Below are 115,343 nucleotides of genomic sequence, written 5' to 3'. Positions count from 1 at the left end.
CAAAAAGGTTTGTCAAAAAGCGGCCTATGCCCAACCAGCCTTACGTTCCTGTAGTTAAGTCGCTCACTATAGATTATACCCTGGAACATTCAGAACTGACCAGCGGAAATTCCTATACCGAAGAAGAGGAAATTATCATGGTCCACCTTTATCCATTTGGTTATGATAAATTTTATACCGGTAAAAATGCTAAGCATAATTTCTTTGTGCCACCGGCCGATCAGGAAAGTAATTTATTTATAGGTTTCAGGGACCTGGTTCCGGGTCAGGAATTATCCCTTTTATTTCAGCTCTCAGAAGATAACTTTCATCACTCCGTACAGGAGCCCGAAAAAATAAACTGGAGTCATCTGGCCGGCAACCAATGGGTCTCTATTCCGGCAGGGGGCGTATTACAGGATACGACTGTTAATTTCATCAATTCTGGCGTGGTTACACTAAAAATACCCGAATGGATAGAAAAAAATAATACCATCCTAAATCCTGATTTGTACTGGTTAAGGGCATCCCTGCCAGGCAAAAGCTCCGTAAATGCCAGGGCAACTGCCATCTTTCCCCAGGCGGTGATTGCCAGGCGACAGCCTGGGCAAATCCTGTTTCCCGCGCATTCCTATATGTTGCCTAAAGAAGCTGTCAAAGGCTTTTACAGAAATGTTCCGGGAGTAAAAGCAGTCCGCCAGTTCTTCACTTCTTTTGGCGGTCAGCCACAGGAATCCGAACGTCAATACAACATCAGGGTAAGTGAAAGGCTAAGGCACAAGCAGCGCCAGTTGTCTATCCTTGATATTTCTCAGGCCGTGCTGGATGCTTTTCCTCAGATCCTGATGGTAAAATGTTATTCCGGTGCCGATATTCACGTGGTGGTTATTCCTAAAGAGCAGGAAGATGGCAGCTTTTTTAGTCAGGAGCCCAGGGTAAACCTCTCTCTGTTATATGCCATTAAAAAATTCCTTACACAATCTGTTTCCCCTTTTATACGCATAGAAGTGGCTAACCCCATTTATGAAAGGATAATGGTGGTGGCTACTGTAAAATTTAAACATCCTGAAACTGTTCGCCAGAGTAACGGGCATTACTTAAAGCTGATGGATCAGGATATAAAAAAGTATATCTCTGCCTGGTTGTACAATCCGAAATCCGACTTCCGGATCGGTTCAAAGATATACGTGTCAGAAATCCTCAACTACCTGCAGCACCGGTCATATATAGACTATATTACCGGGTTCTCCATGATCCATTTTTACAAAGTGTGGGACAAAAGGGAAGAAAATTGGTACGCACAGATCAGGGATACTTCCGTTTCCCCTACCGATTACCTGCGCGGTTCTACGCAGGGGGCTATCCTGATTGCTGCCGATACACATCTGCTGACGGTAACCGAGACACCCTCACCAGAGGAAGCAGAAAAATCTGGTATCGGCGACTTTTCTATTGGCAGCGGGCTGCTTATTAACCCACCCCCGGCAGCAGAAACGCCAGATCAGGACACAACACCTTTACCCGACGAACTGTACGACTTCATCGTTTTTTAACCTCTATAAAACAGCACCTCATGTTCAAAAATAAGATACATAGCCGCGAAGACCTGAAAAAATTCTTTCGTAACGGAGGGATACCCACAGAAAATCACTTTTCCAATCTGATTGATTCAATGATCAATAAACAGGATGATGGTCTTTCTAAAGATGACGACAATGGGCTGATCCTCTCCTCACGCGGAAACTCAAAAAAACTGATCACCCTGTATAAAAACATGGACGATCTGAACCCTTTTTTCTACCTGGAGAAAGATGAGCAGGAAATAGACGGACTGCGTTTTACGCCTGCTGAAGATCAGGATGAAAATATAAAAGAGCAAAACAGCTTCTTCTTCCATGTTAACGGCAGCCTCGGTGTAGGTACACGCAGCAACAAAGATTATAAACTGGAGGTAGACGGCTTTGCCGCTATGGAAGGCCGCGTAGGTACTTTTGTACAGGGGCAAATCCCTGCTGACGGGCACTGGCATACCATTGTAGATCATCTGGACAACTGCCAGGCTTTTGAAGTAGTTGCCCGTACCGGCAAAAAAGGGTTTGGGAAATTTGCTATCCTGCATGCCTATGCCTTAAGTGCCTTTGGAAAATCGAATAGCAGGATCAGGAGAACCTGTGCGTATTACGGGTTTTTCTGGAACAAGATCGGCATCCGCTGGAAAAGTATAAACACCCACGACTATGCCCTGCAGGTGCGCACCAACTGTAATTACGGTCGGGATATTTCTATCCATTACAAAGTAACCAGGTTATGGGACGATGAAAAATTCCTGAATGACAACCATTACTACTCCTAACCTATGGACCTGCAGCCTGAAAATAACAGTATCATTGATAAAAACCGGATGCAGGAGCATGCACTGGATTTTAATTTCCTGCGCACCAAAGGAATTGAACTGATACAACAATTTGCAGGCAAACAATGGTCGGATTTTAACCTGCATGATCCCGGCATCACCATGCTGGAATATCTATGTTACGGCCTTACCGATGTAGCCTACAGAACTACCTTTCCCATTACTGATCTGCTGGCGGATAAAAAAGGAAATATTAACCGGGCACATAACTTCTTTCTGACAAAAGAAGAAGCACTTTCCTCGGGGCCTGTTACCATAAATGATTACCGTAAACTATTGATCGATCTGCTTCCCGGCGTGGATGACGTATGGCTGGAACCTATTACCTCTCCATATGGCTCCCGTTACAGTAAAGGGGTTTATCAGGTGGTCATCAAGCCGTCCGTAACTGTAATTAACCAGTTAGCCGCAGCGGTAGACGCAGCAGTTGATGAAATTACAGGCCAGCTGATCAGGTCTGTACGGGCAATCTTAATGGATTACAGGAACATTGGTGACCACTACGAAGTATTCCGGGTATTACGCCCGCAGCCAGTGTATATCAAAGCAGCAATCGTTATTGAAAAAAGTGCGGATCCGGAAGTGGTGATGACCGCCATCTATAAAGTACTGGCAGCGGTCTTAAACCCTATCGTTACGTATTGTACTGAAGCGGAACTGCTGGCCAAAGGATATGCGATAGAAGATATTTATGCCGGCCCATTACTGCAAAATGGGATTATTCCCGACCACGAACTAAAGGACCGGATCACCGGCCTCGACCCATTCAGGCTGATTAAGGTTATTTCAGGGGTAAAAGGCATTATCAGCATCAGGCAACTTCAGCTTTCTTCCAACGGTAAAGATTACGACAGCAAAATTCTGCCTATCGACGAAAGGTACTTTCCTTATCTGATGACGGATGAGGTAAATCCAGACATCACCTTGTACAATGACAATTATCCGCTGTATATCCAGAAGCTGGACGTGCTTAAAAAAGAACAGCAGGCAAAAAGAAAAATGGGTGTAACTGGTATATCAAAAAAACCGGAGGTACAACTCAAGGGAAATTATAAAAGCCTGCAGGATTATGTTTCTATTCAAACCTTATTTCCGGCGATCTACGGGATCAGTGAGGAAACCCCGGCGTCAAGGCTGCCTGCAGACGAAATTGCCAAAAGCAGGCAGTTAAAAGCTTACCTGATGTTATTTGAACAGCTGCTAGCCAACTCGCTTTCACAGCTGGCCAGCATCAGTGATCTTTTCTCTACAGATTTATCAGTGGCGGCTACTTATCACTTTCAGCCTTTATACGATGTTCCGGATGCGAAATATATTTTAAAAGCTTTTACCGATGGAAACGACTCGTTAAGTACAGCCAGTTGGGAAGCGTTCAAACATGATCCCGACAATGATTTTATCCGTGCGGTTAAACCGTTAATGGAAACGGATGAAGAACACAAAGACCGAAAAAAAAGGGCTTTCGACCATATACTTTCCAGGTTTAATATTGCAGTGCACAAACACCCGGTATTCCTGTATGAATTTTATTATGACAACAACAATTCCGGTCAGCGTACCGATCTGGAAATCCGGTGGAAAGCCGCCATACTGCGCAACCTTTCTGCCTTTACCAGTAACCGCATCAAAGCAGACAATTACCTTACATTAAGCGAAGATGAGGGGCTGGAAAATGGCTTTGGGCGCAAAATGTCCCTCCTGCTGCATATTAAAAGCGGATCGAGACGAAGGTTAAGTAAGATCATTGAAAAATATAAAAACCATTTATTAGTTAACACACCTGCAGGAAAGGAAAATCTGCCAGAAGAAGTAGTTCGCTTTAACTGGCGGGATGAAGAACTGAGCATCCTGTTTAACACCGATGAAAAGGAAATAGCAGACAATCCATCTCTTACACATCGGGTAACTTTTAAGCAGCAGTCAGAACTCCTGTTTCAATCAGCTATGGTACTTAAAAACTACCGGATCATACCCTATCCTTTAGCAGAAAGTAATGAATTTGTCCTGCTCTTTAAACATCCGCAGGAAATAGTTTGGAACAGGCTGAGCAAACATCCGGATGAGTATGCTGCGTTAAAGGCCCTAAAAAAAACAATGCATTATTTTAAGCAGCTCAGTATGGATAGCGAAGGTTTTTATATGCTGGAACACCTGCTGCTTAAACCTTCTTTTCAGGAAGAGCAATATGGATTCGAATTTACAGATCAGCATAGCCAGCCTTTGATCAGGCAGTTAAATTGGCAATCCTTTGCGCAAAGGGAAGCAACAGTAGCGGCTTTACTCGAACTGTCGGCTTTATGTACAGCAGACAATTATCTTGACACAGCGGCAAGGTTGTTTGAGTTGTGTATTTTTACGCCTTTCCTGCAGTTTTTCCCCACACCATCAGACCAGCCTTTGCCCGCAGAACAGCAAAAACAGGAAGCTGTAGAATACCTGCTTTACAATTTAAAGCAGTTTGCCTTGCGCAGTGCAGATGTTTACCCTGCCTTCAATTATACCATAAAGCCCGAAAACGGAACGGAGATAGGCGAAGATTTTTTCAATTTCCGGATGACGGTCGTATTTCCTTCCTGGCCAGCGCGTTTCCAGGATAACAGTTTTAGAGAACTGGCAGAAGACCTGTTCAGAGAAGAATGTCCTGCCCACATGAAACTTTCCTTTTTATGGTTATCGCTAAAACAAATGGAGGCTTTTGATACGCTCTATTTTAACTGGCTGGAAGGGCTTAAAGAAGGTGGAGATCCCGTGGCAGCCCATTCCATATCGGAGCAGTTGAGCCGGTTCCTGCTCAACAATCTAACCCTGGAGGATAAGCCATGAGCGAATCGCACTTCTCTATTCAGGAATTGAGTTTTAACCTGGACTTCTTTTCTAAAGAAAAAGCCTATGAACTACAAAACAGGATTAGCCGCCTGTATCACCGGCAGCTACACCATATCCTGAATGATTTCTTTGAAAATAATATTCCAGAAAACCTCCTGATCAGGAAAGACAGCCTCCTGCTTGATCTTGGAACTATATCTGATGGGCAACTGGAAACTGAATTGCCGGAAAGGATCGAAAAAGCATTAAAAGAGCAATTTTATTTACTTCTTTATTCCAGTGATACCGCACACTATTTAACCACCCAGGGCTTCGAAAGCTTACCTGCCGCCTTGGGCTATCGGGATCTGTTGGAATATTACCTGCTTAACGGCACCTTTCCGTGGCAGGCATCTGCCGGGCAGCAGTTTACCTGGAGAAGTATCCTCCAGGAACTTGATCAGCAGAACCGTGATGAACTAGGGGATTTGCTAAAGGAATTTGGTTGGCAACAACAGGTACGCAGAAGAATCGCTTATCAATCGCGCCAGGAAGAAATGGGAATCGTGATCACCGCGATCATCCCTGCAGAAGCAGCTCTGATTCTTTCTTATCAGAAAAAGATTATAAACCTGCAACAGGAAAAGCAGATCGTGAAAGCAGATACTACTGAATTTGCACAATCGGTTTCTTTTTTCATCCTTACCTACCTGCTGGAAGACAAGGGAAGTTTGTTTAGTCAGAAGATGTTTATTAGAAGCATACTGCTTCAAATGGCTGCCCATTATAATATCACCTACAGTCAATTACTTACTGTTTTATATTACGCCCTGCCTTTAAAAAGACCGCTAGCCCATGGGGGCAGTTCTTTATTTGAATTGGTTGAAGAACTACAACAGGAAAATCTGGAGCCGGTCGGCTTTACTACCGCTCCTCTTCAACCAGGAATAGGTATAACGAGATCGGCCTTACTGCTGACCAACAAAACCAGCCTATTGCAATACTATTTATCGCAGGGATCACTTCCGGTTTGGTCGTCATCTTTTAGCTTCAGTAAAGCAGATCTCAGCACCATGTTAAAGGAAGGGATGCATACCATTCCTGCCACACTCAGGGAAATGATTTTTTCCTTAGCTACTCAGGAAACTGTTATAGAACGAATCGGCCAATTGCTGCCGATAAATGAGCTTGCCGGGTTCATTCGTTTTTTATGGCCTCATGATGCAGATTTCATCGGGGAATTCTTGCTGTTGTTGCTCCAATCAAAAGGTAAAAAACTAATAATGAATGGCTATACAGGTTCATTTGAAGTCCTGCTGCAGCAAATGATTATGCGTTATCTGGTGACTGCAAATACACCTGGTTTTAACAAAAACAATTTCATCAGGTTTAGCCTGGAATATATTTCAACCTACAGTAACACGGAAATTAAGACCATACTGAATACACTGATCAATGGTACCGGTACATCCGATAATGTTCAGATTTCAACTCATTTGCGCCTGCTTAAAAATTCAGCAGAAACCAATCCTGTTAGTAATCTTATTTTGGCTACGCCCCGCTATTCCAGCCTTCCGGACGGCTCTTCTTCTATCCCTGTTGCGCAGTCCATAGAAATCAATCAAAATACACTTTCAGATATCCTCCATTATTTTCTGCAGTATGGAACTATGCCCTGGTGGGGCCAGAAATACAGCAGTCAGTCGCCAGAAAGTTTACTCAGAAAATTATATACTTTATCTCCGCATAAAGCCTTAATGGTATTCAAAAGAGCCGGGATGCAAAAAAGATCAAGGCAAAGATTCTTGTGGCAATTTAATGAGGAACTCATTTATTTATTGTTTCGTCTTTTGCCGGAATGGGATATTGTGGAGGCAACAATTGAAACAGCAATTGAGCTGATAGAATCCATACCGGAATTAAACCTCAGTCAATTATCCTTAAAACATCTGATAATTGAAGCTACCTGGAGCGGTTATATGCGGTTTGAATATACTGCTTTTGAGACGCATCATTTTTACCGGTATATTTTTGAGCATTTATTACAGTTAACGGCTTTGCAAAAGAACAGTCAGGTTCCTGATCAGCACCATGATCTTCCCTATCATTGGATTACAGATCTGTTGAAACAAAATAAATGGGAACTACAGGAAATTTTGCAGCGCTGGCAAAATTTCCATCAATCAGGTACAATAGACAAAAATAGTTATACGACAGTATCTCAGTTTGGGCAGCTCATTAAACACCTGGACAACAGCACAAGGGATCTATTGATCTCTCCTGCTGAAATAACCACCGGGAAAATCCAATATAAAAATGTGGATCTGTTGATTCTTCAGCATAGGGGTTCAAAGGTGATAGAATCCCCTGAAGAACGGCAAAAACAGGTGGTCGGTTTACTTGAATACTATCTGACCTGGAACCGCTTGCCAGATACCCTGCATACGATAACCCAACAGGAGCTTGACGACCACCTTTCTGAAATGCTGCTTTTACTCTATAACCAAAACCGTGATGCCTTAAAGCAGTTATTACAAAGCGAAAAACATTCTTCCAGTGCCCGTATGCACCTGCATCGGTTATTTCTGCCCGACCGCAAGGGAGGCGACCATAAACAATTGAGTTTATTACTGGATCATTATATAGAAAAAGACGCCTTACAGTATATCAAAGAAATTGCTGAACATGGAAATTTAGCCGGCGCGCAGGAACTCAAACCCGTACTTGACCGTTTGCTGGAGAGTGCAAGAAGCGGGGCCACAGATGAACTCACTTTGCTGTTAAAATCAATTCCACTTACCAAATACATGGCCAGAAACTATGGGGAAGAAACTGTAAACTGGCTAATTGACCACCGCTCGAGTAGCGACCTCACCTTCAAAGTTCAAAGCAACCTGGTTAGAAACTTACTGCTGGAGCTGATCAATGATACCCATGAAAAACAAAGTCTGCGGATCTTGCTCAATGAAGCTACTCTTTTCTACTTATCAGGAATGGAAAAGCCAAAAAACGTAATGGGTTATATCAAATACCTATTTAGTTTTTTATCAGGTTCAGTTTATGCTTCAGCAAATCTTTTCACTATTTTGCTGCGTAAAATAAAAACAGATACCCTTTTGCTGGCAGAACATAAAGATCTGTCAACGGCTATCAAACGCGAATTGGAGCAATATTCACAAATCCGCGAACAGGAAGCGGCTATAAAACATGCGATAGAAAAAAGCGAACGGAATTTAAAGGAAGCCGATGCAGCGGCAAAAGGTGTGCGGGAAAAAATAGAACAGGAACTGGCTATACAACAGCTTCAGGAAGAACAAAAAAGAAGAAAAAAGATGGAACCTATCCTGGAAAAAGGGAACAAATTATACGTAAACAATTCTGGTTTAATACTGCTGCACCCATTTCTGAGCACTTATTTTACCCGCCTCCAGCTGATGGATAAAGGCGATTTTGTTAATGCTGAGGCGCGGGCCAGAGCAGTACATTTATTGCAGTACCTCGCTTTTAACACTACCGCGCATCCGGAGCAGGAATTGGTGCTCAACAAGATTATATGTAACCATCCTTTACATGAACCTTTGCCTCTAGAAATTGTCCTCACGCCAGAAGAAGCAGATTTATCACTGGAATTGCTGAAGGTGGTCATTGAGCGGTCGGGCAAACTCTCCAGTACTTCTGTAGAAGGTTTCCAGGCATCTTTTTTACAGCGGCAGGGTGTGATTGCCGAGACTGAGGAAACCTGGATGTTAAGGGTGGAACAAAGAGGCTACGATATCATTTTGCAAACCTTGCCCTGGGCATTTGGGATAATCAGATTTCAGTGGATGGACAAAACAATAACAGTAGAATGGATATGACCCCTGCACAGCTCAATGCAGCCAGCCTTACAGCCGAAATGTTATGGTTAGCACAAGTGATAGAAACCCGTATGCAATTGTATTGGGGACAAACTAGTGCCCATACCGACATTGCTGAGGTATTACCTCCAGATCTGAGTGAAGATCAATCGATGTATGCACAGATGGTGAAATATTACAGCTTTAGCTTCGACGAAAGAATGATTTTGCTGCTTGCCCTGGTACCACACGTACAACCCCAATTGCTGGATGTCTTCTTTGTAAAAAACAGTACTTACGATAGAGGATTTACAGAATTTGGAGGAATTAAAGGACAGCAATTTACCGGCTTTTTACCTACTGGCGAAACAGCTGCTTTCGTCCTCGCTGCGGGCAATTTAGAAAAGCGCTTTTCTCTTGGAATGATTTTTGGCGAACATCATCCTTTTCGCAAGCATAATATTTTGAAATTGGTTTCTTCGCACGCCGACGAACCCGCTTTAAGCGGTGCCCTTCAAATTTCTACCGAATACCTGAGTTATTTTACCAGTGGTGTTGCTCACCACCCAGACTTTGGCCCTAACTTCCCGGCTAAGCGTCTCTACACTAATTTAGACTGGGCGGATCTGGTACTGGATCAGATTACGCGCAATGAAGTTGAAGAAATCAAGGATTGGATTACCTATGGCAATACCTTATTGAACGACTGGGGTATGAGTCGTACGATAAAGCCTGGATATCGTGCGTTGTTTTATGGCCCTCCCGGCACGGGTAAAACATTGACAGCAAGTCTGCTGGGTAAGACTACCGGACTGGACGTTTACCGGATTGATCTCTCTATGGTGGTATCCAAATATATTGGCGAAACAGAAAAGAATTTAGGCAATGTATTTGATCAGGCAGAAAACAAAAATTGGGTTTTATTTTTTGATGAGGCCGATGCGCTGTTTGGCAAGCGTACGCAAACTAGCAGTTCCAATGACCGCCATGCAAACCAGGAAGTGTCGTACTTGCTGCAGCGGATAGAAGACTTCCCGGGAATCATCATCTTGGCTACAAACCTGAAAGCCAATCTGGACGATGCGTTCAGCCGCCGCTTTCAGGCGATGATTCATTTTGCTTTGCCAGATGCAGAACACCGGTACCAACTTTGGAAACAGGCTTTTTCTCCGCAGGTGGTGCTTGAAGATAAAGTAGATCTCGAAGAAATTGCGCAGAAGTATGAGCTGGCTGGTGGTTCGATTATCAATATAGTTCGCTACTCCACACTAATGGCCATAAAAAGAGGCGATTCGACTTTATTATATAAAGATATTTTAACCGGTATAAAACGGGAATTAGGCAAAGACGGAAAATCATTGTAATACAATTCCAATTATCCTTAATTATTTTTTGTCGCTGCGTAGGCAGTAGAATTATGCTCTGCCACAACTTCTATCGGCAACTTTATATCATTAGAATTTATTGAAGCACTAACTCTTTGTTCTAAACGAGCCTGGTAATCCGCACCTGTTATATTTACGATATTGCTACCAAATTGGCTCTTAAATTTAGCATCAGTAATTGGCCAATAGTTATTTTTATTATCGTTATGAATTTCCAATTTAAGAAATTTAAATTTATTTAGATTTTCACGTTTATGAAGTTGTGCCATACCTTTAATAAAGAGCTTATCAACGGTGTCAAAATTTGGTGAAGTACTTGCTTTAAATTCAATGGCAGTTTGTTCTAACGGCAATTTGTTTAAATCTCCTGTCTCTTTGTTCTTTTCAAATTTTTCACTAATTAGTTCGATATCTGCATTTTCATCTGTGTCAACACCCAGAACTGCGAAATTATTTCTATTATTCGCACCAAATTGAGTGTATTGGGCAGCTTTTTGTGCTTCATATAAGTAGGCCTGGCTTTTATTATAATAATTATTTGCCCAGACTTTATATCCTCCAGCCATTTGATTTGCAAAATCATCATAATTAGAATCACCAACAACAGTAATTCCATGTATTTTTTCAACGTAACTTGATACGATGTCCATTACATTACCTTGATAATTCAATGTAGCAGATACTGCTTCAGTACCCTCATCCAAATCTGAATCCACAGTTCTCTGAACAATTTCGGTTTTTGAAAAAGATATTTTTTCTGACCCTATATTTTTATTTTGTTGTACAGGTAATGACTGATTAGCCGAAATCCTGAAAGATGCTGCTCCCATTACATCTGCTTCATTCTCCAGTCCTTTATCATCATTAACTGCTACACCGCCCTTCATCTGTGTCGTTGGCTGTACCCTGCCTTGTTTCTGCTGTACTACATGCCAGGCTTCATGAGGCAAATGTTTTTCCTGCCCAGGCCCTACATGGATATCCGTTCCCTGTGCATAGGCCAACGCTTGCAGTTGAGCTGGTTTATCCGAATTGTAATGCACCTTTACATCATCCATACCCATACCTGAAAGATTCTCTACACCTTCTTTCAATTGGTCAGGCAATCCTGTTTGATTTGCTTTTTTCTGTACTATAGCTTTAGCTTGTATCGGTTCTTCTTCCTCAATTTCAATTCTCTGAATTATAGATTTAGCTTGAACAGGTTCCTCTTCCTCTATATCCTTTTTCTGAATTATAGATTTAGCTTGTATCGGTTCCTCCTCCTCGATTTCAATTTTCTGAATGGGTTTATTTTGCTGCACAGACACTGCTGGAAGACTATTTGCATTACCTCCATTTCTTTCGGTTATTGAAGAATTGTTTTGTACTGATTTCTTAGATATTGAATTGAACATAAAAGCTAATTTAAGGTAAACAACAAAATCAAAAACACAACAGACAGGTCTGGACTAAATGTCCTCTTTATCCATTAGTAATATACTTTTATAAGCATCCGGCTCTATCTTCATTTTACCCGTAAATGGATGGTCTAAGATGATAATGATATAAATAACCAGCCCTATAAAAGTACCTAATAAACCATTTACAAACACATGTAATCGCCAGCTTTCTACATCAAGCAGCATAGCAAAAACCAATATAATCGCTCCCCCGGCCAGTAAGGGTACCCATATTTCAAAAGGAATTGATGAAGAAGAATCTAACTGGCGCAGGCTGCGGTAGGTAGCCAGTTCATTTAACTGCCTGAACATTTGCGCAGAATAAGCATCGCGCATATCCAATTGCCCCATGGTTTCAAAAACCTTATTAAATGAATCGCGGTTATGCTTATCCAGAGGTTTCATAGTTTCCATATCCGGAAACTCCTGTTCTACTACAGAATGTACGTAAAGCAGATAAACAGTTTTTAATTTGGCTACTTTGGCAGGTTGCGGGTAATATCTGATATCTCTGTATAATGCCTTGGCCGAACTGGCTTCCTGACTCGCATCTTTTTGGGCACCATTCAAAGAATCCCACACAAAAAACACCACAAAGCCCAGCAGTAATCCGTAGAATCCACCAAGCGTGGCAAATATGTAACCTACCACTTCGTTATGCGAACGAAGGGGCCGAAAGACTACATATTTACGAAAGCAATAAGTCCCGATACTCCCTATTGCCGCAAATAAAAGCAGAATAATAACTAATAATAACGAAGGGGGTATTTGCAGCATAAAATAAGTAAAATCCATGATATGATTATTTGAATATGACCAAAATTCTCAAATAAGACAGATTTTTTTACACGTTAAACTACGCGATTAAATAACTACGTAAATTTACTTATACATTGACGTGCGCAGCACTGGAAAAGTTATATATTTAGAAAAAAAACCAAATTATGTCGAATCCAAACAACTTCCGTCTTCCAACTGACACAGCTATTGCCTACACGGCCAAATGGCGAGAACTACAAGCATTAAATCCTACTGATCCCAGAGGGAAGGTGCGTGCATTTACCGTACACATGTCTGAGCTAAAAGCTATTATCGATGAACTCGATGTTAAAACAGTTCGTTTCTATTTAGGTATCAATTCCTCCAATACAGAAACGCTTGTTTTGGTAGGTGTAAATGATGACAACGAGGACATGATCCACTATAAATGTAAAGAAGAAGATGGAACTTTAGTAGATAAAGCCGGAACCTATGATTTCACTTATCCTTGTCCGGATACCTGCGCAGCCGGAACTTCTCCATTAAATCAGGACTAATTCTTCACGTCTCTCAACACCTAATTTATGGACTTTCAAAGTCTGATATTTAATTCTGCTCCCTTCGCAATGGTTCCGGCATCAGTGCTGGCAATTATTTCCTTGAGGAGCGGAAATATCACCATCCGAATATTGAGCATTCATATACTGATCAGCTCAATTGTTGAAGTCGCCTCCGCTATAACGTGGTCGATGAAAATTAATAATATTTTCATTCTTCACCTTTACACCATCGAAGAATTTGCTTTGATCAGCTGGTTTTATGCCACTGTAATCCTGGGTAAGGGATGGAAACTATTTTTCTTGCTCAGTGTGCTCCTATTTACTGTTTTAACGCTGCTTAACTCTGCCTTTCTTCAACCGCTAACGGTGAATAATACCTACGCCAGGGCACTGGAAAGTTTAATTTGCCTGGTTTATGCGATGATTTGCTTCCATAAATTAATCAATGTTTATTCCACTATCCTTCCTAAGCCTTATCTCACTGCTTTACTATTAATTAATTCTGGCATACTTATTTATTTCTCGAGTTCGTGCCTGCTTTTTATATTAAGTAATTACCTTCGAAAGCCGGGATTGACAGACGTTAGAATGATGCTCTGGACCTTTCATGCTTTTTTCTGCTCTATTTATTACTTGTTGTTATTTTTTGGTTTATGGATCATTCGGAAAGCGAAATTATATACTTTTTACTTACAGGTACAATAGCGCTGTTAATTCTTTCGGTCGGCTTTACTTTTATCTACGCACATTATGTACGTAACCTGTCAGGGAAACAAAAAGAATTACTGGAGCTGGAGAAAAAACATAAGCAGGACCTGCTGGAAAGTATCCTGGAATCTATAGAAATAGAAAGGACCAGGATTGCGAGAGACCTGCACGACCAGGTAGGAAATATCTTCTCCTTATTGTCACTGATTCTTCCCCAGCAGGAGGAAGATGCAAAAATCAAAGAAGCGAGAACTTTGATCGACATGGGATTGCGCAATACCAGGGAGATTGTTTACCAGATCATGCCGCCAGAATTAGAGATCTTCGGCTTAGAATATGCTTTGGAAGAGCTGTGTATCCGCGTCAACAAGAGTGAAGGTTTAACCGCAGAATATGCCATTGAATGCGATCTTAAACAATACAATCCCAGGATACAGATTTCCATTTACCGGATTATACAGGAACTGATCAGCAATACGATCAAACACTCCGATGCGAATAAATTTACATTAAATTTCCATGGTATGGATACCGGCACAGAGGTTTCATACCGGGACAATGGAACTTTAAAAAATGAGCATTCCCTTGAAAAAAGAAAGGGTTACGGCTTAAAGAACATTGAGAGCAGGGTGCATTTGTTAAACGGAAGTTTTGATTATAATTTCAGTAAAGGATTTGAATCACGTATTTTAATAAAGAATTCTTATGCAGATTAATATAGGTATCATCGATGATCAGTTGCTTTTCCGTAAAGGGATGATCGCACTCCTGGAAAAACAGGAAGGCTTTAACATTTTATGGGAAGCCGGAAGCGGCAGCCACGCCATGGAGCTATTGAAGGAGCTAAATGAAAACACTGATATCCTTCTTTTAGATCTGAACCTTCCCGGGATGAACGGAATGGAAATCATGAAGCTGGTGAAAGAAAGATATCCATTGCTAAAAGTGATCATCCTCTCCATCCATGAGGAAGAAAGGTTTATCATCAGGTTGATAGAATTAGGCGCCAACAGTTATATTGTAAAAAGTGCTTCACCAGAAGAGGTAGAAAAAACGATCAGGTTAACTATCGAAAAGGGCTTTTATTTCAATGATAACATTACAAAAGTCCTGTTTAACAACTTCAACGGAGCCAGAAAAAGGACGTCATTAACAACCGATTTCACCAAAAGGGAAGAAGAAATTTTACAATGCATTTGTGAAGAGCTCTCTACTAAAGATATTGCAAAAAAGCTTTTCATTAGTGAGCGGACAGTAGAAGGACACCGCAACAGCTTAATCCTGAAGACCAGTGTAAAAAATACTGCCGGATTGGTTATCTATGCCATCAAAAATAACTTGGTAAACCTGCACTTCTACTTAAAATCATAGGGTATGGCCGGTGATATTCCCTTTTACTTATCGTCGTCATCGTCTTTTTGAATTGCTTTTACAAAAGCCGCACGTACAGGAGTTGGTACAGTTGCATTTTCACCTTTAATTGCTTTCCATATCATACTGTTCATGATCTCATCAGGCACGCGGTCAACAGCCGTAAAATCTAGCCCTTTGGCCATGGCCGCAAGTTTTGTGCCTCTAGGGTTAAGGTCATTAAGATTAATGTTTGATGGCAAACTTCTAAACGGTGTGCTATCTGGTATTTTGCTAAAGCAGCGCCACATGGATGCGGCCGAAGCGTCATACTGTGTCATTGGTGGAAGGCCAAGAATCATTTCTATAGTACGCAATACCGATGAGGTAGAGTACATGGTATGATCTGTAAAGTTGCGTTTTACAAATCCCCCGGCAATATATGCAGGTGAGCGATGGGCATCCACGTGATCGGGGCCATTCTGTGCGTCGTCTTCTACAATAAATATCACACTATTTTTCCATATAGCGCTTTTGCTGATGTGCTCTACTAACTTCCCTACAGCAAGGTCGTTATCCGCTACATGGGCAAAAGGTGTAGGCCTGCCTGCACTGGTTCCTTCAGTATGGTCTGAAAGCATACGTACGGTATTTAACCTTGGCAGTGCGTTAATATTCATCAATGAGTCAAAATCAGACTCCCAGGCCTTATAACGCAACGTATCCGGATCACGAAGATCATGGGTAGGATAAGACTTGTTAAAGTGGTCTTTCAATACAGCTATTTGCGGCGTATTATCGGCATTGATAAATTCGCCATAGGTGCGAAAAGTTATGTTAGAACGTTTGGCCTGGTCCCAGATGTACAACTTGTTATGAGCAGTCGGGCCAACAGCCCCGGGGCCGCGGTTGCCATAACTGGTTGGCCAGTTCTTTTCCATATAATCTGTGGCATAGGCGCCCAGGCTCCAATTATGCCCGTCGGCACTCACCTCGCCATCTACATAAAAATTATCCAGCAACACAAAGTTTTCTGCCAGTGCATGGTGATTGGGTGTAATACGCTTTCCAAATAACAGCAAACTGGTATCGCCATTCCCCTTGGGTAGGTCAGACAGTACCTGATCATAGGTCCGGTTTTCCTGAATCACATAAAAGACATATTTAATTGGTGATGAAGCACCTACTTTAGTAGGAACAGGATTCCCGGCTTCACCATCGGCATCCGCTTCCTGCTCCCTGTGATAAGGTGTATTGTGAACTACCGCCGCCGAGTAAACCGGCATTTCTTTTTCGGTTGGCACAGGAATGATGCTCAGGCTACCCATCAGTAATCCACCACCGATATATTCCGTACGTGACGGCCTGAATGGATCGCCCCCATGAAGTACCACGGTTTGGTTTTTGGCTGCGGGGTTGGGTCCATGCGGATTGGGCAGTGATGAAAAACCTTTGGCATTAGCTACGTACAGTTTATTATCAATAACGCGCACCACGCTGGGATACCAGCCTGTAGGCACAAAGCCTAATGACTGACTGGAACCTGGTTTTGTTACATCAAAAACAGCCAGGCAATTGTTATCTGCATTGGCAATATATAAAGTTTTGTCGTCTTTACTTAAAGCTACCGAGTTGCTGGTGGTTCCGCTTAAAGGTGTTGGCGATACAGCCGTGTTCAGCGTTTCCAATACCTTACCTTTTCGCAGATCAATTACAGAAACGGTATTATCATTCGCATTGGCCACATACAGATATTTTCCATTTCGGGAGATGCTAAGGTCATTTGGGTTATCGCCTACGGCAATGGTATCGACCACCCTTGCTTCTTTCGTGTCAAATATAGCTACCTTGTCCCCGCCCCAAAGACTGATATATAGTTTTGATAAGTCTGGCGATAACAAACAGGTATAAGCTTCTGTACCCAGTTTGATCTGCTGACGGATGGTTTTTGTTTTGAGATCAATGACATACAGACTGTTGTCCAGCTTGGTCACCACATATAGAATGCCGTGTTTATCATCCAGCGCCAATCCTGTAGGAGAAATAGATGCCGAATTTGCTTTTTTACCCCATGGTTCCCCAAGTCGGATCGTATCTGCTGCTACCAGTTTATCATTGGTAATCGCATAACGGATAATCCAGTTGTCATCACCACCAGAGGCATAAAGTGACTTTTCATCTGCACTAAAAACCAGTCCACCCCAGGCCTTATGAATGAGCACCTTGTCCAGTTCGCAATCTGTGCGGGCATCCAGCAATTGAATAGTTTGAACGCTCTGGCCGTTATTGGTAACCGCAGCATAATGATGATTTTTGCTTACAGCGATATTTAAAGGCAAATCTCCCAGGGGAAGACTTTTACCAATTGGTGTCAGCGACCAGCCATTGGGCAATTTCACTCTGTTATGCTCTATAGTGGCAAGATCTTGTGCCTGAACTAACCTGTTACAGGTAATCAATAATATTGCCAGGCAAAGAATTTTTTTAGGTAACATAGTTTATACAAGTTATATTTTTCAATTGCCGGTTATACAGGAAGCGTAAAGCTTACTATGATTCTGGTGAATCCCAAAAAATGCTGTGCATAACAATGTTATCCACAAAACTTAACCATAAACAACAACTGATATTCTTGTAAATGTAGACTATCAACGTTAAGACATTGTTAAGTTAAGAGGAGGATTAAGCTTTTATTGTAACAAAACCAATAGAATTTTTACCTTGCTACCAAATATTTGGAAATACCTTATTTTTTTAATGCTCTAATTGCAGCTTCCAATTGTATGTCTATTCCTTTGCGGTTGTGAAATCTTCTGCTGGCGAAAAGGTTTGGTGACATTTATTGGTATGACAGCCAATTTATGCTTGATCTCTAAACTCCTGAATCAGCTCATCAATATGATCCCACAAAAAGCTTGAGCCATCTTTTATCTTATCAATTTTTTGATAAACGATGTCAAAAGGAACATTAAATTCAGTCCATGTTCCACCCTGGTTAGAAAGGTTTTGAAGAATAGGCTCCAGCCTGTCAATTGCTTTGGCAAATTTGGCGTCATTGGTTTCCCCGTTTTCAAACTCTATCCAGATCTCTATAAAATCTTTCGTCATGTCTTCCGGCAGAATGCCGAAAATACGGTGTGCAGCAATTAACTCTTCATCCGTATTGCTATGATTTTTTGTGGTATCATAAAGAAAAGTATCTCCTGCATCAATTTCAACAATATCATGCAACAGTACCATTTTCAGAACTTTAAGGGTATCGATAGGCGCATTGGCATATTCAGACAAGACCATTACCATCATCGCCAGGTGCCAGCTATGCTCAGCATCATTCTCATGCCTGTCGCTGTTAAATAATTTAGTTTTACGCTGTATGTACTTCAGTTTATCAATTTCCTTAATAAACTCCATTTGTTTCATTAGCCTGCTCAATTCTTTCATCGTTACTATTTGTTTGTAATTTGTGATGAAGCTATCCTGATTTCCGTTAATTTTGAGACCTGTAAAATCACGATGGTTTCTTTATATTCTGATTTTATAATATAATTGCAAAGGAAGCATTCTGGTTTGACAACATAAAGGACATTTGTCCTACGCCGTAAATGATAAGAACGAATAAAGAACTATTCAACTACATTACTAATTTAGTCCTTTCAGGGTCTGATCATTCATTTAGCGAACATCACTTTGCCCCATCACAGGAAATCCTGATTGAAGGTAAAAAGGTATTTTCAGTATATATCATGAAAAGCGGGATGGTTAAATGTTATCTTACCACAGACACGGGCAACAACTTTATCCAGGAGTTTTTTGGCGAAGGAGAGCTTTTCGGCGAAATTGAATTAATGGATGATAGTTTCAGTTATTGTACCATTAAAGCGATTGACATGGTAAGCGTTTATAAAATTCAAAAAAGTGATTTTCTTCAATTGCTTGATCAGGATAAAAAATTCAACCGGCTTTTTATCGGGGCTTTGATCTCAAAATTAAAATATAAGGCAACACGACATTCCTATAATCAATCCCACACCATTGAAGAGAAACTAATGAGGTTAAAAATGAAATTTCCTGACCTGGAAAAGGTGATCTCAAAGCAGGATATTGCAGATTATCTGGGTATTACCTTAAGGGCACTGAATAGAACAATTAAAGCTATGTCGGCAATATAACAAATTCATAAACGCTTAAATTGAAACAGGCTCATCAAAAGAATTTGCGCAATTCACTGATAGTTTCGGCTACAGCTTCCTCAGGTACCAGATGACCTCCGGGTACTTCTTTTCCCTGTACGTTACCGCCCCATTTATTCCAGACAGCGATTGGATCGGCACCAGCGAGATTCCCTTTCTCACCCCAAAGCACTAAAAAAGGGCAGGCAATTTTCACTTTTCCAAAGTCATGTTGATCGATGTCTTTATCCAGTGTCCACGAAGCGCGATAATCTTCACACATCCCTTTAATGACAGCCGGATTCAAAGCACACTGGATGTAGTCATCCAAACAGTCCTGATCAAATTCGAAATTTTCAGCTGCCTGAGAGGAAAGTGTCCACCTGATGAAAAACTCAGGGTCTTTATTGATAAAATGTTCAGCTATTTCTTTATCCTGGGCAAGGAAAAACCAATGCCACATGTTCATCCCTTTACTTGCGTTTATACCCTCCCAGGCATCAAGCGTCGGCACGATATCTAAAACAGCCAATTTTAATACCAAATCAGGATAGTCTAAAGCAAGTCTATAGGCTACACGTCCGCCGCGGTCATGGCCGGCAGCGTAAAAAGTTTCAAATCCCAATTCCTTCATAATCATTACCTGATCGCTGGCCATCACCCGTTTCGAATAATTGATATGATTTTCACCAGGCTCAGGTTTGCCCGACCGGCCATAACCCCGGAGGTCAGGAATGACCAGGGTATAACTGTCAAGCAATTCCAGCGCAACATTTTTCCAGCATAAACGTGTTTGCGGATAACCATGTAACAAGAGCAATGGTGGTCCTGATCCTCCTACCAGAACGTCGATTTCCGTTCCTGCACCCATTATTTTGCGTCGTTCAAAACCACTGATTAAGCCTTCCGGACTATTTTCTTTAATGGAATTTACCTCTTTAGATGTGGTCATATGAATCCTCTTATTAGCTTTTTATTAAACAACTCGTTTTTGATTTGGTTGTTCGCCTGAACCAAATATTTATCCGGAAGGCTTTTGAAATGGTTTAATTTAATGACTGTAACAGCTGAGCAAGCTCAACAGGCATAGTGATCATGGCGTCATGACCGGTCTTAAGTTCAAGATATTTCCAGTCTTTACTCTTTTTTGTCATCTCTGCAAAAGGTTGAATCGCACGAAGTTCTGGTGCGGTACAAGCAATGTAAGTTAATGGCAAATGGTTACCATAAGGATGTTTTAATACCAAAGGCTGAGAAAACGTTCTGAAAGGCTGGTTGGTTAGGCGGTCATTTACCCATTTGATATCGGCGGTGTTTGTCACGCCAAAAAAGTCACTGGTAAAGAACGGGATACTTAAGCCTTTGTCAAAATCCGTTGTCGCCTTGATGAAATACTGCCTGATATCATCCGGACTAACGTCGAGCGCACTTTGTCCGTTTTTCATCAACATCGCATCAAGGAAAACCAGTTTGGATAACCTTTCAGGTATCCTGTCCGCAACACCCGCTATTACTGCCCCTGCATAACTATGACCAACTAATACTACATTGTGCAGGTCTTCTTCAATGATAAAGTTTACGATGTCTGTAATATGGGTATTCAGATCGATTTGGGCATTTAAAGTGTTTTTATGTTCTGCAAGACCGCTGAGCGTTGGAGCGTAAACAAGATCTCCCTTTGCACGCAGCTCCCTGCTCACTCTCTGCCAGCACCAGCCCCCGTGAAATGCCCCGTGGACTAAAACAAAAACAGGTTGCTTCCCGCCAGATTGCGCATTGGAATTAAAAAATGATACCAGTAAAACCAGTACGGTATAAAATGACTTTTTACTAATGATAAATGATTTCATAATGTTTTATTTTGTTCAAAGGTCGCCCGACGCGATCTGCCAAACAATAACTCACCCTAAAGTGAGTATACCTTAAACCAGGACCATGTCAAGTCAGTTAAAACCCGGAACATCGAATGCCTGCAACATAACGGCCTTAAGCCTGGCCTGTGAGGTAAATGATGTGTTGAGAGATATCAGCCCGCGATGGAAAATGCAGGTACTGCATAAGATTGCCGCAGGCACTAAACAATTCAGTTCCTTAAAGCTTGCCTTCCCCTCCTTGTCCGATCAGATATTGGGCAAAAGGCTTTCGGAATTAGTGGACGACGAGCTGATCGACAAAGTAATCATTGAAGAAAAGGCACCAAAACGTATCCATTATTTTATCACAGATAAAGGCCTTGAACTATTAAAAATCATTGACGACCTGCACCAATGGGGGCTCAAATGGTATTGAGCCTTATTGCTGTTTCAAAGCATCAACAGGATTAGCTTTAACGGCTTTTTTTGCCTGAATGCTAACGGTGATCACGGTTAATAAAATGGTGATTAAAGCACTGATGATAAAAGGGGAAATTGGTAAATCAATTCTATACGCAAAGGTTCCGAGCCACTTATTGGTGAAAATGTAGGCTATGGGCCAGGAAATTAAATTGGCTACAATTACCATCACCAAAAACGAAGTATTGATCAACTTCAGAATCTGGATGTCACTTGCTCCTAACACTTTACGCACTGCTATTTCCTTAATTCTTCCATTCGTAATATATTGGGCAAAAGCAAATAAGCCTAAAATGGCAATGAAAATGGTGAGCATTGCAGCCGCAAAAAATACAGATTGTAACTGTTCCTGTTTTTTAAAAAGTTTGCCATAAAGCTCATCCAAAAACTCATACCGAAAATCTTCACCATCTTTGGGATTAATTTCGGGCCACTGGGCTTTCAGGGCAGCCAATGCACCTGCCATTTTACCATCCTCAATTTTTAACATGATCTGCAGTTTAAAACTTCCGCAAGGGTTTTTAACCGCATAAATTGTTGGTTGAACAGCATTTTCAAATCCCTGTGCTTTAAAGTCTTTCGCTACACCAACAATTTTGTAATCCATATCGCAACCTCTAATGGTTTGGCCAACAGGATTTTTGATGCCAAACTTAGCAACAGCACTTTCATTGATCACGGCTGAGTTTGCCGTATCGGTTTTAAACGCCTCTGAAAAGAAGCGGCCTTCCTTTAATTGAATACTTAGAGTTTCGAAATAATCAAAATCTACATCCACAAATTCGATGTTGGATTGTACCCCTTTAGCCGTATAACCATTTATTCCATTTTTTGAACCATCAGGAACACTCGTAGCTACTGTAGCTGTTTTTATTCCGGGTATTTTCAGGATTTTTTCCCTGACAGACTTGAATTTGGAAGGGTCGTTGAATAAAGTATTATTCTTAATGTACACCACCTGATTTGCAGTAAAGCCTAAATCCTGGCTATGCATGTATTTTAATTGCGAATTGATAATGAACAAACCGCTCATAAAAACAACTGCAATGCTGAATTGAAATACCAGTAAACCATTTTGTAACCAGGAGCTTTGTCTACTCGTAGAGAAATTCCCTTTTAATACCACCGCCGGTTTAAAACCCGACAAAACCAGGGCGGGATAAATACCGGCTATAATTGTGATCAGACATAAGATGAGGGGAAGCTGCCAAATCAAATCATTGTTTAGAGACCATATAGATAAATTAATCTGGAAGAGATGGTTAAAACCTGGCAATACCAGTTCTGCAATAATTAGCGCCAGAACAGTGGCCACCAGGCATTGTAAGAATATCTCCGTAAGAAACTGGGTAGTCAACTGAAAACGATAGGCGCCCATTACTTTTTTAACACCAACTTCTTTAGCCCGTTTGGTTGCCTGGGCAATACTTAAATTAGTAAAATTGATACAGGCAATTACTAAAATCAAAATTCCAAGTACAGAAATAGCGATCAGGATTTTATAAGGTGCATCATTACCTGCTTTTGGTTTCAAATGTTGATTAGCTAAAGGGTCTAAAAATGTAGAAACGTGTTTTATTTCATCTATTACCTTTTGGTTGGTCCCAATTTTTAATAATTCTGTTTTGTATAAATTGGTTATTTTTTTCTCCAAATTGGCTATATCAGTTCCTGGTTTCACCTGAATATAGGTAGTGTAATTGTTATACCCGTAAGTTTCCCCTTGTCCTAGTTCATTGGCAATGGAAAGGCCATCGAAAGTTATATTCGACTGTAAATTATTGACAATTGAACCATTGATCTTACTCTTTATACCTGAAGTACTGCTGCCCATGCCAACCATTTCAGGTTTGTTATCCTTTTTGTCTGGAAACAACGTTTTCATGCTCTCCTTACTTAGATAGTTGAGGCGGTCCGTTTCGCCAGCTGGTTTTTCTAAACCACCATCAGGTATTAAATTAAGAATTTTGGCTGCATTGTAATCAGCCTGTATAAAGTTTTTCGTGAAGACAGTTTTATTCCCATTTCTTAGAGCGAGTTCAAAAGAGCCTTCCTTTGTAAGCCCGGCAAGTTCTACTTCAGGAAAGTTTTGTTTAATCGCTTTCGCAAATGGCGGCGAGGTATAATTGGTTTTAAATTCCGGATAGATTCTTCCAACAATGTAAATATTCTTAAAATTTGGATTGGTCTTGTCAAAACCAGTTTCATAAGTATAATACATGACGATCAAAATAAAAGCAGCTAAAGCAATAGCCAAACCACCTACATTGATTGAGGTGATGCCTTTATTTCTCCAAAGGTTTCGCAGCGCGATTTTTAAGTTTAATTTAAACATTAGCTAGCAGTTTTTTTCTCTCTTGTTTCTTCTGTTATCCGGTACTGTTTTGATATCCCGCGTACCAAGCTTGTGCCAAAAGGAAAAAACATAATTAAAACACTAATCATTAGCCATTTGAAATTTGGTGTGATCTTAAAATGTTCAGTACCGGACATCTCTTGTTCAGGATCGAACAGTCACATCGAAATCAAATCTGTCAGCTAACAAATTTATCGTTCCAAAATTATGGATGAAAAGCTGTTGACCCCTATTCTAATACATTCTTCATCAAACGCTTGTTAAATTGGCGGTTGAATAATCTGTTAGCCAAATTTTCAGTTTTTCTTGAGTCGTTCCAAAATTAAAGAAGAAAAAAGCTGACCCCTATTCTAATGCATTCTTCACCAAACCGTTGTTAAATTGGCGGCCAAATTATCTGTTAGCCCAATTTTTAGTTTTTCTTGAGTCGTTCCAAAATTAAAGATGAAAAACTGCTGACCCCTATTCTAATGCATTCTTCATCAACTTGAAAATTTGGCGCATGGTTCATTGCAATCATTCCTTTTTTTACGTTAGAACCTCCCAGAAAGAAGTAAACGCCTGGTATTTTTTGTTGAAAATAAGCAAAGTCATCATTAAAATACGGCACCTGACCATAATCAATAGTGACCGCTCCTTTCCCATCAATATGATCAAGGGTTTTTGCGGCAATTTCCGTTAGTCTTTCATTATTGATAACTGTTGGATTTTCTTGTATAAAAGAAACAGAAAGCAGTTTGTCTTTATAACCGCTGTTTGTGATTACCTGTTTAATTTTAGGAATGATGACTTCGAGACGGGCTGAATCCGTTTCATATAAATCCGTTTCAAGGATGAGGTGATCATCTTTAGCATAACGGGTAAAATGCTCATCTATAATCAGATAATCCTTAAAAATCGTATTGGGATTCATCAATCCAATGGTTGGATCAGTGAACAATTGGATTTCCCAGGGCTTACTTCCCGGAGTTGCACGGGATAAAGCGCTGTAGATTTTATTTGTCAGCACTTTTGCTTCTTCCTCCGGCAATTCATTTTTCAACTTTATTCTTACTCTTTTTTGATAGGCAAACATTTCACGTGGTTTAACCATAATTTGTCCCACCGGTAAAGCAGTCACATGTAATCCATAAATTTCGTCAGGTGTTATCCGGGAAAGCAAGCCCTTGTCAATCATCCCTTTTGCCCCAACAAAGGTTTCTTCTTCAGGTTGAAATATAAAATATACTGTTCCATTTAAGGAGGCCTTGTTTTTTGCAAGCACTTCAGCTATCCCCAGTCCAATAGCCATATGCACATCGTGGCCACAACCATGCCGAACACCTTTATTCCTGGATTTGAAAGTTACGTCATCAGGATAATTCTGAGGCAGGGCATCCATATCTGATCTCCAGGCTATTTTTCTTCCTCTCTTCCCACCCTTTAAAATCCCTACAACACCATAACCATAATTATCTGTTTCAACTTCAAGCCCTAAGTCGAGTAAATATTGTCTGATCATCTTTTGGGTGCGTATCTCATTACCTGCCAGTTCCGGATTTTCATGAAAGTTTCTCCTTGTTTTTACCAGTTTGTTAAAAATGTGATCCGTTTCGACTTGAATAGATTGGTGAGATAAGATCTCCTTATTTACGGTATAACTGCCTCTTTCAGGTGTAAGTTCTTGTCCGGATGAAACAGAAATTGAAATTGTAAAACAGAGTAAGAGGAGTACGTTTTTTTTCATGATCTGCTGCTAATCGATTTTAAATCAGCAACTGTTAGAACAGCTGTTAAATCAATTGTTACAATTTCATATTGACTATTATAATAAGCTTCAAATTTTAGTTATGCCGCGCTACTCCCAACCCTTTTTTCTCACCGTGTCATCAATAAAAATCTGCTCACTGGACGTCACGTCACTGATCACCTTTCCTGATAAAATGCTCTGTCCTGTTACCGCCGGGTTATTTCCTTTGCCTAAAGGCCACTTCCCAAAGGTATCCACAATATGAATACCTGCAAGGCCTGCTGCCTGTAAACCAAAATCTGTACAGTTTTGCCGGTTCAGGTTATATGCCATTCCTTCAAAGTTTCTGGTGAGCTCAAGGATACGCTCAAATTTCCTTTTGGAAATAAACTTCCCCAATACTTCGTCCCACAGGTGTCCGGAATCATCTTTAAACGTTGCCGTTGTAGTGGGAAAAATAGGTGATGCAGAAAGGAAATGATCTTTATCGGGATAAAACCCGAATGAGGCCGAAGTATATGTAGAATCGCTGTTATATTTGATCAGCGTGATAAACGTATGGCCTGTGTTTACCCAAACGAATATTTTTCGTTTACCTGGAGCAGGCTGCTTCACATGAAATAACAAAGCGTAGGCGACGGCAGTTTTTCCATCATTAAAATTACCGGAAATCTGACTGAAACTGGTCCGCTTGCTTTTTCTGACTTTGGGATTAGTCTTTAATATCCGGACTTTTGTATCCACAAGGGAATCATCTTTTGAGCTGAAGCTTACCACAGGAGGAGCATTCAGCACAGTATCAGCGAGGTGCAAACTATCTATATCACTCCTGTTAAAACGTGCAGCTTTAAAAAAACATTTCATAGCCAGAGGATACATCCTTAAGCGGGCAAAAACATTGGCAAGATGATAGTAGAATTTCTTGTTTGATGGGTACTTATACTGCTGATCAGGGATTCCCAGCTCCTTTAAATAATTCAATAGTCTTTTATTCTCTACAGCACTGGCAAACGTCCCTACTGAGTCGCCTGTTAATTTTGGAACGGATAAAATTGGTTCAACAGGCACAGGTCCCTCGTGGAAATTAGGAGCCAGTGCAGAAAGGTACCCGCTATGCGCAGCCAATTGGGCAATTGAAGATTGACTAACTAAAAGGGTTAAGGTAAAAGCTATCGCTTTTATGAAAGGCGTTGAACGGAAGGCCATTGCGAAGAAATATAATAGATAATTTAATGATTAACTGGTGTGCCGGAGAAAAAGGAGAGCAACAGCAACAACACCTGTAACCGGCATAATCATAATGGCCAAAGCGGGTATAAATGCAATTGTTCATGTTATCTATAAATAGACTACAAAATTAGTAGAATATTTCAATTGTCATAGGAATTTTGACCTGTATTGCATAAGGATCTTTAATTAATTAAACTCAGACTAAAGCCAATTTTTGTCTATTTTTACGCAAAAAAACAAACATGCCTTTTACGTCCTTAGGTTTATCTGATGCAATATTAAAAGCATTGGCTGATCAGAAATTTACCATACCTACACCAATCCAGCTTACAGCCATACCTGCGATATTAAATAAAAAAGATGTCTTAGGTATTGCCAAAACAGGCTCCGGGAAAACTGCCAGTTATGTGATGCCGATCTTGATGAACCTGCAGCAGGAATCAGGAGTTAAAAATCGCCACGCGAATGTATTAGTATTAGTTCCTACCCGGGAATTGGCAGAACAGGTAAAAGATGTATTTCAGCAGTTTAGCCGCGCACTGCCTCAACGTATCAAAACATTAGCAGTATACGGTGGTGTTTCTATTAATCCGCAAATGATGGCTTTGCAAGGCGTAAATATACTTGTTGCTACACCAGGCAGGTTGTTGGAGTTGGTAGGCTCAAATGCAGTAAACCTGTCAGGTATAGAAACACTGGTTTTGGATGAAGCAGATAAATTGCTTAACCTGGGATTTAAAGAAGAGCTGGACAAGGTTATTGCATTGTTGCCTCAACAACGTCAGAATATTCTATTATCTGCAACAATTAATAATGACCTCAGAAATATTGAACAAATTCTGCTGCATGATCCTGTAGTGATCGAGATTGAAGAGGAAGAAGAAAGCCTTGACCTGATCAACCAGGTTGCTTACATCGTTTCAGAAGAAAAAAAAGGCCCTTTTTTACGGTACCTCATTAAACATCATGAAATGAAACAAGTGTTGGTATTTGCTTCTTCTGTCGCCACAGCGGATGCCATCGTCAATAAACTTCGTAAAAACAACCTGGATGCAAAAGCCATCCACAGTAAAAAAAGCCAGGGAAACAGAACTGACTCTTTACATCACTTTAAAGCAGGCAGTTTGAGGATATTAGTGGCCACAGACTTAATGGCGAGGGGAATTGACATTAGCGATCTTCCTTTTGTAATCAATTATGAATTGCCCCGTTCTCCTAAGGATTATATCCACCGCATCGGCAGGACTGGTCGCGCTGGACAAGCAGGGGATGCTATATCGCTGGTTAGCCAAAATGAATTGCACCATTTTGAAGTAATACAAAAGAAAATGGGCAAGCAAGTGAATTTGATTGACGGGAATAGTGTACTGTAATTGATTTGAGGCTTTTTATAAGACCAGCAGCCCGAAATCTCTCAATTGATAAACTGGTTTTGAATACCAGAAAAGCTCAAAATGTTCCATGGTACTTTCAAAATCAGCTTTAATTTCCTGAAAGGTATACACCTTTGTATTGGAAACCGCTATTTTCTGCAAGATGGAACACAGCCACGCTCCTTCCTTTTTATGGGCCTGGATGCTAAAGGTTTCCTTTTTATCATAAAATGTTAAACTCAGCATTTCCAAAGGTTTGCCTTTTTTATATTGGGCGAAACTTTCCTGATCGGGCTTCCCTCCCAGCCAAACCACTTTAGCCGTGGGTTTGGTATCAAACTTACTTTCTTCCTTTAAGGCTTTCTCAATAAAGTCCGGGGGAACCATTACTTTCGGAATCTTAAAATCAAACCAATCCTGCAATTTGTAATCCAGGCAAATGCCATGCATAAAATTAAAGAGCGATTTCTTCAAACCAAAACTAAATTTATTATGGTCAATTCCCGTTTTATCGGTGTAATTGATATCATTATTGGCAAAAGTGCCGATAACTTCAGTCTCCTTAACCACGCCAAATCTTTCCGGATATAGGCCAACGGGACTATGCGCAGTCATTGCAAACTGATGCCAGAAGCCAGACTGTAATACGCCTGCTTCAAACAGTTGCCTCACCATTTCCAGGCTGTCTACGGTCTCCTGAACAGTTTGCGTTGGATATCCATACATCAGATAGGCATGGACCAATATTCCTGCTTCGGTCAGATTCCGGGTAACCTGGGCTACCTGCTCAACAGACACGCCTTTGTCAATTAGTTTTAATAACCTGTCGGATGCTACTTCTAAACCACCAGAAACGGCAATGCAGCCCGATGCTTTAAGCAGGATACATAAATCGCCGGTAAAGCTTTTCTCAAACCGGATATTTGTCCACCAGCTAACAGCAATTTTTCTTCTTAAGATCTCCAGCGCAACTTCCCGCATCAGGGCTGGCGGTGCAGCCTCATCTACAAAGTGAAAACCATTCTGACCCGTTTTTTCACTCAGCTCCTCAATCCGGTCTACGATTAATTTAGCTGCAACAGGTTCATAGACCTTAATGTAATCCAAAGAAATATCACAAAAAGTACATTTTCCCCAATAACAACCATGCGCCATGGTCAATTTGTTCCAGCGGCCATCACTCCACATCCGGTGCATTGGATTTACAATCTCTATAACAGAGATGTACTGATCTAATTTTAAATCACTGTAATCAGGAGTTCCTACATCAAACTGTTTATAATCACTTCTTAAAGCATCATTTTTATAAACAACCTCACCATTTTCTAATAAAAACGTCCTTTTATAAAGGTTAAAATCCCCTCCTTTAATAATCGATTGATAGATCAGTTCAATAGGTAACTCACCGTCATCCAGGGAGATATAATCGAAAAATTCAAATACCCGTTGATCAGAAAGGGAACGTAATTCTGTATTGGCAAAACCACCACCCATCGATATTTTAATTTCAGGATACTTTTGTTTTACATATTGTGCACAACGGAAAGCGGCATATAAATTCCCTGGAAAGGGAACAGAAATTAAAAACAACCTGGGCTGAACAACAGCAATTTTCTCTTCTAAAATTTTAATCAGGATTTTATCCATATAGGTATATTCCTGATTTAAAGCATTGTAAAGCTCATCAAATGAATTAGCACTTCTGCCTAATCTTTCGGCATAACGACTAAAACCAAAATTCTGGTCAATACATTCAATGATAAAATCCGAAATATCTTCCAGGTAGAGCGTGGCTAAATGTTTACCCTTATCCTGCGTTCCCATCGAACCAAATGCCCAGTCCAGCTCATCCAATTGCGCGAACCTGGATGCTTCAGGTAAAAAATCTTCCTGACAAATCTGCAAAGCCAGGGTTGGGTTTTTACCCTGTAAAAAAGCAATAACAGCATCAATAGTTTTGATGTATTCATCTTTTAATGCATGGATCCGCTTTGCGTTTAAACTTTTTGAAAGATCAGATCGCTGCTCAGCATAAAAGAAAAGCTCCTCCAAACCTTTTCTTGAAAACAAGGCCAAAATCACTTCAATACCTAAATCTGCCTGCGTTGAAGAAATGTTTTTGGTTTTCAAAAAACCTTTAATATACGCAGTTGCAGGATACGGGGTATTCAGTTGAGTAAAGGGAGGCGTGACAAGGAAAAGATCTGTTTTCAAATGGAATGGTATTTCCCGACAAAAATATCCATAATTATTTTAGTATTGGGCCATATCAAATGATAAAAATTTCTACACTTCATCTATAGTAAATTCCCTTGCAAGTATTCCTGAAGTATAATCACAAAGCAAAAAATACCATGGCGGCATATGCCTGTTGATGCGTAAAACAACTGTCAAATTATGATAAATGAATTAATGGAATTTTCTATGTTGTGAATTATTGAGCAGATTGCCTGGATATCAATTAAACATATATCTAGTTTGAAATACACCTGGATAACATATCATAGCTATGAATAAAGTAATCTTATTTAATCATTGGCCGGAAGGATTACCGGTGGCAACAGATTTTAAATTTATTGAAGAAGAGATTCCAGTCCCTAAGGAAGGTGAGATTCTTTTAAAAACACTGTATGTTTCTGTAGACCCATACTTGCGTGGACGAATGAAGGATGTGAAGTCTTATATAGCACCATTTAAATTGGGCGAGCCTATATCATCGGCCCTCATCACACAGGTGACCAAATCATCAAACGATAAATTTAAAGAAGGAGATTTCTTTTTGGGATACCTGGACTGGAAGGAATATCAGATTTCTACTGGTGCAGGATTAACCAGGGTAGATCCTGATGCGGCCAGTTTAAGCTCATATCTTGGCATACTGGGTGCGACAGGCTTAACAGCATATATGGGTCTGAAAGAGATTGGTTTACCAAAACCAGGCGAAACTGTAGTGGTTTCCGGAGCCGCAGGTGCGGTTGGCATTGCAGTAGGTCAGATTGCGAAGATCATGGGCTGCAGGGTGATAGGTTTAGCAGGCTCTGATGAAAAAGTAGAAACACTAAAATCCAGATTTAAATATGATGAAGGTATCAACTATAAAACAACAAAAGATCTAACTGCTGCTATAAAAGCGCTATGCCCTGAAGGCGTAAATATTTATTTTGACAATGTAGGTGGTGAAGTATCAGATGCTGTTTTAGCCAATTTAACCTACAAATCAAGAATAATTGTATGCGGAGCCATTGCTTTATATAACGATGTTGAACCTGCTCTTGCCCCAAGGGTGGAATGGCGCCTGGTAGTTAACAGTGCAACAATGAGCGGATTTTTATTATCAGATTTTTCTGACCAGATTCCAGCTGGCATTCAACAACTGACTACATGGTTTAAGGAGGGTAAAATTATTCAATCAGAAACTATTGTAAAAGGTTTTGACCAGATCCCAAGTGCTTTTACAGGCCTGTTTACGGGACAAAACCATGGCAAAATGGTAGTAGAGATATAATATTAACTATCAGGCACGGGGATAAGTGTGCCTGATAGTTATTTTATTAAAGAAGCCCTACCAGTTCGGCTATCCTGTTAGAAATTCCTACTTCATTGTCATACCAGGCCACAACTTTGACGAAGTTACCGATAGCTTTGGTCATCGTTCCATCTACAATTGAAGAATGTGTATTCCCAAGAATATCAGCAGATACCAAAGGTTCTTCTGTATATTCCAGTATACCTTTAAGAGAGGTATCTGCATAAGATTTAAACAAATCATTTAATTCGCTAACCGTTACTTCCTTTTTTAAATTGACAGACAGATCCACTATCGATCCGTCGATTACCGGAACACGATACGAATAACCATCCATCTTCCCTTTTAAGCTGGGCAAAACATCACCAATTGCTTTTGCTGCACCGGTAGTGGTAGGGATAATGGAATAAGACGCTGCGCGTGCCCTTCTCAGATCTTTATGAGGGGCATCCTGTAAGTTTTGATCGGCCGTAAAGGCATGAATGGTAATCATGTAACCAGATTCAATTCCAAATTCTTTATCCAGAATTGATAATATCGGGGCAATACTGCCAGTGGTGCAGGAGGCAGTGGAATAAATCAGGTCATCCCCTATAAACTCATTATTTACACCATGAACAATTGTTTTTACACCGCCTGTAGCGGGGGCTGTGATCAATACTTTTTTTGCGCCGGCATTGATATGTGAATAGGCCGCAGACTTATCTGTAAACCTGCCAGTTGATTCTATGACTACATCAATACCTAAATCTTTCCATGGAAGTTTTTCAGGATCTTTTTCACTCAGCAGCAAAATACCTTTGCCGTTTACAACGATCTGATCGTCATCACTGCTTACCTCTCCCGGAAAACGTCCGTGTGCGGTATCGTATTTAAGCAGATGAGTTAAAGTTTTGATGTCTGTCAGATCATTTACTGCGACAACTTCTATTTCTGGTTTATCCTGTAATGCCCTAAGGGTCATTCTGCCTATACGGCCAAATCCATTAATTGCAATTTTCATTATATTTATGTTAAGTGGTGATGTAAACTGGGTAAAATAACGTCGTTAATTCCAGGTATTTTGAGTGATGTCCTAAATGCCCGCCGATAATCCGAAGGCGTAGTCAATAAATGTCTCAGGAAAGTCCGCCTCATGGAAACCAGCCCTCCCAAGCCACATTTTTCAGCAATATTTTCCAATGACAGGTCGGTATCTTCCAGATATTTCCGGGCCGTCTCCACCCTTAGTTTTTCTATAAATTTGGCAGGGGGCAAACCCGTTTGCTGATGGAAAACACGGGTAAAATTCCTGGGACTCATATTCAGATGGTCGGCAATCCGGATAACATCCAGTGCCTCGTGAAGGTTTTCGCTAAACCAAGCACCCAATTTCCCGGCAATAGTTGAACTTTCATAAACCGGCAGCAGGTTAGCAAATTGAACCTGAAAACCTGGTCGCGATAAATAAAAAATCAACTTGCGGGCAACCTGAATGGCGATGTCTTTTCCATGGTCTTCTTCTACCAAAGCGAGGGAAAGGTCAATCCCGGATGACACACCTCCTGAAGTATAAATATTCCCATCCGTGGAGTAAAATGCATTGCTGTTCACTTCCACAAGCGGATATTCCTTTTTTAATCTTTCACTCAATTGCCAATGTGTGGTTGCTTTTTTTCCATTTAACAACCCTGCCTCGGCTAAAGCAAAGGCGCCTCCGCAAACGGAACCAATGCGGCGGGTATGCGCATCATTGATACAGGATAACCAATTACAAAAATCTGCGTATTCTGATTTTTGTGATGGTTGAAAATCGTTACCGGCCACGATCACCGTATCAATTGGCGTTGTAATTTCTCTTACGCTATATTGGCACACAATATCCATTCCGGTAGCGGTGGCCACTTTTTTATTCATCGTTGGAGATGCGATCAGAACATCATAACCGAGCTGTGAACCGGAAGCCTTTAAACACTTGTCGGCATTCGTAAAAACATCCGCCGGCCCGGCAAAATCAAGTAACATGTTCCCCGTCATGGCCACGATGACCACTAGTTTTCGATGCTGATTATTGGCGCTTGTACCTTTATCATCGTTCATAACACAAATTTATAACCTAAGTTACTTGTCTCAAAGGACATATTTTATACAATTTAGGCCAAAAGAAGGATTAGTTATTCTATTTCTGTTTTCGGTAGTCTTAAAATTGGAAGATATTAAATAAAAAATGGCGCACATTAAAACAAAAATAAGTAGAAATATTTCTGAAGAAAATCAAATGAAACTTTTAAAGTATAAAAAATTAACGAATAATTTGTAATTTCACTAGTTCTGAAAAGAACCTTAATAAAACTATACTCATGCAGCTATATTCAGAGGCAGTAAAACATTACGGAATAACTACTTAAATGTAATATGATCATATGAATCAAAATAAAATCAAATTAGTCCTTGCGCTATTTTTTTATTTCTTCAGCAATTCAGCTTTTAGTCAATCCATTGTTAAGAAAGCGGTTTATTGTAAAGCGCTCAATGATACTTTATTATTCAATGTATGGTTACCATATGGTTATGAAAAGGGTATTGAAGAATATCCTGTAATATATCTCCATAATTACGGCGCGTTGAGCAATTATGGTATGAATGTCGCTGCAGAATTGAACAAAAAGAAGTACAAATTTCCAAAATCAATTGTTGTAGAATTCACCGGCTCCAGCAATACTAAAAGTATCTCTGAGATCATTGATTTCAGTTATTTCCGTGAAGGATTAGAAGGTAAAGGGGAAAGATATCTATCCACACTAAAAAATGAAATTTTCCCATTCATTAAAAAAACGTTTTCGACCTCAGATTTTAGGGCTTATATGGGACACTCCTATTTTGCCAGTTATGCTAATTTACTATTTGCCCATTACCCGGATATGTTTGATGGATATATTCTGTTTTCTCCTGAATCATTAAACGAATTCCAGGAAAAATTTGAACTTGATACAATAAGCTATGATTATAAAAACAAATTCTTTTTTGTAATAACCGGATCGAAGGATGTAGAAAGAAGGAGGAATTTCAATAAAATAATCTCAAATAAAGTTAGCCGGCTGAATAATGTCTTTTCTGAAAGCCAAATTGAGGAATCAGCTGACCATAATTCAATTGTAGACGACGGCTTGCCTAAAGCACTAAAATTTCTATTTCATAAATATTTTACTATTTCCCATTTGGACTCTGCTGACCTCATTCGTTCTTATCAAAATGAAATATCAGTTGTAAAATCAATATATAAAATGAAGAATGTTAACCTAAGAACTTATGATTACGAATTATATGCACTGGGTTCTCAATACAAAAACAAGGAATTCATAAATTACCTGATTTCTACAGAAAAAGGAATTCTGAATGATCCTTTAGATGTTTTTAATCTAGGTTATATCTATATGGATACAATTAAGGATAAAAATATGGCTGAGAAATATTACCGTAAAAGCATAGCAATTTGTGTAAAAAACAAAACTCCTAAATCAGCATTTAATGGATATTCCTGGTTAGCTAAGCTTTACTCGGATGATGAAGACTATAAAAAATCATTTGCAACACTGGAAGAAGGTTATCAATTAACAGGCAACTATGCGCTTATCTATCAAGCTGCAAAGCTATCTGAAAAAGATAACTCACTAATCACGTCAAGCATAAGATATTTAAAAGAAGTTATTGAAAATTTTAACGGGTCTGACCTTGAATATTTCGGAATAAAAATTGAAGACGTGAATGCCCGCATGCAGAAGTTGCAACAACTAAAAAGCCCCTCTAATTGATTTTAATCCCCAATTCTTCGTTAATAATGGAACCTATAAACGGAGAAGATTCTATTCAAAGGCTGCATAACAGGCACCCGGGGTTAGCGTGTTTCAATTTCCAATGATTGATGTCCTGAGTTCCCTTAAACTGGAAAACATTACCGAAAAATGGGATAGAACTTTTAAAGTATCAATACTGGCTTTTAATTTTATTAATTATGAAAACACCCTTAATCCTTCTGCTAACTTTTATTTTATCTTATACAGCGAAAGCACAATTATTCGTTCAAAAAAACGCTTATACCCATGCAGATACATTAAGGGGCAGTTTAACACCTTTGAGAAGTTGTTATGATATTAATTTCTATCATCTTGATGTGAAATTCGATATTGACAAAAGGTTTATCAGCGGGAGCAATAAATTTAAATTTACCGCCGTAAGTGATTTTAGAAAATTACAATTTGATCTGTATGACAATTTAAAAATTGAAAAGGTCATTTATCATGGTAACGAATTGCCCTATTCCCGTGAGTACAACGCTGTGTTTATCACATTCCCTGACACAATCAGAAAAGGAATTAAAGATGAATTTACGGTATTTTACTCCGGTCATCCAATAGAAGCTAAAAAAGCGCCAATGGAAAGTGGTGTTGTCTTTGCAAAAGACTCTTTGGGCAATCCTTTTGTAGCTACAGCATGCGAAAGCAAAGGTGCCAGCATCTGGTGGCCAAATAAGGATCACCTTTCGGATGAGGTTGATAGTATGCTGATCAGTATCAGCGTACCCAATGACTTGAAAGAAGTGTCAAATGGCCGCTTGCGCAAAGTTACAGATCTTAAAAATGGTTATTCAAGGTATGACTGGTTTGTCAATAGTGCAATCAATAATTATAACGTTGCGGTTGATATCGGTAAGTACACTCATTTTGAAGATCAATATAGAGGCGAAAGTGGAAATCTAACTTTAGATTACTGGGTGTTGCCGTACAATTTATCAAGGGCAAAAATAGATTTCGCCAAAAATGTAAAACCGATGTTAGCTGCGTATGAATACTGGTTTGGCCCATATCCTTTTTATAAAGATGGCTATAAACTAGTTGAAACCCCCTATCCTGCTATGGAACATCAAAGTGCCATTAGCTATGGCGGTTATTTGATCGGCGGTCCTAAAAATGAACTGATCGGAGTTAACGGAGGAACAAAGTGGGATTTTGTCATTGTCCATGAAAGTGCCCACGAATGGTTTGGTAATAGTATAACCGCGAAAGACCTTGCCGATTTATGGATACATGAGGCGTTTGCTAGTTATGCCCAATCATTATTTGTTGAAAAACAATATGGAAGAAAAGCAGGTCAGGAATATATCTATAAAGGGCGCTCTGGAATTTCTAACGATGCACCGATTGTTGCTGCCCATAATGTGAACCAAATGGGATCAGGGGATATGTATAGTAAAGGCTCAGTATTATTAAATATGATCAGGATGATTATAAATGATGATGAAAAGTGGCGCAGTATCTTACGTGGGTTAAATCAGACTTTTTACCATCGCACAGTTACTTACGATCAGGTTGTTGACTATATCAATGAAAAATCTGGTAAAAATGTTAAACCAATATTTGATCAATATCTGCTTTATAAGGATATACCAACTTTAGAGTTGAAAGAGATAGATGGAAAATTAAATAGCCGATGGATTGCAAGCGACAAATATTTCGATATGCCGCTATTGATTACCACTCCAAATGGGAAACAACAATTCATCTTTCCTCTCACTCAATTTATGCCTTTACCTGTCAGCGGAATTTCCAAAGAAAATATAGTCATTGATACATTCAACTACTATTTTAACAGGTTACCGGATTAGGACTACCACAAATCTGCGCCACTATTGCAAAAATTTACTTGCCGTCAACCTTACCTAGTGGTTCCGGATGATTCGTCAACTCAGTGCGCGCTGCATTCCAGGCTGGATCTTCAGGATAGAGTGCAGTCCGAAGGTAAGCCCAGGTAAGATGCTGTACTGCTGTCACCCGCTCAGGATTCTCATCCGTAGTGTCAGTCACCAAATATCCGGAAATGCCGCCGAGCATATGTCCTGCTCCAAATAGAGTAACCAGCCAATTGGCTCCCGGACTATGGGTATAGGCATCAGCAAACCAATCTGGCCCGCGAAGGGTAAGCGGAGAATAATCCTGATCGCCAGCAACAACAAGTGCTGGTGTAGTCATCGAGCTATAGCTCTGATTCAAATACGGCAGATGCTCCTTTGCGAATGGACTTAGGTCTTCCCCTCCCAGGCCACCTGCGCATAACAGTACACCAGCTTTGATCCGTGGATCAGATAGATCTTCATCCTGGTCGCCATTGGGACCAATCATTTTACTTCCTAAAAGCAATCCTGTAGTTTGAGCGCCAAATGAATGCCCGGCGGCGACAATGCGGCTTTGGTCTACACGTTCCTTAAGTCCGGGAACAGAACTTAAAATGAAATCAAGGTGATCGAGGATACGCTTCATATCCTCCACACGAAACTTCCAGATCAGCGGTTGCCTTGGATCTTCCGGACTAAGATCCAAGGTTCTTGAATCCAGAAAGGTAGGCTGTATCACCACAAAGCCATTTGCGGCCCAGAAATCCACCAGCGGAGCATATCCGTTTAATGAAGAACCGAAACCGTGCGCAAAGACAATTACCGGGAGTTGGTTCCCTGTGATAGGCGCAGAAACCCGCACTTGCAAATCGTCGCCACGTCCCGGCGCTGATAGGATTACAGGACTTACTGAGATAACAGGAGCTGGCGCACCTATATAATTTTTATGACGACTGGATAAACTCATTTTTGACGAATGATTAGGTTGAAAAATAATATTGCTATTGGTTAAATTTTATGATTACAAAACTACCTGATGCAATAGTTACAACTGTCATGGGTTCCCTTGAGGGAAGTACTTCCTTCGAAGAAAGTGCATACATTTGATCATGAAAAATAGGACAATAGATGAAAAAGTACCCGTTGACTGCAAGGTACATTTAAGAGGAATTAATGACACCATAGACATCCTGGGCGGGAAATGGAAATTTATGATTATCGGCTGTCTCACTTTAGGTAAAAAGCGATATATGGATCTTCAGCGAATGGTGGAAGGTATCGGATCTAAAATGCTTTCCAAAGAATTACAGGAACTGGAGCTCAATGGATTGATCACAAGGACTGTAATGGTCACAAAACCTATCACCGTTGAATATGAACTGACCCCATACGCGCAGACACTAAAACCTATTGTCGACCAAATTTCTGCCTGGGGAATACAACACAGAGAAAAAGTCATTAAGGAAATGACCAAAAAGTAGCCAGAGGTTAATGCTTTTTGGTGTGTCTCGGGTGATGGCCATAAATGGTTTTTCTCCATCAGGCTTTTTTAATGCTTTTGTGATTTGAGTTCTTTTTGATAAAAACAATGACTCTTTCTCAAAAATTTCCACACCATTCTCTGTGGATGCTTCCATCGTTCCCGCCAGAATTAGCCATAACGAACGTTCAGATTTGTGCCAGGTAAATAGCAGTCGCTTTACCTATTCCAGCAGATGCACCTGTGATTAATACCACTTTTTCCATTTTTTATGATCTTGAATATAGTGTAAAGGTAGATTTCGATAGACAGAATAACTTTGGCCAGCAGGTCAATTTTGTTTGGTCAGGGGTTCAATTGGAAAAACGCTCTTATCCACTCCTGCCGGTAAATACCCAAATAAGATCAGTTCTTCAAATTCTTTGATCACCCTGGTATTACCATTATCCAACAAAACCACCGTTGATGAAATATCCAGTACATTTTTATAATCATGATCAGTGATGATAAAACCTTTATCCTTTGAATGTTTTTTGATAATATCTTTTAGAATTTCAGCCGTCAGTGGCGAAACTCCATTAAATGGCTCGTCAAATAACAGGTATTGCGCCTCAGAATGAACCATCAATAAGATTTCTACAATGCGTTTTTCACCTCCAGATAACTCTTTGATTCTCTTTTGCAGGAATGGTTTTATCAAATCTTCGTCCATTAATATGACCGCATTTTTTTGATCACAGAAACAGCGGATGATGTTTTTTATCTTAATATGATCAGGCAGACAATTATCCTGGGGCAGATAATGCAGCAGATCTCTATTAGCAAATAATGAAGTCATCCTTCTGCCGTTAACGGATACAAATTTATAGTTTGCAGCTAATGACCCGAAGATAATCTTTAACAATGTAGACTTTCCCGATCCATTTCTTCCCAATAAACCAACAATCTGCCCTGGCTGACAAGAGATAAAAACATCATTAAGGATCTGCCTGTCATTGATCTGTTTTCTAATGCTATCAGCATGTAAACCACTCATATAATGATCAATATAAAACCGATAACAATACTGGTAATGATTGTGTTCACCCATAAAACAGCTTTACTCAATCCCAGATTATAATAGAAGTAATATTCATTGGGATGTTTAACCTCGTAGGTAGCGTAATGGAACACCGGGGCTAAGAAGATAAATGAAATTCCTATGCCGGCATGTAATTCAACAATCTTCATTGTAAAAAATGATATAAAAATAGCAAGAGCCAATGAAGGGACAATGAGTTTTTGATAAAAAAACCACAAACCATGTACTATACGTTTCATATTTTATTAGGATTACAATAAAAAACTAAGGCATTATCAATGAGTAACTTTCAAACACTTCATCATATTTTCTCCATCCTGCACAGTTACAGCGTTTACAGTTCCATCTGCATTTTTTGTAAAGAATACTTTTACATCAAAATCCATCAGGAAAAATTTGTCTTCTGTTTGCGGTAATAGATTTAAGACAGGTATACCGGTCATTCTGAGTGCCAGTCCGTGATCTTTCAAAGTAACTGTTACATCTGCTCCATCTCCCCTTTTATAATTACCTATATATGTTTTTAAGAGCGTATCACTCAGCTCAGTCACAGGAGGCATTTCATTCATTTTGATACTTTTATAGGCCTTGTGGATAATTTCCTTCCCTTCGGGTAAAGCAGCTCTAACGATATCATTGCATAGTATCAATCCATTATCCGCATTGGTCAATACGATGATCCCACGCTTAGATTTTGGCAACAACACTATGATAGCAGCCACTCCCGGATCATTTCCACCATGCTGAAGTGCATATTCATGATTTGGCAGGCCGTTAATAACACGCCAACCTAAACCCTGCTGCAGGTTTGGGTTAATTTCTGCCTGTGTTTTTATCATTTCATGATATAAGTTGTCTGAGAGATGTGCTCCTTTTAAAACTTCTATAGCAAACCTGGAAAGGTCATCAATGGTAGTAGTTAAATCAGCAGCTCCACTGGCGCGAAGAGAATAATCTGTTCTTACGATTTCTTTACCGTCAGCATCATACATTCTGCTATATCTGTCAAAATTCTCCTTTCCATCCCATTGATGATGGGTATCATACATACGAAGGGGCTTAAATAACAGGGAATCAGACAACTGAACTAATGATTTGTGAAACTTGTCTTCGATTGCAGATTTAAGATAGTCCATACCCTCTCCGGAGTAGTTGAATTTTGTGCCCGGTTCAAAATTAAAAGTTAATTTCCCACTTGCATTCATCCATCTCCAATTATCAAAACCAGATTGCTGACTTAAAACATTTCGTGTGGTTATAGTTTTAGCATACGGACTGGAAGCAACATCCGGATCGACGAAATAATTGGCCAATGGCTCATCCAAATTCCATTTTCCATCCTGTACCAGCTTTAATACCAATGTAGAAAACACCACCTTGGTAACCGAAGCAACTTCAAAAATCATGTTTTTCGGTGCAGGCTTTCCATTGCTTAAATTTCCAAACACCTTAGTTTTTAACACTTTATTATTTTCGATGATACCAATAGCAACATTTGGAATATTCAGCTCCTTTTGCCATTGTATGATCTTTTCATCAAGTCTATCGAGATCAAACTGATCTTTATTCACCTTGCCAGCGTTGGGTTGCTGGCAAAAACTATCGTTCAGATTGATGATGAAAAAAAAGAAAGTAAACAGCGCATACGACATTAGGCATTTCATGTTCTAATGACAATAAAATTTTATCGCAATACGACAGGATTGACGGTAAATCTTTGAGGAGATAATTGTCCTCCTGCAAGTATCCGTTTTTACCAAATGGCAAATGCATATCAGCTAACAATTGATACCTTGCATCATGGAAACACTTATCAATTATCTACTCCAGTTTGGACATTTGAACCAGCAGCAAATTGACCTGATTAAAAGTAAAGGCGTGCTAAAAGAGCTTAAAAAGGATGAGTTTTACGCTAAAGCTGGTGACATACCCCGTGAAGTTATTTTCCTTACTGAAGGTGTTTTCAGGATTTGTTATTACAATAACCTGGGAGAAGAAATCACCAAGTACTTTATCGATGAGAATAATTTTGTAGTTGACATCAACAGTTATACCCAGAGAATTCCTTCGTCAGAATATTTACACGTGGTCACAGATTGCAAATTCGTCGTTTTTTCGAGAGAAGCAATGAACGACCTCTCTATGACCATCATTCCCTGGGATGAAATCATCAGCAAGATCACGTCAAAAGCATTGGCAGAAAAGGTAAATAAAATCAGTTCCATGATGCCGCAGGATGCAACCGAGCGTTACCTTAACTTTTTTACCAAATTTCCGAAACTGGCCAACCGGATTCCTTTGTCCTATTTAGCTTCCTATCTGGGTATTACACAGTCGTCACTCAGCAGGATCAGAAAAAAAATATAAGTATCTGCACGCTATACAGGCGTGTTAAATTAAGAAGAGATATATTAGTCCAACAAATCCAGTAAAATTGACCGCATCACAAAATATCCGGCAATCAGGCCGAAGCTCATGTAATAAACGATTATTCCTGCGCAAAGTATTTGTGAATTTGCGATACCCTGAAGGTGGATGCCCTGTGACATTCTTGCCGCAACCCTCATCATAAAACCCGGTATATTGTTCAATTCTACCAATCCGGCACCTATTACAATTTTCGTCAGCCAGTCGGAAATGTCAGTCAGATTCGTATTGCCTTTGTTGTAGCTTATTTTTGCCGCAGGAGTATTTAATACGTTTTGATCCTCACTATTCTCAATACCCCCTATAGAACGTTCCTTACCGACAACGGGGGCTACTATTTTTGGTTTGGCCACACCTTTTGGAACACCAAAAATACAGCCCAGCAGTGCCCCAAAAAAGAAGTAAGCGATTGCCCAGATAACCACGATAGCGTAATTCGTATCAATTTTATTGGCACATTCATATACAACGATTAAACCAAATAGTATAACAAACAGAACCCATATACTGGTCCATATGTAAAGTCCGTTCCAGCGAAAACGCTCATTGAGCCATGTTATGAAATTCCCCATATCCTGTATTATAGATAACTGTGGTTCACATTTTAGTCAGTTATATTACCGGGAAATTTCGTGTCTTATGGTGAAGCATACAATAGCAATATCTTGCTATTTAGAGCTGGCAGATTTCAATCAAAAATATAAGCACTATAGAATACATGGAACCAAATAGTATGACCCTCATCTATTTAGAATTATCGATATAAAAAATACTTAATGTACCTTTTCAAATATAAACTTTGGATGCTGGTAATCGATGGGGATATTCTTAGTGAAAAAGGTCATATTCATAAATATTTCCATTTGCCCTACTCCCATGATCAGCCGTTTTTCCTTTTTTAATAAGGAAATCGGAATCCGGTGCCAGGTTTCAATTCCATAATGCTGATAGTGAAATGTTCCCTTTAAGGTGTCTCCTTTGATAAGCCCATTTACATCTCCCGAATCTTTGTAAACCCCGTTGTAATTGATTTCAAACTGCCCATAAAATTCTTTTTCATTTAAAATGATCTTCAAATTGGCAGTATCAACTTTATTAACAGCGCGATAAGACACTTTATTTTCATTGTGGTTTACAACAGGATGGTTACATCCATAACTCGCGACCAACAAACTGATACAAAGGAGGGGAATGAGTTTCATCAGCATATATTTTCTTTAGTCGTTATGAAGCTATTACTTTTTGTAAGCAATCAACTCATGACCGCTCCAAATATATCATAAACAAGCCGGTTTAAACCATAGAATAGAGGAATTGTAGCAATTCTGCCTATGTTTTGTAGCTATATTGTTATGCACATTGCTACCGCAATATCTTTAAATTACGTCACCAAATTAAATTCATATGTATATACTTTCTAAGTACAGGTTAACACTATTGCTTTTTGCATTGTTTTTCTTATGCGTAGCTTCTGTTAGCGCTATGACGATTAGCCGGGTAGAACCCGAAAACTGGTGGGTAGGAATGAAAAATCCACAATTACAGATCATGGTTTACGGACCAGATATTGGTAAAGCCAGTTTAACCGTCAATTATCCGGGCGTAAAAATAACAGAGGTGGCCAAAACTGAAAACCCCAACTACCTCTTTGTTTATCTTACCATCAGCAGTACTGCCAAAGCCGGCTTAATTCCCCTGCATTTCAAAGCTGGCAGCCAGGAAACAACTTATAATTACCCGATAAAATCGCGTAGCTACGAAGCCGGTGCAATGGGATTTAATGCATCCGACGTCCTTTACCTGATCACACCCGACCGTTTTGCCAATGGCGATATCAAAAATGATAATATGGATGACGCTACGGTTAACCGCAAAAATCCTAACGCCCGCCATGGCGGCGACCTGGAAGGGATCAGCAGACATCTGGATTATATCAAAGACCTGGGAATAACAACAGTATGGCTCAATCCTACACAGGAAAACAATATGAAAGGTGGTTCCTACCATGGTTATGCCATCACAGACTTTTATAAAATGGATCCCCGTTTTGGCACTAACCAGGAGTTTTATTCCCTGGTGAAAAATATCCATCAGAAAGGAATGAAAATGGTCATGGATATGGTATTTAACCACTGCGGGAGTAATCACTGGTGGATGAAAGATCTGCCTTCGCAAGACTGGATCAATGACAGCAATAAATTTGTACAAACCAACCATTCAACGGTATCGGTTATGGATATTCACGCTTCGCCCTCCGAAAAGAAGAAATTTACAGATGGATGGTTTACCCGCGGAATGCCCGATCTGAACCAGCGTAACCGTCACCTCGCTACTTATCTTATTCAGAACAGCGTTTGGTGGATCGAGTTTGCACATATCGATGGCATCAGGCAGGACACCTATTCTTATATGGATTTTGATTTTCTCGCCCGATGGTGCAAAGAAGTGAGAACCGAATATCCCGACTTTAATATTGTTGGTGAAACATGGTACAATAAAAGCGCCTCTTCGGCCTGGTGGCAGGAAAATTCCGTCCTGGACAGCAAGAATTCTCACCTGAAAACGTCAATGGATTTTTCACTGACATTTATTAACCAGGCTTCATTTGACAGTAAAACGGATAATGGCTATCTGGATAATATTTTTGAGGATATTGCCCAGGATTTTATCTATCCAGATCCTTATAACCTGTTGATCTTCCTGGATAACCATGATATGAGCCGCTTTAACCATGAAGGTGAAACCGACCTGAAAAGATATAAACAGGGGTTGGCGTTTTTATTAACCACAAGAGGAATACCGCAACTCTTTTATGGTACAGAGATCCTTATGACAGGAACCAAAGAAGAAGGCGACGGTGCACTCCGCAAAGATTTCCCCGGAGGATGGCCCGGCGATCAAACAGATGCTTTTTCCAGCAACGGAAGAACCGCTATTCAAAATGAAGCCTGGAATTATACGCAAAAATTGCTGCAATGGCGTAAAAACAGCGCTGCAGTTACACAAGGAAAGCTGATCCATTATGCTCCCAATAAAAGCGGCGTTTATGTGTACGGAAGGATAAAAGATAACCATACCGTAATGGTGATCCTGAACAGCGCCCTAAAAGAACAGACTGTGCAAATGGACCGTTTTAGTGACATTATTGGGAAGAATACCAAAGGCCACGATGTGATCACCTCAAGCACGATAGATTTAACCAAGTCAGTGACTATTCCTTCTAAGGGAGAATATGTATTAGATCTTGAATAGTTTAACGATTATAGTTTGATGTAAGCAAACCAACCGGGAAAATTGATTCATCTCCCGGTTTTTTTTGGCTAAGGTTCAGGTTCCAGATGCGCATTAAGAATGGCAGAAGTTACAAAAAGCTGTCCGCTATAGTGCAGAGAGTGTTCATTTATGAACATATTCAATTGAAAGAATTAAACTAATTGGCTATTAATTAGCTATTTGACTACAGATAGCACTATGGTATAAAAATGGTATAAACCTAATTACTCAATTAAAAATGTTTGAGTTTACATCACATTATTTATATTAGTGCTATGAACAAATTAATCCTCTTTACAGCAGTAGTTTCGCTTTTCACCTGGAATAACCTGGTTGCCCAGGAAGTTAAATCAGTAGATCCATTTGATAAAGTGATCATTAGCCCGCATGTACAGGCCACTTTTATCAAGGGCGACAAAGAAAGTGTAACCGTAGAAAGCTGCACGGTAGACAAAAATAAGATCCATATCGAATCCAATGGTAAAACGTTGCGTGTTTACCTGGAAGGCGCTAAGGAGATCACCAAAAATGAAAAGTCTAATGATAATGGAGTAAAAAAATCTATTTATCAGGGAACTGTATTAACAGTTACCGTTTCCTATAAATACCTGGAAGAACTTTCCGTAAGAGGCGAAGAAAATATTCTGCTGAAGAGCAAGCTGGAGCAGGAAGATTTTGGTTTAAACATCTACGGAACATCAATGGTTAGTTTTAATGAGGTTCAACTGAGAAAGATGACTACCACCATCTACGGGGAAAGTCACCTGGAAATTAAAACAGGTGCCATTGCAGAGCAAAAGTTTACCGCCTACGGAGAAAGTAAAGTAGACGTACTTGGTGTAAAAGGTGCTACAGCTAAAGCAACACTTTATGGCGAATCTGAGTTAAACTTAAATGTATCAGATGAAATTAAAGTCACCTCTTTTGGAGATGCTAAAATTAACTACAAGGGAAGTCCGAATATCAGAAAAGGTATCAATGTAGGGAATCCTAAGATTTACCAGATTAAGTAAGTCTTTCAAATAATGAATTCTTTTAAAGGGAGATTCAATGTAGGATGAACCTCCCTTTAAAACATTCATTTAGTCTCTATCAAGCACAAAACGCCACACCACCGCACTTAGTGCCGCCCCAATAATAGGCGCAATGATAAAGAGCCATAATTGGGTAATGGATGCACCGCCAACCCATAAAGCAGGGCCTATACTTCTGGCCGGATTTACAAAAACCCCTGTTACGGGAATACCAACAATATGGATTAATACCAGGCTCAAGCCTATAGCTAATCCTGCAAAACCACCATGAATATTTTTTGTAGAAGTGGAGCCAAATATCACCAGTAAGAAAATAAAAGTAAGTATGGTTTCAGCAAGAAACCCAGACAATAAACTGTAGTGCTGGGGCGAAAAGTTACCGTAACCATTCTGGCCAAGACCATCTGATGTTAAATCAAATCCATCTTTTCCACTCGCAATTGCCAGTAAGATCCCCGCTCCTGCTATTGCACCAAGTACCTGGGCAAAGATATAATATGCTGCTTCTGATGCCTTCATTCTACCCGCTACTACCATCCCGATAGATATGGCTGGGTTAATATGGCGCCCGGAAATATGCCCTATGGCATAGGCCATTGAGTACCATTTGCACCCGCAATAACTGCACTGCCACAACCCATTAAAACAAGAACCAGTGTTCCTAGAAATTCGGCCGAGAGTTTCGAAAATTTAGTTGTTTCCATAATTTTATTTGGTTAGAATTTAATTAATTGTTTAAACAAAAATAGAATAATAATTGACTATCATCTTATATACTAAATCTTTAAATGTAAATAAGATATTACCTTCTTATTTTATTAACTAAGGATTACATCTCATTTCCGGGACTAAAAAGTTAGTCAGCAAGCCCCTGAGGTCATCTTAAGTTAAATTGTCATCACTCTTAATAGTTGTAGATTTATTATATTTGCCAATTCATTTCTCGTGGAAATCACAATCGAAGCTGTTCAATTACGAATGGATTTGATTCAAATTATTATGAAACAACAAAGCCAAATACTAACCAGAAAAATCCTTTTATCTTTTCTTACCCTCGTTATCCTGTTATCAATAGCAGCATTTTTTGTAAGAGACTCTATCACTAAAAAACTGGAGCAAACCTCTCAGTTAGCAAAAACTCATGATGCACACAAATCCAGGGCTGCAGCTGCCTTATTGATGTTACATGATGCAGACAATAGTTTTGAAGGATCATTAATCAATAATAATATAGAGGATAAGAACACCTATCAGGTTAAATTAGCCAGGGCTTTTGAAATCATTGACACCCTGGTAAAAGAAAAAATTGACACCGTAAACCTATCGAAGGTTCAAGTCAACAGCATCAATTTACTTTCCAACAAAAAAATAAAACTGTCTGATCATCTCTATGTGCTTAAGCACAGTTTTGATTCCCTGCTTACGGTTTATGCAAGTTTTGATGCACATGCAGCTGCAAATGTCAATTTCAAAACTCCTGTTGTACAGGTACGTAAAAGCGAAACCAAAACCAAATCTGATACGGTAAAGAAAGAATCCATAAAAGTTGGGCTGATGAAGAGACTAAGAGAGGCCATTACAAATAAAAATAATAAAGCTGATAAAGTTGGTGACATCACAAAAAACAATTACAACCAGCAGACAGACATCATTACACAGCAAACGGCAATGAAAAATGGGCTTGATAATAACAACAAGCTTAAAAAATTACAGCAACAAAATGTCAAACTCTTAAATACCCAAAGGCAATTGATCATCCTGAACAGTCATATCATCAGTGAACTGGGCGGAATCGTTACTACGATAAAAGATATCAATTATAAAATCAATGACGATTTTAAGGATATGATCTTAAAATCATATCAGGAAAGTACATCATTGTTAAATAACCTTTACCTTATTGCGTTATTTCTGGTATTGATCTTTGCGGGATTACTCATCCTGTTTATCACTCAGCTCAATCAATCAGAGTCTCATTTACACCAGGAAATTGAACGGTCTACGGCTATTGCCCAGCAAAAAATGGAGCTGCTGCATCACATGAGCCATGAGATACGTAACCCGCTGACTGCCATACGGGGCTTTTTATATATCTTCAGTAAGTCGAATATGTCAAGCAAGCAGGTTGAAATGTTAGAGTCAATCACACTTTCATCTGATATGATGTTGCGCACACTTACAGATACTTTAGACGCTGCAAAAATGGAAAGCAGCGAGCTAAGGATAAATCCTGAACCTTTTAACGCTGATTTCGTACTTAAAAAAATTATAGAAAGCATGACTTTCAGTGCGGTTAAAAAGAAGCTTTCTCTGGCGTATCATTTCACCGGCAACACGGATATTTTAATACTGGGGGATAGTTTCAGGCTTAAACAAATTCTTATCAATCTGCTCAGCAACGCTATCAAATATACCGACCATGGTTCAATTACTGTAAATGCACAATTATCAGCTATAGATAACCGGTTACAGATAGATATTGTAGATACAGGTATGGGTATTTCTGCAGACCAGCAACAAAACCTGTTTACAAAATATTATCAAACCAATTCTTCCATAGGAAAAATGGGTACCGGCCTTGGATTATTTATATGCAAGCAATTGGTAGAAATGCAAGGTGGAGAGATTTCAGTAAAAAGTAATCCCGGTGCAGGCACTACTTTCTCATTTTTTATTCCCTATGAAAAAACTGAAAGCGCTCCTTTAGCGGAAGTTAACTTAGATGATCCATTATCCGTTATCAATGGAAAACACATTCTCGCAGTTGACGACAATGAGCTCAATCTCTTGTTCCTGCAGAAAATTATGCAAAAGTGGAATGTAACTTTTTATCAGGCGGTCAACGGTCAGGATGCCCTGCATATCATCGCTAAAAACATTATTGATGTGGTTTTAACCGATCTGCAGATGCCTGTAATGGACGGAGAAACACTTTTGGCCCATATCAAAGCATCAGAGAAACCTAAAAACCAAATACCAGTCATTGTTATTAGTGGCGTCTCTGAGCGTCATCATTCAGATAAATTTATTCAAATGGGCTTTTCAGGTTTTGTGACCAAGCCATTTGCCGAAGCTGATCTGGCAGAACAAATTGTTAAGGTGCTATCTAAGTAGTTATAATTACTGTTTTACATAAGTAGAAGCTGTACCGTCGGCTGCGATCACACCTTGGAAAAGGATTAATTTGTTTCCTGATAGATACAGGTACTGCTTTTCATCATTGGCGAACACGATACTGTAATTAACCGCAGTGTTATTCACTGTTGTCTTTTCTGGCTGAAATGTAAATGTTCCGGTCTGTACCAGTTTACCATTCTCATATCTTTCGAAGTTGTGATCGCTAAATTTGAGGATATTACCATTCCCTGCTTTAAAGTTAGGATCAACATTTGGGACTTGTATACCTTCAAGGTATCTCAGCTCCCAGCTTCCATTTAAGTTCGTTTCTGCAGATTTCTTTTTACAGCTCATCACAGTGATGAACATAAACAGGATTAGTGAGAGTGTCAATGATCTTTTCATACAAATTAGTTGGTTTATTAGGGAAACGGATATAATTGATTAAACGCTACATGGTCGATCTTTCTTTGCTTTCACCACACGCGTATTTCTTCTTAAATGTTGTCATTTTAACCATATGAACCAATACCTGGCTATTAAAAGATGCTTTTAATGATATCATCATTATTGGTTAGCCCTGCTTTGCATGTTAGCTAATCCAACTCTAGTCCAACCCTAGTCCATGTTTTTTTTGTAATAAACATGGACTAGGGTTGGTAAGATGATCAAATAAATTTGGATTCACTAAGATTTAATGTTAACTTAAACTATAACCAAAAAATATGTAAGACTTAATTATTCATCAAATGGCTATTAAAAGAGGAAAATTTGTAGTTGGCAGCATCGGAACTGCAGTTTATAAAGTTGTAAAAGGAAGACAGATTTTACAATCTGCACCGGGAAAAGGTGGCGTTAGACAAACTGAAGCCACAAAAGAATCAGCTGGACTTTTTGGTAAATCCAGTGGCCTTGCAAAGAGTATCAGGTCGACCATGAGTCCTGTAATCAATAGCTATTACGATGGAACGATGATCTTTAGATTGACCACAGCAGTAAGTGCCATTGTAAGGCATAATTATAACCCTAAAACATTAGCCTATACTTTTACAAGTGAAAGTTTTGACAGCCTGAATGGATTCGAATTTAATGTCAATTCACCATTAAAAAAATATTTGTGGTCAATACCCCAGAGCCAATTTTTTGATAACGTTCTTACCGTCACTTTACCTGAAATACAAATAAATGAAGGATTGGAATTTCCTAAAAATGCCACTAATTGTGTACTTAAAATCTCAATAGGTATACTCAATCTGGAAGAAGGATTATATTATACAACACAAAACTTCCGGAAAGTAGAGATCAATGATAATCAGGGCATACAGGAGCAACAGCAATTCAGCTTTCAAGTTCCTCCAGGCTGTCTTTGCATTGCCTGTGTTGCCCTGGACTATTATAAAATGGTCGGGAATCTCGCAATTGCAAGTAATCATAAAGCATTTAATCCTTCAGCTATCTTTGCGACCTACCTTAATATCGGAACTTTTAATCCTGAAAAGCCAATACAATGGACGTTTAACCATAAGGCTGTTATAAAATAGGCGTTTATTTATCGGATGGAGCTGAAAAGGGTTAACTATTAAATTATTTTGGTTCATAGATTTTAACCGTCCAAAGTTGGAAAAAAGGATATAGTTCCCTCTCCCATTCTTGCGATAGAAATGCACGCTGCCCTTCTTTTTCTTCTGCGGTTAATTTTTCCGACAGTTTCAAACCAGAGAATAAGTTTTGGTAACGTCCATCAATGGCTGCTACTTTTTGCAAATCTGTGTAGGTAACCAGAATACTAAATTCTGTGTGTGGCAAATGTGGTTTAGTTTTATTATTCATATTGATTTATAGACATAAAAGAGGCTGTATCATCAATCATGGTCAGCCTCTTTATTTATTTATAGGTGCTGTCGCTAGTTATTTTTTGTAATTTTTTTTCGTTGCTATTGACACAATTATTTGATTTTCATATATTTAATGTATTAAAAGACACTAGATATGGCAATCAGACAACCCGTATTTAAGCCCTATAATCAACAGCAGATTCTTGCTATCCCCCCCACTTTGGAGGAGTTAATTCCTGATTCCCATCCTGTTAGAGTAGTAAACGAGGTGATCAATAAGCTCAACATAGAACCTCTGTTGAAAGCCTACTACATTAAAGGCAGTTCCAGCTATCATCCCCAACTTTTGCTTAAAGTTGTGGTTTATGGTTATGTTACCAATATCTATTCGAGCCGTAAACTGGCGGCAGCGTGCCGTGAAAGCATCTACTTCATGTGGCTGAGCTCCATGAGCTACCCGGACCACAATACCATCAACCGTTTCCGGGGCGTACGCCTGAAACATGCTCTTCGCAGTGTATTTGAGGATGTGGTAAAACTACTTGCCGCAGAAGGTTTATTAAGCATTGAGGAAATCAATACCGACGGGACCAAGATCGAAGCCAGTGCCAATAAATATACTTTTGTCTGGAAAAAATCCATTCAGACCAATAAGGAAAAGATGAAAAAGCAACTGACCGATATTTGGGAATATGCGCAGCAGGTAGCCAGTGATGAAGACAGGATGCCTGAGCCGCCTGATTTTAAACAGATTGATAGCCAGAAGGTAAAACAAGCTGTAGATCAGCTCAATGAAAAACTTGCCGGGCGCAAAGATATAGATAAGAAAGTGAAGGATAAGCTGAAGTATGTAACCAAGAACTATCCTGAAAACATAGCTAAATATGAAGCCCAGGAGGCTATTCTGGGCGGGAGAAACAGTTATAGCAAGACAGATACAGATGCTACCTTCATGCGCATGAAAGAAGATCACATGAAAAACGGGCAGCTGAAGCCCGGCTATAATGTACAAATCTCTACCTCTAACCAGTTTATAGTCAATTACACGATACATCCTAATCCAACTGATACCACTACCCTGGAGGCCCACCTGGAACAACATGTGAGCAGTTTTGGAAAGGCACCAAAGAAGCTTACCGCAGATGCAGGCTATGGTTCTGAGGAAAACTACCAGCTACTGGAAGAGCAGCAAGTTGAGGCTTTTGTAAAATATGGCATGTTCGATAAACAGCAGAACGGGAAATATAACAGAAAGTCACCCTTTGCGGCCGACAAGCTTTTTTATAACCAGCAGCAGGATTGTTATATCTGTCCCATGGGACAGCAAATGCATTCAATTGGATCTTATACAAAAAAGACGACAACAGGCTTTAAGCAAATCCTTAAAAGATATCAGGCAAAGAATTGTGAAAACTGTCCGATGAGAGCGGCATGCCATAAATCAAAAGAAAACCGCATGATTGAGGTCAACGAAAACCTAAACCGGCTCAAACAGAAGGCATTCGAAAAGCTCAACAGCCAAGAAGGAATACAGCGGCGAAAGAAACGATGCTTTGATGTAGAACCTGTTTTTGGAAATATCAAACAGAACCACGGGTTCCGCCGCTTTATGCTCCGCGGAAAGGAAAAAGTGGCTATCGAATGGGGATTAATCGCAATTGCACAAAATATAAGGAAAAAAGCAGCCTAGAAGAGCTGTTTGTTTGACCTTTTTCAAAATCAAATGACCAAAAGCCAAATGAACACGCTGGTGTCCAAAGATGGTACAGAAATTATTAAAATAAAAAAAAAGGCTGCATCATCTAATTTGATACAGCCTCTTAACCTTTAACAATCTTCGTATAGATAACAGCTACTATCTTTTCGTATTCTCATTAGTGGCCCGCCTGGCTGGTTCTCATCGCTAAGTTTTCTGATGGCCAGTTCAATATAAAAAGGGTCTAAAGGATCTGATAAAAACTTGTTTACAGACTGAACAATTTCAAAAGGAGGCTTGGCTTCAAAAAAAGTAACCCGAGCGAACCAGCAGTTTTACAGCATCAATTGCTATTTCGTAATTTTCTTCGCAATTTTCCTTTTCATCAAAATCTTTTGAAAGATCTTCCTCGATCAGGAAAGCTAATTTTTCTACCTGATCATCATCCATTATAAAATAGCTGTGGTAAAGTTAATTTTTATACTGGTTCTTCACCACACTTACCTTTAAGAAGGTATCATCGTTTACGCTGGCATAAAAGCTTTTTGGATTGCTTTCTTCTAAAGCTAGTTCGATAAACTCCAGTTCATCACTGGAATATAGCGGGAGTACAAAGGATTCTACCTGCTCAACATAATTGTGGTCTGAGCCGATCAGGAAGGATAAACGTTCTGCAGTATAACCTTTAGCTATCCTTTTGACCATGATGCGGTAAATAGTTTCTAAATGGGCGCTGGTAATTTCTGTGGGTTGATTCATTTTATTTAGATTTAATAGTTACAGGTTAAAATTTGGGCATAACTGTGCCCTTGGGATAAATCCCTGGTTTTAATGTTTTATAAGAAGAATTGAGAAATTGATTTAGCTTAATTTTTATCTGAGAGATTAGCTGGGGGGCTTTGATAAATGAGCAGGAAAGATACTGTAGCCAAATGCTAAGGTAAATGCTAACTGATGGCCAAACTGTCTGCCAGGATCAGGTTGGCTGCAAGCAACATTCCAGTAATCAATTTTGATGTTGTTAAGCTTTAAGATATATCGTGCGGCCAAATGTTTATCACTTCCATGATCTTTAAGATCAGGCAAGTAGTAAGACAGGAATGGGCTATTAATTAAGTTTTTCATCTGCTTTAATTTTAAAAGCATTTAGATCAATGAAAAACTTTAAGGGGAGCATAATGAAAAATGGGCGCTCCCCGTATGCAATAACACCCCCTCGGAGGGGCGAAGACGAATCTTCTAACCACGCAATACGGAAAACGCCCATCTTTCTTATACGCAAAGGTATAGAAATTGGGCATTTTATCATCCGTAACTTTGCGTGGTTTAGATTTCCGAGGTCTGTTACTGCAAAGTTCTTTTGATATAAATACCAAATCAATTATATCGTGTAATTGAATTGCTGCAACTCAATCACCACTTAACAAATATAGGAATATGATTCTAATAATTTCACAATAAAAAAACAAATTATAATATTAATTACATTTGAATTGAAAAGCAAAAATAAAATATGAGTTCAAGATTTTTGATTGGTGAATTTTTTAGATAGATTACTTAGAATGAGCGTTAAGCTTTTTTTGTATTTGTGCAAGCTGTTTTTGAAGCTTTTCGTTTACCTTATTTTGAGCAAGTTGTTTTTTATTGATTTTATTAATTTGCTGATCCTTTTCAATTAAGTATAATGTCAGTTCTTCTACCTTTTTCATTAATAGCTTATTCATATCTCCTAAACTTAATCCGTTATTGATCACTTCCTTTTCGGATGGGATTTCTGGCAGATGATAATTCTGGTCAATAAATAGTTTTACCTGGTTTAGAGGAAGAAGTCGATAAGCTGGCTTCAAAACATAATCAGACCATCCATTTAAATCCACTTTTACTTCCCTAGCGTGTATAGTCCCGTTTACGTCAAGTGCATCAGTCGGGTTGTTAATCCCTATCCCCACATTACCTCCATAGGGACTGATGACTAAATTTTTCCATTTAACACCACTTTCTGAAGCAGAGATGACCGCTACATCAGCAAGATTATCGTATCCAAGTAATAAATGCTTAGTTGCATCTGCACTATTGCTAATTACTATTTGTGCAGGAACATTAGGCCATTCAAGAACCTGACTACCGTTAACATCTAAATTTCCAACAGGATTAACTGTTCCAAACCCAGCATTCCCAGTGTGCTGAATCATGAATAAGGGATTGCCGTTGGTGTTACTAAAATATATTCCTGAAGTGCCTGATGCCAAGTAAGCTGGGGCTGTATCGCCAAATTTTATATTATTTGTATAATTCGAACTAGGCGAAACTATTTCAAGTTTCGCCGTAGGGGTAGTAGTTCCAATTCCGGCATTTCCATCTGGAAGAAGCCGATTAGTTTGGCCAAAAGAATAATTGTTCAGCAGAACTACGGCAATAATGAGTACTAATTTTTTCATAATTAAGGTTTAACGATAATGCCAGAATGATAGAAATTTCACCTCCGGCTATTGTTGCGGATTTCACTTGTTAACGGTTCTATTTTCCAGAACTTTTTTAAGTCTATCAATCTGCTTCTGTTGTTCTATCAAATACAGGGTTAGTTCCTCAATTTTTTTGGTTTGCAATTTCACCATATCGCCAAGGTTAACCCCATTCTGAATTACTTCTTTCTCTGCAGGCATATCCGGTAAATGATGATTTTGATCAATATATGACTCAACCTCATTGATAGGACGAAGCTGGAAAGTTGGATTAAACACATAATCAGCCCAACCGGTTAAGTCAATTTTTACTTCTTTACTATGAATAGTACCATTTACCGAAAGCTTCGCATCTGGAGTTGTAGTTCCAATACCAACTCTTGGTGCATCTAAAATCATGGGTTGATTTCCACCTCCGGTAGTTAATACTATTGGATAGTCATTATTAATAAAGCTAGCGTTAATAGGCGCATAATTAATTGATAGGGATCGAATATCAACTCCGCCTGTCATGTGTGGATAAAAATTAGCAACACCATATACCGTTAAGGGAAATTCAGCTGCGTCCGTACCAATTCCAACATTTCCCTTAAAATAACTAGTTGCCCCAACAGTTGCGCCTAACGCCACATTGGGGATAGTAGTATTCCAAACAGAAAAAGAGAATATATCGCCCGCATTCGAAAGGCGTGACGCACTACCACCAGACCACATCATGATACTCGAATTATGCCTTACGCCTAAATCACTTCCTATGACTATATCAGCTGCATAAGGATCAGTTGTGCTAATCGGATTTTCACCAGTAGTTATAATTTTTGATTGTCCAGAGGCATAAAAGCTTCCAAAGATAAGTCCTGAAAACAAGGTGATTTTTGAAATAAAGTTGGTGATCATCATAATGGAGTATAAATTTTTATTTGAGAATGTTTTATTTAATAATTAAGAGTAAGATCGTCATTACGTTTTAGCAAAATATCTTTGATGGGATCCATCTAAGCTATTTATATCCAAGCAGGTAATTTAGTATTGCATAAACATACAAAACAAATAAATAAGGAAAATAAATAAAGACATATATATATTATCCCTCGGGGAGAATATTTTTTACCAGGCATAATGACCAGATAATTAACAACTAAATTAATAATGATAAAAACGCTGTATAACGCTCAAATTTCACCATTATGATTTCCTGTATCAGCCCAACCTCATAAGAAACAAATGAGAAAACAAATAAATGCCAATAGTAGAGACAGTAACGCATTTAAAACGGCGATTTTAAACATAAAAGTAAATTTATCGGTCGGCAAGATCTCCTGCAAGATTAGTGTAGAATTTGGAATAGCTGCGTTATCAATGGGGCTTTATAAAGTTTCCTCAGAATATACTTTATTTATCTGTTATATCTACTTTTTGCTATTGTTTGAGAATTTCAATTTCGGCTTGAATACTAGTTAGCTGCTTATCCTTTTCAATCAGATATAGAGTCAACTCTTCAATTTTTTTAAGAAGTTTAGCATTCATCTCACCTAAGTCAATACCTGTTTTAATACTTGTTCTTCAGATGGCATATCAGGTGAGCGATGATTTTGATCTATATATGCTTTAACTTCATCAATGGGACGGAGCCGGTAAGTGGGCATGAATACATTAGTAGTAATTTTTTTTGCATATGATTAAGGAGTTTACTGGCTAATTTTCAGTGCTTGATACCTACTTTATTTACTCTAATAATTCCTATTATTGCATATGATAAACAAAAAGATTAACCTTATTTATATATTTAAAATATTCAGGATACTTGTGTTACTTTGCCTTCCGCTGGTACCCGCTTTCGATCTTCCAGCAAAGTTCCTTGCTTACATTTTAGGAGTCAATATAGTTATTGAAATAACAATTGCTTATTTTATTAAAAAAGAAAAGCTAACAGAGACTAATTCCGATAATAAAAATGAAAACTTTAAACATCAGAAATAGATTTTAATGCGAATTGAACTTAGATTTAAGGAGTCAAATCTAAGTTCAATTCGCATTAAAAATTGAAATTATTCAACGCAAGATTCAAATCTTAAATACAAAATAATCTACTAATCTATTGAATATCAAATTATTATTAATTTAACATCTATCAAGTATTTAGGTATCAATAGAGAGTATTTAAAATTATTATTTAATAAATAATAATTGAATTATTAAATTTTCTTAATTCTTCTTCAATATTTTCGTCAAAAAAATCACTTATCAAAAAGAATCTGTCATTTCCTAAGCTTACACCTTTTAGCAGAAAAACCTTATAATCACTAAAAAACGACTCATCTTTAGTTTCTACCATATCTATTTTATTAAATGACAAAGAAATCTCACTATGATTAAACCATTTATAAGTTTCTATTGAGACAATATTTTCAGAAATATCCACTTCCTTTATAAGATAATTCATATATTTTCTCCTGGAAAACACAGGAACGTAAATTAATCCGGTTGCAAGAAGTCCTACAGGAAATATTGAAATAAAAATTAAATTATTAGAAAGACCAAAAGTACCAGCGGTACAAAGCAGATAAAAAACAATAATTATAGGGGCAAATACATACACCCCAAAATTTGAGTCCCGCTTCCATTTTTTATAAAAAAGATCTCCTTTATTATTAACAATCAAATTAATTTTGTTTTTTTCTATCATATACATTTCCATTTACTAATACATCATTATAAGTGCTCATTTGGGCAACTCCAACTAAAGCTTTAGTGGCAGTAGGTACTTTATTATCAATCATTGTGGCAACTGTTCCACCAATTCCTCCATTTAAAATTACACTAATAGCATCATTAAGTAATCCACCAATTTGTTGTCCTTTACCATTTTTATTACCTCTGAGGTTATCTATTCCACTTCCTATTAATCCACCAATATTTCCTGGCATACTGCGGGCATGTACATTACCATGAAATGCGGCAAGTAATTTGGCCCCAGCTAATCCTGTTCTAGTCACGCCATCGGCTCCTAAGGCAAATGCCACAGGAGTAGCTAAACCTCCAGAGAACCATTCACCACCAAGTGAAGTTAATATTTCTGCAGATCCACCTGCCATTGACATACTAGCTTCACCAACACCCCTCCAGTCAATCTTTGAATTCTCTTCAGGGCTTGCTGTAGAAGATGTTTCATCATCAACAGTTCCCTTTCCTTGCACAACAACGGCCGCCTCCATTGCACTTAAATGAACAGTACCATCATCAGAAGTAAAACTATCAACCATAGGTCTAACAGTGGTTGTATTATCTGTAACTTTTATAGTATCTAGTCCCAAAGGATCAATGTATGACATTGGATTATTTAAAACATAATTGTATGGTGCCAAGCCAGGATGTTTTTCAGCCAACGGATCTACCACATTCCACCTTGCAATAATAGGATCATAGAACCTTGCCCCGTAATCATACTGTCCTAACTCATCCTGCAACTCCTTTCCATTGTACAAATACTTATTAGTTAAAGATACGGGACTTCCTGATTTCCGCAAACCAAATGGATAATAATCGTCATTCTGTAACCGCTCTACCAAACCGTTAATCGGGCTCTTATGAAAAGTATATCTTACGTTCCCTAGGTGATCCGTTAAATTGTATTCGTAACTATAATTCGCTCCGTTCTTCCTGGCTAGCCCTGCTTCTGTCTGGATGGTCTCTATCACACCATTCGTATATTGAATCCCGCTAACATAATCAGTGATATTTGTTCCAACGGTTTTTCTCAGTTTATCGCCTTCGGAATCATATAGATAAGATAAGTTCAATCCGGCTACTGCAGCAGGTAAGTTTAACGTATTATAAACTATTGACTGACCCAGTCTCCCATCCAAAATAGTATTTCCATTTCCATCATATTGATAAGTCCCGGTATTGGTGGTGCTCGTTAGCTGGTTACCCATATAGATATAGCTATTTAATACGCCGTCACGGTTTAAGGTTTGAATATTCCCCATCCTGTCGTAGGTTACGATCTCACTCATTCCTGAACTCGTTCCGCTTAGCAGCATGTTGATCTCATTGTAACTGTAATTAAAGCTATTGGCCAATACACTTCCCGCCCCCCACATTTGTCCGGAAATATTTCCATTATATTGCGGCGTAGTTCCGTCCTGATAATTCAGTTGAAAACTAAATTCTGAAGAAGTACTGTTTTTTAGCCAACCACGTTCATTGTAAGCGTAATTGGTATTTTGTAAACCTCCATTGAGCGCTTTTCCTTTTAGCTGACCAATCTCATTATAGCTATTTTCAATGAGCAGTACTTCAGCGTCACTATTGATCTGTTCATAGCTCCTCAGCTTTCTGTTTACGTGGTCATAATCATATCGATTGGCAATAGTTGTATTCCCACTATTCGAATTATGATGCAAACGCGTAGTTGCCGACAATATACCTTCAAAAGTGTAGCTGTTACTAACTTCATCATAATTACCGGCATCAATAGCTCCAGACTGATAATGTTGTTTGTATATTTTTAATAACTCGCCTTTATCATCATAATAATTAACATTGAGCAGCATATTACTTGTACCGAGTATATTTGCCTGGCTTCCTGTAAGCAGACCTCTTGTTAAAAGACTACCTGCAGGATAACTATAAGTTGCGGCTCCGGGAAAGTTATAATCATCATAGTATTGAATTCCCAAATATAAGCTGACCGACGATTGAGGGAAAGCTACGTTGGTATAACCATTACCAGTTGCCTGACGGCTTTCCCAAAGCACAGATTGTGCATTTACAGTAGCTTCCATTGCAGTACGTGCAACAGCACTGGAATATAAACCATTCAAGACTACGCGGCCTAAAGCATCATATTTACTAAACATCCACTGTGCATTATTACGCTGTACAGAATCCTGGGTTAACACGGGCTGATCCAACTTATTATACACTGTATATTCCCAGCCTTTTCCCGGGATTTTCTTTTCAATCAGCCGGTGCTTTCCATCATAGCGATACTGGTAACAAAACTGATCAAGATAAGTCTGATTTACAGCCGTACCATCAGGTGACGCCCCTGGAGGAAGAACAAAGCTAAGATTACCCAGGTCGTCATAAACGTAATACGTTGACAATCCATTCACTCCGTTATTTTGGCCAAAAAACGTACGTTTCAGCACTATATGCCCTTCTTTATCTGAGTATTCTTCTGTAGTTCCGAACTTACTTCCTGCTGTACCATTCCAGTTCTCATCTTTAGTGATCTTCAAATAAAGCTGACCGTCAGCATATGATCCTAGATAACTAAGTCTATTCTTATATTCGGCTCCTGTAACGGGAACCGCCGACCACATTTTCACGCCAAAACCAACTGCATAATCAATGGAAGCATCATTTGTTTCCATATCAGACAAAATTGTTCTGCCTCCGATAGTGGAACGGAGGCTTGCTGGCTGCCATACTGTTCCCGGAGCCCCCTGTTCTACAATTTGGTTTAGCTGGGAGGCTTCAAATATAGTCTGGCTATAGGGGGCTGTTGTCCGGGCTACCGATAAATCCCAGCCCGAAGTGCTATAAAACTTTGCCTGCGTACTAATTGCTGCAGACTTATACGCACCATTTCCAATTTGCTCCGCATAAGGCAAATACTTAACTGCTTCACGTCCCAGGGGATCATATACAAATGGCTGCACAATATCATGACCTAAAGGGCTTCCTTTCGTTTGAACAGTTTGCAGCTGACGGCCCAATCCATCAAAATATTGGATTGTTTCACTCTGCTGGCTAACCAAAGGGTTGACAATTTCTGATGGACTGGCAACTTTATAAATTTTAACCCTAATATAATTTTGATCCTGGCTTGGTAAAGATGCCAGCGGTACTGTTAATGAACTTGTAATAAACGCATGAAAGGGACCACTCGTGCTAAAACCGGGTAGAAGTAAAATACTTATGTTAGAACTATATTCTCCAGTTGTTGGTGTCGAAAGGGTGTCCGCCTGAGCTTTGGCTATATTTGAATGGAATAATTGAAGACACAGAAAACAGCATACTAATCTTACCGTTAATGAATTGATGATATTCATAAAATGAATTTATTTGCTAGAATGATTTTAATTGATTTATTGCACAGCCGTGCCAGTTGACTGGCCTGCATTGTGATACTCGTAGCTCTTTACGATACTCCCGTTTTTATCTTTCACGGTTTTTAAACGTTTAGAATTATCATATTCATAGTAAGATGTCTGACTCTTTGTATCTGTCATACTGGTTATACCTACACCAGGTAAATAAGTGTAAGTCGTCATCTGACTATCAGAAGGATATACCCTCACATCATCAATCCCATCACCTAAACTTAAAGTTACAGGGCCGGTATAACTTAATTCACCAGAAAAATTCCAGCTTCCATTCTGGAGATACCAGTAACTATACTGGTAAGATTTAGCTGTATTCGGCACCGAAAAGCTCAGGTTATAATCTCCGTTAATGTATTGAGTACCTGTATGAGCAGCACCAGTGATTACACTTCCACCTCCATCTTCAAAACTTGAATAAAAGAAATCACCGGTGGCACCGTTCAGGCATTTGGCTATAGGATAATTATTACTGTAACCCCACAAATAGTTTACCTGCTTAAAATCAGTACGCCCCAGCTTATCCTGAGAAACCAAATTTCCTGTTGTTGTGTCATAAGTGTAACTCATTTCATTTTTATATCTTGAATCACTGAGTAAGGATGCATAAGAACCATCAGCATTCTTCAACTCTCCATCCGGCGAGACTGAAGAGCCAGTTACCTCCAACAGATATTGATTTTTGGGTTTGAAAAGAGTATTGTCATATTCAGTGATGGTACCTGATGTCAAAGACGAATCTGTTGCAGATCTTTTGATCCACTTTTGCTGCTCAATTACAGGAGAGAGTACATGCTGATCAATCAGGGGTTGCATTACTCCTGAACCATAACTTTCAGGATATTTATACTTGATGATTTGGCTATAACCTTTAGATGTTTCCTGATTCACAGATAAAAGGTTATGCGTCTTTGCAAAGTCATTGTTGTAGTAAGTATGAAGGGAAAGGGAATCAAGATTGGTGTAAGTTGTTTCTATTTTTGAAATATCATATTGCCAGCCCGAAGGATATATAGAGTACCATTGCCATCCATACGTTTTTTGTCTTGTTGGGCCTGCAGCGCCAGGATCAATATTTACCTGTCCAACCTGATAAGGTTTTACCCCCATCAATAAAGTATCCACTTGGAGTCCATAATTGTATTGTTCCCTGCTAACAGGAGAATACCCGGTGCTGCTTTTCTTATAATTTACTTTTTCACTTAGTTTGACACCAGTCCTCATGTAATCGTATGAGTTCAAATATGAAGTAAACTTACTGCTACTTTGAAGTGTGTCTGTTGGCGAAGTTTGTTTTTCATACACCTGCTTGTAATACATTTCCTGATCAAGGAGGTCAGATAAAGTGCTGTGTATGGAAGAATTATATACCTGATAGGTATTTAAATCCTGCGTACCGTTATGTATTGTGGTAATGGTGTAATAATAATTGCCCCCGTAGTCTACACCTTTTATCAAATTCCCTGTTGAAAACCCTGAATCATCTGTATATCGATATTCTTTGGTCAGGACCGGTGTAGTTTGGGTAGGATTATTGGCATAACTCGCAATAGATTTAATTCTTAATCCAGGGCCTTTTGCACCTTCAACAGGAACAGTTGACTGCTCATAATAGTTAACCAGGCCAAGTACATTTAATTCCTTTGAATCACAAATTACATTTACCATGTATGCCCCGGGCAGCAGGTTTACAGTTTGAACAGTACCAGGGTTGCCTGCATTGGTACTTACACTGAAATTATGGGCTACACCTGGCGTGCCATCTACAGGAACGATCTCAATTTCAGGCGCCACATCTTTAGTAAATGCATTAGGGCCATTTGGAGCATTAGGATCAGTACTTGTTGCTTCTTTTGGCGTACGGGCATAAGAAACCGTAACATCCTGTTGATAAGGAATGTTAAGCGTATAGTAGTTCGTTAACTGTGTATTATCGGATGCATTTGGTCTGATTAAACTTCCTCCGGACGTAGCTAAAGTTCTGACATAATTCTTACCGTTAAAATAAACATTTGGCTCGTAGGTAAACCTTGTTTCACCTCCGGTAGGATAAGTGATTTTTGTTAACATACCCATAGATGAGTATGCATCATTGGGCTCACGGTTAGCACCACCATTTGGAAGTACAGAATTCGGGATAATAATTGAAGGGCTTCCCGAATTATTCACGTATCCCCAATGGTCAACGGCATCCTGCAGAACCACAAAATTTCCGGTTTCATTGTATTGAAAGGAATGGGTTTTATTAGTGTTATTATAGTCTTCAATAACACTTGTTAATTTAAGCGGGGACGCAAGCCGATTACCCGCGTTAAAATAACCGTAGTTAAATTTGAAATTTTTTAAGGACAGACCGTCGCTGTTGTTAAAAGAGACAGCATCCAGGGCATAATCTGTCCCATCAATATCTGTCCTTGCAATTGACTGCTGAGAAAATGAAACGGACATTTTTGATGTAGAAATGCCGGTTAAATGTATAGCAGTAACAGTGGATGGCAGAGAGGATGTTTTAGGGTATAATATGTTATTGGATCCTATATTATTTAACAAGTAAGTTTGAGAAGAAGCTCCGTGCATGATAATGGCTGTCGGACTGCTATAACTAAAGTTAATTGTTTCCTTTTTATCGGCCGGCTGTATAGTACTCAAATACCAGGAAGAAACATATTGAGGTATAGAATATGAACTGGTTGAACTATTTTTAGGCTGGGTAGTTTCTATATTAGCAAAGGTGTATACAGCCCCATCCTCAGTAGTAATTGTAAATGGCCCTGAAAGCGTACCTGAGATTTTTAGTTTCCGATAAGGAAACTGATATATTTTGTTGTTAAAAAAAAGAAAGCTACCACTGTATTTACCAAAATTATAAACATAAATATCAGGCTCTGTATCATATGTCCCTCTATCCATTGCTCCTTCCATAAAATCCTGAACAGCATCCAGATTAACATTCTCTGATGCGCTGTAATTATTAATATTCTGATCGTATTTATATTGTGTGGGTGTAAGTTGATCAATTTTATCTCTTATGATTCTGGTAATGACACCTCCCCCGTTTAATGACCAGCCAAGTCCAACAGACGAAGCCTTTTCATATGATTTTAAGCCATTGTTATGATAACTTAAACTAATCGGAACGGAGATTTCCTTTCCTTCCACTACTCCAAGATCAATTGAGATATCGGGAACTCCGGTATAAAGGCTAACGGGAATGATTCCATATTTGGCAAAAGCCATGGCATCTGGCGATGGACCAATAAGTTCCGTTCCAACACCTATTATAGGAGGTGGAGCACTCGTTTGTCCACTAACATTTGAAATACCACTAAAAATAAGTACAGATAGAGTAAGTAATTGATATTTAATTTTTTTGTATTTTACTGTTGGTTTTTTGATAATAAGCATTAATTCAGTGGTTATGTGGTGTGTATTGGTCAGCTTTGAACTGCCAATCTGATAAGTAATTTTTTATTTTCTCTAATGGTCTTGTTTTTCAAGCCTTTTGACTTTTTCAAGGATCAGGTCGATAGCTTTTTGCTGAGATATGAGTTGTGATTCCTGAATTTTATTTCGATTAATTTCTTCCTTCAATTGCTTATCCTTTTCTATCAGATATAAGGTAAGCTCTTCCACATTTTTCAGCAATTTCGAATTGATTTCACCTAAGTTTTGTCCCTTAGTTTCTATTTCCTTTGCAGAAGGCATATCAGGCAAATGTTTATTCAGTAAAAGATAGTGTTCTAGATTTTCTAAGGACTGCAACTTATATGAAGGATTAAATACATAATCCGGCCAGCTAGCTGTTGCGTTTGTAACAGTAATTGACTGTGCCAGAATACTTCCTTTAACGGAAAGCATCTGCTGGGGGTTTGTTGTTCCAATACCAACATAGCCGTTATCAGAATTGATATAAAATGAAATACCATGCCAGGAGGCATCGGTTTTACCCAGCCAGCTATAGCAAAATCCCTTTGCATGTAGGTAAGTGCTAAAACATTAGGAGTGCTGCTCAAACCAGCAGTAATAGACCCCGCACGTCCGAAATAACCGATCAAATTGGTATTTTCGAATAAACCAAGAACTTTAGTATTGGTTTGACCATTCACATCCAACAGTGCTTTTGGTGTTGTGGTACCTATACCCACGTTACCTGTTGAGGGAAAGGGATAGGTGTTTTGTGAATAAGAACCGTAGTGAAAAATAAGAACTGACAGTAGTAACAGGGATATTCTTTTCAAATGCATCTGATTATTTGTTTTTAGATTGGATGATTACCAGTTGTGAATTCTAAATTTTGCGGTGTCAGATCCCATCAGTTGCAATCGTGATGCATAAATGAGCGTCCTATCTGTAATTGAGTAGCCATGTTTTGCAACCAGCCATTATCTAAAAATTTAACCGGGTGAGATTTACTCCAGTCACCTCCGACAACAAATGATTTTTTTTGCCGTGCCGACAGATTTATTGATACTAAAACAAATAATAAAGTAAAAATTCTCCTCATAATAATTTAACATTAAAACATTGACTATTAATTATTTAAATAAACACCATCAAGCACAAAATATCTAAAGCATATTATTCCCATAAGAAATCAATATTCAGTTTCACAAAAACAAATGGTTTAGTTGACTTTTAGAATACGGCATTACAAATTAAAAACCGCACTTATGGACAGAATAGTAAATTATTTATATAATTTATTTTACTATTACAGTTATTTAGAGACGTAATTTTTACTTCAAATGTTAATTCGAGTAAATATAAAACAAATAACTATTATAGTAAATATTTTAAGATTATTAATTTACCATAAATAACAAAAATATTATTCTACAAAATTATTTTAATATTTAATCAGAAATTTGATTAGAAAATAGTTTGATTATTTGATAGGAAATAAATCTTCTAAGAGCGATCAAACATTAGGCATTAAATACATTTCTTAAAGTGACGAATATCTAAAATAAAATATAAATTATTCACCAAAGTAGCACGTGGAGTCTTTCGATTATAGTCGAGTAGCGCAATTTTATAGACTTCTAAAACACTATTTTATTTAAATATATCTTCTTTGAAAAGCTATTTTGAAGTTATGAAATTGAAAATATATTACTTGAAAGGAGTTTTAAGCATATCTTAATCGCCTAATTTTCCAGCCAAATTATTCACTAAACAATAACTAAATGCAAAGAGCCCGGTAAAAGACCGGGCTCTTTCAACCTTATTTTTGAAGTTAACTTTGTCCAATCTTTTAGGGTAACATCATTCCTGGCTTTCTTGTTTATAACCACTTAACTGTAGGCACTTGATCACTAATGACATCGAGTATTTTATTTGATGAGAGAATACTATAATGAATCATAGACTCATTTTCAGAAATGCCTCTACTTTCTTCAATAAACCAACTCATAAATTCAGAAGAATTTGTCTTATTAAATGAACCAAGAGTAGTATTCTCATATAAAGTTTTCAGACGAAAAGATTCATCAGTTACTCTATACCCTAAAAAATTAGAATAAAAAATTTCTAGCTTTTTATTAGAAGTTCCTAACTCTTTTAAAATAATTTTAAGACCGTCAAATCCGTCATTTAATTTATATAAATAGAATTCTGTTAAGGGAGATTCTATTAACTCCCATTCGTCATATATATCCATTATTCAGTAATTTTATTTTGGCGGGTATCTAACTTTGTCTTTTACACCGGTATTTGGATTTTTAGACTCATAAGTTGGATCACCACTATACCCCCCTTTAACTCTATTCGAACTACTGTGATCTCTAACGTTAATATCCATACCATCACTACTTTTGCCCATTCGACCACCCGGTATTGTTCTTTCAGTGCCAGGAACAACTGTGTCATCAAAATCTTGGTCCGCTTGCTTCATCCCTCCATCTTTTTTATATTGCTTATGACCATTACCAGTTTCATTCTCAAATATAGCATCGTTTAAAATATCAGCGGGAGTTTTCTTTGTGTAAACAATAGGTTTCTGAGTAACATGATCGCTTGATGGATCACCCAAATTACTTGGCCTTAATAGCAGACCAACAAATATAAACACTGGATTTGGTAAAGGAAATTCGGGAATACCAATTTTAGGTAGAGATAGGGGCTCTGTTAAAGGAATCGCAATATTTGACTTTCGTTTAGCCTTAATATTAACTTGTTTTAATTGCTTTCCAGGATCTTCTTGCTGATTATCTACACCCATCCCATCAGGATCGGTAAATTTTATTGGATTATTCAGGCCGTAATTATAAGGCGATTGATCATCATACATTTCAGCCAATGGATCCACCGTATTCCACCTACCTATCACCGGATCATAAAACCTCGCTCCGTAATCATAAGTTGTTAATTCATCCTGTATTTCCTTTCCATTGTACAAATATCTGTTGGTTAAAGATACAGGAGTTCCTGAAGATTTACGCAAACCATAAGGATAATAATCATCACTCTGCAGGCGATCTGCAAGTCCTGTAATAGGACTCTGGTGAAACGTATAACGCACATTTCCCAAATGGTCAGTCAGGTTATACTCGTAGCTGTAACTGGTACTATTGTTTCTGGCCAATCCTGCTTCCGTCTGGATGAACTCAATCGCTCCATTGGTGTACTGGATCCCATCAACATAATCAGTGACCACTGATCCATTATTACTAGTATATGTCTTTCTTAGCTTGTTACCTGTTGCATCATAAATAAAGACATCAGTAATTCCCGAGCCAGTCACTCCAATGGGCAGATTTAACAGGTTGTAAGTATACGTCAATGCCATCCTGCCATCAAAGGTTGTATTCCCATTTCCGTCATACTGGTAAGTGCTTGTACCGGTACTAGAAATTAATTGGTTCCCTGTATACGTACTGCTTCTCTTTACGCCATCCCGGGTCAGTGCAAGGATATTTCCCTGATAATTGTCATATTGGATCACCTCGCTCATTCCGGTTCCTACCCCACTTACAAGTCTGTTCTGCTGATCATACGCATAGACAAATTTACTTCCTAGACTCGTACCCGCTCCCCAGACCTGCCCAGAGATATTACCATTGTACTGCGGAATACTGTCATCCTGGTAGTGCAATTGAAAGCTAAACTGAGGGGATGTACTGTTGCGTAGCCAGCCACGTTCATTGTAGGTGTAGGCGGTACTCTGTAATCCATTGTGCAAAGTTTTAGCTTTCAGTTGTCCGATCTCGTTGTAACTATTTGCAACCAATAAGACTTCTGGATCTGTATTGATTTTTTCGTATGTGCTTAGCTTACGGTCTACCTGGTCATAGACATAACGGTTGGCAATGGTGGTAGATGAGCCGGCTACATTGTGGTGGATCCGTGTCATGGTAGAATCCATATTTTCAAAATTGTAGCTGTAAGTAATCTCATCATAATTGCCAGCATTGACCGCTCCAGACTGGTAATGCTGTTTGTATACTTTTGACAACCTGCCTTTATTATCATAATAATTTACACTCGTTAGCATATCACTTGTGCCCAATACATTGGTACTAGTCCCGGTTAAAAGGCCGGTAGTACTGATGCTGGTTGATGTATAAGGATAAGCTGTTGCCCCCGGAAAGTTGTAATCATCGTAATACTGGATAGAAAAGTAAGCATGAATATTTTCCCATTGCGGGTACGCCACGCTCGTATAGCCAGTTGGGGTAGCCTGGGGAGTTTCCCAGAAGTTGCTCTCTGCATTTAACGCTGTTTCCAGAACACTGCGGCTTGACGTATTTCCAACAAGTCCGGTGATAATATTCCTGCCCAAAACATCGTATTTCGTGAAAGTCCATTGTCCGTTGATGCGCTGTACTGAATCCTGGTTCAGCACCGGCTGATCTAACTGATTATACACTATATAATCCCAACCTTTACCCGGTATTTTCTTCTCAACCAGCCTGTTGCGGTCGTCATAACGGTACTGGTAGCAATATAGATCCAGATAACTTTGAGAGACGGACAACATCATTCTCTGGTTAAGGGCTGGAGGGATCACAAAACTTAGATTCCCCAAATCATCATATACATAATAGGTGCTTTGCACAGAAACCCCGTTAAAAGGACCATTAAAGGTACGCCTCAATATTAAACGCCCTTCCTTATCTGTATAATCTTCGGAAGTCCCGCTTTTACTGGAATAGTCATTTACCCAATTCTCGTCTTTAATAACTTTCACGGTAAGCTGGCCGGCCGCATAATAACCATTGCTTGCCAACGTTTTTTTATAAGTAGAACCGCTTACCGCTACTGCATTCCACATTACAACTTCTAAACCTGTAACAGTTGGAACGTCATCCATATTGTTGGTGCTATAATCTTCCAGGATAGTTCTTCCTGTAGTGGTGCTTCGTGAAGTTGCCGGCTGCCAGAGCATACCAGGAGATCCTTGTTGCAACACCCGGTTTAAAGGAGAAGCCTCAAATAACGTTTGGCTGTAGGGAGCTGTAGTTTGCACCACTGCAGGGTCCCAAGTGGAACTGCTGTAATATTGCCCCTGTGTGGTCAGGGCAGCAGATCTATATGTACCTGTGCCTCCCTGTTCTGCATAAGGAAGATATTTAACTGCTTCGCGCCCATAACCATCGTATACATGTGACTGTACGATATCATTTAATAAAGGTGAAGCTTTGATTTGCACCGTTTGTAATGGCCGGCCTAAACCATCAAGATAATCTACTGTTTCTTTTACATCGCAGGAGGTATATAATGTGCCAGGCACATAACCTGGTATTTTAGGAATTGTAGTAAGGATATAATTCTGATCTGCACTGGGAGCTGTCGCAAATGTAGCACACGCACCTATGTTTACCACTGCTGTATTGCTATAAGCGATAGCGCCATTGCTGGTTACCTGCAACTGGTAATAGGTAGTTGTCTGGAGATTAGGTACCTTATACTTTAAGCTATCGCCGCCTGTGAGCACATTCACCCACGAGGAGCCATCCGGCGAAGTGCGCCATTTATATGTATACGCGCCATTGCCGCCTGTAGGGAGACTTGCGCTTAAGGTACCCGGACTGCTTCCTGCTAAAATATTGAAACTTGCAGGAGTAATTACCCCGGCAACCAAAGGAGGAGCCGAAACAGTTATCGTAACTACATTGCTGATGGCCGTTAGCCCGTTACTAAAAGCCTCTAGCTGATAGGAAGTGGTTACTGCAGGTTTACCTTGGGCAAAACCTAACGTTAAGCCGGTTTGTCCACTAATATCCGACATTACTGCCCCATTAACGGAACTTTGCCATTGGTAAGTGTAGTTACTATTACCTCCATGTGCCGAACCGGACTTGAGCGTATCTGCTTTACTACCGCTTGCGATAGTCTGGCTGGAAGGAGTCACTGTTCCGGCCGTGAGTGCAGTACCCGTAACAGTCACAGTCACTACATTACTGGTTGCAGTAACACCATTGCTATTATAAACAGCCTGGTAAGAAGTGGTGACCGTTGGAGTATGGATTGGAAAGCTGTAGGTTAAACTATTTGCCCCACTAATATTGGTCATCGTTGCACCACCTGTGGAACTTTGCCACTGGCAATTAATAGTACCATTACCTCCACTGGGAGCAGTGGAGGTCAATGAAGCTGCCGTACTACCAACCGCGATGCTTTGGCTGGCAGGGGTTACCGTCCCAGGCGTCACTGCAGCACTAACGGAAATGGTGACTGCATTACTGGTGACAGTAGCACCGCCGCTCGTGTATATAATATGGTAGTGGGTAGTAACTGTTGTAAGGCCTGGGGGCGGATAGGTTAAGGCGTTTGCCCCACGGATAGGACTCCAGGTAATCCCTTCCGGAGAACTTTCCCATTGATAGGTAATGGTCCCATTTCCACCCGTCGCATCTGTTGCGATAAGCCTGGGAGACTCACTACCAGTGGCAATGGTTTGACTGGGAGTAGTAATCGTACCTGGGGTTAATGATTGTGCTTTTACCTGGAAAGAAAAGAGTAGCACACTCATAAAGACGAGTGTCCTGCTGATCAAAGATTGACAAGCATAGCGATGCCTGTTGAATGATAGGAATAGATTGCGGCTCATAAGAGAAAATATGGAGAGAGTGTTTAAATCAGTTTATTGGCCCTGGTAATGGTAATCGGTATGTTTAATGATATTCAGGTCTTTGTCACGGATGTTGATCAACCGCTGGAAACCATCATATTCATAATAGGTCACTTCATTTTTAGGATCTGTAGAACTCGTCATGCCAACTAATGGATCATAGGTAAAAGTAGATAGCTGCGATCCAGAAAGATATAACCTTACATCATCAATCTGACCTGAATTAATGGAAAGCGTATAATAGTTCGTGTTGACAGCAATCTTACTTACCGTTTGCAGTACCCACACCCCGCCAGATTTCAGCCAGTAAGTCAGGTTATAATTGCCAACGTCCAATCCGGTAAGCGCTTTGTTGTAGCTACCTGTGTGACTATAGTGACCAGTTTTAGCATCCCCGGCACTGCTGTTGCCATCCCCTTCCTCAAAACTGTCATAAAAAATATCATTACTGCTGGCATTCACTGCAGTTGCTACAGGGTACTGACTGTTATACCCCCATTGGTAGGCAGCATATGGGGCCACTGTTTTTTGCTGCTGCAAAATGTTGCCATAAAGATCAAACTGATTAAACCTGACCAGTGTATCTGGCCGTCCCCCTGTAATTTGTTTGGTTGCATTTTGAGGCAGCAACAAGTTGCCGTTACCAAACCAGTCTTTGTAATTTATGGCAGAAGAACTGAGCTGGTTACCATTCTTCAGCTGCTGGGTAGCTACTACCGGTGCCACCATATTCCGGTTGAGCATGGTCTGGTAAACGTTGCCTCCGGCAGCCAGGTTATGCGGATATTGCATGACATCAACCAGATCATCCCCTTTACTATTGATCAGTTCTTTACGGGTAGGTAAAATATGTGTCAGGTCATCATAGTAATAATTATGCAGCATGGCCACTGTATTGCCTGAAGTGTCATAAGTAGTATCCAATTCACTAGTCATGAGCATAGCCCCGGTATATGTCGGAAATTTGGTAATAAAAAATTCTCCCTGATTAGATCTTGTATTGATCGTATCGCCATAAATTTCACAGCCACCTGTCATCTTAATATACAAAGGTTTGATTTTAAGACTGGTCAACGTGTCCGTACGTAAGATTTGGTAAGTGTATTCTTTACTGCTCACAGGGCTATAGACTGTACCCAATATCTTATAGCTCTTTTCAGAGCCTAAAATCCCGTTTTTCCAGGGATTCGAAATGAGCCATGGACCTATATTCCCATTATCAGATGGAATACTACTTGCCTGGTCACCAAAAACACTATAGGTAAAAACAGTTTTACCATTAGGGGTTCCCGCTGCATTAATATCGCTTTTAGTCACAGTTCCATAAACAATAGGACTACCGCTAAACTGGCTGACAGGGTAAACACTTCTGTTTAAATAATTAATAGACGCATCACCTCTAAACTGCTGGCAACCAAGAGGATTAAAATTTGAACCGATTTGAAAAAAAGTATTTTCAGCGTTTACCTGCATAAAAGCGGCATCGGTAAGCAATGTCCCCGCACCATTATTACCATATTGATAACTCTCTTTATTAATAAAATTTCCGTTTAGATCATAGTTGGTAATAGAGCTTACCCTTAGTCCGCCACCTGTTTTTGTCACGGTACCACTGATAGGAACAGACCAGGTAACCTGGCAGGTAGCCTTTACATTAGCATTTGTGGTGGTATAAATATTTGTCGTAATCGTATATTGGTGATTAGCAATCAATGTTATAGCTGTAGGAGGCACATTAACCACCGTACCTGCAGGAATTGAACCAGTCACCCTGAATATTGGGGTAGTGCTGCCAGTAGTTATATCCAGCATTTGTGTCATCGGTACTTGTGAAACATCCGGATAGTTATAATTGCTAAAACTTGCCTGGTAGTTGAAAGAAGTTTGATTAGCCGCAACAGTAAAGGTAGTACTATTGGTAGACTGGAGAGTTCCAGAGGCATCACAACTAACCGATTGCTGTTGATAAGTTTGATAATTTAAGGGATAACGGTGAGGTTCAAAAGTAAATACACTCTGGCCTTTAGTTGGATACTTAATCGATTGTAACATGCAAGCCTGGATATAGGTACCGACAGAATCGGGGTCCATGTTGGCTTCTCCTATAGTTTTATATATCCCTTTCCATAAAACACTCTGTTTAGGCATCATGGAAAGATTATTGAACTGTCCATTGTTATAACCCCAGGTATCCTGGCCAAAAGACTCATTGGGCGCAATTGGACTGTTATTATAAGTCATCACATATTTTTGGGGTGATAGCATACCCTTCACATCCAGGTAAGCGACAGAATCCAGCCGCAACCGGTAGTTTCGGTAATCTGCGGTGGCACCTGAGACCGGGTTACTATAAAAATAAGACTGATATAATTTTGTACTTTTAATTAACTGGTATAATCCATTTTGTTTAGCATATACCTTTACACTGTCCAGTCTACCATTACTAGGTCTGTCAGTGCGGTCCCTCACATTGATAAACGTTAGTTTTCCTCCGCGCCAATCAATTTCAGTAGGATAAATCTCATAATGTGCAGTGGTCTGAATAGATGAATTTTCTCCGCTGGCATCAACGTTGGTCGCGGCATCTTCCTCCGAATCAGGCCTATCACCAAGAATATAGCTGAAATTATAGGAATGCTCGGTATTCTGATTTGCTCCACGGGCAGAATAAATAAGAGAAACAGTATCCTGTAAGCTTTGGTCAATAATCTTTGAAACGTGCCAGGAACTAACATAAGTACCCGGACCAGTGGCCGACTGGGTAATCATCTGTGTAGTTTCCTGCTGGTCAAAGTAGTAGACCATTCCATTTTCGTCAGTGATTTTAAAATTATTGCCCGATGTTGCTTCAATACGATTATTGGTGACAGGTATTTGTATAATTGAACCATTTCGCCTGTGCATAAATTTTCCGCTTGTGCCGTTCAATGTGTATGAAAACACATCCGGCTCAGTCTCCACCTTGCTATCCCTATCGTCAAAAATATATTGTGCATAAACTAAATCCTTGGTAGTTCCATAATTAAAACCCTGGTAATAATTGTACAAAGAATCTAGAGAGGGTGAAGATAAATACCCACCGGAGTTTTCATCCGGCAACCCGATCATATTTCTGGAGATAATCGGAATACCGCTCAATGCCCAGCTCGTACCTACGCTGGAAGCAACTTCATCTACCCGAACCCCTCCGCCATGATAGTCCAACGATAAAGGAAGTTTAATCTTGCCGATATTGATTTCATAAAGGGGGATGGTAACCGAAGGAATCCCCGTGGCATAACTCACAGGGATGTTTCCAAACCTGCCCAGGATAGCTGCATTAGGAGCAACGGTGCTCACCGGTATCACATTCTGAAATTGGATATTGTTCTGAGCACTCAATTTGAGTACAATTAAAATAAGAGAGACAGTTAATAAAATTTGTTTCATCTGCTGGATTTAATTTTAGTATAGCGCTTGTTAGTTGGGTACAATTCGTTCCAAATCCTACTATGATCTGAATACATCCAGACCACGGTTATGCAATAGAAAATAATTACAGTTAAATTGTAATCAAATCACTTACAGAAATTTAAACATTTGGGAATACGGCATTATCAATTAAAAAACCGCAGATAAGAGATTAAAAATGAATTCGTTTGAGTTGAATTCAATTTAACAATTACTGGAGAGACGTTATTTTAGTTTCAATGTTAATTCGATTTAAATATATGATAATTAGTAATTTAATTAGATATATTAAATATGTAAAAATTTAAAATGATATAGTAATGTTACAAAAAATTTGCAGTCATCACTCTAATAATTCTATTTTTAAAAATAAAATTACTTTTTTGAAAATATATTGAATGATTAAACATTGTAAAAGTGGCCTAGACAGACAATTAGCACATTAAAATAGGATTAAAAATTAGATTATCTTAACAAAGATTTTATTGCCGATAAAACAAACAATTAAAATTCACCTTTTTGTTTAAAGCGTGTGCTTGATAATAACTAAGGCCGGTTAAACATCATAAACACTTTTCTTAAGGACGCATAAGATCCATCAAGTAACTTTTTTGTCATTACTCCATCTTCTGCTAAAGAACCCTGTTTTTCAAATCAAATCTCCTAATTAAATGCGAAATTCCGGCTGTAAGCGAAAGATCTTAATTTCCGCAGATGAGTGAATAAAATCAATTCCATCATCCCAAAATTTCGTCTTCCTCATCTTCTCACCACCAGCAGAAGTAGACTTCTCATGCCTCTTATCTATATTCTCTTTCATAGACGCATTTCCATCAGCGTTATTATCATGTTTATAAACACTAAGATCGCCGTTATAATAAACTGCTAAAAGGCGGAGAACATACATGTGATATTGCCATTGATGAACTGGAATGCTTTGCCGGGTACTTCGTCATGACCATTGACCAGGTATTGTATTTTGACAGTCAGCCTTTAGAGATCATCATTCAGGACAAGGCTAATTTTGAACAGGTCAACCTGATCAATTAGCTCGATGCGGAAGACCGCACGGTGGCCTTTAAGATCATTGATATCATGCTCACAAAAAAAAGTTCAAGGATTTTTTTAACAACAAAATGGCGGCATTGAAATCAACAACCAAATTGCGATCTTTTGTTCTACTTCGGCAAAAGCGAAGGCAACGGATTTTTGGGGTACACAAATTGCAGATTATAAAACACACCAATAAGCTTCATAAACGGATATATATAATAAAGCCTGGCTCAATTTATCAGGCTTTATTGTTGGTAATTATGGCTTTCAAAATTTATCCACTACCTGTAAGTGGATTTAAGTTGCCATATTATTTCCTTCAAAAAATCATCATTACGATAATAATAGTCCCCTGAACTTAAGATACCTCCTGGTTCACTAGTATTAGACAACTCAAGATTATCTTTCTTACCATCATTATAGATTATTTCAACTGTACAATGTCCCATACTAGACTTAAAGTTGATACTATTAAAGCTGACTTTCGTTGATTTTAGTATCATTTTACGAATATATAATATACTGTCAGGATCAGTTATTCTAAGCTTTTTGTTCCCAAATATACCTCTATCGGAAACCTCAAAAGCCGATACTCTATCCCAGGGGAAGTTAATAATATCTAATTCTCTTGCCGAACCTGCTCTAAATACAAAATAATATAATGAAAACCCTAATAAAATAGCTATACATAAAAGTATTCTTCTTCTTAACATAATTCTATTTTTTAAATGGAATTGACCATCCTCTGATAATTTTAGATTCGGTAAACGAATATTGCGCACCCACTTGCCCCCCGCCACCGTAAGAAGCCAAACTGCCGGAATAAAGGGTTGTAACCCCCTTTTGATTTACATTCCATTTTCCATTTGTATATGAGTCGATAAACGTGGCGCCAAAAGGTCCGGCCCCAAAAGACACTCCTTGTGACTTACCTTCAAAAGTATCTCTCGTAAGTGGTTTCCCGCTATTTTCATTAAAATCTATATTACCTGCAGCGATACCAGCTGACAAGTTTAATCCCATGTTTCTATCTATTGTAGAAGGCTGATAGAAATATATACCTTGGTCGTCCCCTTTATTTATAAACACCATTTGCAAAGCCCCACCAGTACCACCTCCAAAAGCAAAATCAACTCCTGCCTGAACCATATAAGCATCTGCTCCTGATGGCTTAAGATCTACATCTCTTAAATCTACCGTTAGAGGGTCAGTTTTTGCCGAAGCTGAAAGGTTAGTATATTGTTTTATATCATATTGATCTGTTTTTACAACAACAAGAGGGGCTTGTTTCTTAGTTTCAGCATCAATGCCATAAATTGTTATATCATCTGCTTTCTTCCCGTCCTGATCAACAAACCTGATTGGATTATTATTACCATAGACATAAGGAGAAAATCTTCTACCTAATTCTGCTTTAGGATCAACCACGTTCCATCTTCCAATCACTGGATCATAGAACCTTGCCCCGTAATCATATTGCCCTAACTCTTCCTGCAACTCCTTCTTATTGTAAAGATACTTATTAACACCATTCTTTGCAGACTTTCTTAACCCAAAAGCATAATAATCATCCTGCTGAAGAACCTCCAGGTTTCCGTTCACTGGATTCTTGTAAAAACTTAATCGAGTATTACCCAGGTGATCAGAGAGGTTATATTCATAACTGTACGTTCCACTGTTATTTCGAGCTAACCCTTCTTCTGTCTGAATAAAATCAATTTGCCCAGCTGAATACTGAATTCCATTAATATAATCTGTTTTGGCAGTATTGCTGATTTTTTGAAGTTTATTGCCAGAGGCATCATAGACATAGGTCATTGCCAATCCACTCTTAGATACCGATTGAGGAAGATTCAAGTAATTATATCCAAATGAAACACCATTCCTTCCATCAGTAATAGCATTACCATTATTATCGTAACTATAAGAACTTGTAGCCAGCCCTCCCGTTATTCCGCTCAACTGGTTTCCACTATAATTGTACGTTCCCGTAGTGCCATCGCGCGTTAATTGTGCGATGTTGCCATTAAAATCATAACTAATTGATTCGCCCATTACAACACCGGTACTATTTGCCGAACTTAACCGGTTGAGTAAATCATAACCATAAGTAAAAACATTGGGAAGAGTGGTAGCCGTGCCCCAACTCTGACCAGAGATGTTTCCATTCCATTGTGCAACAGTACCATCCTCATAATTAAGACGCTCACTAAACTCATTACTTGTTAATGATTTCAGCCACCCCCTCTCATTATAGGTATAGCTGGTATTTTGTAAACCATTGTGCAATGATTTCTGCTGTAATTGTCCTATCTCATTGTAGGTGTTTTTACTCAGCAGTATTTCTCCCTGGCTATTTATATTTTTATAAGTGTTTACCAACCTACCCTGATGATCATATTCCATCCTTGTGCTAATGGTTAAAACGGCGTTATTTGCATGATGGTCACGGCTGCTCAACAACAGTTCGCCAGAAAAGTCGTACGTATTGGTGGTCTCATCATAATTGGGAACTGAGCTTCCTCCACCCAGGTAATGCTGGTGAAAATTCTTTATCAGCCTGGCTCTAGAATCATAGTAATTGATGTCCTGGAGCATAGTTGTCGTACCAATTACCCGTGTTAATTTACCGGTTAATAAAGTCATGGTCTGGCTGCTGCCTCCGGTAAAACTGTAGTTGCTTGCATTAGGGAAATTATAATTATCATAATAATTGATTTGATAATTATCACCTGCTGTTCGGGGGAAAGCCAGGCTTGTATAACCTATTCCCCCGCTTTGGGCCGTTTCCCATAAAGCTGCATTATTTACAGAATCCAGAAGGCTGGACGCCGAAGCCGCACTTGTATATAATCCGCTGATAATTACGCGTCCAAGTGGATCGTACTTAATAAAGTTCCATTCTGGAGTTGATTTGGCATGTTGTACACCGTCCTGGCTCAACACCAATTGATCTAATTGGTTATAGACAAAATACTCCCAGGCTTTTCCCGGAATCTTTTTTTCGATCACACGGTTTCTGCCATCATAGTGATAACCGTATATATATTTGTTAAAACTATCATCTCCTTCGCCAAATGTACTTAAGCTTGATGGCCCATTTTCATTTACGGCTGGTGGCAAAACATATTGGAGGTTACCCAGAACACTGTAAATGTAATATGTACTTAGACTGGTAGTCTCTGTTTGCCAATATCTTTTCAAGACTATATGACCTTCAACATCTTTAAATTCTTCAACACTACCTCCTTTTAGCGTTCTGCTAACATTTTGATCTCTGGTAACGGTTTTATAGAGCCTGCCAGCATCATAATATGCTGTGCCCGAAGCAGTGGTACCGGATATAGACCATAATTTAACCTCGTTGGCGACGTTGGTTGCGTATTCAATTTGATCTGTATGGCCTTGTGATACCTGCCATGATGATCCCTGGGCACCTTGTTGTAAAACGCGACTCAAAGGTGAGTTTTCAAAAACTGTCTCACTAAATGGGTATGAGGTAGCTTGAATGCCTGCCGTAGGGGCACTAAAAAAGCTACTTTGTTCATTTATTCCGGAACTCCGAAAAGTACCATTACTCGGATCCTGTAAAGCATAGGGTTCATATTTTAAATTTTCACGGCCGAAAGCATCGTATGTTATTGGCTGAACTAAATCTTTAAAGCTGGGACTGGCTTGAACATCAACATTTTGCATGGGCCTTGCCAGACCATCGAGATATTGTATCGTCTGGTTCACTTCAGCTGCAGCATGTGCACTGGCAACACTTGCAGCAGTTACGCCTGAAATCTTAAATAGCTTTGTACTCACATAATTCTGAGTAGCACTTGGCTGACTGGCAAAAGGGCCTGTTGGTACAGTTTCGATATAGATCCGCACAGTGCTACCCGAGGGTACCGTAAATCCAGGCAGCAAAGTGATGCTGCCATTAGATTTGATTTCGGTTTGATTTGAATAACTACTGAACGAAAGGTTTGTTTGGGCATAGGAACAAAAGGATAAGGTATTAAGTGCAATTGCCAAAAGGCAGGATAATAAGTTGTTTTTTTTCATGAGATCGTTGTATTACAGCTTATGATGACGGAGGTTATAGAAAAAATTTTGGTGGTTGCCAGTCTCGTAGACATATTACTGATTTTGATAGTGATAATCCATATACTTAATGATGTTACCATCATTATCTTTGATATCCATCAAACGCTGAAAAGCATCATATTCATAGTAGGTGGTCAGCGCTTTCGCATCAGTAATTGACGACAAACCAACCCCTGGTTTGTAGGTGTAAATACTAATTTTAGCATTGGATAATTTGGTACGTAAGGCACCCAATTGATTTCTGATCTGGTTGTCGTCAGTAGTTGTTTGCAATTGATCAATAACAGTCTGACTTAAAGCACCTGCAACATCATTATAAGTAGCGTTCTCTATTTCAACGATCGGATATTCATTATTATATCCCCATAAAATGGTTTTTGTTGCATGATTATCTTTGAGGACAGATACAATTCTGCTACCTGCGTTATAAGTATTTGTGATTCGGTTCGTATAATACGCAGCGGGCAAAATAACATTTGGGTCTAACCCTGTGGTATCAGATAAATTGGTATTTTCATAATTGAAAACATTTATAATCTGTCCAGCATCATTATAATTCATTACCCTACCTGAAGTCAATTTCCCGTTTCTTGATATTTCCTGCCTTAAAGGGGTTTCTAAGATATTATTCGCAACTAAATTATTGACGTTGAATCCAGATACAGAATTAAAATCGGCCGGGAAATATGATTTTTCCGTTATCTGTTCTCCTTTACTACTTGTACCATCAGTTCTGGAAAGTATAAATTGCTTATTGTAGGAAAACGTTTTGGCATCGGTTATACTGGACAATTGCTGGTCTGAACTATTATATAAATAACTGATTGTTGTTTCAGATCGGGGTAAGTACCACTCTGTTACTGCTTTATCAATGCCGATACCATAGGTACCTGGTGTTGCCCAGCTGATTAGCTTCATACCTATGGTATCACGAACAGCCCTGCTCATTGAATTGTACACCCAGCTCTTTCTGTTGAGTAGGTTATACTGCGTGCCACTTATGCTTTTAAAATCCCTTTTTTCCAAAAGTGTGCCAGACTCCCAGTCGGCTTTAATATTATCGGGAAACGGATAACTGTATACGTAGTCATTGTTCCAGTCGAAATCATATTCCGATTTAAGTTTTGTAGAACCATTTTCAGAAAATTCAGCAACATTAGTATATCTCAAAACCTGGCCATCTGAAGAATTCAATGGTATCGCCGATTGTGAAGATACTTCCAACACAGGACTACTACTATTTAATCCGCAGGGCACTGTAAATGCCGACGCAGGAAAGTTAAATATCAGACCGCTGGTTTGGGTTGGGTTTGCAAAGGAGTTATAGGCGTAGGATGTTACCAATGCCGGAGAAGTCCCAATCTGTTTTGTAATTCTTTTGATGCGTACCCCGCCCGCGTAAGTTGAATTTGGACCCAGTTTTGCAGAAAATTCACTCCATGTTAAGGCTATTGTAAAATCTGGATTGGGCACCGCGTCTGTTGGCCGTAACTCTGCTACAAGTTTATATTGACCTGATGGCAGATTGGTGGACATATCACCAACACTGACGGTTAAACTAAAGCTGGGATTGGTGATACCTTTGATACTTACCCCTAAAGGACAGCTTAAAGAATTCATATTCGCACAGGCATTTTGGATCACTATATGAACAGGATTTGGTGTATTCACGTTGCCAATAGTGAAATTATAAACATATTGGTTTGGATCCTGTGCTTGTTGAACCGAATTGCTTTTGTAAATTAGAGCTGCTGCATCAATCATACCGGAATATTGAAAGCCGGATGTGCTGGCATTTACACCAGATTTTGATACAATATTACTCTCATATTCATAAGTTGTACTTCCTCCAGTTGGATATTTTATTGTTTGAAGTAAGTTTGCCTGGTTAAAAATAGTATCAGTTGTGCGATCAGCTCCAGTCAAATAACCTGTACTACCCGAGTTGACCAGGCTTGCTAAAACTTTAGGAACTAGAGATATCCCGTTTTGCTTGCCATTATAATAACCCCAAAAGTCTTGTGCAGATGATAATCGACTAGGTAGATTTGCCGTCGAATTGTAAGAAAACACATAAGGCGGAAGCACATTGCCATTGGCGTCGCTCTCTGTCACACTTTTTAGATACAGTCTTTTCGTTGATACTGACTGAACAGTTGGCGAAGTGGTTGCAAATGGCAAACTATAAGATTCCGCGGGACTGATCCAATAGTCAAAACCGAGAATATATGATTTTAAAATCTGAGCAGATTTATTTTGAATAACTATTTTATCCAGTTCACCAGGTCCGGCAACAATATCCTGACGGGCTGTTTGTGAAGGCTGAAAAAGCACATCCACTAAGTTTCCTGAAATTTTGTTCAGGACAGATTTTGTTGAAGTCTGGACATATGTAGTTCCGCTAGCTACTTCATTATTTGGAATTGCACATCCGCTGGTACCCGCGTAGAACTTTCTTTCACCTCCGCGACCAAAATCAGTCGCCTGCACAGTGGTGTAATAGTAACTTATGGCTTCATTTTGAGACGAGAGAATGTCCATTACCTGCCATGTTGAGACGGCAGAGACATCATCCGAAGGTGAGATACTGACTCCTGAAAGCCCAAATGAGGTGACCATTTGATTTCCTGAGCTATCATATGCACTCCTGGTACCGTCTTTGGATTTACCGAAATAACATTTGGTACCGTTTGGCAAGGTTAAAATAAAACCATCAATATTACTATTAGAGTTTACCGTGTAATCTATTTTAACACGCTGTCTGGGTGTCATTACAAATTGGCGAAGCTGTTGGTCAAAGTAGAACCTACCGGAATAGCCCATGACAGAAAAATAGTAGATATCTGGTTCTCCATCAAAAACACCGGATTGTATATCATTATAGGCATTACTTCTTGCTGTACTATTATTTGCTGTTGAAACAATGGACTTTACAGTTCTTGAAGTGTACATGTAACCATTTGTAGTGTTAAAATCATCTGGTTTACCTCTAATTACCCGATAGAGAGAAGCCCCTGTGTTTAAAGACCAGCCTAATCCTACGGATGTTGCTACTTCTTCAACTTTAATTCCAGAAGCATTGTAAGCCAAACTTACCGGGATTTTAAGGCTACCACTTTCAACAGTGTATAATGGGACGCTGATGTCCGGAACGCCTGTAGAGTAAGAAACCGGTGAAGTAACATATTTTCCTAAAGCGGCAACTTCCGGCGTAGGGGGAGTAGTACTATAAAGGTTTAATGGGTTAAAGGTTTGTGCAGAAGCAAGATTTGAACCGATAACGAAAGCAAAAGATAAATAAAACCTGAGAGTAGTAGAAATATTCATATGAATGAATTAAAAGCAGTTAATTTTTTAATCAGTTTAAATTTTCAAAAAATAATAATGTGATAAGAGATGTTATAGATTTCTATGATTGTTAAAATGTGTAAAGATGTTTTAAAAGTCTTTCATTTGACGTCAACGAAGTCAATATTGACCCAATTTTTATCTGACCTGATACAACAGTCCGGAGAGTATATAACATAATTTGAAAAATTGCCTATGTTTATAAAAAAAGTTGTGTTTCCAGTAGAAATTGCATAGCGTCTAATTTTACGACAAAATAAAAAGAATAATTTATAACACAATAGGTGTAGCCTTAAAAAGTTGTATATTTTTTTTAATTAAAAATAAGTTTATAATCAGTGAGTGGCTACTTCGATCTTGTTAATAATAATCAACTCCTTAGCAGGTACAGCATTGTTAGCTGTGAATTTGGTTTAGAGCAGTTCTGAACATCCAATGTTTCCTAATAAATATAGACTACCCAGCTGAAACCGTTCTTCAATAAAGTCGCCATATATTATCATTATTTAATTTTTTCTAAAACTTCGGAGATGGTCTTTTCTAGTTTTAAGATCTTTTGATCCTGCATTTCTATTCTGCTTTGCTGGTCTTTTAATTGTTTATCCTTCTCGATGAGGTACAACGTGAGCTCTTCTACATTTTTTAGCAGTTTTGAATTCACCTCTCCCAGGTTTTGTCCGTTTGCTTCTATTTCATTGGCAGAGGGCATATCCGGCAGATGTTTATTTTTTACGAGATATTTCTCCAAATTTTCTAAGGATTGCAAATGATAGGTTTGATCAAATACATAATCCGGCCAGCTGGCCGCCGCATTGGTAACCGTAATGGCCTGAGCCAGGATTTCTCCTTTAACGGATAGCGTCTTCTGAGGATTTATTGTTCCAATACCAACCCTACCTCCTACTAGTGTAAGCTCATTCATATATCCGTTATAGTATGAACTTAAAATCAATCTGGATGAAGAAGAAGTACCACTAGCATTATCTAAGTAACTGCTTATTTTCGGACCGATATGTGCCGCGTCATATGACGAAAAAGAAAGCGAAGCACCAGCTCCGGGAGTATTTGACAAATTTCTTAATAACATATTCCCTGCAACATCCAGCTTTTGAGTTGGTGCAGCCGTACCAATACCAGTATTACCACCACTGCCTTGTAATACAAGATCACCCGCTACACTACCTCCGGTATTGAATGCCCTGATTTGAGAATAAGTATTTCCACTAGCTGCACCCTGGTCTATCTGAAGAAAGGAACCTGTAGTACCAATAGCAACATCACTGGTGCCAATGAATGTTTTGCCCCTTACATCAAGATTACCTATCGGGTTTATGGTTCCTACACCTACACTTCCACCCTTTAAGGTAAGCTCATTCATATACCCGTTATTGTAAGAACTTAAAATCAATCTTGACGAAGAAGCAGTACCGGCTGCAAAATCTAAATAGCTGCTTATTTTCGGTCCAGGGTGGGCAGCATCATATGATGAAAAAGAAAGAGACGCACCGGCCCCGGTTGTATTTGCCAGATTTCTTAACAGGATATTTCCAGAAACATCCAGTTTCTGACTTGGCGCATCGTTACCGATACCAAAATTACCATTAACATCTAAAGTGGCTTTCGAAAGACCTGCCGTAAAAAATCTCATGCCACCGAAAGATGTAAAGTAAGCAACAGCACCAGCGGTCAGTGCCGGGTCATTGTACCAGCCTAAACCATAATGATATACAGTTGTATTACCATACGTAAAGGTTTGAGTTCCAATATTGATATTCTGTGCATAGGAATAGCTAATAACAAACATCAGCTGTAATAAGAGTAGTGCTTTTTTCATAAAAAATAAGTTCGGGATCTTAACGATTAAGTTATGGGGATAATAAGAGTATGCGGTTCCAATGATTTAATTGATGTTAAGCTTGTTTTTAATTAGCTGCAACTGATCATCTAAACTTTTCAATTGAGTTTTTAATTGATCATTTATTGCTTTCTGATTTTTTGATTCCGCGTCTTTTTCAATCAGATAAAGTGTTAATTCTTCTACTTTTTTTGTAAGCAGTTTATTCATGTCACCTAAGTTGAGACCGGACTTTATCACTTCACTTTCTGAAGGTATACCCGGCAAATGCTGATTTTTATCGATGTAGGTTTTTACTTCTGACAAAGGAAGTAGTGGATATTCCTTTTTGAAAACATAGTCAGACCAGCCAGTCATGTCTACCTTTACTTCTGTAGAATGAATAATACCATTAACCGCTAATTTTTCTACAGGATTAGTAATTCCAATACCTACATTTCCTGCAAAATAATTATTGCCGGTCGCATAAAAATAAGCCGTAGTTTCATAAGCTAATCCGCTGGAGTTAACGTATGCATCTTTTGTAGTTTTATAAGTTATACTATTTCCATTTTGTACGAGTAGTGGTAGTGGATTTTGAACGCCATCATAAACAACAGGATTTGTTACAACATCTGATTTGAAGTAGTATGTTGTTCCGCCGCCACGTAGCCATATGACTTCAATGTTGCTGTTATTCCCACTGGTAGGATCACCCCATCCCGCTATAAAATCCAAATTTATTACACCTGGGCCACCTAGCTCATTATTACTCTGCATGATATCCGCTTCAGCGAATCTGGCCCCGTTTCCCCAATTGGTTTCGTGAAATCTAAATTTTGCAATGATCGATCCCCTCCAATCACTATTCAGGTGAACAGATGACCTGCCAATTTCCAGATTTGTAGCAGTGTTTTGAACCGACCCGGCATCTATAAAAGTTACGGGATAAAATTTTGTAAAATCGCCGCCAACATTGAATGAACCTGCCTGCTGTGCGAACGTGCTCATTGAAACAAGCACAAATAAGAATGTAAATAATTTCTTCACAAGAATTAACATTAAATAAAAAACACAACTAAATAAAGGGTAACGTAAATGAAAGTACAGACCAGCCTTATTGTCTCAGCTGGAATAACTGTATATTGTCTTATTTTTTAGAGATCACCAGCAATGCTTCCACTTGCTTTTTAAGGTTATCAATTTGCGATTGCTGGCTATTAATTTGTGATTGTTGCGCGCGATCATTTTTATCTTTATCAACGAGGTAAAGTGTTAATTCTTCGACTTTCTTAGTCAGCAGTTTATTCATCTCACCTAAATTTAGGCCCGACTTTATCACTTCACTTTCTGAAGGCATATCTGGCAAATGCTGATTTTTATCGATGTAGGATTTTACCTCTGACAAAGGAAGTAATGGATATTCCTTTTTTAAAACATAGTCAGACCAGCCAGTCATATCTACCTTCACTTCCTGGGAATGGATAACACCGTTTACAGCAAGCTTCTCTAAAGGAGTTGCTATCCCAATACCTACATTACCGTTTCCAGTAATTCTAAGCAATTGAGTAGAAACATTGGCATTGTCATAATCATAAAATGAAAATCCTCCAGCTCCACCTGCTCCTCTGTTATTAATAAAATCTGCTTCTCCATTAAGGGCACTTTTATTCCAACCTATTAGCATTTGGCCTGTATTTGCCAAGTAACTGATGTTGTTAGCTACATAATTTGGATCAAGATTTGCATTTGTACCACCAGTTAATAAGGTACCAGCTACAGAAAGCCTTGCCATGGGTGTTACAGTATTTATACCAACATTTCCAGAAGATAAAACAGTAAACCTAGTTTGGTAGGCAGTGTATGGCCAAACCGAAGTAGCAGCAGCAACGCTGAATGAGCCATCTCCGCTCGTGCCATTTGCCCCTGGAGGTCCGATGATCGTTGCTAACGTATTGGGTGCCTGACCAAGATCTACACCAAATCCCATGTAAAAACCTAAAATACCACCAGAGCCATAGATCAATTGTTTTACACCAATATTACCACCGAAATCCAGCGGTGCAGCAGGACTATTCGTCCCTATACCTACATTTCCTGTTGAAGACCATGGAGAGGTATTCTGTGCATAAGCGCCAGAGCAGAAAGTTATTATAGACAATACTAAAAAGGAGATTTTTTTCATATGAAAGCTAGTTATTTATGATTTGAGAGAGTATCAACTTTTTTGTTAAGCAGCTTCACTTCTTGCTCTAGTTCCTGAAGCTCTTTTTGATTTTCAATCAGATATAATGTCAATTCCTCTACTTTTTTAGTCAGTATTTTATTCATCTCTCCTACATTGAGACCAGATTTAACCAATTCACTTTCTGAAGGCATATCTGGTAAATGCTGGTTTTTATCGATGTAAGTTTGCACTTCTGATAATGGAAGCAATAGATATTCCTTTTTAAAAACATAATCAGCCCAGTTATTCATATCTACCTTTACTTCCTTAGAATGAATAGTTCCGTTAACGGCTAATTTTTCTACTGGATTAGCTACTCCAATACCAACATTTCCAGATCCTGTAATTCTAACCAATTGAGTGAGCACGTTGGTATTCGAATAATCATAAAATAAATATCCGCCTTGACCACCACCACCTCTATTTGCTATAAAATCTGTTTCCCCCTCAGAGGCGGTTCTGTTCCACGCAACTAATAACTGACCTGTATTGGCGAGGTAAGTAAAAGCATTTGTTGTAACAAGTGGATCGATATTCGCTTGTCCGCCTGCGAGTAAAGCTGTTCCATTTACAGAAAAATTAGCTTTTGGATTAGTAGTATTGATACCTACATTTCCTGTTGCCGGAAATGTATTTTGAGCATAGGAGTTAACAGATAGCATACCTGTTAGAAGTAATAAAAGAGATAAATTTTTCATCATAAAATAACTATTTATTTTTTTTGTTTTCTTGAATGAATTGATTCATTTGGTTCTTCAGTTCCTGAAGCTCTTTTTGATTTTCAATCAGATATAATGTCAATTCCTCCACTTTTTTAGTCAGTATTTTATTCATCTCTCCTACATTGAGACCAGATTTAACCAATTCACTTTCTGAAGGCATATCTGGTAAATGCTGATTTTTATCGATGTAAGTTTTTACTTCTGATAATGGAAGCAGTGAATATTCGTTTTTAAAAACATAATCAGCCCAGCCGTTCACATCAACATTTACTTCTTTGGTATGTATATTTCCATTTACTGCTAATGAATACCCTTTCGGATCAACTGTCCCTATTCCTACTTTTCCCGTTCCGGTTATTGTAAACTCATTTGAGTAAAGCCCCCTTACATCACCAGGAAGAATCGTTACATTATCCATGGATACATCCGTAATACCTGAAAAAAAAGAAGTACCTCTTAACTCTATATCGGGGACGTTATCTGGAATTTGTACAGCTATAGTAAAAAGCTGCCATCCATTACTGATCCTGAAGTCACTGGGTTTTATCGTAATTACGCCATACTCTAATCCATTGGATATACTAAAAACATCCAGATTAAGTAAAGGCAAATTGGAAAGATTAGAAGCGACCTTCATCCGAAATTGAATCAGGTAATTGCCTCCCAGAAAATGTTTATAAGGACCATACCAAAAAGTACCGCTAGGTGCCGAAGCAGACCTGAAAATAGCCACCCCACCTTGTGCAGTGACGTCAGTAATTATACTGGAGCCCGGATCAAGGGGTAAGTTTTTCCCGTGTATTCTGTAAATAGCAATACTATCCTGCGAGAACGCCGAAAAAGATACATTTAAAAGGGCCAGCAGAAAAAGCCCAGCTATAATTTTGTAGGTTTTCATTTTTTTAGTAATGTTTATTTTTGGTTTTTAACGAGGTTGTTAATTCTCTCTTCCAGAGCCTTAAAATTTGATTGATTTTCATCCTTTAGCCTTTTGATTTCCTCTTCAAGCTGAGCCTGCCTATTTTCATTTTGGCTACTTCTTTCCATCTTTTCCTGCAGCTGCTGAAGTTGTTTTTGATTATCAATAAGATATAGTGTCAATTCTTCCACTTTTTTGGTTAAAAGCTTATTCATATCACCTAAACTAAGGCCTGTTTTGATGACTTCACTCTCTGAAGGCATATCTGGTAAATGCTGATTTTTATCGATGTAAGTTTTAACTTCTGATAATGGAAGCAATGGATATTCTTTTTTAAAAACATAATCAGACCAACCGGTCATATCTACTTTTACTTCCTGCGAATGAATAATACCATTAACTGCTAATTTTTCAAGTGGGTTAGCGATCCCAATACCAACATTACCTGAATTTCCCTGGATAATCATTTTGGTAGTTAAAGCATATGGTGATGCACCCCATGAAAGGGTCTGAAACTCTATTGTCCCCCCATGTCCATCAGCTATTTCACCCGCCTTAACTCCTGCAAGGGCCTGTCCGCTATTGCCAGAGTAATCAGTTGTCCCTATCGAAATCAGATCTGAGGTTCCTCCGCCAACGTGTAACTTCGATTTTGGAGTGCCAGTACCAATACCTACATTACCTTGATAAGCATTTAACCAACTATCATTATTACCAGTTAGCCGTGTATTTTCTGTTCCATCAGCATAAAACATTCTTAATGTTGAACCAACGCCAAACCCTCCGGTAATGAGTGTATAATCATTGCCTCCCTGTGCACCGATCCTTAAACTACCAGCAACATCCAGTGGATATTGTGGATTTACAGTTCCAATCCCAATGTTTCCGGTGGCAGCCCATGGATAAGTATTCTGCGCATAAGAACTGGAGTAGAAAGAGAGAATAATCACTAAAAAGAGAGAGAGCTTCTTCATTTTACACGATTTGATTTTTTAAAAACTATTACTCATCTGGAACATCGGCAGGTACATGGCAATTAATATTACCCCAACCACTAAGCCTAAAAAAACGATGATCAGCGGCTCCAGCAAACTGCTGATGGTGTTGGTACGGAATTCTACTTCTTCAGTATACTGACTGGCAATTTTTTCAAAGAAATGGTCCATCCTGTTGATCTCTTCTCCAACTTTGATCAGCTGGATCATCTTGGCGGGATAAAAAGAAAAGGCAGCTAAACTTTTATGCAGGGACTCTCCCTGAAGAATACTTTCTTCTACCTGTAGTAAGGAGGTTTCGATTGGATAATAATCAATCATCTGCCGCACCAGACCTATTGACCGCAGCAGCGGTGTATCGGTACTGACCAGCAAGCGCATTGTATTGGCAAATCTGGCCAGGTAGATCTTCTTTACCAAGTCGCCTACCACAGGAACCCTTAAAATCAACTCTGAAGAAAATCTTCTGAACCATAATGTTTTACGGTTGAGGAAGTAAATAGCAATGCCTACACAGATCAGTAGTATGACGTATATAAAATATCTATCAAACCAGCCCGAAATAGCGATGATCTTACCGGTGATCCAGGGAAGCTGCCCACCAAATCTCAAGAACACATTGGCAAACATGGGCACTACAAATTTGATCATAAACAGTACAGCACCCATAGAGGTACACAATACAATTGCGGGATAAGTAACCGCGCTGATGATCTTTCTTCGCTGTTGGATCTTGCTCTTGTAAAATTTAGCCAGATCTGTTAATACTTCCCCCAAACGACCTGTCTCTTCCCCGATTTTGATACTGTAATACTCGTAATCACTAAACTTACCCGCTTCTTTTAGCGCCTCTGAAAGGGAATGTCCGGCCAAAATATTTTTCCTGATCCCTTCAAAAAGCTCTGCGTCTTTTTTATTTTCCTGGTCAACCAGGATCAGTTCAAGTGCCGTTCTCAGGTCTATTCCTGAAAGCAGCAGCGTACTTAATTCTACATACAAGGCTTCCTTCTTTTTATCAGCTACCTGATTACTTCCAAAGCTGATATCCTGGTTAAAAAAAGCCAGTAAATTGGCCGTATCCTGACCACTGGCAGCCGAAGTTTTTTTCTTAGGGTAACGGGAGATATCTATTGAGGGCATAATTAATTGAATAAATTCTGTGCGCTATATTTCTTGGTGTAAAGGAGCGAGATTTCCTCTCCCTCCAGGGAAGTTTGCAGATCCAGTTGATCTACAGTTGTACCTTCTGCAGCCTCCTGGTGCTCAAAAGCAAAACTGCTGATCTTAACGGGGATTTTAAATGTATCCGCCGGTAAAGACAGTTGTCTTCTTAATACATACGCTGCTGCAAATTCATAAGCTACCGTACCATTAACCGAGTTAAGCTGTAAACCATTTACCGATCTGGTGATCTGACTTGCATCCAGGAAATCCTTTTTCAGTAGTTTATCTACCACACTCAATACAGCTACCCGGTCCTGTTTTTTAGTATAATCCAGATAGGTACCGCTAACTACACGGTAAGCCGTGTAAGTGATCGCGATGACAATGCCAGCAATCAGCATGGCAATCGTTACTTCCACAATAGTGAAAGCAGGTACTTTTCGCTGTAGCTTAACCATTTTCATTTCAGCATTTTTTTGATGATTCTCCTGGATTGCCCTATTTGTTTATCCTGCTGAAAAGCTGTAATCGTAATCTGTAAGAGACTCGTATCTTTTTCATAGGGTACGACTGTCTTTTTTAAATTGATACTATCCTGCAGGGTATCCAGGTCATTCCAGTTATTTTCATTGATACTTTGTCTAATCAGATGATCTGTCATGGCGTTAACCCGTATAGTTTTTGCAGCCGTTGAAGATCCGAGCACATTATTATAAATTCCAATGGCCAGGCTAAAAACCACCAGGATGATCACCATGGCGATAATCACCTCCAATAAGGTGGAAGCTTTAACAGTTGAAATCTTTAGTTGAGCCATTTCAATACCTGTTTATCCTGAGTTGCATTTTTCAGCAAAAAAGAACTCAGGTAATATTTACTTAATAAATTTCTGTTCAGCACCACATCAATCAGGTAATTCTCATAAAGGGAAAATGATTTTTGCATCAGAAACCTCTTGGCATAAACTTTTCCGTAAACTGATACCGGAGCTTCAAGTTTAATGTAACCGGTAGCGTAAACCTCCCCTTTTACTGTTGTTCCCTTACCCAGGGAGATCATCGTTTGCAGGTCACTTCGCGTTTTTTCATAACTGAGCAATGTTCCCGCAAAATGACTATCCTGCCCTAATACGATCTTTGACTGGAGTTTACCTTTTTCTGGTTTAAAGACCCCGGCAAATGAAGGATATAGAAAATCACAATTTTTCCCTATAATAATAGAATCCCGTGCGAAGAGCTGACAGGAACCTTTAAACCCATCCTTCACCAGGATAGCTGGCGCATAAATCAATACGTCTTCCAGCGTCAGGTCCTGATCAAGGGTAAGCGTAGTATCCGAAATCAAGACCACTTTACCTTTTAATTTAATTCCTGAAATCTCTTTTTGACTGGCTTTAAGCTGGTAAACAAGTACCGGGTTAAAAAATGAGTTAAACACAGAGTCTTTAGCGCTAAGACTTAAACGGGCTGAAGACGTTGAAGATGCATCAGCGGTAAAAGGCTTGATCAATTCAGTGATCTGTTTCTCTTCGAGCCCAGGCAAATCACGGGTACTGACTTTAATCTTACCAGTGATCAGTGTTTTTCCTGTGTATGATTTACCATCCACATAAGATTGTTTTAATCCTGATTTTGGTAGTTCACCATCACCTGTGATCCGCGTATCCCCACTAAGCGATAATGGGCGGTCTTCATCAGCTAAATAAATCGCAGCAGCATCATTATCTGTCAGTCCGGTTAAAAAGGAATGCTGGAGGGTATCCCTTAATTCAAATGTTTTTACCGTATTGAGCTGAAAAACACCCCAATACATAGACTGCAGCAACACACTATCTTTCCCATCACTATACAAATCTTTGTGCTGCACGGTATCAATCATGGTATAACTTGGAGACAGTAAAATGGCTGTTCCGGATTCCAGATTTGAATTCAGCCTATCCAGCCTTGCTTTTTTTTGATGTTCCAGCCGGTAATAAAAACCAATAGACAACAACGAAGCTGAGATGACGGCAATCATCAGGGAAATGATAATGACAAGATATAATGCCGCCGCCTTGATCATCTTTATGGTTGAATAGGTTGTTTAGGACTGGCTGCTTTTGGAGGGAATACTTTCTGCATAAATTTAGGCAGCTTAGGCAATTTTGGCAGGAAGCTTTTACGGTGGATGATCTTACCCTCTTTGTAATAGAGCACTACTGTGCTGTCAGCCCTAAACCTCTCCTGTTTTCCATTGAGGAGATCATTCTGGTAGCCACCTTTTTCAGTTACCCTTCCCTGTACATCAAATAGAAAATAAGCCCCGTTCTTTTTCCCTTTGCTAAAAGAAAACTGATCTTTTAATACGCCATCTTCCGTCCAGTTTTTCCAGATACCGGATTTAAGGCCCTTGTCAAAATCCCCTGCTTCTTTCAAATTTTTATTTTGATAAAAATCCTGATATTCTCCATTTAGTAATTTTTCACTATAGCCGCCCTGGGTAATGTTGATTTTGTTTCCGGCAAACCAATAGTAATGACGGTCGCTGGTGACAGAGACATCTTCGGCAGGTTTAACATGGGCCACAACTTTATGGTCATCATAAGTTATCGTAATCTCATGATTTAGAAACTTGTCTACGTAAGATTGCTGTGCCGAAGCAACTCCCGAAAAAAGAATACACGGTAAAAAAATCTGCAGGAAGTATTGTTGTAGTCGACTCATTGTTTGATATATTTTTGTTTCCCCATCCAGCTGACCAGGATAGAATCTTTTTTATTTTTTAGCAGTTGTAGCCCTTGAAAATGTTCCCCTTCACCCATCATTCGCTCGTGATCATTCACTATTACAATAGCCACAATCTTTTTGGTTTTAGGGTTGATGATGTACCCTGAATATTTGATCACCGCCCAATTGATTGGAGGAGGAACAAATTTAACAGGGACCGTCGTTTTATGATCTGCCGGAATTACCTTTACCACAACTTCTGGTTGGTCATTGAGCTTACCTAAGAAGGGATCCCGGTAATTCAATGCCAATTTAAAGGTGTCATTTTTTGACACATATTGATTATAAGGTTCATGGACAGTTTTTGGCTGTAAAAACCCGGTAGATCCATCGTCAACCGGATCATTAAAAAACAAACGGTACACGATTACGCCCCATACCACCGCAACGGCGCACAGGAGCAGGTAAGTCATCTTTTTGTTTTTTGCAGCCTCCATTTTCTATTGAACAGTAAAATTCCAAAGTGTACTAAAAGCACCCACGTTTCCTACTGCGTCAATTGCACGCACCTGCCAGTAAACTTTATCTCCGCTTGTGCCTGTAAAAGTAGCTGAGGTACCGGTTACCGTTTGCGGATAACTGCTACTATAAGCGGTGGTCTGATCACTTTTATAAACATACAGCTGATATTTTGCTGCAGTGCTTTCTGCGCCCCAGGTTAAGGTAACAGGAGAAGCTACAGATGCTGCCGTTGCAGGGGCCGTCAGGACGATCTGCGCAGGCGGAGTACTGTCAAAAGTAAAATTCTGAACTGCCGACCATTTTGAGGATGCCGTATCGTTTAAAGCTTTTACGCGCCACTGATAAATTTTATCTTTTGATAAAGTGGTAGTGTACTGAAGATCAGGGATGGTTTTATCGAGGAAAAGTACAGTGGTATCAGCGAAGTTATTGGTATCTACTTCCAGATGGTACTTATCGGCCCCATATAACTTCAGCCATTTAAAAGTGGCGCTGCTCACATTGGTCAGCAGGTTATTAACCGGCGATACTAACTGAGGCTGCTGTGCTTTTACTGAGCTGGAATAAATGACGAAGCCCGCAACTGTGTATGGCGTCTGGGTACTTCCGTTTTCGGCCCTTACCCTCCACTGGTAATAGCCTGGGTCCATAGTGAAATTAAATTTATTACCTGTGATCAGCGTATCCAATATCAGTCGCTGTGTATTGATAAAGTCGGGCGATACCACTTGTAATCGATAATGCAGTGCATCATCAACTTCATTCCACCAGAACGTCTGTGTATATAATGCACTGGCGGTTCCATCAACGGGAGCCAGTAATACTACATTCTTTTTCTCGATATTAGGTTCAAAAAATTCCTTGCAACCACTGATGAAAAACACTAATAAAACAATAATCTTGGTTAAGCTATTAACTTTCATCCTATAATTTTTTAATTTATTCACGTTCATGAGGCATCCCTCTGAATTCTATTTTTAAAATACATTGATGTGCACGTTCGCCAATTACATCTGGCTTTGGCGATTTAATTTGTAAGGCTGAGATCTTCCCTATGGCCGGTGCACGTTCCAGGGTATCGATCAATCCCACCAGCTGCGAATAATTACCATAACAATACAGCATTTCTGTTTTGCCCAGCTGGGTAGTATCCTTCTCGGCCGAAGGCCTGGTTAGTGTATAATCTATGCCAACATGCCGCTTCATCGCCATCGCCGAAGCCTTCAGCCACAATTCATTACTCCAGGTAGTTTCATTGATCTGATAAGATTTGACAATACTTTGCAAAGCATCCAGTTTTCGTTGTGCATGAACCGGATTAAAAGAAAGATCTTCATTCTGAACCACCTGTCCATTTAATTCCCGGTTTAGCTGAACCGCCTCAACTGTGCGGCTAAAAGCGAAAATCCAGCACAATAAAATACCTGCCCCTGCTACGGGGAATAGTAATTTATTCTTTTGGCGATAACTCATTTTGCGCAGCATCGTTTAATAGTTTAATAAGAATGTAAATACCTGTACCCCTTTTTGATCGTCCGTTGCATATTTTTGCAGCTGAAGGGCTTTTACCCATGGTTTTTGTTTCAGGGCATAGATCCAGTCGTTAATCACATATACACTTGCCGATTGCCCGGTGATGCGCATACTTCCGGTTTCCAGCTCATTTTTGTCTGGAGAACCTGTACTATTTCCTTTGATCGCATTAACAGAAATTTCAGTTAAAAGAATGGTTCCGGGAACCGTCTGTCCAATCTGGTCGCATAAGTAGGCATAATGCTCACCATGGTTCCAGCCCAGCTGTTTCACTTGTTTTTCCTTCTCTTTGACTTCGGTTTCCAGTTTTTGACGCCCGGCATAGAGATCAGAACGCTGTCCTGCTTTACCTGCCAGCTGCCCGTTAGCTGAATGATAAAAACTAAAAATCAGGAAATTAAGCAGCAACAAAACAAAAAAGGAAATCAGCACTGCAGCCCCGTTTTTTTGAAATTTCAATTTTGCATTAAACTCAGTTAAAGCATGTTTAACTTCCTCTGATTCAACTTCTACCAGCTCCAGCCTATCATTTAAGATCAGCTGAAAAGCGGCGGCGTAAGCGAGTAAGAATTGCTCTGGAATCAGTTCTATCCCCAGCTTCAGGTCAAATTCATTTTTCAAACCTGCGGTAAACTGGTAGTCCAGCCAGGCTTTCTGCGCATTGAGCCTAACCTGATGTCCATCAAAAATCAGGTCGCCCTCGTAATTATTAAGCTGTGGAATGACCTGGTCAACCACAAAAGGACCTAAGCCAAATAACAGGACTTCAGCGCCCAGTTTTTTAAAGGCTAATAATACAGGATCTGCCAGTTCCTTTCTCACGAAAGCAACGAAAGAATGGTCGGCCGATTTAAAATGCTGCAGATAGAATTCTTCGGCTTTAAATCCAGGGAACAAGTGTCTGAGACTTTGTTCAGTCAGGCTTTCCAGCCTGGCTGTTTTTTTGATCAGTACCCCTCGCCCCGTCAGTGTAATTGCCAGAGGACCTTTAAGTGTTATCTTTTTGAGCTGATCCAACCCCAAATTGAATTGTTTTTTTTCCTCAATATGCAGCAGCTTTTTCTGCAGGGAAAGCTGCACCAGGCGAATGTCATACGTACCGTCTGCAAGAAGCTGCACTTCTGCACCGGCACTGGCATTCATCCCCATTGGCATGTTCATTCCCAGGTTCATATTAATAGATAATGGTTGGTTTGATAAATACGATAGTGACTACTTTGTCAGTTGAATTACTGCGACTGCTAAAAAGCCATTTCAGTACAGGGATCCGCGATAAGATCGGAACTCCGGAACCGCTTTCTGTTTTCTCCGTTCTCTCTATACCGCCAAGTACAATCATGTCTTCATTTCTTGCCCTGATAATAGACTCGAACTTACTGGTTGATGTTGGTGGTGGTGCATTGACGGGAGGTGTACCAACAAAGTCGGTGATGTTCACTTTTATCCCTAAAGTGATCTCATTATCGCCAGAGATGACCGGTTTAATACCAATTTCCAGGTTGGCTGCCACTGCTGTATATTGCTGCGTAACTACTGTTTGTGTAGTTAATGACGGGATCACATTTTGGGTTGAGGTGCTGTAATATTCTGTATTTCCTATACTCAGTGTTGCAGTATGTCCGTTTAAGGTTGATAGTTTAGGTACAGAGCGTACATCCACATTACTATTGGTTTCCAGTGCACTCAGGCTTACATAAAAATTGGGCGTTACATGCCCCAGATTGACCGACTTATTTAAGCCGATATGGGATAAAAAGTTATTGATGGATTTAGAACCAAAAGTGTAATCGAGTCCGGGAAAGACGGTACCTCCTGTTTTCACACTATCTGAAGTTCCCATGCTAATCCCTGTCTTTATACCGTTACTCTTATGAATATCAATCATCGTTACTTCGATCAGTACCATCGGCACCATTTTATCCAGCTGTTTAATAAAAGCTTCAATTTCATTGACCTGTGGCGAGGAACCTGATAACAACAATGTGTTTTGTTCCCTGAATTCTTTGATCTCCACTCCTTTTTTCCATTCCGTTGGAATCATATTCTGGATCGTATCAAGGGAGCGGTTCTGCAGCTGGACCAGCTTATGGGCACGCAGGCCTTCAGATTTCCTGTCACCAATCAAAAATATACCGTTTTCTACACGGTAGGTATAATCAGTGCCCTGAAAAACAGCAGTCAGCAGGTTCTCATAACTGATGTCGTTTACCCGCAGAGTAATAGTCCCTTTGATGTCCGTATAGAGGAAATAATTGGCATTCACTTCCTGGGCTGCATTTTTTACGATATCTGCCATGTTTACGTTTACCGCATCTATGCTGATCACTTTTTTACCGCCTATCGTGCCTCCCTGGATACGAAAGTTTCCACCTCCTGTGGCAGCAGGACTGGCAGGCTTCAGGTTCCTCCTTACGGATGTGTTTTTATCTCCATTGATATATAGTTCTTCATTTTCTCCCAGGGCTTCAATAACGAATACATTATCATTGGTTTTCACCAATTTCAATTGATTGGCATAAGCAAGTTTTTCCAGTGCAGTTTCAAAAGGAGCATCAGAGAAAAAACCAGAAACCAGTTTATTTAATAGTGCGTATGGAACTACCACATTTTTGCCGGAGATCTGCGTAATCTTACGTGCTACTTTTGAAAGGGTATCATTGTTCAGTTCCAGGCTTAATGTGTTCCTCTGTCCGTCATAACGGGCGCTGATCTCCTTAACGGGGATGACCACTTTAGGCTCAGCAACCTTAGTGATGGTCATAATAGAACCAATCAGGTTGATATCAACATTATACTCTTTGGTAAGGAATACCAGAACATTTAGCGCAGTCTCATTGGTAAAATTATTGTATACCTTAAAGTTAAGCATTGGATCAATATTGATGTTCAGGTTATTAGCCTCAGCTAAAGCCCGGAGGAACTCCTGTGCCGAGACGCCGGAAACATTCATTTTCACCACCTGGTTTAACCCGGGAACTGTGATAGCCAGGTTATTTAGGCGTTCTTTAACGGCCCTTACCCGCTCATCAGTATTCTGGGTCTGTGCAGACACCAAACTACTATGGATCAATAAAAGCAGGACACTTAAAAGTATCACTTTAAATAGTTGAAATCGTTTGTATAAGTTCCTCATCAATTGGTAAAAAGTAGTGGGTATATTTCTTCAATCGTAGTGTCGCCTTTGATAAATAAAGCAAAAGCATTTTCGCCAAGTGTTTTAATTCCGCGTTCTTCCAGCAGGGGGTTGATATATAGATTTCCCTGTTTAATTTCCTGGGTAAGTTCATGATCAAGCGGGATCACTTCGTAAACCGCCTTTCTTCCGCTGTAGCCAGTGTAATAACATTTCTCACAGCCCTTTGCCAGATAGTGGTGACTTACCGGTGCAAAGGGTTTGAACTGCTTGGGATAGGAAGATGGATCAAAAGGTGCCTGTTCTTTACAGCTTGTGCACAGCAAACGGATCAGCCGCTGTGCCACAGAGGTGTTCAGCGTATTGGCAACCAGAAACGGTGGTATCCCCATGTCCATTAAACGGGATACGGTGCCCCATGCCGAATTGGTATGGACAGTGGAAAGCACAAGGTGACCAGTTAATGCTGCCCTTATGGCCATATTGGCGGTTTCAGGATCGCGGATCTCTCCAACCATGATCACATCCGGGTCCTGCCTTAAAAAAGTTCGCAGCGCTGAAGCGAAGGTTAGTCCGATACTTTCTTTGAGCTGCACCTGGTTAATTCCCTGGAGGGTATATTCAATCGGGTCTTCAATCGTCAGGATATTTCTTGTCTCCTTGTTCAGGTATTTGAGTGTAGCATATAATGTAGTGGTTTTACCAGATCCTGTGGGTCCGCTGATCAGGATGATCCCATTGGGTCTTTTTACTCCTTGTAGGTAATTTTCCAGGTCGAATTCCGAAAAGCCCACATGCTTCAGATCGATATTAGCCGCATTGTTATTTAATAAACGCAGCACTACTTTTTCTCCATGTAAAGTAGGCAGAACGGAAACCCTGATATCAAAAGCTTCTTCTCCATGTTTAAAATTGATCCGGCCATCCTGTGGCAAACGTTTTTCTGCAATATCAAGGTTGGCCATGATCTTGATCTTGTTAATCAGGGCTGGGTATTCAGTTTTTTTTAGTACATACCGCTCTACCATCATGCCATCGATACGGATCCTTACCCGACAATGTTCTTCGTAGATCTCAATATGGATATCACTGCTTTTCAACGTTCTCGCTTCACGGATCAGATCATTTAAAAAGCCATCCCCTTCAATGGCCAGTGTCATCTTTTGAAATTGGTGCTGACCGTTCTCTTTGGGATAATGCTGGTTAAGGAGCATACTTATTGTAGTTACAGGCAAAGGTTCCAGGACAATTCTTCTGCCCAAAACAATTTCCAGCTCATCGGAAAGAATGCTTATACTTTCCGTTTCATCACAAAGCAAGGCCAGTCCTGCTTCATCATTTGATTTCGGCAGTACCCGGTAATGCCAGGCCTGATCTTTAGTTAACGCAGTTAAAAAGGATGGGTTAAATTCCATAGATCCAGGAATCAGTATACAGTTTGAAACTCGGATTGATTAGTGAAAAAACAAGAACAAAACAAAGGAGTAATGCCTGTAATCCGGCCAAAGGTATTTGAGGGTTTACCTTCTTCAGTAAGATTTGCTGTGTAAAGGTATAAAGCAATACAACGATAAGGCTGCCCACATAAAACAGCACATAATTGACAGGAGATAAATAAAATGTGATTGCTAACAAGAAAAGGATATCTCCCCATCCAAGATATTGATGGGTAATATTAATGAATCTTTTATTTTTCAGTGAGAAATAAAGCGATAGCAACACGAATTGGATGCCAATAAAAAGAAAAGCATAAACACTTTCAGTTAATACATCATACATTGAAGTATGCTGTTGTTTAAATAACAACAATAAAATGCCTAAAAAAGGAAAGCAGATCCAGTATACTGCACGGTAACGCATATCCTGGTAACAGATGAGCCCCAGGCAGATTAGGATGAACAACTGCAGTAAAAGCATTTAGTCTGGGGTTACTTCTTTTAGATTTTTATCCTGATCAATCTCCCAAACGTTATATACACCGTCGCCATCAAAATCAGCTACAGCAGTAGCCCTGGCCACAAAACCAGTGTTACTCGCACTTACAATAGTGATTTTGTAATTCGCCCTACCGTCTTTACCATCTGTAGTTAACTTTTCCTGAATAAATCCAACTTCTGTTAAGTCGGTACTGTATTTGGATTTTTCGTAAAAGAAACTTTTTTCTAATGTAGTCAAATGTTCCAGTTGAATTTTTGCTTCCGTAGTTTTTGCTTTTGTGATGAGGGGCAGTAAATTAGGAAGTGCAAGAAGAACCAGAATACCGATGATAACAAGTACTACCAGAATTTCTGTAAGTGTATATGCTTTGACTTTTCTACCAAGAAGTTTTGAATTCATGAGAAACAATTAATTCCTCTAATTTAAGACATTTACAAATATGAATTAAAACATTTTTGCATTAATTTGTGTTTCAGGTAAAAATATCTTATTTATCATACATTTAAACAACAGAATAATTTTTTATATCATTAAAATATCAATCTTATCATTTTATAGAAATCGCATCTATACCCGGCGCTGATTTTTGATTTACAAATTCACTATGTAATAGAATTATTACATAGTGAATTCTTTAAGGTTACAATTTTCTATACGTGCCTATTATTCCGTTCCTATAATGACCTGCGGTATTAGAATCTACAGACCAATCAACAAGATTAAACATCTAAAAAATAAGATTTCATATATCTCGGAAAGTACATTACTACTATTTGCTTTACAGCACCACCATTGGTTTTTGAAGGAGACCATGTTATTCCACCATTCGATGTTGTTACCGCATATCCGGAAGGCTCGGTTCCCCCCAGGGTGGCAGTTCCGATATGATATCCTAATGAAGACCAATTGTAATCCACAATCCAATAACCTCCGGCAACTATTAATGCCCTATTGATATCCCTTGCCGAGTTATCCAAATCTGCTCCAATCACAATCGCACTAAATTTCATCGTATCCCACAATGGAGAGCCTGTATTATTTCTAGCTAATATCAATTCAGTTCCTACAATATTTATCCTTGTTTTAGTAATCAAAGTACTATCAAATGGTAAAATATCGTTAATGACCGTTGTTTTATTAGTTACCAAAAGTTCCTGTTTTAGCGATATACTATTACAATTAATAAAAGTGAGATCAGCTTTTCCATCTGTATTTGCCACTCTAAGCGTATCATTCCCTGTAAATAAACAATTAACCAGTTTATAGGTACTTGATCCGGAAGCATAATTAGTAAAGGAACTTGTGTCGATATCACTGCCAAAACTATCAAACTTACATCCAAAAAACAGCGTGTTTTTTAAAGAGTCAGCTATAATTAACCTTTTGCTGTTTATATTGAAATTACAGTTGGTAAAATGTTCAACACCTGAAATCCCGGTTGTCCCATCAGAGATTCCAGTATAATCAAATTGACAGCTATCAAAAGAAATATCAGGTAACGACTGATATAAAGTAATCACATAAACAGTTGACTGATCTTCATAACCATCTATTGTGCTCATTGAAACATTACAATTTACAAAATGGATTTTGGCATTATTCAAAGCAACAGCAGCCAGGGCATTGAACCTGGTAAATGAGCAATTTTCCGCAATTATTTTGTAAGTCATCATTGCTTCAATATGGATCATCTTGGCATAATAGTCCAAATTGCTATTCTTAATATGTACCTGGCAATTTCCAGCATTCGTAAATTCGAAAGTTAAGCCCACTCTGCCTCTTTTGTTGACGGTATCAATAGAGTGTGCGGTTACTGAATCTATATTAATAATAGAATTGTCTTTATTTCCAGTAAAATACAATGCATCTCCATATGAATCAGCACCCGTGTAGGCTCCGGCAACTCCGTTTTTATCTCTTAATCCAACTGCTAAAGCATTACAATTATAAATATTGATCACCCTTGCCCCATGGTATCTTATTCCGTAACCGATCGTATTTTCTATGGTAATGTTAGTCGTAGATATAATTTCGGCATTGATTTGTATCCCAATACCTATATCTACATTATTGGAAACGGGATCTAAAACATAAGGAATACTGGCACAATTGATCGTAAACCCATTTAAGTTTACTTCTGTACCTAAATTATTGACAAAAGCATCTCTAACCTCATTACCAACACCAACTGCACCAAAACTAAATACTACACATTCCCGAACCGGCGTTATCTTCCATATCGTGTTACTTGAAATAATTCCTACGGTATTGAACATAGCACCATCAGAAGTAATATTTATTCTGCTTCCTGATCCAAGCCTATTATAAACTGTTGACGTAATCTGATATCCACCAGCAGTTTTTGGAATAAACAGGTTACCATTAACAAACCTTACCGCAGCCTCCAGAGCTTGATTTAGTGCCTGTGTATCATCGTTTAAACCATCGCCAATGGTTCCGTAAATCCTGCTGTCTATAAAACCACCGGAAATATTTCTTAAAAAATATTCATCTCCTTCTTTAATTACCATTACACCATCCACATCAGCATCACCCAGGGTAGTTGATTTGGTAAAAGCCGCAACGTTGCCAATTACATCTACAAAGTTGTACAGGGCAACCCCATTTCTTTTAATATTTCCATCTGCAACAGTAATTACATCTTCAGCAATTGTTTTTGCTTCAGCTGCGGTAACAAAGTCGGAATCAGCTAAGATTCCCTGAGCTATTGAAGTAGCTTCTTCGTGATTGATGTATTGCTCTTTGTTTGACATGATTTTTAGATTAATTGATATGATGGCTTTTCAATTTTTTATTTATTTTATCCTGGGCTAGCTTTAAAGCATCATTATCTTTTTTAAGATCGATCATATATAAAGTTAGCTCCTCAATTTTCTTAACCAGCAATTTGTTCATCTCGCCAAGATTTTGTCCTTTTTCTGAAATTTCTTCTGCCGTTGGCATTTCAGGTAAATGACGGTTTATATTGGTATAACCTTCCAGATCTTTTAGCGAAGGAAGGTGATAAGAGGATTTAAAAACATAATCCGGCCAGTTAATTGTTTCAACTACTATTTCTTTTGTTCTAACGTTGCCGTTAATAGCCAATTTGTAACCTTTAGTGTCTGCTGTGCCAATCCCAACATTCCCATTAGACGCGACAGATAAAGCATTAACCTTAGTAGAATTATTGATAGTAAATAAATTCAAAGAACCTGCAACAGCACCAGTACTTCCGCTCGTCAACTGACTTTCAATACCGCCAATTTTTTCTATTGTGCCACTATTGACCATGTTTTTGAATGTAATACCCGGACCTTCACCTCCTGCTAAGAAATTTCTGGAAATTACGATCTCATCGCCGTTTGTCTGGCCTAACACTTCCAGTACACCTGCAGGAGCTGCTGTACCGATACCAACATTACCATTTGGTGTTACGGATATTGCATTAACCTTTAAAGAATTATTAATTGTAAATAAATTTAACGAGCCTGCTACCGCTCCCGTAGCTCCGCTCATTAACTGACTTTCAATACCACCAATTTTTTCTATTGTGCCACTATTGACCATGTTTTTGAATGTAATACCCGGCCCTTCACCTCCCGCTAAGAAATTTCTGGAAATTACAATCTCATCGCCGTTTGTCTGGCCTAAAACTTCTAGCACACCTGCAGGGGCTGCTGTACCAATACCAACATCACCATTTGGTATTATAGATATTGCATTGACCTTATTAGAGTTGTTGATTGTAAATAAATTTAACGAGCCAGCCACCGCTCCCGTAGCTCCGTTCGTCAACTGACTTTCAATACCACCAATTTTTTCTATAGTTCCACTATTGACCATGTTTTTGAATATGATCCCAGGCCCTTCGCCTCCCCCTAAAAGATTTCTGGAAATTACTAATTGATTCCCATTTGACTGATCTAACACTTCTAATTTGCCGGATGGGCTGGGAATGCCGATGCCCACATTACTTCCAGATTCGAAAATGTTTGTTTGGGCGTAAGAAGTGTAAGTAATGCTTAAAATTACTAATGTAAAAACAGTTTTTTTCATGAATGATATTGTTATTTGATTAATTCTATCTAGCTCTTTAGTATAAGGGTGGAATTGCAAGCCCAATTTTCACGTATTGAGAATGGTAAAACAGACCCGGCATTTTCTGCCATTGAAAAGATTGCTAAGGCATTAGGGGTTGGCTTAGCTGAATTGGTAAACGCCGATGATATATTTACCGATGTAAACTCGTATGACAAATCAGTCATTGAAAAAATGGCTTTAGTTGACCAACTGGAAGAAAAGGAAAAGACTGCTTTTTTTTCAATATTGGATGCTCTCGTATCTAAAAAGCGGCTAAAGGATTCTCTATCAAATGCACTTAACGCCCTTAATTTGGCTTAATAAACAAAGCCCGGCGCTCGGCCAGGCTCTGTTATGTCAATTTTTACTGCCTTTGTTAACGCTTACAAGCAGGCTACATTAATACAATGAAGTGCATCTGTACTCTTTTACAATAAAAGTATTTGAGGAATTTTCATGTACAACTTTTCTCAAAAGTTCTTGGTCTGTGCTCAAAAGGTCAATGTTCAAATGACCCGATATTTTGATAATAAACTGCAATTCACCATGCGAAACGTTTAAATCCTTATACAAAAAACCATCTTTATGTAATACAGCGTATGGATATGAAATCAGGTCCTTAGAATATTCTAACAAATCGTCTGTTGTAAAAACCAAAGCGCCTTTGAAAGTATTTGGAGCATTTTTTTCTTTGAATAAGGTTCGTAAATGGGTCAGATTATCATCATCATTAGGAAGCCAATTCGAGTCTTTATCATCGTGATTTACGATCCAGAATGAACCATTATTGAGTTTTAATACTACACTTTTAAACAAGCCTTCATAAACTTCAACAAATTTGGTCAACCCGATTTCTTTTCTTTCACTACCACCAGGTAATTGAAATGAAACCCCATACCATTTTATAGACGAATCAAAATCATCATCAAAAGATTCGATATATTGCTCTCGATCGTAAGGAAGCAATTCTTTAACATTCTTTTTAAATTCTATCATAAGCATTATTTAATTAGGGTATTGCTCCGGCTCCTACTAACGATCCGCCCAAAGTTTCAGGTGCCGCTAAAATTGCTGCACCCCATTTGAAAGTTTCCCATACACCTATGCCAATTACGGTTGCGGTGCCACCTCCCGCACCAACTTTAACAGCGGTAGCTACAGATGGGTAAACAGGGGTATAACCACCTCCAGTCGGATTTTGCACATCCCAATGAGGAGCGTGTACCATTGTGATCATCAGGCACCCAAACACGGCCATCCCTATCAACCCATCCTATTCCTTTTCCATTTGGATTTCGTACTTTTTGAGCCCCACTTTTAGGTGGTTTATAGCCTGGAACATTGGGAGGATTTTCTTTCATATCAGGCAATGATTGTTTGCCATCCACATCACCGCTACCCTTACTTCCATCTTTTTTGCCACCACCGTCATCACTCTTCTTTCCTCCATCGTTATCACTTGGCGTTTGACCTGCAATTGGATCATTAATTACCACATCATTAAGCTGATCTTTAGGTTTATCATTGTTTGATGGCTGCTGTGCTTGTAATTTTGCCAATTCAGGGGCAATATCAGCACCAGTATAGGTAGTACCCTGCGCTGTTTCTACCACTTCCATTCCATCAGGATCAATATTTCTTATCGGATTGTTTGCAGCATAATTGTATGTACTAAATCGCCTACTACTTTCTGCAAGTGGGTCAGGGGTTGTCCATCTCCCAATCACCGGATCATAGAACTTTGCCCCATAATCTAACGCCCCTCTATTAAAATAGTCCCATCAAGACTATAAAACAACTATTTTCCTAACATTGTAAGCAATTATGCAACCAGTGATTAAAGCTATAGAACCGTTTATATACCAAAATTTTTTAAAGAAAAACATGTTGGATAAACTTATTAGAAACGTCCCAAAAATTAGACCAATAATAATGGATATTCGTAATACAAATGGAACTTCGGAACTGAAACTAGAGCCTATACTTAAAGCGGATATAAATAATCCAAAAACTAAATACAGACCTATCCATAACAAAGACAAGCTTACAGGTCCAAAATTATTATTTAACGATTTTTCCATTATAACTAATTTTTAATAATCTAATTCTTGCACATTCAACCGGGAAATGGTAAGCCTAAAAAAGGCGGATGATTTAATTTTTTATTTTAATAATCAGCGATACAGACTATAAAGTCTTTTATTTACATGTATTTAATTTTCATTGGACGTATCTGGAAAACTGCCTTTTTTAAATTTTATTAACTTCTGTAATGTCTTAACATCAGTGATGTCCTGTCTGCGGCCGGAGACTTGTTTGTTTTTTACGAGATCATTAAGGCCGATATAGTTGATGACAAGATCATTCTCGAGTTCTATCTTTTCCATATTTAAGATCGCCTCACTAAACTTAACTCCATCAATGAGGTTCAGCACATCAATCCGTAATGGTGGGTACCCGATCTGGCTAATTAATCCTTCAGTTAAAAAATCCTCTTTCTGGAAGCCAAGAGATTGCAATCCAAAATCACTCACAACTTTGAGCATTCGAATTGCATTTTCTTCAGATACATTAATCCAAATATCGAGATCACCCGTGTGACGAGGCTTGCCATGAAATGCCAGTGCATAGCCTCCTACAACCATGTACTCAACATTGTACTGGTTTAACAATTTAACAAAATCTTCAAAATCTTCGGCTAACGTCATGCGTACATTCTTTTCTTTACCAACTTAGTTTTATCCATTCTCTGTCCGTTTGTTAAAGATTGAGAAATGATGTAAGTAACTGCAGCAGCACGCTCTTTAACTGGTCGGCCCAACCAATATTTCAGGTCATCTTGTTCATCATTGGCATTTTTCATCATAACCCTTCTTAGTACAGGTACTATTTTTCTAATTCGAGGTTCAAGAGCTAGCTTAGGCTTAGGCTTAGAAATAATATTTTTACGTTCTATTCGTATTTCCTGATTTTCATAAGCAACTTTAGCCTTGCTCAAATAATTACTGATGGTATTGTAATTAAACTGCGGATAGCTTAAACAAAAGTTCTTTAAATTAGAAAATACTTCAAAAGAATTCTCTATACTATTTTTCCAAAAAACTACGATTACTCTTTTTTCCCGAATACTTAGCGTTTCCATATACCAAATATAACAAATATCATAACAATATTAGTCATAAGAAGATAAAATTGTCCCGCTTGATCCCTTATGATCCTTAACCTATTCACTCAAAAACGTTTAAAATTCAACAAGCCCTCTCTAAGTTATAGATTGAACTAGGCTTTACATTTTTACTTGGCTTATTTAGTTCCAAAGTAAGCGTCCGGCTAAGACATCTTTTGTATTTGAAGAATAATGCTGATTATTGCTTTTGAGGAGGAGTCCAATTATTTGGTAGCAATTCGTGCAGTTTATTAGCCTTGTATGCTGGAATCCTTTCTAAGATATCCATTAGCCACTGCTGAGGGTTTATGCCGTTCATTTTACAGCTTCCCATAAACGAATAGAGCATGGCGCCTGTTTTGGCTCCTTCGTGAGAACCCGCAAACATCCAATTTTTGCGGCCCAAACTCAGGGGACGTACTGAATTTTCCACAGCATTATTATCTGGCTGAAGTCTACCATCCTGTACATACACTACTAATTTATCCCACAGACTCAGGTTGTAGGCGATCGCTTTTCCGATTACACTGGAAGGTAATACCATCTTATAGTTTTCCATCAGCCATGCTTTAAGCTCATTTAGTACAGGCACTGCCTGCTCCAGACGAAGCAGTCGAATCTGATCAAAGGACAATCCATCTTCTCTCTTGCCCGTAAGGGTCAGTTTCAGTGTGACCTTTAACCGTTCCAAACCGGTTAACCGGATACCACCCAGCACCGTGATGTGCAGCTTGCCGCTGGTATAGATCAGCAGCTCGGGGTTATCGCTGTGCAGTTGTCCACTACTCATAAAACAACCGGCTTGATGACCAGCGTCCCATCACAGATCGTGACCTCAGCCAGATCCCCGGGATGAAAGCCCTGCTGTTCTAACCACAACCCGGACAACCGGAGTTCCGGAACAATACGTTCGCCCGATGCCAGTGGCATATAATGGGCCTGTTAACTTGATTAATCGGATAACATTCTGCATCATAAAAAAAGTTATTGAGAACTATTCTGCACAAATGTAAACAATCATTTGTTTTAAGCAAGAGAAGTATAATTTTATTTATTAACTTTTATTCTCTACATTTGACTCAATCAATAGGATTTAACCTCCTTTTGTGCACAATTATGAACATAGGAGACAGAATAACCACCTTACGCAAAGCAAAAAAGATTTCTCAGGCAGATCTGGCTAAAGAAGCCGGCGTATCCCGTGAGATCATCGGCCGTTATGAGCGTAACGATGTTTCCCCTTCAGTTGAAGTGGCTAAAAAGATTGCCGATGTACTGGAAGTTTCACTGGACTATCTGGCAGGAGGAAGTGATAAGGCAAGCTTTGATAAGCAAACCCTAAAGCTCATTAATGAGATCGAAGAACTCGATCCCGCGGTAAAAGACAAACTTTATTTCCTGGCTAACGCCATCATTAGGGACGCTAAAACAGGTAAAGCATATTCACATTAAACAGGAAAGAAAGCCAAACGGCTCTCTTTCCTGTTTAATGTCAGAAATTTTAGTCACTAAAGATATTAATTACACTTAGGTAGTGTAATCATTATTATACTTTCCACCTTTAGCCATATCTTTAAGCATAGTCTTATAATTTTTCTTTCCAAGATTCGATCCTAATTCTGCGGATTTTTTATAAAGCTCCAGAGCCTTGTTATAGTCCCTTTCTACACCTTCTCCCATTTCATAAATGCTGGCAAGATTATTATAAGCTTCTGAATGCCCACTTTCAATAGCTTTATGATACCAAAAATTCCGTCTTTTTGGGCTAAATAAAGGATTTTCTACGCCCAAAAAACTTATATTCTCAAATTGCTGCGCATATTCATACATGGCATCTATATGCCTTAAGTACGCAGCTTTTTTAATAAGTTTAAAAAACTGTTCATATAAACCACTTTTATCTTGCGTTGTTAAACTTGAATCTCCGTATAGTTTAGAATCTATTAACATTGCTTTTGAATATATTTTATCTCCTTTCATATCGGTTTGTCTGGATGTTTATCGTTCCAATATTCTTTGAATCCTTCTGGTGCCCTTTTACTTACAGTCTTTCCATCGGGTCGGTTTTCTATAACATTACCAGGCTTATTTGGATCAGGCTTCAATTTTTTAAACGGATTATTTGTCCCACCAGCACTTCCAGCTTGATTACGTTCACCCTTCATATACACAATTAATTGAGACAAATTCTCTTGACCCCGCATAATATCTATTCCTAGTTCAAACAAGCGAGGAATACGAGAAAGCAACCCTGAACCTTCTGCGTATAGAGGAAACTCCATTACTATAGGCTGTATTTTATAAGTCGGCTTCTGACCTACAACACCAACTTCTTGTAGCTGAATGCCATCTTCTGATGGAGGCAATAAAGCACTAAATCGAAGATATTGAGCCGACATCCCAGGAGTAAGTTGACTACTGCTTAATTCACTAGTTTGCCCATTTCCATCGGTCTGATAAAACCTATCAGGTCCCGGTTTAAAAATAACCTCATTAAGTTGACCATTTGGATCAAAGTGATAATCATTTTCAACCCTAACAGGTCGATCATCTACTGACATCCAATCCGGATCGGTATTGTTAACAGGATTATTTAAGGCATAAATATAAGGTGACATGTGTTCATAATCCTCAGCCATCGGATCAACTACATTCCACCTTCCAATCACCGGATCATAGAACTTTGCCCCGTAATCCTATTGATGCGAGTTTCAATGCCTAACTACTTCATTTTGTAGACATTTCTTTTATGGGGTTTAAAATGAGATTAACAAATTTTTCCTTTTGCATTAAGTTTTGTGAAGACTTGAAGTCCTTATTAATATCTTTCCAATTCCCTAAATGATTACCGTGATTTATACTTACAAAGCCAAGTGTAGTAGATTCTGGACCATTTGGTCTTGTCCAAGCATAAATAATCTCATCACTTTCTGGATAATAAAAATATACACTATACCAATGTTCATTAACTTGGTTTCGTCCTTCTTTTAAGTTAAGCCGTCCAGGAACTATATATTTTGGATTAGTTTTCTTAAATTTATTAATCGAATTTATCAATTTAGCCTCATTTACATTAACATTATATTCTTCAGCATATGGGTAACTTCCAGGTGAATAAAGCTTAGCTAAGTTATAAAAACCTATTCCTAAAATCACAATAAAAATTCCAACTAGTATTCTTTTTAAAGCACTCATAATAAATTATTTTGATGGAATATTTGTTACTCCTTTATTACTAATATCAAACCACATCAATATTGTTGATAATCCTAAGGGTGTATTTAATTTATACATAGTTTTTGACAATGATAGTCCACCTAATCCTGTTCCAATAAAATATGCTTTGGCTTTGTCGATTCCACTTATGTCATATCTCGTAGACACATCAATTTCCTGTTTAACAAATAACCAATCAGCACCAATTGTTCTAGTATCAGTCAATAAGCCAAAAAGTCCAGAGGCATTAAGGTTGTCAAACCTTCTATCATGGCCAATTGCAGGAGGATCGAATGGTTTATCGGGACTATAATTAAATGTCTCTTTCCCTCCAAATGTACGTGGATTATCACCGCCTGCAAATGTACCTCCACCAAGATTCTGACCTATAGTAGATGGATCAATGCTAGAGGCGTCAGGATCTTTCGTTATAATGGACGTTTGACCACTAATAGAACTTGTTACCGAGTTTCCAGTTTGATCATTTGTAGCAGTGCCATCTGAATTTAAACTGACACTGCTATTTTCTACACCTTTTGTTTCTATTTTGGCTTTTTCTCCTATATCATCAAATCCTTCATGCGTACTATTACCTGCAAACCATTGTACATAATTTGCACCAGAGGTAGGCTTATACCAATCTTTACCCTCCATCCCATCTGGATCAATAAATCTGATAGGATTATTGTTTCCATATACGTAAGGACTGAACCTTCTACTCTTCTCCGCCAGTGGATCTACCACATTCCACCTCCCAATCACCGGATCATAGAACCTTGCCCCGTAATCGTATTGATTACTTAAGTCTGTTTGCAACTCCTTGCCGTTATAAAGATAGCGGTTGTTATTAGATAAATTATAACCTCCGGGATTTTTTAAACCAAATGAATAATACTCATCTTCCTGTATTTCCCTGGCTACACCACTAGATGGGTTTTTATCAAAACTTACCCTTACATTTCCAAGGTGATCCTGTAAATTATATTCATAATGATAGCTGCTACCATTAGGTATTGCTCTCCCTTCCTCAGTCTGTATAAACTGTATTGCATTATTATTATATACAATACCATCTATATAATCCCAATTCCCGTCACTGCCAATATTTCTGAGCTTATTTCCTGTACCGTCGTAAATATAACTTGCCAAAGTAGTATTATTCTGAGTGACTGTCTGAGGCAAATTAAGCATATTATAGGTGATACTTTTAATTCCTCCGTCACTTTTCGCATTGCCATTATCATCATAATCATAGCTCCTAAAAGGATTTCCATTATTTGTTACCGTACGTAACTGATTGGCTGGGTTACCGCTGGCATCAGCATTAGTATAGCTCAATGCTGATGCACTTCCTCCACTTCTTACTAAAGACGTAATATTACCTAAACCATCATAGCCAATCTGTTCGTTCAGTAAATTGCCGGTAGAAACCGCGGCAGTTAAGCGATTAAGAGGGTCATAAGAATAATTAAAAGTTTTAGCCCCGCTTGTTGAACCTGTATACTGCATACTGCTAATATTGCCGTTAAACATTGGGCTTACACCTGTCCCGGGATTATTGTACTGTAAGTTGAAACTGAACAAATTACTACTATTACCGGCACCACTTAACCAACCACGCTCATTATAGGTATAATTTACGTCCTGCAAAAATGGTGCAGCGCCAGTTTCACTATGCAAGTGTTTGGTAGTTAGCTGTCCTACTTCATTATAATCCATTTGACTAAGAAGAATTGGATTAGTTGAAGTATTGTTACCCGCTGTAATAGAATGAAAGGTTTGCTTCTTACGTCCCATATGATCATATGTATAGGACGTAGTTACCGTGACAGCCGCCATAGAAGTACTGGCAATAGTATAATGGTGCATTACAGTACTAGTTACATCATTGTTAAAATTGTAAGAATTAGTAATTTCATCATAGTTACCTGCATTTGATACACCTGTTGTACCACCAAGATAATGCCCTTTTAAGGTAGTAATGTTCCTTCCCAAATCATCGTAATAATACTGGGTATACAATACCGCCGAACTTCCTAATACATATGTTTTAGTGCAGGTAAGCAATCCTGTAGTGTGGGTACTTGCAGATGCCGGGGTTGCATATTGGCTATCCGGGAAAGAGTAATCATCATAGTAATTAATCGTTAGCCCTCCTGAAAAACCGCTTTTTGGCCAGGCTTCGTTTGTAGGAACTCCGCCCACTGGTCTGGTTACCCATAGAGGTCCGGTGAGTCCACTAATAATTGTTTGTAGGCCCACACGACCTATGGCTGTCCCGCCATTGTTCCATGTCCCGGTCCACACAACTCTGGATAATGCATCGTATTTTATAAAAGTCCATTGCTGGGCTGCCCTTTGATTACCATCTTGAGAAGCAACCACTTTATCCAATGTGTTGTACACCAAATATTCCCATTTCTTTCCTGGCACCTGCTTTTCTACCAAACGTTTCCTCTGATCGTAATGGTAGCCATAGATGTAATTTAGAAAAACAGCATCTGTTTCTACAAAACTACTCGGATATATGTTTGATGGTATAGGCGGTACTACATATATGAGATTATTCAGGTTATCATAAATATAGTAAGTTGCGATATAGGTTACCGGATTAGTTACAGATTGCGATTTCTTACAAACCACCTGGCCTTCTTTATCTTTATATTCAATACTATTATTGCCATTTTCATCGGTAGTGATTATAGAATATAATTGACCTGGCGCATAGTAAGAATTGCCGGTAGCACCTGCACCGCTTGCATTAGCAGTCCATAAAATAACTTCATTCTGACTATTTGTGCCATAACTTAGTTTTACAGTATGTCCGCTTCCGGTTATACCACTGTTACTCAACTGCCATGCATCACCAGGTGCGCCTTGTTCGATAGCTCTATTCAATGGCGACTGCTCAAAAGAGGTATTGGCAAAGGGCGAATTGATATGCGGTATTCCACCAGGCAGCTGGGTTACGCTGGCATTAGTTCCTGTAGGATTATAAAAATTCAATAACCCGGCACCACTTTGCAGTGCATCGGCCTTATAGCTCCCGT

General features: G+C 39.1%; 93 protein-coding genes and 1 pseudogene (2 of these 94 only partly in view). 24 read left to right on the top strand and 70 right to left on the bottom strand.

Features of this window, described 5'->3' with window-relative positions; genetic code table 11:
- The 5 genes in view from GSQ84_RS26400 to GSQ84_RS26380 are tightly spaced (at most 20 nt apart) and all read left to right on the top strand, a layout consistent with a single transcriptional unit that may run on beyond the window.
- Positions 1-1,532 carry the end of a hypothetical protein gene (locus tag GSQ84_RS26400; RefSeq protein WP_158800353.1) on the top strand. Its footprint begins 2,212 nt before the window's first position, so the window shows 1,532 of its 3,744 coding nt (coding positions 2,213-3,744); its start codon lies off the left edge, out of view; its stop codon occupies positions 1,530-1,532.
- 20 nt (positions 1,533-1,552) lie between these two features.
- A complete protein-coding gene (locus GSQ84_RS26395) occupies positions 1,553-2,332 on the top strand; it encodes an adhesin (RefSeq protein ID WP_158800352.1) in 780 nt (259 codons plus the stop codon).
- A gap of 3 nt (positions 2,333-2,335) precedes the next feature.
- On the top strand, positions 2,336-5,215 hold the full coding sequence (locus GSQ84_RS26390) for a hypothetical protein (RefSeq protein ID WP_158800351.1): 2,880 nt from the start codon (positions 2,336-2,338) through the stop codon (positions 5,213-5,215).
- Entirely contained in the window at positions 5,212-9,054 is a 3,843-nt protein-coding gene (locus tag GSQ84_RS26385) for a contractile injection system tape measure protein (protein WP_158800350.1), read from the top strand. The genes GSQ84_RS26390 and GSQ84_RS26385 overlap by 4 nt, the downstream gene beginning before the upstream one ends.
- Positions 9,045-10,397 (top strand): ATP-binding protein, encoded by a 1,353-nt coding sequence (locus tag GSQ84_RS26380; RefSeq protein ID WP_216849038.1) that lies wholly within the window; start codon positions 9,045-9,047, stop codon positions 10,395-10,397. Before GSQ84_RS26385 ends, GSQ84_RS26380 begins: the two co-directional genes overlap by 10 nt.
- Positions 10,398-10,414: 17 nt before the next feature.
- Here GSQ84_RS26380 and GSQ84_RS26375 read toward each other — a convergent pair whose 3' ends face one another.
- Positions 10,415-11,815, bottom strand: a complete 1,401-nt coding sequence (locus GSQ84_RS26375; protein ID WP_158800349.1) for a DUF4157 domain-containing protein — start codon at positions 11,813-11,815, stop codon at positions 10,415-10,417.
- A gap of 54 nt (positions 11,816-11,869) precedes the next feature.
- A complete protein-coding gene (locus tag GSQ84_RS26370) occupies positions 11,870-12,655 on the bottom strand; it encodes a DUF4239 domain-containing protein (RefSeq protein WP_158800348.1) in 786 nt (261 codons plus the stop codon).
- Positions 12,656-12,804: 149 nt separating this feature from the next.
- On the opposite strand from GSQ84_RS26370, the gene GSQ84_RS26365 reads away from it, so the two are divergent.
- From GSQ84_RS26365 to GSQ84_RS26350, 4 genes are read left to right on the top strand one after another with little or no spacing between them, the layout of a single operon-like run.
- Positions 12,805-13,176, top strand: a complete 372-nt coding sequence (locus GSQ84_RS26365; protein WP_158800347.1) for a hypothetical protein — start codon at positions 12,805-12,807, stop codon at positions 13,174-13,176.
- 27 nt (positions 13,177-13,203) lie between these two features.
- Positions 13,204-13,884 carry a hypothetical protein gene (locus GSQ84_RS26360; protein ID WP_158800346.1) on the top strand — a complete coding sequence of 227 codons (681 nt, stop codon included), beginning with the start codon at positions 13,204-13,206 and terminating at the stop codon, positions 13,882-13,884.
- On the top strand, positions 13,833-14,603 hold the full coding sequence (locus tag GSQ84_RS26355; RefSeq protein WP_158800345.1) for a sensor histidine kinase: 771 nt from the start codon (positions 13,833-13,835) through the stop codon (positions 14,601-14,603). The genes GSQ84_RS26360 and GSQ84_RS26355 overlap by 52 nt, the downstream gene beginning before the upstream one ends.
- Positions 14,593-15,258: a response regulator transcription factor gene (locus GSQ84_RS26350; RefSeq protein WP_158800344.1), complete on the top strand. Its 666-nt coding sequence runs from the start codon at positions 14,593-14,595 to the stop codon at positions 15,256-15,258. Before GSQ84_RS26355 ends, GSQ84_RS26350 begins: the two co-directional genes overlap by 11 nt.
- A gap of 23 nt (positions 15,259-15,281) precedes the next feature.
- Here GSQ84_RS26350 and GSQ84_RS26345 read toward each other — a convergent pair whose 3' ends face one another.
- On the bottom strand, positions 15,282-17,732 hold the full coding sequence (locus GSQ84_RS26345; protein WP_158800343.1) for a bifunctional YncE family protein/alkaline phosphatase family protein: 2,451 nt from the start codon (positions 17,730-17,732) through the stop codon (positions 15,282-15,284).
- A gap of 364 nt (positions 17,733-18,096) precedes the next feature.
- Positions 18,097-18,678, bottom strand: coding sequence for an HD family hydrolase (locus GSQ84_RS26340; protein ID WP_158800342.1), 582 nt, complete (start codon positions 18,676-18,678; stop codon positions 18,097-18,099).
- A gap of 161 nt (positions 18,679-18,839) precedes the next feature.
- Here GSQ84_RS26340 and GSQ84_RS26335 point away from each other — a divergent pair, with 161 nt between their 5' ends.
- Positions 18,840-19,406: a Crp/Fnr family transcriptional regulator gene (locus GSQ84_RS26335; protein ID WP_158800341.1), complete on the top strand. Its 567-nt coding sequence runs from the start codon at positions 18,840-18,842 to the stop codon at positions 19,404-19,406.
- A 34-nt stretch (positions 19,407-19,440) separates the two neighbouring features.
- Here GSQ84_RS26335 and GSQ84_RS26330 read toward each other — a convergent pair whose 3' ends face one another.
- Both GSQ84_RS26330 and GSQ84_RS26325 read right to left on the bottom strand, forming a co-directional pair.
- On the bottom strand, positions 19,441-20,358 hold the full coding sequence (locus tag GSQ84_RS26330; RefSeq protein ID WP_158800340.1) for an alpha/beta fold hydrolase: 918 nt from the start codon (positions 20,356-20,358) through the stop codon (positions 19,441-19,443).
- 94 nt (positions 20,359-20,452) lie between these two features.
- The gene (locus GSQ84_RS26325) at positions 20,453-21,256 is read right to left on the bottom strand and encodes an alpha/beta hydrolase (RefSeq protein ID WP_158800339.1); all 804 of its coding nucleotides are present in this window, start codon (positions 21,254-21,256) and stop codon (positions 20,453-20,455) included.
- Between the two features lie 85 nt (positions 21,257-21,341).
- Here GSQ84_RS26325 and GSQ84_RS26320 point away from each other — a divergent pair, with 85 nt between their 5' ends.
- Positions 21,342-21,695 carry a helix-turn-helix domain-containing protein gene (locus tag GSQ84_RS26320; protein ID WP_158800338.1) on the top strand — a complete coding sequence of 118 codons (354 nt, stop codon included), beginning with the start codon at positions 21,342-21,344 and terminating at the stop codon, positions 21,693-21,695.
- Between the two features lie 3 nt (positions 21,696-21,698).
- On the opposite strand, the gene GSQ84_RS26315 is transcribed toward GSQ84_RS26320, so the two are convergent.
- From GSQ84_RS26315 to GSQ84_RS26305, 3 genes are all read right to left on the bottom strand, one after another.
- Complete coding sequence (locus tag GSQ84_RS26315) at positions 21,699-24,074, bottom strand: FtsX-like permease family protein (RefSeq protein WP_158800337.1); 2,376 nt, start codon at positions 24,072-24,074, stop codon at positions 21,699-21,701.
- Positions 24,075-24,507: 433 nt separating this feature from the next.
- On the bottom strand, positions 24,508-25,821 hold the full coding sequence (locus tag GSQ84_RS26310; RefSeq protein WP_158800336.1) for a M20 family metallopeptidase: 1,314 nt from the start codon (positions 25,819-25,821) through the stop codon (positions 24,508-24,510).
- A 111-nt stretch (positions 25,822-25,932) separates the two neighbouring features.
- Positions 25,933-27,030 (bottom strand): hypothetical protein, encoded by a 1,098-nt coding sequence (locus GSQ84_RS26305; protein WP_158800335.1) that lies wholly within the window; start codon positions 27,028-27,030, stop codon positions 25,933-25,935.
- Between the two features lie 266 nt (positions 27,031-27,296).
- Here GSQ84_RS26305 and GSQ84_RS26300 point away from each other — a divergent pair, with 266 nt between their 5' ends.
- Positions 27,297-28,427 carry a DEAD/DEAH box helicase gene (locus GSQ84_RS26300; RefSeq protein WP_158800334.1) on the top strand — a complete coding sequence of 377 codons (1,131 nt, stop codon included), beginning with the start codon at positions 27,297-27,299 and terminating at the stop codon, positions 28,425-28,427.
- Positions 28,428-28,442: 15 nt separating this feature from the next.
- Here the strand turns inward: GSQ84_RS26300 and GSQ84_RS26295 are convergent, their stop codons facing one another.
- Complete coding sequence (locus tag GSQ84_RS26295; RefSeq protein WP_158800333.1) at positions 28,443-30,641, bottom strand: radical SAM protein; 2,199 nt, start codon at positions 30,639-30,641, stop codon at positions 28,443-28,445.
- Between the two features lie 295 nt (positions 30,642-30,936).
- Here GSQ84_RS26295 and GSQ84_RS26290 point away from each other — a divergent pair, with 295 nt between their 5' ends.
- Positions 30,937-31,932 (top strand): NADP-dependent oxidoreductase, encoded by a 996-nt coding sequence (locus tag GSQ84_RS26290; RefSeq protein ID WP_158800332.1) that lies wholly within the window; start codon positions 30,937-30,939, stop codon positions 31,930-31,932.
- 46 nt (positions 31,933-31,978) lie between these two features.
- Here the strand turns inward: GSQ84_RS26290 and gap are convergent, their stop codons facing one another.
- Together gap and GSQ84_RS26280 are read right to left on the bottom strand one after the other, a co-directional pair.
- A complete protein-coding gene (gap, locus tag GSQ84_RS26285; protein ID WP_158800331.1) occupies positions 31,979-32,956 on the bottom strand; it encodes a type I glyceraldehyde-3-phosphate dehydrogenase in 978 nt (325 codons plus the stop codon).
- 5 nt (positions 32,957-32,961) lie between these two features.
- Complete coding sequence (locus GSQ84_RS26280) at positions 32,962-34,032, bottom strand: GlxA family transcriptional regulator (protein ID WP_158800330.1); 1,071 nt, start codon at positions 34,030-34,032, stop codon at positions 32,962-32,964.
- Between the two features lie 323 nt (positions 34,033-34,355).
- On the opposite strand from GSQ84_RS26280, the gene GSQ84_RS26275 reads away from it, so the two are divergent.
- Both GSQ84_RS26275 and GSQ84_RS26270 read left to right on the top strand, forming a co-directional pair.
- Positions 34,356-35,744 carry an alpha/beta hydrolase-fold protein gene (locus GSQ84_RS26275; protein ID WP_158800329.1) on the top strand — a complete coding sequence of 463 codons (1,389 nt, stop codon included), beginning with the start codon at positions 34,356-34,358 and terminating at the stop codon, positions 35,742-35,744.
- A 200-nt stretch (positions 35,745-35,944) separates the two neighbouring features.
- Positions 35,945-37,594: a M1 family metallopeptidase gene (locus tag GSQ84_RS26270; protein ID WP_158800328.1), complete on the top strand. Its 1,650-nt coding sequence runs from the start codon at positions 35,945-35,947 to the stop codon at positions 37,592-37,594.
- Between the two features lie 34 nt (positions 37,595-37,628).
- Here the strand turns inward: GSQ84_RS26270 and GSQ84_RS26265 are convergent, their stop codons facing one another.
- Positions 37,629-38,567, bottom strand: a complete 939-nt coding sequence (locus tag GSQ84_RS26265; RefSeq protein ID WP_158800327.1) for an alpha/beta fold hydrolase — start codon at positions 38,565-38,567, stop codon at positions 37,629-37,631.
- A 142-nt stretch (positions 38,568-38,709) separates the two neighbouring features.
- Here GSQ84_RS26265 and GSQ84_RS26260 point away from each other — a divergent pair, with 142 nt between their 5' ends.
- A complete protein-coding gene (locus GSQ84_RS26260) occupies positions 38,710-39,081 on the top strand; it encodes a helix-turn-helix domain-containing protein (protein WP_158800326.1) in 372 nt (123 codons plus the stop codon).
- Between the two features lie 330 nt (positions 39,082-39,411).
- On the opposite strand, the gene GSQ84_RS26255 is transcribed toward GSQ84_RS26260, so the two are convergent.
- From GSQ84_RS26255 to GSQ84_RS26245, 3 genes are read right to left on the bottom strand one after another with little or no spacing between them, the layout of a single operon-like run.
- Positions 39,412-40,116, bottom strand: coding sequence for an ATP-binding cassette domain-containing protein (locus GSQ84_RS26255; RefSeq protein ID WP_158800325.1), 705 nt, complete (start codon positions 40,114-40,116; stop codon positions 39,412-39,414).
- Complete coding sequence (locus GSQ84_RS26250; RefSeq protein ID WP_158800324.1) at positions 40,113-40,400, bottom strand: hypothetical protein; 288 nt, start codon at positions 40,398-40,400, stop codon at positions 40,113-40,115. Before GSQ84_RS26250 ends, GSQ84_RS26255 begins: the two co-directional genes overlap by 4 nt.
- A 36-nt stretch (positions 40,401-40,436) precedes the next feature.
- Positions 40,437-41,825 (bottom strand): serine hydrolase, encoded by a 1,389-nt coding sequence (locus tag GSQ84_RS26245; RefSeq protein ID WP_158800323.1) that lies wholly within the window; start codon positions 41,823-41,825, stop codon positions 40,437-40,439.
- Positions 41,826-41,961: 136 nt separating this feature from the next.
- Here GSQ84_RS26245 and GSQ84_RS26240 point away from each other — a divergent pair, with 136 nt between their 5' ends.
- A complete protein-coding gene (locus GSQ84_RS26240) occupies positions 41,962-42,528 on the top strand; it encodes a Crp/Fnr family transcriptional regulator (protein WP_158800322.1) in 567 nt (188 codons plus the stop codon).
- Positions 42,529-42,572: 44 nt separating this feature from the next.
- Here GSQ84_RS26240 and GSQ84_RS26235 read toward each other — a convergent pair whose 3' ends face one another.
- Together GSQ84_RS26235 and GSQ84_RS26230 are read right to left on the bottom strand one after the other, a co-directional pair.
- On the bottom strand, positions 42,573-43,160 hold the full coding sequence (locus tag GSQ84_RS26235) for a hypothetical protein (protein WP_158800321.1): 588 nt from the start codon (positions 43,158-43,160) through the stop codon (positions 42,573-42,575).
- Positions 43,161-43,361: 201 nt separating this feature from the next.
- Complete coding sequence (locus GSQ84_RS26230; protein ID WP_216849037.1) at positions 43,362-43,790, bottom strand: hypothetical protein; 429 nt, start codon at positions 43,788-43,790, stop codon at positions 43,362-43,364.
- Positions 43,791-43,992: 202 nt separating this feature from the next.
- Here GSQ84_RS26230 and GSQ84_RS26225 point away from each other — a divergent pair, with 202 nt between their 5' ends.
- A complete protein-coding gene (locus tag GSQ84_RS26225) occupies positions 43,993-45,840 on the top strand; it encodes a glycoside hydrolase family 13 protein (RefSeq protein ID WP_158800320.1) in 1,848 nt (615 codons plus the stop codon).
- A 296-nt stretch (positions 45,841-46,136) separates the two neighbouring features.
- Complete coding sequence (locus tag GSQ84_RS26220) at positions 46,137-46,874, top strand: GIN domain-containing protein (RefSeq protein ID WP_158800319.1); 738 nt, start codon at positions 46,137-46,139, stop codon at positions 46,872-46,874.
- A gap of 69 nt (positions 46,875-46,943) precedes the next feature.
- Here GSQ84_RS26220 and GSQ84_RS26215 read toward each other — a convergent pair whose 3' ends face one another.
- Complete coding sequence (locus tag GSQ84_RS26215) at positions 46,944-47,492, bottom strand: aquaporin (RefSeq protein WP_371416434.1); 549 nt, start codon at positions 47,490-47,492, stop codon at positions 46,944-46,946.
- 402 nt (positions 47,493-47,894) lie between these two features.
- On the opposite strand from GSQ84_RS26215, the gene GSQ84_RS26210 reads away from it, so the two are divergent.
- Positions 47,895-50,009: a hybrid sensor histidine kinase/response regulator gene (locus tag GSQ84_RS26210; protein WP_158800318.1), complete on the top strand. Its 2,115-nt coding sequence runs from the start codon at positions 47,895-47,897 to the stop codon at positions 50,007-50,009.
- Between the two features lie 6 nt (positions 50,010-50,015).
- Here the strand turns inward: GSQ84_RS26210 and GSQ84_RS26205 are convergent, their stop codons facing one another.
- Positions 50,016-50,417 carry a hypothetical protein gene (locus GSQ84_RS26205; protein ID WP_158800317.1) on the bottom strand — a complete coding sequence of 134 codons (402 nt, stop codon included), beginning with the start codon at positions 50,415-50,417 and terminating at the stop codon, positions 50,016-50,018.
- Positions 50,418-50,761: 344 nt separating this feature from the next.
- Here GSQ84_RS26205 and GSQ84_RS26200 point away from each other — a divergent pair, with 344 nt between their 5' ends.
- On the top strand, positions 50,762-51,553 hold the full coding sequence (locus tag GSQ84_RS26200) for a hypothetical protein (RefSeq protein WP_158800316.1): 792 nt from the start codon (positions 50,762-50,764) through the stop codon (positions 51,551-51,553).
- A gap of 43 nt (positions 51,554-51,596) precedes the next feature.
- Here the strand turns inward: GSQ84_RS26200 and GSQ84_RS26195 are convergent, their stop codons facing one another.
- Complete coding sequence (locus GSQ84_RS26195; RefSeq protein WP_158800315.1) at positions 51,597-51,842, bottom strand: hypothetical protein; 246 nt, start codon at positions 51,840-51,842, stop codon at positions 51,597-51,599.
- 159 nt (positions 51,843-52,001) lie between these two features.
- On the opposite strand from GSQ84_RS26195, the gene GSQ84_RS26190 reads away from it, so the two are divergent.
- Complete coding sequence (locus GSQ84_RS26190) at positions 52,002-53,537, top strand: IS1182 family transposase (protein ID WP_158800314.1); 1,536 nt, start codon at positions 52,002-52,004, stop codon at positions 53,535-53,537.
- Positions 53,538-53,846: 309 nt separating this feature from the next.
- On the opposite strand, the gene GSQ84_RS26185 is transcribed toward GSQ84_RS26190, so the two are convergent.
- From GSQ84_RS26185 to GSQ84_RS26000, 38 genes are all read right to left on the bottom strand, one after another.
- On the bottom strand, positions 53,847-53,993 hold the full coding sequence (locus GSQ84_RS26185) for a hypothetical protein (protein ID WP_158800313.1): 147 nt from the start codon (positions 53,991-53,993) through the stop codon (positions 53,847-53,849).
- Between the two features lie 21 nt (positions 53,994-54,014).
- Entirely contained in the window at positions 54,015-54,302 is a 288-nt protein-coding gene (locus GSQ84_RS26180) for a hypothetical protein (RefSeq protein ID WP_158800312.1), read from the bottom strand.
- 126 nt (positions 54,303-54,428) lie between these two features.
- On the bottom strand, positions 54,429-54,668 hold the full coding sequence (locus tag GSQ84_RS26175) for a hypothetical protein (RefSeq protein ID WP_158800311.1): 240 nt from the start codon (positions 54,666-54,668) through the stop codon (positions 54,429-54,431).
- A gap of 428 nt (positions 54,669-55,096) precedes the next feature.
- Complete coding sequence (locus tag GSQ84_RS26170) at positions 55,097-55,981, bottom strand: hypothetical protein (protein ID WP_158800310.1); 885 nt, start codon at positions 55,979-55,981, stop codon at positions 55,097-55,099.
- 63 nt (positions 55,982-56,044) lie between these two features.
- On the bottom strand, positions 56,045-56,905 hold the full coding sequence (locus GSQ84_RS26165; RefSeq protein WP_158800309.1) for a hypothetical protein: 861 nt from the start codon (positions 56,903-56,905) through the stop codon (positions 56,045-56,047).
- A gap of 1,273 nt (positions 56,906-58,178) precedes the next feature.
- A complete protein-coding gene (locus GSQ84_RS26160) occupies positions 58,179-58,691 on the bottom strand; it encodes a hypothetical protein (protein WP_158800308.1) in 513 nt (170 codons plus the stop codon).
- Positions 58,669-62,067 (bottom strand): DUF6443 domain-containing protein, encoded by a 3,399-nt coding sequence (locus GSQ84_RS26155; RefSeq protein WP_158800307.1) that lies wholly within the window; start codon positions 62,065-62,067, stop codon positions 58,669-58,671. Before GSQ84_RS26155 ends, GSQ84_RS26160 begins: the two co-directional genes overlap by 23 nt.
- 36 nt (positions 62,068-62,103) lie before the next feature.
- The gene (locus GSQ84_RS26150) at positions 62,104-65,523 is read right to left on the bottom strand and encodes a hypothetical protein (protein ID WP_158800306.1); all 3,420 of its coding nucleotides are present in this window, start codon (positions 65,521-65,523) and stop codon (positions 62,104-62,106) included.
- A gap of 72 nt (positions 65,524-65,595) precedes the next feature.
- Positions 65,596-65,823: a hypothetical protein gene (locus GSQ84_RS26145; protein ID WP_158800305.1), complete on the bottom strand. Its 228-nt coding sequence runs from the start codon at positions 65,821-65,823 to the stop codon at positions 65,596-65,598.
- A 44-nt stretch (positions 65,824-65,867) separates the two neighbouring features.
- A complete protein-coding gene (locus GSQ84_RS26140; RefSeq protein WP_158800304.1) occupies positions 65,868-66,356 on the bottom strand; it encodes a hypothetical protein in 489 nt (162 codons plus the stop codon).
- A gap of 1,046 nt (positions 66,357-67,402) precedes the next feature.
- On the bottom strand, positions 67,403-67,777 hold the full coding sequence (locus tag GSQ84_RS26135) for a hypothetical protein (RefSeq protein WP_158800303.1): 375 nt from the start codon (positions 67,775-67,777) through the stop codon (positions 67,403-67,405).
- Between the two features lie 12 nt (positions 67,778-67,789).
- Complete coding sequence (locus GSQ84_RS26130; RefSeq protein ID WP_158800302.1) at positions 67,790-72,169, bottom strand: DUF6443 domain-containing protein; 4,380 nt, start codon at positions 72,167-72,169, stop codon at positions 67,790-67,792.
- A 33-nt stretch (positions 72,170-72,202) separates the two neighbouring features.
- Positions 72,203-75,619 (bottom strand): hypothetical protein, encoded by a 3,417-nt coding sequence (locus GSQ84_RS26125; RefSeq protein ID WP_158800301.1) that lies wholly within the window; start codon positions 75,617-75,619, stop codon positions 72,203-72,205.
- A gap of 688 nt (positions 75,620-76,307) precedes the next feature.
- Positions 76,308-76,547: a hypothetical protein gene (locus tag GSQ84_RS26120; protein ID WP_158800300.1), complete on the bottom strand. Its 240-nt coding sequence runs from the start codon at positions 76,545-76,547 to the stop codon at positions 76,308-76,310.
- A gap of 427 nt (positions 76,548-76,974) precedes the next feature.
- Entirely contained in the window at positions 76,975-77,406 is a 432-nt protein-coding gene (locus GSQ84_RS26115) for a hypothetical protein (RefSeq protein ID WP_158800299.1), read from the bottom strand.
- A 4-nt stretch (positions 77,407-77,410) separates the two neighbouring features.
- The gene (locus GSQ84_RS26110) at positions 77,411-80,746 is read right to left on the bottom strand and encodes a DUF6443 domain-containing protein (protein WP_158800298.1); all 3,336 of its coding nucleotides are present in this window, start codon (positions 80,744-80,746) and stop codon (positions 77,411-77,413) included.
- A gap of 75 nt (positions 80,747-80,821) precedes the next feature.
- Entirely contained in the window at positions 80,822-84,115 is a 3,294-nt protein-coding gene (locus tag GSQ84_RS26105; protein WP_158800297.1) for a hypothetical protein, read from the bottom strand.
- A gap of 523 nt (positions 84,116-84,638) precedes the next feature.
- A complete protein-coding gene (locus tag GSQ84_RS26100) occupies positions 84,639-85,970 on the bottom strand; it encodes a hypothetical protein (protein WP_158800296.1) in 1,332 nt (443 codons plus the stop codon).
- A 66-nt stretch (positions 85,971-86,036) separates the two neighbouring features.
- Complete coding sequence (locus GSQ84_RS26095) at positions 86,037-86,981, bottom strand: hypothetical protein (protein WP_158800295.1); 945 nt, start codon at positions 86,979-86,981, stop codon at positions 86,037-86,039.
- Positions 86,982-87,120: 139 nt separating this feature from the next.
- On the bottom strand, positions 87,121-88,155 hold the full coding sequence (locus tag GSQ84_RS26090; protein ID WP_158800294.1) for a hypothetical protein: 1,035 nt from the start codon (positions 88,153-88,155) through the stop codon (positions 87,121-87,123).
- 11 nt (positions 88,156-88,166) lie between these two features.
- The gene (locus GSQ84_RS26085; RefSeq protein ID WP_158800293.1) at positions 88,167-88,898 is read right to left on the bottom strand and encodes a hypothetical protein; all 732 of its coding nucleotides are present in this window, start codon (positions 88,896-88,898) and stop codon (positions 88,167-88,169) included.
- 7 nt (positions 88,899-88,905) lie between these two features.
- Positions 88,906-89,817 (bottom strand): hypothetical protein, encoded by a 912-nt coding sequence (locus tag GSQ84_RS26080; RefSeq protein WP_158800292.1) that lies wholly within the window; start codon positions 89,815-89,817, stop codon positions 88,906-88,908.
- A 14-nt stretch (positions 89,818-89,831) separates the two neighbouring features.
- Positions 89,832-90,812 (bottom strand): cell division protein ZapB, encoded by a 981-nt coding sequence (locus GSQ84_RS26075; RefSeq protein WP_158800291.1) that lies wholly within the window; start codon positions 90,810-90,812, stop codon positions 89,832-89,834.
- An 18-nt stretch (positions 90,813-90,830) separates the two neighbouring features.
- A complete protein-coding gene (locus GSQ84_RS26070) occupies positions 90,831-91,973 on the bottom strand; it encodes a type II secretion system F family protein (protein ID WP_158800290.1) in 1,143 nt (380 codons plus the stop codon).
- 2 nt (positions 91,974-91,975) lie between these two features.
- Complete coding sequence (locus GSQ84_RS26065; RefSeq protein ID WP_158800289.1) at positions 91,976-92,461, bottom strand: type II secretion system protein J; 486 nt, start codon at positions 92,459-92,461, stop codon at positions 91,976-91,978.
- Complete coding sequence (locus GSQ84_RS26060; RefSeq protein WP_158800288.1) at positions 92,458-92,814, bottom strand: hypothetical protein; 357 nt, start codon at positions 92,812-92,814, stop codon at positions 92,458-92,460. The genes GSQ84_RS26065 and GSQ84_RS26060 overlap by 4 nt, the downstream gene beginning before the upstream one ends.
- The gene (locus GSQ84_RS26055; RefSeq protein WP_158800287.1) at positions 92,802-94,058 is read right to left on the bottom strand and encodes a hypothetical protein; all 1,257 of its coding nucleotides are present in this window, start codon (positions 94,056-94,058) and stop codon (positions 92,802-92,804) included. Before GSQ84_RS26055 ends, GSQ84_RS26060 begins: the two co-directional genes overlap by 13 nt.
- 2 nt (positions 94,059-94,060) lie before the next feature.
- A complete protein-coding gene (locus tag GSQ84_RS26050) occupies positions 94,061-94,699 on the bottom strand; it encodes a toxin-antitoxin system YwqK family antitoxin (protein WP_158800286.1) in 639 nt (212 codons plus the stop codon).
- Positions 94,696-95,199, bottom strand: a complete 504-nt coding sequence (locus GSQ84_RS26045) for a hypothetical protein (RefSeq protein WP_216849036.1) — start codon at positions 95,197-95,199, stop codon at positions 94,696-94,698. The genes GSQ84_RS26050 and GSQ84_RS26045 overlap by 4 nt, the downstream gene beginning before the upstream one ends.
- 3 nt (positions 95,200-95,202) lie before the next feature.
- Positions 95,203-96,147 carry a hypothetical protein gene (locus tag GSQ84_RS26040; protein WP_158800284.1) on the bottom strand — a complete coding sequence of 315 codons (945 nt, stop codon included), beginning with the start codon at positions 96,145-96,147 and terminating at the stop codon, positions 95,203-95,205.
- A gap of 16 nt (positions 96,148-96,163) precedes the next feature.
- Entirely contained in the window at positions 96,164-96,709 is a 546-nt protein-coding gene (locus GSQ84_RS26035) for a hypothetical protein (protein WP_216849035.1), read from the bottom strand.
- A 3-nt stretch (positions 96,710-96,712) separates the two neighbouring features.
- Complete coding sequence (locus tag GSQ84_RS26030) at positions 96,713-97,930, bottom strand: PilN domain-containing protein (RefSeq protein ID WP_158800282.1); 1,218 nt, start codon at positions 97,928-97,930, stop codon at positions 96,713-96,715.
- 1 nt (position 97,931) lies between these two features.
- A complete protein-coding gene (locus tag GSQ84_RS26025) occupies positions 97,932-99,854 on the bottom strand; it encodes a type II secretion system protein GspD (protein ID WP_254070994.1) in 1,923 nt (640 codons plus the stop codon).
- A gap of 35 nt (positions 99,855-99,889) precedes the next feature.
- Complete coding sequence (locus GSQ84_RS26020; protein WP_158800280.1) at positions 99,890-101,305, bottom strand: GspE/PulE family protein; 1,416 nt, start codon at positions 101,303-101,305, stop codon at positions 99,890-99,892.
- On the bottom strand, positions 101,295-101,807 hold the full coding sequence (locus tag GSQ84_RS26015; protein WP_158800279.1) for a hypothetical protein: 513 nt from the start codon (positions 101,805-101,807) through the stop codon (positions 101,295-101,297). Before GSQ84_RS26015 ends, GSQ84_RS26020 begins: the two co-directional genes overlap by 11 nt.
- A complete protein-coding gene (locus GSQ84_RS26010) occupies positions 101,808-102,227 on the bottom strand; it encodes a type IV pilin protein (RefSeq protein ID WP_158800278.1) in 420 nt (139 codons plus the stop codon). It abuts the gene before it with no gap.
- A gap of 320 nt (positions 102,228-102,547) precedes the next feature.
- Positions 102,548-104,602 carry a hypothetical protein gene (locus tag GSQ84_RS26005; RefSeq protein WP_158800277.1) on the bottom strand — a complete coding sequence of 685 codons (2,055 nt, stop codon included), beginning with the start codon at positions 104,600-104,602 and terminating at the stop codon, positions 102,548-102,550.
- 10 nt (positions 104,603-104,612) lie between these two features.
- Positions 104,613-105,953, bottom strand: coding sequence for a hypothetical protein (locus GSQ84_RS26000; protein WP_158800276.1), 1,341 nt, complete (start codon positions 105,951-105,953; stop codon positions 104,613-104,615).
- Here GSQ84_RS26000 and GSQ84_RS25995 point away from each other — a divergent pair.
- Positions 105,936-106,232, top strand: coding sequence for a helix-turn-helix domain-containing protein (locus tag GSQ84_RS25995; protein ID WP_158800275.1), 297 nt, complete (start codon positions 105,936-105,938; stop codon positions 106,230-106,232). The genes GSQ84_RS26000 and GSQ84_RS25995 overlap by 18 nt on opposite strands.
- 78 nt (positions 106,233-106,310) lie before the next feature.
- On the opposite strand, the gene GSQ84_RS25990 is transcribed toward GSQ84_RS25995, so the two are convergent.
- The 7 genes and pseudogenes from GSQ84_RS25990 to GSQ84_RS28515 form a co-directional block, all read right to left on the bottom strand.
- On the bottom strand, positions 106,311-106,907 hold the full coding sequence (locus tag GSQ84_RS25990) for a hypothetical protein (RefSeq protein ID WP_158800274.1): 597 nt from the start codon (positions 106,905-106,907) through the stop codon (positions 106,311-106,313).
- A 146-nt stretch (positions 106,908-107,053) separates the two neighbouring features.
- Positions 107,054-107,530 (bottom strand): polymorphic toxin type 37 domain-containing protein, encoded by a 477-nt coding sequence (locus tag GSQ84_RS27965; RefSeq protein WP_254070995.1) that lies wholly within the window; start codon positions 107,528-107,530, stop codon positions 107,054-107,056.
- Between the two features lie 9 nt (positions 107,531-107,539).
- Positions 107,540-107,662: pseudogene (locus tag GSQ84_RS28250) on the bottom strand (RHS repeat-associated core domain-containing protein); the annotation flags it as partial.
- A 462-nt stretch (positions 107,663-108,124) separates the two neighbouring features.
- Positions 108,125-108,619, bottom strand: a complete 495-nt coding sequence (locus GSQ84_RS25980) for a nucleotidyltransferase (RefSeq protein ID WP_158800272.1) — start codon at positions 108,617-108,619, stop codon at positions 108,125-108,127.
- Entirely contained in the window at positions 108,616-109,053 is a 438-nt protein-coding gene (locus tag GSQ84_RS25975) for a hypothetical protein (protein ID WP_158800271.1), read from the bottom strand. Before GSQ84_RS25975 ends, GSQ84_RS25980 begins: the two co-directional genes overlap by 4 nt.
- A gap of 223 nt (positions 109,054-109,276) precedes the next feature.
- A complete protein-coding gene (locus tag GSQ84_RS25970) occupies positions 109,277-109,867 on the bottom strand; it encodes a transposase (RefSeq protein ID WP_158800270.1) in 591 nt (196 codons plus the stop codon).
- Entirely contained in the window at positions 109,864-110,007 is a 144-nt protein-coding gene (locus GSQ84_RS28515; protein ID WP_158800269.1) for a SymE family type I addiction module toxin, read from the bottom strand. Before GSQ84_RS28515 ends, GSQ84_RS25970 begins: the two co-directional genes overlap by 4 nt.
- Positions 110,008-110,193: 186 nt before the next feature.
- On the opposite strand from GSQ84_RS28515, the gene GSQ84_RS25960 reads away from it, so the two are divergent.
- Complete coding sequence (locus tag GSQ84_RS25960) at positions 110,194-110,529, top strand: helix-turn-helix domain-containing protein (protein WP_158800268.1); 336 nt, start codon at positions 110,194-110,196, stop codon at positions 110,527-110,529.
- Positions 110,530-110,604: 75 nt separating this feature from the next.
- Here the strand turns inward: GSQ84_RS25960 and GSQ84_RS25955 are convergent, their stop codons facing one another.
- From GSQ84_RS25955 to GSQ84_RS28155, 4 genes are all read right to left on the bottom strand, one after another.
- Positions 110,605-111,057 (bottom strand): tetratricopeptide repeat protein, encoded by a 453-nt coding sequence (locus tag GSQ84_RS25955; RefSeq protein WP_158800267.1) that lies wholly within the window; start codon positions 111,055-111,057, stop codon positions 110,605-110,607.
- Positions 111,054-111,716: a hypothetical protein gene (locus tag GSQ84_RS25950; RefSeq protein WP_254070993.1), complete on the bottom strand. Its 663-nt coding sequence runs from the start codon at positions 111,714-111,716 to the stop codon at positions 111,054-111,056. The genes GSQ84_RS25955 and GSQ84_RS25950 overlap by 4 nt, the downstream gene beginning before the upstream one ends.
- An 88-nt stretch (positions 111,717-111,804) precedes the next feature.
- Entirely contained in the window at positions 111,805-112,272 is a 468-nt protein-coding gene (locus tag GSQ84_RS25945) for a hypothetical protein (protein ID WP_158800265.1), read from the bottom strand.
- 6 nt (positions 112,273-112,278) lie between these two features.
- Positions 112,279-115,343, bottom strand: partial view of a DUF6443 domain-containing protein gene (locus tag GSQ84_RS28155; RefSeq protein WP_254070992.1) — the 3' portion only. The gene runs 499 nt beyond the window's last position; only the last 3,065 of its 3,564 coding nucleotides appear in the window; its start codon lies off the right edge, out of view; the stop codon is at positions 112,279-112,281.

Source organism: Pedobacter sp. L105, from assembly GCF_009765875.1.
Lineage (GTDB): Bacteria > Bacteroidota > Bacteroidia > Sphingobacteriales > Sphingobacteriaceae > Pedobacter.
The sequence above is the reverse complement of the archived record's forward strand: the minus strand, read 5'-3'. Positions and strand labels throughout refer to the sequence as shown.

What these genes read in the sequence shown, in the direction of transcription:
- GSQ84_RS26395 (WP_158800352.1), top strand. Translation starts at nt 1,553, where the DNA reads ATGTTCAAAAATAAGATACATAGCCGCGAAGACCTGAAAAAATTCTTT.
- GSQ84_RS26390 (WP_158800351.1), top strand. Translation starts at nt 2,336, where the DNA reads ATGGACCTGCAGCCTGAAAATAACAGTATCATTGATAAAAACCGGATG.
- GSQ84_RS26385 (WP_158800350.1), top strand. Translation starts at nt 5,212, where the DNA reads ATGAGCGAATCGCACTTCTCTATTCAGGAATTGAGTTTTAACCTGGAC.
- GSQ84_RS26380 (WP_216849038.1), top strand. Translation starts at nt 9,045, where the DNA reads ATGGATATGACCCCTGCACAGCTCAATGCAGCCAGCCTTACAGCCGAA.
- GSQ84_RS26375 (WP_158800349.1), bottom strand. Translation starts at nt 11,815, where the DNA reads ATGTTCAATTCAATATCTAAGAAATCAGTACAAAACAATTCTTCAATA.
- GSQ84_RS26370 (WP_158800348.1), bottom strand. Translation starts at nt 12,655, where the DNA reads ATGGATTTTACTTATTTTATGCTGCAAATACCCCCTTCGTTATTATTA.
- GSQ84_RS26365 (WP_158800347.1), top strand. Translation starts at nt 12,805, where the DNA reads ATGTCGAATCCAAACAACTTCCGTCTTCCAACTGACACAGCTATTGCC.
- GSQ84_RS26360 (WP_158800346.1), top strand. Translation starts at nt 13,204, where the DNA reads ATGGACTTTCAAAGTCTGATATTTAATTCTGCTCCCTTCGCAATGGTT.
- GSQ84_RS26355 (WP_158800345.1), top strand. Translation starts at nt 13,833, where the DNA reads ATGGATCATTCGGAAAGCGAAATTATATACTTTTTACTTACAGGTACA.
- GSQ84_RS26350 (WP_158800344.1), top strand. Translation starts at nt 14,593, where the DNA reads ATGCAGATTAATATAGGTATCATCGATGATCAGTTGCTTTTCCGTAAA.
- GSQ84_RS26345 (WP_158800343.1), bottom strand. Translation starts at nt 17,732, where the DNA reads ATGTTACCTAAAAAAATTCTTTGCCTGGCAATATTATTGATTACCTGT.
- GSQ84_RS26340 (WP_158800342.1), bottom strand. Translation starts at nt 18,678, where the DNA reads ATGAAAGAATTGAGCAGGCTAATGAAACAAATGGAGTTTATTAAGGAA.
- GSQ84_RS26335 (WP_158800341.1), top strand. Translation starts at nt 18,840, where the DNA reads ATGATAAGAACGAATAAAGAACTATTCAACTACATTACTAATTTAGTC.
- GSQ84_RS26330 (WP_158800340.1), bottom strand. Translation starts at nt 20,358, where the DNA reads ATGACCACATCTAAAGAGGTAAATTCCATTAAAGAAAATAGTCCGGAA.
- GSQ84_RS26325 (WP_158800339.1), bottom strand. Translation starts at nt 21,256, where the DNA reads ATGAAATCATTTATCATTAGTAAAAAGTCATTTTATACCGTACTGGTT.
- GSQ84_RS26320 (WP_158800338.1), top strand. Translation starts at nt 21,342, where the DNA reads ATGTCAAGTCAGTTAAAACCCGGAACATCGAATGCCTGCAACATAACG.
- GSQ84_RS26315 (WP_158800337.1), bottom strand. Translation starts at nt 24,074, where the DNA reads ATGTTTAAATTAAACTTAAAAATCGCGCTGCGAAACCTTTGGAGAAAT.
- GSQ84_RS26310 (WP_158800336.1), bottom strand. Translation starts at nt 25,821, where the DNA reads ATGAAAAAAAACGTACTCCTCTTACTCTGTTTTACAATTTCAATTTCT.
- GSQ84_RS26305 (WP_158800335.1), bottom strand. Translation starts at nt 27,030, where the DNA reads ATGGCCTTCCGTTCAACGCCTTTCATAAAAGCGATAGCTTTTACCTTA.
- GSQ84_RS26300 (WP_158800334.1), top strand. Translation starts at nt 27,297, where the DNA reads ATGCCTTTTACGTCCTTAGGTTTATCTGATGCAATATTAAAAGCATTG.
- GSQ84_RS26290 (WP_158800332.1), top strand. Translation starts at nt 30,937, where the DNA reads ATGAATAAAGTAATCTTATTTAATCATTGGCCGGAAGGATTACCGGTG.
- gap (WP_158800331.1), bottom strand. Translation starts at nt 32,956, where the DNA reads ATGAAAATTGCAATTAATGGATTTGGCCGTATAGGCAGAATGACCCTT.
- GSQ84_RS26280 (WP_158800330.1), bottom strand. Translation starts at nt 34,032, where the DNA reads ATGAACGATGATAAAGGTACAAGCGCCAATAATCAGCATCGAAAACTA.
- GSQ84_RS26275 (WP_158800329.1), top strand. Translation starts at nt 34,356, where the DNA reads ATGAATCAAAATAAAATCAAATTAGTCCTTGCGCTATTTTTTTATTTC.
- GSQ84_RS26270 (WP_158800328.1), top strand. Translation starts at nt 35,945, where the DNA reads ATGAAAACACCCTTAATCCTTCTGCTAACTTTTATTTTATCTTATACA.
- GSQ84_RS26265 (WP_158800327.1), bottom strand. Translation starts at nt 38,567, where the DNA reads ATGAGTTTATCCAGTCGTCATAAAAATTATATAGGTGCGCCAGCTCCT.
- GSQ84_RS26260 (WP_158800326.1), top strand. Translation starts at nt 38,710, where the DNA reads ATGAAAAATAGGACAATAGATGAAAAAGTACCCGTTGACTGCAAGGTA.
- GSQ84_RS26255 (WP_158800325.1), bottom strand. Translation starts at nt 40,116, where the DNA reads ATGAGTGGTTTACATGCTGATAGCATTAGAAAACAGATCAATGACAGG.
- GSQ84_RS26250 (WP_158800324.1), bottom strand. Translation starts at nt 40,400, where the DNA reads ATGAAACGTATAGTACATGGTTTGTGGTTTTTTTATCAAAAACTCATT.
- GSQ84_RS26245 (WP_158800323.1), bottom strand. Translation starts at nt 41,825, where the DNA reads ATGAAATGCCTAATGTCGTATGCGCTGTTTACTTTCTTTTTTTTCATC.
- GSQ84_RS26240 (WP_158800322.1), top strand. Translation starts at nt 41,962, where the DNA reads ATGGAAACACTTATCAATTATCTACTCCAGTTTGGACATTTGAACCAG.
- GSQ84_RS26235 (WP_158800321.1), bottom strand. Translation starts at nt 43,160, where the DNA reads ATGGGGAATTTCATAACATGGCTCAATGAGCGTTTTCGCTGGAACGGA.
- GSQ84_RS26230 (WP_216849037.1), bottom strand. Translation starts at nt 43,790, where the DNA reads ATGAAACTCATTCCCCTCCTTTGTATCAGTTTGTTGGTCGCGAGTTAT.
- GSQ84_RS26225 (WP_158800320.1), top strand. Translation starts at nt 43,993, where the DNA reads ATGTATATACTTTCTAAGTACAGGTTAACACTATTGCTTTTTGCATTG.
- GSQ84_RS26220 (WP_158800319.1), top strand. Translation starts at nt 46,137, where the DNA reads ATGAACAAATTAATCCTCTTTACAGCAGTAGTTTCGCTTTTCACCTGG.
- GSQ84_RS26215 (WP_371416434.1), bottom strand. Translation starts at nt 47,492, where the DNA reads ATGGCCTATGCCATAGGGCATATTTCCGGGCGCCATATTAACCCAGCC.
- GSQ84_RS26210 (WP_158800318.1), top strand. Translation starts at nt 47,895, where the DNA reads ATGAAACAACAAAGCCAAATACTAACCAGAAAAATCCTTTTATCTTTT.
- GSQ84_RS26205 (WP_158800317.1), bottom strand. Translation starts at nt 50,417, where the DNA reads ATGAAAAGATCATTGACACTCTCACTAATCCTGTTTATGTTCATCACT.
- GSQ84_RS26200 (WP_158800316.1), top strand. Translation starts at nt 50,762, where the DNA reads ATGGCTATTAAAAGAGGAAAATTTGTAGTTGGCAGCATCGGAACTGCA.
- GSQ84_RS26195 (WP_158800315.1), bottom strand. Translation starts at nt 51,842, where the DNA reads ATGAATAATAAAACTAAACCACATTTGCCACACACAGAATTTAGTATT.
- GSQ84_RS26190 (WP_158800314.1), top strand. Translation starts at nt 52,002, where the DNA reads ATGGCAATCAGACAACCCGTATTTAAGCCCTATAATCAACAGCAGATT.
- GSQ84_RS26185 (WP_158800313.1), bottom strand. Translation starts at nt 53,993, where the DNA reads ATGGATGATGATCAGGTAGAAAAATTAGCTTTCCTGATCGAGGAAGAT.
- GSQ84_RS26180 (WP_158800312.1), bottom strand. Translation starts at nt 54,302, where the DNA reads ATGAATCAACCCACAGAAATTACCAGCGCCCATTTAGAAACTATTTAC.
- GSQ84_RS26175 (WP_158800311.1), bottom strand. Translation starts at nt 54,668, where the DNA reads ATGAAAAACTTAATTAATAGCCCATTCCTGTCTTACTACTTGCCTGAT.
- GSQ84_RS26170 (WP_158800310.1), bottom strand. Translation starts at nt 55,981, where the DNA reads ATGAAAAAATTAGTACTCATTATTGCCGTAGTTCTGCTGAACAATTAT.
- GSQ84_RS26165 (WP_158800309.1), bottom strand. Translation starts at nt 56,905, where the DNA reads ATGATGATCACCAACTTTATTTCAAAAATCACCTTGTTTTCAGGACTT.
- GSQ84_RS26160 (WP_158800308.1), bottom strand. Translation starts at nt 58,691, where the DNA reads ATGATAGAAAAAAACAAAATTAATTTGATTGTTAATAATAAAGGAGAT.
- GSQ84_RS26155 (WP_158800307.1), bottom strand. Translation starts at nt 62,067, where the DNA reads ATGAATATCATCAATTCATTAACGGTAAGATTAGTATGCTGTTTTCTG.
- GSQ84_RS26150 (WP_158800306.1), bottom strand. Translation starts at nt 65,523, where the DNA reads ATGCTTATTATCAAAAAACCAACAGTAAAATACAAAAAAATTAAATAT.
- GSQ84_RS26145 (WP_158800305.1), bottom strand. Translation starts at nt 65,823, where the DNA reads ATGCCTTCTGCAAAGGAAATAGAAACTAAGGGACAAAACTTAGGTGAA.
- GSQ84_RS26135 (WP_158800303.1), bottom strand. Translation starts at nt 67,777, where the DNA reads ATGGATATATATGACGAATGGGAGTTAATAGAATCTCCCTTAACAGAA.
- GSQ84_RS26130 (WP_158800302.1), bottom strand. Translation starts at nt 72,169, where the DNA reads ATGAGCCGCAATCTATTCCTATCATTCAACAGGCATCGCTATGCTTGT.
- GSQ84_RS26125 (WP_158800301.1), bottom strand. Translation starts at nt 75,619, where the DNA reads ATGAAACAAATTTTATTAACTGTCTCTCTTATTTTAATTGTACTCAAA.
- GSQ84_RS26120 (WP_158800300.1), bottom strand. Translation starts at nt 76,547, where the DNA reads ATGTATGTTCTCCGCCTTTTAGCAGTTTATTATAACGGCGATCTTAGT.
- GSQ84_RS26115 (WP_158800299.1), bottom strand. Translation starts at nt 77,406, where the DNA reads ATGTTAAGAAGAAGAATACTTTTATGTATAGCTATTTTATTAGGGTTT.
- GSQ84_RS26110 (WP_158800298.1), bottom strand. Translation starts at nt 80,746, where the DNA reads ATGAAAAAAAACAACTTATTATCCTGCCTTTTGGCAATTGCACTTAAT.
- GSQ84_RS26105 (WP_158800297.1), bottom strand. Translation starts at nt 84,115, where the DNA reads ATGAATATTTCTACTACTCTCAGGTTTTATTTATCTTTTGCTTTCGTT.
- GSQ84_RS26100 (WP_158800296.1), bottom strand. Translation starts at nt 85,970, where the DNA reads ATGAAAAAAGCACTACTCTTATTACAGCTGATGTTTGTTATTAGCTAT.
- GSQ84_RS26095 (WP_158800295.1), bottom strand. Translation starts at nt 86,981, where the DNA reads ATGAGCACGTTCGCACAGCAGGCAGGTTCATTCAATGTTGGCGGCGAT.
- GSQ84_RS26090 (WP_158800294.1), bottom strand. Translation starts at nt 88,155, where the DNA reads ATGAAAAAAATCTCCTTTTTAGTATTGTCTATAATAACTTTCTGCTCT.
- GSQ84_RS26085 (WP_158800293.1), bottom strand. Translation starts at nt 88,898, where the DNA reads ATGATGAAAAATTTATCTCTTTTATTACTTCTAACAGGTATGCTATCT.
- GSQ84_RS26080 (WP_158800292.1), bottom strand. Translation starts at nt 89,817, where the DNA reads ATGAAAACCTACAAAATTATAGCTGGGCTTTTTCTGCTGGCCCTTTTA.
- GSQ84_RS26075 (WP_158800291.1), bottom strand. Translation starts at nt 90,812, where the DNA reads ATGAAGAAGCTCTCTCTCTTTTTAGTGATTATTCTCTCTTTCTACTCC.
- GSQ84_RS26070 (WP_158800290.1), bottom strand. Translation starts at nt 91,973, where the DNA reads ATGCCCTCAATAGATATCTCCCGTTACCCTAAGAAAAAAACTTCGGCT.
- GSQ84_RS26065 (WP_158800289.1), bottom strand. Translation starts at nt 92,461, where the DNA reads ATGAAAATGGTTAAGCTACAGCGAAAAGTACCTGCTTTCACTATTGTG.
- GSQ84_RS26060 (WP_158800288.1), bottom strand. Translation starts at nt 92,814, where the DNA reads ATGGCTCAACTAAAGATTTCAACTGTTAAAGCTTCCACCTTATTGGAG.
- GSQ84_RS26055 (WP_158800287.1), bottom strand. Translation starts at nt 94,058, where the DNA reads ATGATCAAGGCGGCGGCATTATATCTTGTCATTATCATTTCCCTGATG.
- GSQ84_RS26050 (WP_158800286.1), bottom strand. Translation starts at nt 94,699, where the DNA reads ATGAGTCGACTACAACAATACTTCCTGCAGATTTTTTTACCGTGTATT.
- GSQ84_RS26045 (WP_216849036.1), bottom strand. Translation starts at nt 95,199, where the DNA reads ATGGAGGCTGCAAAAAACAAAAAGATGACTTACCTGCTCCTGTGCGCC.
- GSQ84_RS26040 (WP_158800284.1), bottom strand. Translation starts at nt 96,147, where the DNA reads ATGAAAGTTAATAGCTTAACCAAGATTATTGTTTTATTAGTGTTTTTC.
- GSQ84_RS26035 (WP_216849035.1), bottom strand. Translation starts at nt 96,709, where the DNA reads ATGCTGCGCAAAATGAGTTATCGCCAAAAGAATAAATTACTATTCCCC.
- GSQ84_RS26030 (WP_158800282.1), bottom strand. Translation starts at nt 97,930, where the DNA reads ATGAACCTGGGAATGAACATGCCAATGGGGATGAATGCCAGTGCCGGT.
- GSQ84_RS26020 (WP_158800280.1), bottom strand. Translation starts at nt 101,305, where the DNA reads ATGGAATTTAACCCATCCTTTTTAACTGCGTTAACTAAAGATCAGGCC.
- GSQ84_RS26015 (WP_158800279.1), bottom strand. Translation starts at nt 101,807, where the DNA reads ATGCTTTTACTGCAGTTGTTCATCCTAATCTGCCTGGGGCTCATCTGT.
- GSQ84_RS26010 (WP_158800278.1), bottom strand. Translation starts at nt 102,227, where the DNA reads ATGAATTCAAAACTTCTTGGTAGAAAAGTCAAAGCATATACACTTACA.
- GSQ84_RS26005 (WP_158800277.1), bottom strand. Translation starts at nt 104,602, where the DNA reads ATGTCAAACAAAGAGCAATACATCAATCACGAAGAAGCTACTTCAATA.
- GSQ84_RS25990 (WP_158800274.1), bottom strand. Translation starts at nt 106,907, where the DNA reads ATGATAGAATTTAAAAAGAATGTTAAAGAATTGCTTCCTTACGATCGA.
- GSQ84_RS27965 (WP_254070995.1), bottom strand. Translation starts at nt 107,530, where the DNA reads ATGGAAGTGGTAGAAACAGCGCAGGGTACTACCTATACTGGTGCTGAT.
- GSQ84_RS25980 (WP_158800272.1), bottom strand. Translation starts at nt 108,619, where the DNA reads ATGACGTTAGCCGAAGATTTTGAAGATTTTGTTAAATTGTTAAACCAG.
- GSQ84_RS25975 (WP_158800271.1), bottom strand. Translation starts at nt 109,053, where the DNA reads ATGGAAACGCTAAGTATTCGGGAAAAAAGAGTAATCGTAGTTTTTTGG.
- GSQ84_RS25970 (WP_158800270.1), bottom strand. Translation starts at nt 109,867, where the DNA reads ATGAGTAGTGGACAACTGCACAGCGATAACCCCGAGCTGCTGATCTAT.
- GSQ84_RS28515 (WP_158800269.1), bottom strand. Translation starts at nt 110,007, where the DNA reads ATGCCACTGGCATCGGGCGAACGTATTGTTCCGGAACTCCGGTTGTCC.
- GSQ84_RS25960 (WP_158800268.1), top strand. Translation starts at nt 110,194, where the DNA reads ATGAACATAGGAGACAGAATAACCACCTTACGCAAAGCAAAAAAGATT.
- GSQ84_RS25955 (WP_158800267.1), bottom strand. Translation starts at nt 111,057, where the DNA reads ATGAAAGGAGATAAAATATATTCAAAAGCAATGTTAATAGATTCTAAA.
- GSQ84_RS25950 (WP_254070993.1), bottom strand. Translation starts at nt 111,716, where the DNA reads ATGGCTGAGGATTATGAACACATGTCACCTTATATTTATGCCTTAAAT.
- GSQ84_RS25945 (WP_158800265.1), bottom strand. Translation starts at nt 112,272, where the DNA reads ATGAGTGCTTTAAAAAGAATACTAGTTGGAATTTTTATTGTGATTTTA.